The organism is Desulfitobacterium dehalogenans ATCC 51507, assembly GCF_000243155.2.
In the GTDB taxonomy this organism is placed as follows: Bacteria; Bacillota; Desulfitobacteriia; order Desulfitobacteriales; family Desulfitobacteriaceae; genus Desulfitobacterium; species Desulfitobacterium dehalogenans.
Genome location: NC_018017.1, coordinates 2,015,289 through 2,130,631, shown reverse-complemented (window position 1 = coordinate 2,130,631; position 115,343 = coordinate 2,015,289). Strand labels below are relative to the sequence as shown.

103 protein-coding genes, 33 tRNA genes, 3 rRNA genes and 3 riboswitches (2 of these 142 cut by a window edge) are annotated in these 115,343 nt (G+C 45.4%); of the genes, 11 read left to right on the top strand and 128 right to left on the bottom strand.

Features of this window, described 5'->3' with window-relative positions; genetic code table 11:
• On the top strand, nt 1-675 hold the 3' portion of the coding sequence (msrB, locus tag DESDE_RS10365) for a peptide-methionine (R)-S-oxide reductase MsrB (protein ID WP_014793960.1). Its footprint begins 291 nt before the window's first position; 675 of the gene's 966 nt are visible here — the last part of the coding sequence; the start codon falls outside the window, past its left edge; the stop codon is at nt 673-675.
• Here msrB and DESDE_RS10360 read toward each other — a convergent pair.
• The 12 genes from DESDE_RS10360 to DESDE_RS10305 form a co-directional block, all read right to left on the bottom strand.
• Nucleotides 672-1,079, bottom strand: a complete 408-nt coding sequence (locus DESDE_RS10360) for a DUF2695 domain-containing protein (protein WP_014793959.1) — start codon at nt 1,077-1,079, stop codon at nt 672-674. The genes msrB and DESDE_RS10360 overlap by 4 nt on opposite strands.
• 200 nt (nt 1,080-1,279) lie before the next feature.
• Complete coding sequence (locus DESDE_RS10355) at nt 1,280-3,130, bottom strand: aryl-sulfate sulfotransferase (RefSeq protein ID WP_050981867.1); 1,851 nt, start codon at nt 3,128-3,130, stop codon at nt 1,280-1,282.
• A gap of 293 nt (nt 3,131-3,423) precedes the next feature.
• Complete coding sequence (locus DESDE_RS10350) at nt 3,424-4,098, bottom strand: MgtC/SapB family protein (protein ID WP_172637607.1); 675 nt, start codon at nt 4,096-4,098, stop codon at nt 3,424-3,426.
• A 124-nt stretch (nt 4,099-4,222) separates the two neighbouring features.
• Nucleotides 4,223-5,599 (bottom strand): DUF6179 domain-containing protein, encoded by a 1,377-nt coding sequence (locus tag DESDE_RS10345; protein ID WP_148269915.1) that lies wholly within the window; start codon nt 5,597-5,599, stop codon nt 4,223-4,225.
• The gene (locus DESDE_RS10340) at nt 5,574-6,086 is read right to left on the bottom strand and encodes a DUF6323 family protein (protein ID WP_014793955.1); all 513 of its coding nucleotides are present in this window, start codon (nt 6,084-6,086) and stop codon (nt 5,574-5,576) included. Before DESDE_RS10340 ends, DESDE_RS10345 begins: the two co-directional genes overlap by 26 nt.
• A gap of 398 nt (nt 6,087-6,484) precedes the next feature.
• Nucleotides 6,485-6,982: a transposase gene (locus DESDE_RS10335; protein ID WP_019850436.1), complete on the bottom strand. Its 498-nt coding sequence runs from the start codon at nt 6,980-6,982 to the stop codon at nt 6,485-6,487.
• 45 nt (nt 6,983-7,027) lie between these two features.
• A 5S ribosomal RNA gene (gene rrf, locus DESDE_RS10330) occupies nt 7,028-7,144 on the bottom strand.
• 138 nt (nt 7,145-7,282) lie between these two features.
• Nucleotides 7,283-10,337 (bottom strand): 23S ribosomal RNA (locus DESDE_RS10325).
• A 113-nt stretch (nt 10,338-10,450) separates the two neighbouring features.
• Nucleotides 10,451-10,526 (bottom strand) — tRNA-Ala (locus tag DESDE_RS10320).
• A 17-nt stretch (nt 10,527-10,543) separates the two neighbouring features.
• Nucleotides 10,544-10,620, bottom strand: a tRNA-Ile gene (locus tag DESDE_RS10315).
• Between the two features lie 224 nt (nt 10,621-10,844).
• Nucleotides 10,845-12,526, bottom strand: a 16S ribosomal RNA gene (locus DESDE_RS10310).
• Together the 16S, 23S and 5S rRNA genes with 2 tRNA genes alongside form the textbook arrangement of a ribosomal RNA operon.
• Nucleotides 12,527-12,839: 313 nt before the next feature.
• Entirely contained in the window at nt 12,840-14,888 is a 2,049-nt protein-coding gene (locus tag DESDE_RS10305) for a TaqI-like C-terminal specificity domain-containing protein (protein WP_014793954.1), read from the bottom strand.
• Nucleotides 14,889-16,534: 1,646 nt separating this feature from the next.
• On the opposite strand from DESDE_RS10305, the gene DESDE_RS10295 reads away from it, so the two are divergent.
• Complete coding sequence (locus tag DESDE_RS10295) at nt 16,535-17,017, top strand: tyrosine-type recombinase/integrase (RefSeq protein WP_083838557.1); 483 nt, start codon at nt 16,535-16,537, stop codon at nt 17,015-17,017.
• A 123-nt stretch (nt 17,018-17,140) separates the two neighbouring features.
• On the opposite strand, the gene DESDE_RS10290 is transcribed toward DESDE_RS10295, so the two are convergent.
• The 5 genes from DESDE_RS10290 to DESDE_RS10270 all read right to left on the bottom strand — a co-directional run bounded on the left by DESDE_RS10290 (nt 17,141) and on the right by DESDE_RS10270 (nt 20,057).
• A tRNA-Gly gene (locus DESDE_RS10290) sits at nt 17,141-17,215 on the bottom strand.
• Nucleotides 17,216-17,253: 38 nt separating this feature from the next.
• On the bottom strand, nt 17,254-18,105 hold the full coding sequence (locus DESDE_RS10285) for an ATP-binding cassette domain-containing protein (RefSeq protein WP_174270166.1): 852 nt from the start codon (nt 18,103-18,105) through the stop codon (nt 17,254-17,256).
• 47 nt (nt 18,106-18,152) lie between these two features.
• Nucleotides 18,153-18,923, bottom strand: coding sequence for a cobalt ECF transporter T component CbiQ (gene cbiQ, locus DESDE_RS10280; RefSeq protein WP_014793951.1), 771 nt, complete (start codon nt 18,921-18,923; stop codon nt 18,153-18,155).
• 79 nt (nt 18,924-19,002) lie between these two features.
• Entirely contained in the window at nt 19,003-19,314 is a 312-nt protein-coding gene (locus DESDE_RS10275) for an energy-coupling factor ABC transporter substrate-binding protein (protein ID WP_014793950.1), read from the bottom strand.
• A gap of 2 nt (nt 19,315-19,316) precedes the next feature.
• Entirely contained in the window at nt 19,317-20,057 is a 741-nt protein-coding gene (locus DESDE_RS10270; RefSeq protein ID WP_014793949.1) for an energy-coupling factor ABC transporter permease, read from the bottom strand.
• 202 nt (nt 20,058-20,259) lie between these two features.
• Nucleotides 20,260-20,444, bottom strand: a riboswitch (cobalamin riboswitch).
• Nucleotides 20,445-20,646: 202 nt separating this feature from the next.
• Between DESDE_RS10270 and DESDE_RS10265 the strand changes: the two genes are divergently transcribed.
• Nucleotides 20,647-21,039: a CoA-binding protein gene (locus tag DESDE_RS10265; protein WP_014793948.1), complete on the top strand. Its 393-nt coding sequence runs from the start codon at nt 20,647-20,649 to the stop codon at nt 21,037-21,039.
• Nucleotides 21,040-21,119: 80 nt separating this feature from the next.
• On the opposite strand, the gene DESDE_RS10260 is transcribed toward DESDE_RS10265, so the two are convergent.
• From DESDE_RS10260 to DESDE_RS10100, 33 genes are all read right to left on the bottom strand, one after another.
• Nucleotides 21,120-21,193, bottom strand: a tRNA-Gly gene (locus DESDE_RS10260).
• A 5-nt stretch (nt 21,194-21,198) separates the two neighbouring features.
• Nucleotides 21,199-21,275, bottom strand: a tRNA-Ile gene (locus DESDE_RS10255).
• Nucleotide 21,276: 1 nt separating this feature from the next.
• A tRNA-Asn gene (locus tag DESDE_RS10250) sits at nt 21,277-21,351 on the bottom strand.
• Nucleotides 21,352-21,364: 13 nt separating this feature from the next.
• Nucleotides 21,365-21,455 (bottom strand) — tRNA-Ser (locus tag DESDE_RS10245).
• 14 nt (nt 21,456-21,469) lie between these two features.
• A tRNA-Leu gene (locus DESDE_RS10240) sits at nt 21,470-21,554 on the bottom strand.
• An 8-nt stretch (nt 21,555-21,562) separates the two neighbouring features.
• A tRNA-Thr gene (locus DESDE_RS10235) sits at nt 21,563-21,638 on the bottom strand.
• A 24-nt stretch (nt 21,639-21,662) separates the two neighbouring features.
• Nucleotides 21,663-21,739 (bottom strand) — tRNA-Arg (locus DESDE_RS10230).
• A 7-nt stretch (nt 21,740-21,746) separates the two neighbouring features.
• A tRNA-Gly gene (locus DESDE_RS10225) sits at nt 21,747-21,821 on the bottom strand.
• Between the two features lie 19 nt (nt 21,822-21,840).
• Nucleotides 21,841-21,916 (bottom strand) — tRNA-Lys (locus DESDE_RS10220).
• Between the two features lie 6 nt (nt 21,917-21,922).
• A tRNA-Gln gene (locus tag DESDE_RS10215) sits at nt 21,923-21,997 on the bottom strand.
• Nucleotides 21,998-22,039: 42 nt separating this feature from the next.
• Nucleotides 22,040-22,114 (bottom strand) — tRNA-Met (locus tag DESDE_RS10210).
• Between the two features lie 8 nt (nt 22,115-22,122).
• Nucleotides 22,123-22,206, bottom strand: a tRNA-Tyr gene (locus DESDE_RS10205).
• 30 nt (nt 22,207-22,236) lie between these two features.
• A tRNA-Asp gene (locus tag DESDE_RS10200) sits at nt 22,237-22,312 on the bottom strand.
• A 6-nt stretch (nt 22,313-22,318) separates the two neighbouring features.
• Nucleotides 22,319-22,394: transfer RNA gene (locus DESDE_RS10195), tRNA-Val, on the bottom strand.
• Between the two features lie 6 nt (nt 22,395-22,400).
• Nucleotides 22,401-22,476 (bottom strand) — tRNA-Glu (locus tag DESDE_RS10190).
• A gap of 305 nt (nt 22,477-22,781) precedes the next feature.
• A tRNA-Gly gene (locus DESDE_RS10185) sits at nt 22,782-22,855 on the bottom strand.
• A gap of 5 nt (nt 22,856-22,860) precedes the next feature.
• A tRNA-Ile gene (locus DESDE_RS10180) sits at nt 22,861-22,937 on the bottom strand.
• Between the two features lies 1 nt (nt 22,938).
• Nucleotides 22,939-23,013, bottom strand: a tRNA-Asn gene (locus DESDE_RS10175).
• A gap of 13 nt (nt 23,014-23,026) precedes the next feature.
• Nucleotides 23,027-23,117, bottom strand: a tRNA-Ser gene (locus DESDE_RS10170).
• Between the two features lie 14 nt (nt 23,118-23,131).
• Nucleotides 23,132-23,216 (bottom strand) — tRNA-Leu (locus DESDE_RS10165).
• 8 nt (nt 23,217-23,224) lie between these two features.
• Nucleotides 23,225-23,300: transfer RNA gene (locus DESDE_RS10160), tRNA-Thr, on the bottom strand.
• 24 nt (nt 23,301-23,324) lie between these two features.
• A tRNA-Arg gene (locus DESDE_RS10155) sits at nt 23,325-23,401 on the bottom strand.
• Between the two features lie 7 nt (nt 23,402-23,408).
• Nucleotides 23,409-23,483: transfer RNA gene (locus DESDE_RS10150), tRNA-Gly, on the bottom strand.
• A gap of 19 nt (nt 23,484-23,502) precedes the next feature.
• Nucleotides 23,503-23,578: transfer RNA gene (locus tag DESDE_RS10145), tRNA-Lys, on the bottom strand.
• Between the two features lie 6 nt (nt 23,579-23,584).
• A tRNA-Gln gene (locus DESDE_RS10140) sits at nt 23,585-23,659 on the bottom strand.
• Nucleotides 23,660-23,701: 42 nt separating this feature from the next.
• Nucleotides 23,702-23,776, bottom strand: a tRNA-Met gene (locus tag DESDE_RS10135).
• Nucleotides 23,777-23,784: 8 nt separating this feature from the next.
• Nucleotides 23,785-23,868: transfer RNA gene (locus tag DESDE_RS10130), tRNA-Tyr, on the bottom strand.
• Nucleotides 23,869-23,898: 30 nt separating this feature from the next.
• Nucleotides 23,899-23,974: transfer RNA gene (locus DESDE_RS10125), tRNA-Asp, on the bottom strand.
• A 6-nt stretch (nt 23,975-23,980) separates the two neighbouring features.
• A tRNA-Val gene (locus DESDE_RS10120) sits at nt 23,981-24,056 on the bottom strand.
• A gap of 6 nt (nt 24,057-24,062) precedes the next feature.
• Nucleotides 24,063-24,138 (bottom strand) — tRNA-Glu (locus tag DESDE_RS10115).
• 190 nt (nt 24,139-24,328) lie between these two features.
• The gene (locus DESDE_RS10110) at nt 24,329-25,264 is read right to left on the bottom strand and encodes a DMT family transporter (RefSeq protein WP_014793947.1); all 936 of its coding nucleotides are present in this window, start codon (nt 25,262-25,264) and stop codon (nt 24,329-24,331) included.
• 60 nt (nt 25,265-25,324) lie between these two features.
• Nucleotides 25,325-25,723 (bottom strand): secondary thiamine-phosphate synthase enzyme YjbQ, encoded by a 399-nt coding sequence (locus DESDE_RS10105; protein WP_014793946.1) that lies wholly within the window; start codon nt 25,721-25,723, stop codon nt 25,325-25,327.
• Nucleotides 25,674-26,630 carry a nuclease-related domain-containing protein gene (locus DESDE_RS10100; protein WP_014793945.1) on the bottom strand — a complete coding sequence of 319 codons (957 nt, stop codon included), beginning with the start codon at nt 26,628-26,630 and terminating at the stop codon, nt 25,674-25,676. The genes DESDE_RS10105 and DESDE_RS10100 overlap by 50 nt, the downstream gene beginning before the upstream one ends.
• Nucleotides 26,631-26,821: 191 nt before the next feature.
• Nucleotides 26,822-26,957: riboswitch (cyclic di-AMP (ydaO/yuaA leader) on the top strand.
• A gap of 2 nt (nt 26,958-26,959) precedes the next feature.
• Between DESDE_RS10100 and DESDE_RS10095 the strand changes: the two genes are divergently transcribed.
• Nucleotides 26,960-28,390 (top strand): C40 family peptidase, encoded by a 1,431-nt coding sequence (locus DESDE_RS10095; RefSeq protein ID WP_014793944.1) that lies wholly within the window; start codon nt 26,960-26,962, stop codon nt 28,388-28,390.
• Between the two features lie 242 nt (nt 28,391-28,632).
• On the opposite strand, the gene DESDE_RS10090 is transcribed toward DESDE_RS10095, so the two are convergent.
• From DESDE_RS10090 to DESDE_RS10065, 7 genes are all read right to left on the bottom strand, one after another.
• The gene (locus tag DESDE_RS10090; protein ID WP_014793942.1) at nt 28,633-29,991 is read right to left on the bottom strand and encodes an APC family permease; all 1,359 of its coding nucleotides are present in this window, start codon (nt 29,989-29,991) and stop codon (nt 28,633-28,635) included.
• A 79-nt stretch (nt 29,992-30,070) separates the two neighbouring features.
• Nucleotides 30,071-30,622 carry a helix-turn-helix domain-containing protein gene (locus tag DESDE_RS10085; protein ID WP_014793941.1) on the bottom strand — a complete coding sequence of 184 codons (552 nt, stop codon included), beginning with the start codon at nt 30,620-30,622 and terminating at the stop codon, nt 30,071-30,073.
• 171 nt (nt 30,623-30,793) lie between these two features.
• Entirely contained in the window at nt 30,794-31,657 is an 864-nt protein-coding gene (locus DESDE_RS10080; protein WP_014793940.1) for a nitroreductase family protein, read from the bottom strand.
• Between the two features lie 79 nt (nt 31,658-31,736).
• On the bottom strand, nt 31,737-32,465 hold the full coding sequence (locus DESDE_RS10075) for a DUF1287 domain-containing protein (protein WP_014793939.1): 729 nt from the start codon (nt 32,463-32,465) through the stop codon (nt 31,737-31,739).
• Nucleotides 32,466-32,584: 119 nt separating this feature from the next.
• Complete coding sequence (locus DESDE_RS10070) at nt 32,585-33,691, bottom strand: aldo/keto reductase (protein WP_014793938.1); 1,107 nt, start codon at nt 33,689-33,691, stop codon at nt 32,585-32,587.
• 36 nt (nt 33,692-33,727) lie between these two features.
• Nucleotides 33,728-33,916, bottom strand: coding sequence for a hypothetical protein (locus DESDE_RS22270; RefSeq protein WP_014793937.1), 189 nt, complete (start codon nt 33,914-33,916; stop codon nt 33,728-33,730).
• A gap of 69 nt (nt 33,917-33,985) precedes the next feature.
• Nucleotides 33,986-34,348, bottom strand: coding sequence for a YccF domain-containing protein (locus tag DESDE_RS10065; protein ID WP_014793936.1), 363 nt, complete (start codon nt 34,346-34,348; stop codon nt 33,986-33,988).
• A 216-nt stretch (nt 34,349-34,564) separates the two neighbouring features.
• On the opposite strand from DESDE_RS10065, the gene DESDE_RS10060 reads away from it, so the two are divergent.
• Entirely contained in the window at nt 34,565-35,638 is a 1,074-nt protein-coding gene (locus tag DESDE_RS10060; RefSeq protein WP_014793935.1) for a diguanylate cyclase, read from the top strand.
• 50 nt (nt 35,639-35,688) lie between these two features.
• Here DESDE_RS10060 and DESDE_RS10055 read toward each other — a convergent pair whose 3' ends face one another.
• The 16 genes from DESDE_RS10055 to DESDE_RS09980 all read right to left on the bottom strand — a co-directional run bounded on the left by DESDE_RS10055 (nt 35,689) and on the right by DESDE_RS09980 (nt 50,468).
• A complete protein-coding gene (locus tag DESDE_RS10055; protein ID WP_014793934.1) occupies nt 35,689-35,937 on the bottom strand; it encodes a hypothetical protein in 249 nt (82 codons plus the stop codon).
• Nucleotides 35,938-36,079: 142 nt separating this feature from the next.
• Nucleotides 36,080-37,129 (bottom strand): ABC transporter substrate-binding protein, encoded by a 1,050-nt coding sequence (locus DESDE_RS10050; RefSeq protein WP_014793933.1) that lies wholly within the window; start codon nt 37,127-37,129, stop codon nt 36,080-36,082.
• Nucleotides 37,126-37,917, bottom strand: coding sequence for an ABC transporter permease (locus DESDE_RS10045; protein ID WP_014793932.1), 792 nt, complete (start codon nt 37,915-37,917; stop codon nt 37,126-37,128). Before DESDE_RS10045 ends, DESDE_RS10050 begins: the two co-directional genes overlap by 4 nt.
• Nucleotides 37,914-38,738: an ABC transporter permease gene (locus DESDE_RS10040; protein WP_014793931.1), complete on the bottom strand. Its 825-nt coding sequence runs from the start codon at nt 38,736-38,738 to the stop codon at nt 37,914-37,916. Before DESDE_RS10040 ends, DESDE_RS10045 begins: the two co-directional genes overlap by 4 nt.
• Nucleotides 38,735-39,781 (bottom strand): spermidine/putrescine ABC transporter ATP-binding protein, encoded by a 1,047-nt coding sequence (gene potA, locus DESDE_RS10035; protein WP_014793930.1) that lies wholly within the window; start codon nt 39,779-39,781, stop codon nt 38,735-38,737. The genes DESDE_RS10040 and potA overlap by 4 nt, the downstream gene beginning before the upstream one ends.
• A 265-nt stretch (nt 39,782-40,046) precedes the next feature.
• Nucleotides 40,047-40,793, bottom strand: a complete 747-nt coding sequence (locus tag DESDE_RS10030; RefSeq protein ID WP_014793929.1) for a nitroreductase family protein — start codon at nt 40,791-40,793, stop codon at nt 40,047-40,049.
• Nucleotides 40,794-41,045: 252 nt separating this feature from the next.
• Nucleotides 41,046-41,915: an SDR family oxidoreductase gene (locus DESDE_RS10025; protein ID WP_014793928.1), complete on the bottom strand. Its 870-nt coding sequence runs from the start codon at nt 41,913-41,915 to the stop codon at nt 41,046-41,048.
• Nucleotides 41,916-42,054: 139 nt separating this feature from the next.
• Nucleotides 42,055-43,134, bottom strand: a complete 1,080-nt coding sequence (locus DESDE_RS22875) for a DUF2284 domain-containing protein (RefSeq protein WP_014793927.1) — start codon at nt 43,132-43,134, stop codon at nt 42,055-42,057.
• On the bottom strand, nt 43,127-43,753 hold the full coding sequence (locus DESDE_RS10015; RefSeq protein WP_014793926.1) for a CobW family GTP-binding protein: 627 nt from the start codon (nt 43,751-43,753) through the stop codon (nt 43,127-43,129). The genes DESDE_RS22875 and DESDE_RS10015 overlap by 8 nt, the downstream gene beginning before the upstream one ends.
• Nucleotides 43,750-45,597: an ASKHA domain-containing protein gene (locus DESDE_RS10010; RefSeq protein WP_014793925.1), complete on the bottom strand. Its 1,848-nt coding sequence runs from the start codon at nt 45,595-45,597 to the stop codon at nt 43,750-43,752. The genes DESDE_RS10015 and DESDE_RS10010 overlap by 4 nt, the downstream gene beginning before the upstream one ends.
• A 38-nt stretch (nt 45,598-45,635) precedes the next feature.
• Nucleotides 45,636-46,337, bottom strand: a complete 702-nt coding sequence (locus tag DESDE_RS10005) for a DUF1638 domain-containing protein (protein WP_014793924.1) — start codon at nt 46,335-46,337, stop codon at nt 45,636-45,638.
• 11 nt (nt 46,338-46,348) lie between these two features.
• Entirely contained in the window at nt 46,349-46,999 is a 651-nt protein-coding gene (locus DESDE_RS10000; protein ID WP_014793923.1) for a cobalamin B12-binding domain-containing protein, read from the bottom strand.
• 46 nt (nt 47,000-47,045) lie between these two features.
• Nucleotides 47,046-47,771, bottom strand: coding sequence for a GntR family transcriptional regulator (locus DESDE_RS09995; RefSeq protein ID WP_014793922.1), 726 nt, complete (start codon nt 47,769-47,771; stop codon nt 47,046-47,048).
• Between the two features lie 67 nt (nt 47,772-47,838).
• Nucleotides 47,839-48,957: a uroporphyrinogen decarboxylase family protein gene (locus tag DESDE_RS09990; protein ID WP_014793921.1), complete on the bottom strand. Its 1,119-nt coding sequence runs from the start codon at nt 48,955-48,957 to the stop codon at nt 47,839-47,841.
• Nucleotides 48,958-48,995: 38 nt separating this feature from the next.
• Nucleotides 48,996-49,799, bottom strand: a complete 804-nt coding sequence (locus DESDE_RS09985) for a methyltetrahydrofolate cobalamin methyltransferase (RefSeq protein WP_014793920.1) — start codon at nt 49,797-49,799, stop codon at nt 48,996-48,998.
• Between the two features lie 48 nt (nt 49,800-49,847).
• Complete coding sequence (locus tag DESDE_RS09980; protein ID WP_014793919.1) at nt 49,848-50,468, bottom strand: cobalamin B12-binding domain-containing protein; 621 nt, start codon at nt 50,466-50,468, stop codon at nt 49,848-49,850.
• Between the two features lie 192 nt (nt 50,469-50,660).
• Here DESDE_RS09980 and DESDE_RS09975 point away from each other — a divergent pair, with 192 nt between their 5' ends.
• A complete protein-coding gene (locus DESDE_RS09975) occupies nt 50,661-50,846 on the top strand; it encodes a ferredoxin (RefSeq protein ID WP_014793918.1) in 186 nt (61 codons plus the stop codon).
• A 145-nt stretch (nt 50,847-50,991) separates the two neighbouring features.
• Here DESDE_RS09975 and DESDE_RS09970 read toward each other — a convergent pair whose 3' ends face one another.
• From DESDE_RS09970 to DESDE_RS09930, 9 genes are all read right to left on the bottom strand, one after another.
• A complete protein-coding gene (locus tag DESDE_RS09970) occupies nt 50,992-51,819 on the bottom strand; it encodes a dimethyl sulfoxide reductase anchor subunit family protein (protein ID WP_014793917.1) in 828 nt (275 codons plus the stop codon).
• 14 nt (nt 51,820-51,833) lie between these two features.
• A complete protein-coding gene (locus tag DESDE_RS09965; protein WP_014793916.1) occupies nt 51,834-52,406 on the bottom strand; it encodes a DMSO/selenate family reductase complex B subunit in 573 nt (190 codons plus the stop codon).
• 12 nt (nt 52,407-52,418) lie between these two features.
• Nucleotides 52,419-54,803 carry a DMSO/selenate family reductase complex A subunit gene (locus DESDE_RS09960; RefSeq protein WP_014793915.1) on the bottom strand — a complete coding sequence of 795 codons (2,385 nt, stop codon included), beginning with the start codon at nt 54,801-54,803 and terminating at the stop codon, nt 52,419-52,421.
• Complete coding sequence (locus tag DESDE_RS09955) at nt 54,803-55,519, bottom strand: TorD/DmsD family molecular chaperone (RefSeq protein ID WP_014793914.1); 717 nt, start codon at nt 55,517-55,519, stop codon at nt 54,803-54,805. Before DESDE_RS09955 ends, DESDE_RS09960 begins: the two co-directional genes overlap by 1 nt.
• Before the next feature lie 251 nt (nt 55,520-55,770).
• Nucleotides 55,771-56,379, bottom strand: a complete 609-nt coding sequence (locus DESDE_RS09950) for a DUF3786 domain-containing protein (RefSeq protein ID WP_014793913.1) — start codon at nt 56,377-56,379, stop codon at nt 55,771-55,773.
• Nucleotides 56,380-56,559: 180 nt separating this feature from the next.
• A complete protein-coding gene (gene tatA, locus DESDE_RS09945; RefSeq protein ID WP_014793912.1) occupies nt 56,560-56,766 on the bottom strand; it encodes a twin-arginine translocase TatA/TatE family subunit in 207 nt (68 codons plus the stop codon).
• Between the two features lie 105 nt (nt 56,767-56,871).
• Nucleotides 56,872-57,243: a thioredoxin family protein gene (locus DESDE_RS09940; protein ID WP_041917251.1), complete on the bottom strand. Its 372-nt coding sequence runs from the start codon at nt 57,241-57,243 to the stop codon at nt 56,872-56,874.
• An 11-nt stretch (nt 57,244-57,254) separates the two neighbouring features.
• Entirely contained in the window at nt 57,255-59,165 is a 1,911-nt protein-coding gene (locus DESDE_RS09935) for a putative ABC transporter permease subunit (protein WP_014793910.1), read from the bottom strand.
• A 2-nt stretch (nt 59,166-59,167) separates the two neighbouring features.
• Entirely contained in the window at nt 59,168-59,941 is a 774-nt protein-coding gene (locus tag DESDE_RS09930) for an ABC transporter ATP-binding protein (protein WP_014793909.1), read from the bottom strand.
• Between the two features lie 239 nt (nt 59,942-60,180).
• On the opposite strand from DESDE_RS09930, the gene DESDE_RS09925 reads away from it, so the two are divergent.
• Nucleotides 60,181-60,810: a DUF2238 domain-containing protein gene (locus DESDE_RS09925; protein ID WP_014793908.1), complete on the top strand. Its 630-nt coding sequence runs from the start codon at nt 60,181-60,183 to the stop codon at nt 60,808-60,810.
• A 94-nt stretch (nt 60,811-60,904) separates the two neighbouring features.
• Here DESDE_RS09925 and DESDE_RS09920 read toward each other — a convergent pair whose 3' ends face one another.
• From DESDE_RS09920 to DESDE_RS09885, 8 genes are all read right to left on the bottom strand, one after another.
• Nucleotides 60,905-61,702: a hypothetical protein gene (locus tag DESDE_RS09920; protein WP_014793907.1), complete on the bottom strand. Its 798-nt coding sequence runs from the start codon at nt 61,700-61,702 to the stop codon at nt 60,905-60,907.
• The gene (locus DESDE_RS09915; protein ID WP_014793906.1) at nt 61,696-62,394 is read right to left on the bottom strand and encodes an ABC transporter ATP-binding protein; all 699 of its coding nucleotides are present in this window, start codon (nt 62,392-62,394) and stop codon (nt 61,696-61,698) included. The genes DESDE_RS09920 and DESDE_RS09915 overlap by 7 nt, the downstream gene beginning before the upstream one ends.
• On the bottom strand, nt 62,391-62,762 hold the full coding sequence (locus DESDE_RS09910) for a GntR family transcriptional regulator (RefSeq protein ID WP_014793905.1): 372 nt from the start codon (nt 62,760-62,762) through the stop codon (nt 62,391-62,393). Before DESDE_RS09910 ends, DESDE_RS09915 begins: the two co-directional genes overlap by 4 nt.
• A 149-nt stretch (nt 62,763-62,911) precedes the next feature.
• A complete protein-coding gene (locus DESDE_RS09905; RefSeq protein ID WP_014793904.1) occupies nt 62,912-64,114 on the bottom strand; it encodes an RtcB family protein in 1,203 nt (400 codons plus the stop codon).
• Between the two features lie 37 nt (nt 64,115-64,151).
• A complete protein-coding gene (locus tag DESDE_RS09900) occupies nt 64,152-64,583 on the bottom strand; it encodes a DUF3887 domain-containing protein (RefSeq protein ID WP_014793903.1) in 432 nt (143 codons plus the stop codon).
• A gap of 40 nt (nt 64,584-64,623) precedes the next feature.
• Nucleotides 64,624-65,136 carry a flavin reductase gene (locus DESDE_RS09895; RefSeq protein WP_014793902.1) on the bottom strand — a complete coding sequence of 171 codons (513 nt, stop codon included), beginning with the start codon at nt 65,134-65,136 and terminating at the stop codon, nt 64,624-64,626.
• A gap of 14 nt (nt 65,137-65,150) precedes the next feature.
• Entirely contained in the window at nt 65,151-65,777 is a 627-nt protein-coding gene (locus tag DESDE_RS09890; RefSeq protein WP_014793901.1) for an HD domain-containing protein, read from the bottom strand.
• Between the two features lie 142 nt (nt 65,778-65,919).
• Complete coding sequence (locus tag DESDE_RS09885; protein WP_014793900.1) at nt 65,920-66,897, bottom strand: CYTH domain-containing protein; 978 nt, start codon at nt 66,895-66,897, stop codon at nt 65,920-65,922.
• Between the two features lie 187 nt (nt 66,898-67,084).
• Between DESDE_RS09885 and DESDE_RS09880 the strand changes: the two genes are divergently transcribed.
• Nucleotides 67,085-67,459 carry a hypothetical protein gene (locus DESDE_RS09880; RefSeq protein WP_014793899.1) on the top strand — a complete coding sequence of 125 codons (375 nt, stop codon included), beginning with the start codon at nt 67,085-67,087 and terminating at the stop codon, nt 67,457-67,459.
• Between the two features lie 10 nt (nt 67,460-67,469).
• Here the strand turns inward: DESDE_RS09880 and DESDE_RS09875 are convergent, their stop codons facing one another.
• From DESDE_RS09875 to DESDE_RS09840, 8 genes are all read right to left on the bottom strand, one after another.
• Complete coding sequence (locus DESDE_RS09875) at nt 67,470-68,963, bottom strand: MDR family MFS transporter (RefSeq protein WP_014793898.1); 1,494 nt, start codon at nt 68,961-68,963, stop codon at nt 67,470-67,472.
• A 159-nt stretch (nt 68,964-69,122) separates the two neighbouring features.
• Nucleotides 69,123-71,096 (bottom strand): hypothetical protein, encoded by a 1,974-nt coding sequence (locus tag DESDE_RS09870; protein ID WP_014793897.1) that lies wholly within the window; start codon nt 71,094-71,096, stop codon nt 69,123-69,125.
• A 77-nt stretch (nt 71,097-71,173) separates the two neighbouring features.
• Nucleotides 71,174-71,533: a hypothetical protein gene (locus DESDE_RS09865; RefSeq protein ID WP_014793896.1), complete on the bottom strand. Its 360-nt coding sequence runs from the start codon at nt 71,531-71,533 to the stop codon at nt 71,174-71,176.
• Complete coding sequence (locus DESDE_RS09860) at nt 71,530-72,210, bottom strand: ATP-binding cassette domain-containing protein (protein WP_014793895.1); 681 nt, start codon at nt 72,208-72,210, stop codon at nt 71,530-71,532. Before DESDE_RS09860 ends, DESDE_RS09865 begins: the two co-directional genes overlap by 4 nt.
• Before the next feature lie 231 nt (nt 72,211-72,441).
• On the bottom strand, nt 72,442-73,530 hold the full coding sequence (locus DESDE_RS09855) for a sensor histidine kinase (RefSeq protein WP_014793894.1): 1,089 nt from the start codon (nt 73,528-73,530) through the stop codon (nt 72,442-72,444).
• Nucleotides 73,505-74,215, bottom strand: a complete 711-nt coding sequence (locus DESDE_RS09850) for a response regulator transcription factor (protein WP_014793893.1) — start codon at nt 74,213-74,215, stop codon at nt 73,505-73,507. Before DESDE_RS09850 ends, DESDE_RS09855 begins: the two co-directional genes overlap by 26 nt.
• A 256-nt stretch (nt 74,216-74,471) precedes the next feature.
• Nucleotides 74,472-74,810 (bottom strand): GtrA family protein, encoded by a 339-nt coding sequence (locus tag DESDE_RS09845; protein WP_083838556.1) that lies wholly within the window; start codon nt 74,808-74,810, stop codon nt 74,472-74,474.
• 43 nt (nt 74,811-74,853) lie between these two features.
• The gene (locus tag DESDE_RS09840; RefSeq protein WP_014793892.1) at nt 74,854-75,801 is read right to left on the bottom strand and encodes a glycosyltransferase family 2 protein; all 948 of its coding nucleotides are present in this window, start codon (nt 75,799-75,801) and stop codon (nt 74,854-74,856) included.
• 109 nt (nt 75,802-75,910) lie between these two features.
• On the opposite strand from DESDE_RS09840, the gene DESDE_RS09835 reads away from it, so the two are divergent.
• A complete protein-coding gene (locus tag DESDE_RS09835) occupies nt 75,911-77,746 on the top strand; it encodes a DUF6056 family protein (protein WP_014793891.1) in 1,836 nt (611 codons plus the stop codon).
• Between the two features lie 21 nt (nt 77,747-77,767).
• Here the strand turns inward: DESDE_RS09835 and DESDE_RS09830 are convergent, their stop codons facing one another.
• The 10 genes from DESDE_RS09830 to thiC all read right to left on the bottom strand — a co-directional run bounded on the left by DESDE_RS09830 (nt 77,768) and on the right by thiC (nt 87,594).
• Nucleotides 77,768-78,694: a DnaJ C-terminal domain-containing protein gene (locus tag DESDE_RS09830; protein ID WP_014793890.1), complete on the bottom strand. Its 927-nt coding sequence runs from the start codon at nt 78,692-78,694 to the stop codon at nt 77,768-77,770.
• Between the two features lie 112 nt (nt 78,695-78,806).
• Nucleotides 78,807-78,938, bottom strand: a complete 132-nt coding sequence (locus tag DESDE_RS21160) for an Hsp20 family protein (protein ID WP_158309867.1) — start codon at nt 78,936-78,938, stop codon at nt 78,807-78,809.
• 220 nt (nt 78,939-79,158) lie between these two features.
• A complete protein-coding gene (locus DESDE_RS09825) occupies nt 79,159-79,632 on the bottom strand; it encodes a DUF456 domain-containing protein (protein WP_014793889.1) in 474 nt (157 codons plus the stop codon).
• A gap of 59 nt (nt 79,633-79,691) precedes the next feature.
• Nucleotides 79,692-80,813, bottom strand: coding sequence for a 6-phosphofructokinase (locus tag DESDE_RS09820; protein WP_014793888.1), 1,122 nt, complete (start codon nt 80,811-80,813; stop codon nt 79,692-79,694).
• 311 nt (nt 80,814-81,124) lie between these two features.
• Nucleotides 81,125-82,867: an ABC transporter ATP-binding protein gene (locus DESDE_RS09815; protein ID WP_014793887.1), complete on the bottom strand. Its 1,743-nt coding sequence runs from the start codon at nt 82,865-82,867 to the stop codon at nt 81,125-81,127.
• A 197-nt stretch (nt 82,868-83,064) separates the two neighbouring features.
• A complete protein-coding gene (locus DESDE_RS09810; protein ID WP_014793886.1) occupies nt 83,065-83,859 on the bottom strand; it encodes an alpha/beta fold hydrolase in 795 nt (264 codons plus the stop codon).
• A 150-nt stretch (nt 83,860-84,009) separates the two neighbouring features.
• On the bottom strand, nt 84,010-84,798 hold the full coding sequence (thiD, locus tag DESDE_RS09805; RefSeq protein ID WP_014793885.1) for a bifunctional hydroxymethylpyrimidine kinase/phosphomethylpyrimidine kinase: 789 nt from the start codon (nt 84,796-84,798) through the stop codon (nt 84,010-84,012).
• Between the two features lie 17 nt (nt 84,799-84,815).
• Nucleotides 84,816-85,457, bottom strand: a complete 642-nt coding sequence (gene thiE / locus DESDE_RS09800; RefSeq protein WP_014793884.1) for a thiamine phosphate synthase — start codon at nt 85,455-85,457, stop codon at nt 84,816-84,818.
• Nucleotides 85,448-86,251: a hydroxyethylthiazole kinase gene (gene thiM / locus DESDE_RS09795; protein WP_014793883.1), complete on the bottom strand. Its 804-nt coding sequence runs from the start codon at nt 86,249-86,251 to the stop codon at nt 85,448-85,450. Before thiM ends, thiE begins: the two co-directional genes overlap by 10 nt.
• Nucleotides 86,252-86,295: 44 nt before the next feature.
• Nucleotides 86,296-87,594, bottom strand: coding sequence for a phosphomethylpyrimidine synthase ThiC (gene thiC / locus DESDE_RS09790; RefSeq protein ID WP_014793882.1), 1,299 nt, complete (start codon nt 87,592-87,594; stop codon nt 86,296-86,298).
• 68 nt (nt 87,595-87,662) lie between these two features.
• A riboswitch (TPP riboswitch) is annotated at nt 87,663-87,775 on the bottom strand.
• Between the two features lie 159 nt (nt 87,776-87,934).
• Here thiC and DESDE_RS09785 point away from each other — a divergent pair.
• On the top strand, nt 87,935-88,603 hold the full coding sequence (locus tag DESDE_RS09785; RefSeq protein WP_014793881.1) for a LysM peptidoglycan-binding domain-containing protein: 669 nt from the start codon (nt 87,935-87,937) through the stop codon (nt 88,601-88,603).
• On the opposite strand, the gene DESDE_RS09780 is transcribed toward DESDE_RS09785, so the two are convergent.
• The 20 genes from DESDE_RS09780 to proC all read right to left on the bottom strand — a co-directional run bounded on the left by DESDE_RS09780 (nt 88,600) and on the right by proC (nt 113,922).
• Nucleotides 88,600-89,628 carry a 3-deoxy-7-phosphoheptulonate synthase gene (locus DESDE_RS09780; protein ID WP_028305528.1) on the bottom strand — a complete coding sequence of 343 codons (1,029 nt, stop codon included), beginning with the start codon at nt 89,626-89,628 and terminating at the stop codon, nt 88,600-88,602. The genes DESDE_RS09785 and DESDE_RS09780 overlap by 4 nt on opposite strands.
• A 214-nt stretch (nt 89,629-89,842) precedes the next feature.
• Complete coding sequence (locus tag DESDE_RS09775; RefSeq protein ID WP_242831380.1) at nt 89,843-90,760, bottom strand: hypothetical protein; 918 nt, start codon at nt 90,758-90,760, stop codon at nt 89,843-89,845.
• Nucleotides 90,761-90,863: 103 nt separating this feature from the next.
• Nucleotides 90,864-92,564 (bottom strand): FAD-dependent oxidoreductase, encoded by a 1,701-nt coding sequence (locus DESDE_RS09770; RefSeq protein WP_242831379.1) that lies wholly within the window; start codon nt 92,562-92,564, stop codon nt 90,864-90,866.
• 374 nt (nt 92,565-92,938) lie between these two features.
• Nucleotides 92,939-93,937, bottom strand: coding sequence for a hypothetical protein (locus DESDE_RS09765; RefSeq protein ID WP_014793878.1), 999 nt, complete (start codon nt 93,935-93,937; stop codon nt 92,939-92,941).
• Between the two features lie 137 nt (nt 93,938-94,074).
• Entirely contained in the window at nt 94,075-95,241 is a 1,167-nt protein-coding gene (locus DESDE_RS09760; RefSeq protein ID WP_014793877.1) for a 4Fe-4S binding protein, read from the bottom strand.
• 35 nt (nt 95,242-95,276) lie between these two features.
• Entirely contained in the window at nt 95,277-95,969 is a 693-nt protein-coding gene (locus tag DESDE_RS09755) for a TorD/DmsD family molecular chaperone (protein WP_014793876.1), read from the bottom strand.
• Between the two features lie 128 nt (nt 95,970-96,097).
• Nucleotides 96,098-97,288: an NrfD/PsrC family molybdoenzyme membrane anchor subunit gene (nrfD, locus tag DESDE_RS09750; RefSeq protein WP_014793875.1), complete on the bottom strand. Its 1,191-nt coding sequence runs from the start codon at nt 97,286-97,288 to the stop codon at nt 96,098-96,100.
• A 17-nt stretch (nt 97,289-97,305) separates the two neighbouring features.
• Nucleotides 97,306-97,923 (bottom strand): 4Fe-4S dicluster domain-containing protein, encoded by a 618-nt coding sequence (locus tag DESDE_RS09745; RefSeq protein ID WP_014793874.1) that lies wholly within the window; start codon nt 97,921-97,923, stop codon nt 97,306-97,308.
• Between the two features lie 14 nt (nt 97,924-97,937).
• Nucleotides 97,938-100,694: a molybdopterin-containing oxidoreductase family protein gene (locus DESDE_RS09740; RefSeq protein ID WP_158309866.1), complete on the bottom strand. Its 2,757-nt coding sequence runs from the start codon at nt 100,692-100,694 to the stop codon at nt 97,938-97,940.
• A gap of 280 nt (nt 100,695-100,974) precedes the next feature.
• Nucleotides 100,975-101,643: a response regulator gene (locus tag DESDE_RS09735; protein ID WP_014793872.1), complete on the bottom strand. Its 669-nt coding sequence runs from the start codon at nt 101,641-101,643 to the stop codon at nt 100,975-100,977.
• The gene (locus DESDE_RS09730) at nt 101,640-102,338 is read right to left on the bottom strand and encodes a sensor histidine kinase (RefSeq protein WP_014793871.1); all 699 of its coding nucleotides are present in this window, start codon (nt 102,336-102,338) and stop codon (nt 101,640-101,642) included. The genes DESDE_RS09735 and DESDE_RS09730 overlap by 4 nt, the downstream gene beginning before the upstream one ends.
• 246 nt (nt 102,339-102,584) lie before the next feature.
• The gene (nrfD, locus tag DESDE_RS09725; RefSeq protein ID WP_014793870.1) at nt 102,585-103,781 is read right to left on the bottom strand and encodes an NrfD/PsrC family molybdoenzyme membrane anchor subunit; all 1,197 of its coding nucleotides are present in this window, start codon (nt 103,779-103,781) and stop codon (nt 102,585-102,587) included.
• A gap of 17 nt (nt 103,782-103,798) precedes the next feature.
• On the bottom strand, nt 103,799-104,416 hold the full coding sequence (locus tag DESDE_RS09720) for a 4Fe-4S dicluster domain-containing protein (protein ID WP_014793869.1): 618 nt from the start codon (nt 104,414-104,416) through the stop codon (nt 103,799-103,801).
• Nucleotides 104,416-107,442, bottom strand: a complete 3,027-nt coding sequence (locus tag DESDE_RS09715; protein ID WP_014793868.1) for a molybdopterin-dependent oxidoreductase — start codon at nt 107,440-107,442, stop codon at nt 104,416-104,418. The genes DESDE_RS09720 and DESDE_RS09715 overlap by 1 nt, the downstream gene beginning before the upstream one ends.
• Nucleotides 107,443-107,565: 123 nt before the next feature.
• Nucleotides 107,566-108,207, bottom strand: coding sequence for a response regulator (locus DESDE_RS09710; RefSeq protein WP_014793867.1), 642 nt, complete (start codon nt 108,205-108,207; stop codon nt 107,566-107,568).
• Nucleotides 108,207-109,358 (bottom strand): GAF domain-containing sensor histidine kinase, encoded by a 1,152-nt coding sequence (locus DESDE_RS09705; RefSeq protein ID WP_014793866.1) that lies wholly within the window; start codon nt 109,356-109,358, stop codon nt 108,207-108,209. The genes DESDE_RS09710 and DESDE_RS09705 overlap by 1 nt, the downstream gene beginning before the upstream one ends.
• Nucleotides 109,359-109,645: 287 nt before the next feature.
• Complete coding sequence (locus DESDE_RS22755; RefSeq protein WP_014793865.1) at nt 109,646-109,780, bottom strand: hypothetical protein; 135 nt, start codon at nt 109,778-109,780, stop codon at nt 109,646-109,648.
• 128 nt (nt 109,781-109,908) lie between these two features.
• The gene (locus DESDE_RS09700) at nt 109,909-111,162 is read right to left on the bottom strand and encodes a glutamate-5-semialdehyde dehydrogenase (protein WP_014793864.1); all 1,254 of its coding nucleotides are present in this window, start codon (nt 111,160-111,162) and stop codon (nt 109,909-109,911) included.
• An 850-nt stretch (nt 111,163-112,012) separates the two neighbouring features.
• On the bottom strand, nt 112,013-113,122 hold the full coding sequence (gene proB, locus DESDE_RS09695; protein ID WP_014793863.1) for a glutamate 5-kinase: 1,110 nt from the start codon (nt 113,120-113,122) through the stop codon (nt 112,013-112,015).
• Complete coding sequence (proC, locus tag DESDE_RS09690) at nt 113,119-113,922, bottom strand: pyrroline-5-carboxylate reductase (protein WP_041917249.1); 804 nt, start codon at nt 113,920-113,922, stop codon at nt 113,119-113,121. The genes proB and proC overlap by 4 nt, the downstream gene beginning before the upstream one ends.
• A gap of 414 nt (nt 113,923-114,336) precedes the next feature.
• Here proC and DESDE_RS09685 point away from each other — a divergent pair, with 414 nt between their 5' ends.
• On the top strand, nt 114,337-115,343 hold the 5' end (the start) of the coding sequence (locus tag DESDE_RS09685) for a DEAD/DEAH box helicase (protein WP_014793861.1). The gene runs 2,254 nt beyond the window's last position; the window shows 1,007 of its 3,261 coding nt (coding positions 1-1,007); the start codon lies at nt 114,337-114,339; its stop codon lies off the right edge, out of view.

Here is a 115,343-nt window from a genome sequence, read left to right as displayed (position 1 = left end):
GAATCCTACCGGACGGCAATTTTTTATCACAATGAAGAACAGCGTCATCTAGCCGAAGAATCCAAAAATGCCTTAACCCGAAGTTTACGTTTCAATAAGCCCATCGTTACCAAAATCCTTCCTGCTGCCCCCTTCTATCCAGCAGAAGATTACCACCAGGGCTATTATGAAAAAAATGCCTTCCGCTATGCTCTCTACCGCCAAGGCTCAGGTCGAGATGCATTCTTAAAAAAACACTGGTCGGAAGAAAAGGACTCATTAAGAAAACGTCTAACCCCTATGCAATTTCATGTAACTCAGGAAAAAGGAACAGAACCTCCCTTTCAAAATGAGTTTTGGGATAACGAGAAAGAGGGTATCTACGTTGATATAGTTTCCGGCGAACCTCTTTTCAGTTCCAAGGATAAATTCGACAGCGGTTGCGGCTGGCCCAGTTTTGCCCGGCCAATGCTAAAAAGCAATATCCTTGAAAAAATTGACCTAAGCCATAATATGACTCGTACTGAAGTAGTCAGCCGCAACTCCAGCTCCCATTTGGGTCATGTCTTTAATGACGGACCTGGGCCGGATGGGTCACGTTACTGCATCAACTCCGCTGCTCTGCGCTTTATTCCCAAGGAAGACCTGGAACGTGAGGGTTATGGGGATTTTCTCTATTTGTTTTCTGATTTCTAAGCATCTTTCCCGATCAAGAGACTTTCAACATTATAGAGAACTTCACAGTCGCACTCTCCACCATTCTTCTTGAAAATCTCAAGAATATCATTGATTTTGCCTCGGTTAAACTGCATCTGGGTTAATATTTGACGACTAAAACGATAGGTATGGTCACAGTGAAAAGCCGATAGTTTTTCATTTAGCCGATAAAAGAACATACGATGAAAAAGCTGGCTCAATAGCTCAGAGTCCTTATTTAGGCTGGATTTCTCATGACTATAGAGTGAATCGTATTCCAGATTAGCTTTCTTAATCCCATGAACTAACCGCCGGTTAATTTCTTCTTTAATCAATTTCTTATCCTTGAGAAGGGGGTGTTCCTGTTCCTCCTGTCCTTCTTCTCTAATGCTCTCCCATAGCATGTTATCATCTCCTTAGGTACCTTTTTAAGTCTTTGGACTTTGTCTCTGGCTACTATGCGTATTTGCTATAAGAACCGGGTTTTTATTGTTTTATATTTAACCTTAATGCTCTTATTATAAGCGTAGAAGAAGCTTTAATTCATATTTTTTTATACACATAAAGAAGGTGGAGTTCGGCTCCACCTTCATACTTTTATTCATTATGCAGTTATTGTCACACCTGTTTCAAAGACTTTATCCCGGGCAACTAATTTAACTTGGTATTTCCCTGATAATCCCGTTTTATTGATAAAGGTATCCACATTGCGCGGATCTTCTTTTTGAAAGGTTCCAACACACATAGCTTGGAATAATTGGGGTACGGTATTAATCGGATAGCGCAAGGTTTCGCCGGTTGCACCGACCAAAAGCAATTGTGCCATTTCACCGGTTTCAAAAATCCCATTGAAATTAAAACGGTCCTCTTCTTCAACGATGTTCCCATGATAATCTTCCGGAATAAGCTCCCCTGTTTCCGGTGCTTTGATTTTCATCTTTGTTTTTTCTGTATCGATGAGGCTGCCCAGAATTTCCCCTTCTCCTAATTCTGCTGTTTCATGTGCATAATAAAGGGGTAATTTTTCAGCCCGATAATAATTACCAACAATCTGCATCTCATAGACCAATTCGTCATCGATTAATTCACAGGTTATGGAATTAAATTCGAATTTCCTGTCTTTAAATTCTGGTTGAGTGGATTTGATTACGGCCATTCCTTCACAAGTCTCACCATTTTCATAACCGATACCTCCGGAATGGACCATGTAATGACCTTCATCGTAGTATTCCACATTGCAGATATAGGGAGAGAAGAATTCGGCCCCTCTCTCTTTTCCATACTGCCAAACTTGTTCAATGGTCATTTTTTCGGTATCGATCTTATAACGGACGCCCCGTGTATAGTTCTCCTTGTTGGGAAGGTAGCTTGCCTTGTTTTTTGAACGGAAATGACCGTTATCCAGAAGCATTACATCTCCGTCAGGAAGGATAATGCAGGCATGCTGCTCATACTGCCACTCAAAATCCCCCCCTACTGGAGTAAAGAAATATTTGTCCACCATGTCTTGCGGCCATCCTTCCGGGTCACCAATAATCCAGTTCAATTTTCCACTTTCGAAGTCGATGTTGATGACGGCATCCTGATGGCGACCGGATAAGGTAAGGCTGTTGGTTTTTTTATCATACCATACTGCATTATTGTGGAACCAATCGTGGGGATCTTGACTGCCTGAACCAGCCACATCCTGGGGTAAAACGGTTTTATAATCCCAGGTTTTAATAATATTTCCTGTCTTGGGATCCACAAGAGCACACATATCCTCTACTGTCTGGGAATGAGCGTCAAAGGTAAGCACCAAAATATTTCCATCTTCCATCATGAATTGATCGTGGTGATAACCACTGGGAATGCGGTACTCTTTAAAGATTTTACCGCTGAAAGCCATTTCATAAAGCCCTGAAGTGAAGTAAGGCATTTTTACCAAGCGTTCGGTACCGACCAGAATATGACCGTTAGGCATCCGCTTCATATCAAAAGACAAAGCAATTGTGGTATGCCAACGGACTTCGCCTGCATAATCGATACCCACTGCCATAGTACGGGAGGTCGCAGACGTCAAGAACATCAGGTTGTCCCTAAAATATTCCGGTTTGGTTTTGATCGAAGTAGCCGGTACAACTTCCGGATGGAGTGGTTCTGTTTTGATGGTAATGGCATTTCTCTTGCCATTTGCCAGGATGATTTCCACGGTATTGTCATAGCCGGCATATAAGCCATAAATCGGGAGAATGTGGGTTTTATTTGCCGGAAAGGTATGGCAGATATCTCCGGGATGGGCTTTACCCTTAACTACGATAGTAGCTTCGGTGGCTGAAGGAGTCTTAAATAAAACCATGGCCGTCAGTGGGCAAATTTCATAGGGGTTCAATTTGACCAAAGGGTTATTCAGCGTGTAATTCCCTGCCTCAAATTCAGATAAGAAGGCTTGCTCCAACTCCTTTTGCCGAGTCATAATATGAGGCACAAAAGTGTACTTGATTGAGTCTTCCACTATCTCACCACTCCTAACATAAAAACTTGAAAGTTAGCATTCTTGTTCACATGTCCTTAATCCCATGTTATCATGTCAATGGTTTTCATCATATCAACACTATGTAGTACACTCTACAATGAAGTGTTTTTTGACTTAATAATAGTTATTTGGTTAACGCTGATTATGATCTATTCCGTAAAAGAAAAATCAGGCCATGACGACCTGATTATTTCGTTACTTCATATTTGTAATTAATTCTATACTCCATTCCCTTACTGTCGGTGAAGGATCATGCTTTCTTTCATCGTTACCCCATCAATATTGACAATTTCCTCTAAGACTCTGATATAGTCAATATTTTTAGGAACTCTGATTCGAAATTCAACCGGAATATCATTAGAAATTTTAATCGGTAGAATGGAAACATGTTTCATAGCGATTCCATGTCTCTCGAAAATTTCACCAATTTCTCTTAGTTTAAACTCATGTGTAATAGATACTTTCAACAATTGCTGGTTGCGAAAAAGAAGCTTCTCAAAAAAACCGTCTAATGTCAAGAACACCAGGAATGTAGTTATTAATGCAGAATAATACATACCTGTCGCCACTGCCATGCCAATCGCGGCCACCACCCAAATACTGGCGGCAGTTGTTAACCCTTTTACTGAGGTACCCTCGCGCATAATGGTGCCTGCGCCCAAAAATCCGATACCTGTGACAATATTGGCCGCTATTCTTCCAGGATCTTTATTTGCGTAATTGAAGGAAGTAAAAGCATACATAGAAACAATGGTGACCAAAGCAGCCCCTAAAGCTACAAGTATATGTGTTCTTAATCCTGCAGGTTTGTGGATCTTCTCCCGTTCCCAACCGACAATCCCACCTAGGATACAGGCTAACAAAAGCCTTAAGGCCATTTCATAATCATTAATCAACAACCGAGCCACCTCCTGAATTGATACAATGGGTACAGGGCATTAAATATAATTTGCATAAGTATTAATCTATTTTAACTCTACGCAGCAAAAAAACAAAGAGACCATCGATAAGCGATGGTTCCCTGTACTATTTCTATCCATCAGCAAATTGATCCAGCATTTCTAAAACCCGTTTTTCCCTGTCATCGTCAAGCTGTTCCAGATAGGAGTTCAAATAATTCCGCAAGGTCTGTTCGGCTACCGGCAAATAAGCTGCTTGTTTCTCTTCTTCATAAGGATGCCTTTTGATCAGAGCCGCAATTTCCACATCACTCAGCAGATCCAGTACCCCAAAGACCTCCTCTTCCTTCAGCAGGGCATCGGTGAGCAAGTCTTCCAAATCGGCAAAGGATTTGACCTGTTCTTTGATAAGTTGGAGTTTATCTTCGAGATAACGACAAACAAGCAATTCGTCGATCAATTGGCGATAATCTTCGTCATTCATCTTCAGACCTTCTGAAAAGTAAATTTTGGGGACTGAATCCGGATCAAAGGGAGGAACGAAAGTTTTATCCAAAGTGTTCAGCTCCAGCCCTCGAGAGATATTGGCGAGAATACCAGGAAGGCTTTTCGTTACATATTCCCCCAGGGAAGTGCCGGTGATGTTCAACTCTTCCAGTACCAGTTCAGCGGCCTTGCCGATCTTCCAAGCCAAGGCCGAAGAATCATTCTGTACCAACTCATTATGCAAGCGTTTAATTTCTTCTCCGGAAATCTGCAAACTGAGAACGCAGCGCTTCGCTAAAGCACAAGCTAAGGCTGCAGTCAGGACCTGTTCAAAGATATTGATCAGCAAATCCTTATATCCTGGATCATAGCCGCAAAGGAGGTGGTGAACTGCCTTGGGGGAAAATCTCTTGCAGAATTCATTTTCCAGCCATAAGTTTTCCAGATAGCTGTACATAAACTCGACACCTGTCAGTTGGTTGACCGGGTTGCACAATTGATAATCAATGGATGCCGGAGTCTCATGAGCCTCATAATCCGGCTTGTAGGATATGAAGAAGAGTCCGGCTCCTTCTTCACTGAGGGTCTCATTATAGGTAAAGTTCAAAGTAGGCAGTTTATTGTTTTGGGTTTGCTCATAAATAGCCTGAACTGCCGCCAATTTAACAGTTATCAGTCCTCGGCCCTTTTGATAGATCTCTGAAATCTTTTTCGTTTTGAGTTCCTCGATAGCCCCGGAAGTATCCGCCAAAGATTTCAAATACAAGCCTATGGTATAGAGGTTGGACTTCATGATACTTTCGGCAGCTTCCACCCTTATGGAGCAGCTTTCCCCTCCATTATATTTTTTACATTTATAAGCTAAGAACTCAAGGCAATGAAGCTGAATGCTCTCCACTTCGGAGGCAGTGAAAAACCCCTGGGTATATCCCTCCTGAAGGAGGACTGTAAAATATACTTCACTGCTGAGATCAGGCGAAATAAAGATCCGCCCCTTCTCAATATCCGTTATCGTTTTGCTCATCTTCGTCATCTCCCTCATCCTCATCCTCAGCCGGGTATTCCCAATAATTCGGAGCATAGCCATACCGCAAATTGTTGGCCATATTATAAAGCTCCCGTCCTGCCAACAATTCCAAAGATCCCTGGCAGATCCCGTTAAAGCGGCTCCTCATAAATTGAATCAGTTCATCGTCGCTTAGCAAATCCAGGGTCTCATTCTTATAGTAATAAAACATTTCCACAAGCTCATGGAGGGTTTCCGCATAGTTATGGCTGGAGATATAAGGGGAATAGCAGAACCCACGAATTATCTTTTGAATGACCCCTCCCCCGAATTCAATTCGCCCGTTGCCTTGCAAGGCGAGGGTACGAGTTTCCACCAGCTCTACTGCCTGAAAATGAGACAGGGTCAGACCAAATTGTGCAGAAAAGTCATTGCATTTTTCAATTTCCATTACTGCTTGCCTTTGGATAAGAGCTGAGGATAGGTTCATGATTTCCAAAGCCACGCCGGTCACCTCCATATAATCATGAGTTTAATAAAAATCGCTTTTCATTTATCTCCTGCTTAAGAACCAAAATCCAGTACGGTAGCAATGGATAAATTTTTTTCTCCACACTATTGACATTCATTAACGAGTATGTTATGATTTAATAGGAATAATTTAATCATAATGCAATTATTAGGTGGCAACCTTGATCATACCATAGATTCAAGTCAATGACAATGGGTATTACTAAGCGATTTTTCGCTTTTTTTATTTTAGTGCATTCTTTAATCTCGAACAAGAAAAGACCATAGAGAGCGAACCGGATCGTTCTCTCCATGGTCTTTTTTATGTCCCAGGAATGTCAAATTGGTCACTGGGGGTCGACAAATAGGGTAAATCATAGCGATTAAGGACCATTAACAATAATTAACTGAGAGATTTCTCTGCAGACTTACTATCCTCAGCTTAATTTGCGGATAGGAGACAGCTGGCCTGAGCGGTGCTGTCCCATACTTCACCAATCTTTTCAGGTTCAGGGCCATTGCCGAAAAGAGGCATTGTTCCTGGACTTTCTCAATGCCTCGCTTGCGAGTGAACCTTAGATTGTGACATCGCTTTTGAAGAGCAAAATTCCCTTCACATATTACCTGCCGCTTGCGCATGACGTAGCGGTATAAGGCTGTTCCGACTAAGGCGTGATGGCGTTCCTGATCTTCTTGATAGAAATCCCGTCTGACTTCTTTGTAATTCGCCTTCCCGGCAATACATTGGCTTTTCAAAGGACAGTTTTTACAATCTTCTGATCGTGTAAATGATCTAATCTTAAACTTACTTGTCATATCTCGATGTTGGCTGACAAGCATCTGTGCTTTTGTCAACAGACCCGCGCTTGGAAATTTGGCCGAATTCCTCATCTATAAATCAAATGGACTACGCATCTCTGCATAGTCCATTCGCTTACCTGGCAACGACTTACTTTCCCAGGACCCTGCGGTCCAAGTATCATCAGCCCTGAAGGTCTTAACTTCCGTGTTCGGGATGGGAACGGGTGGTACCCCTCCGGTATAGTTACCAGATCTTTATGTGGCTATCTTTGAGTGAACTTCCTGTTCCCTCAAAACTACACAGAGTCTTCTTCACTGTAATTAAGCTTCCATCTTTCCTCACCTTAGTCTTGAGCCCCTCAGTGAGGTGACCTTTCCATGACCTTTCGTTAGGTCAAGCCCTCGACCGATTAGTACCCGTCCGCTCCATGCGTCGCCGCACTTCCACTCCGGGCCTATCTACCTGATCATCTTTCAGGGGTCTTACCAGCTTACGCTGTGGGAAATCTCATCTTGAGGCCGGCTTCGCGCTTAGATGCTTTCAGCGCTTATCCGATCCGGATATAGCTACCCAGCACTGCCTCTGGCGAGACAACTGGTACACCAGTGATCCGTCCAACCCGGTCCTCTCGTACTAGGGTCAGTTCCTCTCAAATTTCCTGCGCCTGCGACGGATAGGGACCGAACTGTCTCACGACGTTCTGAACCCAGCTCACGTACCGCTTTAATGGGCGAACAGCCCAACCCTTGGGACCTACTACAGCCCCAGGATGCGATGAGCCGACATCGAGGTGCCAAACCTCCCCGTCGATATGGACTCTTGGGGGAGATAAGCCTGTTATCCCCAGGGTAGCTTTTATCCGTTGAGCGATGGCCCTTCCACTCGGTACCACCGGATCACTAAGCCCGACTTTCGTCCCTGCTCGACTTGTTGGTCTCGCAGTCAAGCTCCCTTGTGCCTTTACACTCTTCGCGCGATTTCCATCCGCGCTGAGGGAACCTTTGGGCGCCTCCGTTACTCTTTAGGAGGCGACCGCCCCAGTCAAACTGCCCACCTGACACGGTCCCCAACCCCGATTCAGGGGCCTAGGTTAGAACTTCAGTACAAAAAGAGTGGTATCCCACCTGTGACTCCACCAAGGCTGGCGCCCTAGCTTCTTAGTCTCCCACCTATCCTGTACATTTCATACCAAAGTCCAATGTCAAGCTACAGTAAAGCTCCATGGGGTCTTTCTGTCCTGTCGCAGGTAACCCGCATCTTCACGGGTATTACAATTTCGCCGAGTCCCTCGTTGAGACAGTGTCCAGATCGTTACGCCTTTCGTGCGGGTCAGAACTTACCTGACAAGGAATTTCGCTACCTTAGGACCGTTATAGTTACGGCCGCCGTTTACTGGGGCTTCAATTCAAAGCTTCGCTCTTTCGGGCTAACCTCTCCTCTTAACCTTCCAGCACCGGGCAGGCGTCAGCTCCTATACTTCTCTTTTCAGATTGGCAGGAACCTGTGTTTTTGATAAACAGTCGCCTGGACCTCTTCTCTGCGGCTCTATCTCTAGAGCACCCCTTCTCCCGAAGTTACGGGGTCATTTTGCCGAGTTCCTTAACGAGGGTTTTCTCGCGCGCCTTAGGATTCTCTCCTTACCTACCTGTGTCGGTTTACGGTACGGGCACTAAGTAAGCTCGCTAGAGGCTTTTCTTGACAGCTTGGAGTCGGTTACTTCGCTACTTATTTCGCTCCCCATCACCTTTTAGGTTTATTCGCGAGACGGATTTGCCTATCTCACACCCTACGGGCTTGGGCGTGCTCAACCAACGGCACGCTTAACCTATCCTTCTGTGTCACCCCATCGCTCAAACGCTTCTCAGTGGTACTGGAATCTCAACCAGTTGTCCATCGCCTACGCTTTACGCCTCGGCTTAGGTCCCGACTTACCCTGGGCGGACGAGCCTTCCCCAGGAATCCTTAGGTTTTCGGCGGGTGAGATTCTCACTCACCTTTTCGCATACTCATACCGGCATTCTCACTTCTATTCACTCCACCAGACCTCACAGTCTGACTTCGCTGCGAATAGAACGCTCCCCTACCCCTGGAACGGAATTATTAAACCCTTAGCTTTTCTTGAGCCCCTGAGGACATTTGGAAATTTTGCTTTCATTCAAGCCTTTGTCTTCCTCATTGGAAGCAAAATTCCTCATGCAACTTCCCTTAGTGCTCCTTTTCTAAAGACTTAATAATTCCGTTCCAAGCCATAGCTTCGGTGATACGCTTGAGCCCCGTTACATTTTCGGCGCAGAACCACTCGACCAGTGAGCTATTACGCACTCTTTAAATGGTGGCTGCTTCTGAGCCAACATCCTGGTTGTCTATGCAATTCCACATCCTTTTCCACTTAGCGTATACTTGGGGACCTTAGCTGATGGTCTGGGCTGTTTCCCTTTTGACTATGAAGCTTATCCCCCACAGTCTGACTCCCAATCTAAATTCTTGGCATTCTGAGTTTGATAAGGTTCGGTAACCCGGTAAGGCCCCTAGCCTATTCAGTGCTTTACCGCCAAGAATCATTAATTGAGGCTAGCCCTAAAGCTATTTCGGGGAGAACCAGCTATCTCCGTGTTCGATTGGAATTTCTCCCCTACCCACAGCTCATCCCCTGTCTTTTCAACGACAGTGAGTTCGGGCCTCCAGTGGGTTTTACCCCACCTTCACCCTGTCCATGGGTAGATCACACGGTTTCGGGTCTACAGCATGTAACTCATCGCCCTCTTCAGACTCGCTTTCGCTTCGGCTCCGACTTCTCGTCTTAACCTCGCTACATACCGTAACTCGCCGGTTCATTCTACAAAAGGCACGCCATCACACCTTAATGGTGCTTTGACTGCTTGTAAGCGTACGGTTTCAGGTTCTCTTTCACTCCCCTCCCGGGGTGCTTTTCACCTTTCCCTCACGGTACTGGTTCGCTATCGGTCGCTAAGGAGTATTTAGCCTTGGGAGGTGGTCCTCCCAGCTTCCCACGGGGTTTCACGTGTCCCGCGGTACTCAGGATACCCTCACAGTCTTTCTCTCTTTCGCCTACAGGAGTGTTACCTTCTTTGCTCGGCCTTTCCAGACCTCTTCGACTAGAGATACAGACTTAATAGAGGGTCCTACAACCCCAACCCCCGAAGGGATTGGTTTGGGCTGTTCCCGTTTCGCTCGCCGCTACTCAGGGAATCGATTATTCTTTCTCTTCCTCCGGGTACTTAGATGTTTCAGTTCCCCGGGTTGTCTTCTGCAACCTATGGATTCAGTTACAGATATCCAGATATGACTCTGGATGGGTTGCCCCATTCGGATATCCACGGATCAAGGCATGCTTACTGCTCCCCGTGGCGTTTCGCCGCTCGCCGCGTCCTTCTTCGACTCTTAGCGCCTAGGCATCCACCGTACGCCCTTAGTAGCTTGACCAAACGTTTTTTGCCGCCACTTCTAGGTTTTAGATGTTATCCTAATTACAGTTTTTTTCTTCTCTGTGCAGTTTTCAAAGAACATAATAAACATTAGAGAAACCAGATATATTATGGTGGAGGTAAGCGGGATCGAACCGCTGACCCCCTGCTTGCAAGGCAGGTGCTCTCCCAGCTGAGCTATACCCCCACAATATTAATCTTTTATGGTGGGCCTAGGTGGACTCGAACCACCGACCTCACGCTTATCAGGCGTGCGCTCTAACCAGCTGAGCTATAAGCCCATAGAAGACTTTATGGTCCCTCAAAACTAAACAACAAGTTAGCTTTTAACTTCAACAGCTTCATTTCTCATACTTTACGGATTGCTCCGTTTTGCCTCTTCGGCTTTCAGAAGTCTCTTAAGACTTCTCCAACTTTGAATCGTTTCACTTCATTGCTTCCATGACGTCCTTCAAAGCATCGACCTTAGGATATGCTCACTACCAGAGTGAACATGTCTCCTTAGAAAGGAGGTGATCCAGCCGCACCTTCCGATACGGCTACCTTGTTACGACTTCACCCCAATCATCGGCCCCACCTTCGACGGCTAGCTCCCAAAAGGGTTACCTCACCGGCTTCGGGTGTTGCAGACTTTCGTGGTGTGACGGGCGGTGTGTACAAGGCCCGGGAACGTATTCACCGCAGTATGCTGACCTGCGATTACTAGCGATTCCGACTTCATGTTCTCGAGTTGCAGAGAACAATCCGAACTGAGACCAGCTTTCTCGGATTTGCTCCACCTCACGGCTTCGCTTCCGTCTGTACTGGCCATTGTAGCACGTGTGTAGCCCAAGACATAAGGGGCATGATGATTTGACGTCATCCCCACCTTCCTCCGGTTTGTCACCGGCAGTCTGTCTAGAGTGCCCAACCTTACTTGCTGGCAACTAAACATAGGGGTTGCGCTCGTTGCGGGACTTAACCCAACATCTCACGACACGAGCTGACGACAACCATGCACCACCTGTCTCATAGCTCCCCGAAGGGCACTCCCATGTTTCCACGGGATTCTATGGATGTCAAGCCTTGGTAAGGTTCTTCGCGTTGCGTCGAATTAAACCACATGCTCCACCGCTTGTGCGGGCCCCCGTCAATTCCTTTGAGTTTCAACCTTGCGGCCGTACTCCCCAGGCGGAGTGCTTAGTGTGTTAACTGCGGCACAGAGGGGGTCGATACCCTCTACACCTAGCACTCATCGTTTACGGCGTGGACTACCAGGGTATCTAATCCTGTTTGCTCCCCACGCTTTCGCGCCTCAGCGTCAGTTACAGTCCAGAAAGTCGCCTTCGCCACTGGTGTTCCTCCACATATCTACGCATTTCACCGCTACACGTGGAATTCCACTTTCCTCTCCTGTCCTCAAGATAACCAGTTTCCGATGCAGTCCCAGGGTTGAGCCCTAGGTTTTCACACCAGACTTAATCATCCGCCTACGCGCCCTTTACGCCCAATGATTCCGGACAACGCTTGCCCCCTACGTATTACCGCGGCTGCTGGCACGTAGTTAGCCGGGGCTTCCTCCTCAGGTACCGTCATGCAAGTACAATATTTTCATACCTGCCGTTCGTCCCTGAAGACAGTACTTTACAACCCGAAGGCCTTCGTCGTACACGCGGCGTTGCTCCGTCAGACTTTCGTCCATTGCGGAAGATTCCCCACTGCTGCCTCCCGTAGGAGTCTGGGCCGTGTCTCAGTCCCAGTGTGGCCGTTCACCCTCTCAGGCCGGCTACTGATCGTCGCCTTGGTAGGCCTTTACCCCACCAACTAGCTAATCAGACGCGGATCCATCCATTAACGATAGCATGTTCAGAGGCCATCTTTCCTTATCCCATGATGCCATGGGATAAGCTTATCCGGTATTAGCCCTCGTTTCCAAGGGTTGTCCCGGTCTATTGGGTAGGTTATCCACGCGTTACTCACCCGTCCGCCACTAACTAACGTCTAGCACTCAGTGTTCTTCATGTTCTTTCTAATAAACTGTGTTGGCACTTTATAATGCGTGGAGCTCTCTCTTCGTTCCACTACGTTCGAGCTCTCGCTTTAACCAACTTCACTGAACACTCAGTGCTAAACGTTAGTCCGTTCGACTTGCATGTGTTAGGCACGCCGCCAGCGTTCGTCCTGAGCCAGGATCAAACTCTCCATAAAATTTATGAAGAAAATTTGATTGCTCAAATTGTCTTTACTCATTTGACGAGTCATTGGCTGTTCCTTGTTGTTTAGTTTTCAAAGACCATTTTGTTTCGCCACTCTCGGTGACGGAATCTTAGTTTAGCAGATTGATTTTTAATTGTCAATCGCTTTTTTTACACTCAATTTTTCTTGGAAAATTCGGTTACACAACTGAGCGCTTGATTATATTATCATGCTAGAGCTCAAGTGTCAATCACAAATTATCATCAAATTTTTCCCTATTTCTCACCTTAAGATTACTCATCCCTACCAGGGATGTGCAAAGGATTTATTTCCATAGAAACAGCTTGGTATTCATTAATTCTTGCTTAATATACTCATACTCGGGATCAGTTAAACCAAAGATGTCTTTGACTTGCCTATCGATTGCATTATAAAGACTGTTAACTTCCCCAGGATCACAGCTCTTTAATAGAGATTCAACTTTGGTAACAATATGATATTGTTGTCTTTTGTTTATTAGTGGAATGGGAATACTTTCGATCTGGGAACGTAATACCTTCAATGATTTGAATTGGCGACTATAAAAATATTGGGCGATCCTAGAATTCAACACAGCTAAAATATACTTAATGCTGAGTCCTTCAATTTTGGGGATAAGGATATTCGCGCTGTTTAACGTCAAGGCCTGGGTATCATCATAGGCAAAAACCAAACACCCACCTATAAAGCGATAAATTAATTTTTCTTTTGCTCGATAAAGCTCGATAGGTGCAACTTGTTGGAATTTATGGGGATGAAACTTGATTTTATATTGAGCAGGAAGGCATTTATATTTAAACACATCACTTCCTCGATAGATAAACTCAAAAATATCGGATTCATCGTCTATCTCTTCATGCGTTATTTTATTAGAAAGAAACTTTCTATTATCCCCTGTTACAATTCCCAAAGCAAAGTCCGCATTATGCTTTAAGTAGGTTACGTCCACCGAAGACTTTAATCTTTCAATTAATCTCACTTCAGCATCGGTGAGATCAAAATTCCAAAGGTCAATATCCACTGTCCGTTCCTTAGCAATTGTAAACACTTTCTGACGAGAGACAATCTGAGCTCCCTTTACTGAAAACTCTTCTGCATTTTTTTGATAGGTTAAGGTCATTGCCGGGCATTGTACTCCGTCAAAAGCATCTTCCCAATAACGTATTCTTTTAATTTGGCATGCATTCATTAAATATTTTCGAATAGGGCGGTGAATCTTTACCTGCAAAAGTGATTGAGGCAAGATCAAGCTGACCACGCCTTTATTTACCACTGATCTTAGGCCAAACTCTGCAAAAACACAAAAGGATTCCACGGTCGTAGCCCGTGCCGAGGGATAAAGTTTCTTAAGCTCTTTTTGCTCCCCGGGGCTATATTTGAATCCCCAAGGTGGGTTACCTATTACAACATCAAATTTCCCTGCTAATTTACCCAGTAAAGGGTTAGCACATAAAAAATTCCTGTAGAGCAGCTCTACATCTGCAGTCTTTGTTAGAAGAGCCATGTTGATACGGGTCAGACTTACACTAAGAGGACTGATATCGTACCCATGCAGCCCTTCCAGATTTTTAATATATTTATAAGCATACATCAAAAAATTCCCTGTTCCACAGCAGGGATCAAGGATCTTAATATCCTTATGAAGCATCGGTTTGAGCCAATCCACGGTATCTTTGACCACAGTTAGGGGGGTATAATAAACCCCTTTGGATTTGCGTTCTTCCAAGTTCTGCAACGACATGGAGAGTAGACCCAAAAAATCCTGCTCGTTTATGTAGTCAATGTAAAAATTCAAGGCAGGAGATAGTTTAACCAACTGCAATTCAATATCCTTTATATCTCCTAAAAGGTCATCAATTAAAACGGAATAACGACCTGCGAATCTTGCGTCTTTCAGGTAATAACGCAGGAAGCAAGTGGAATCAGTCCTCTTAGGCTCAAAGGAAATCATTTTGCGGCTGGTCAGTAGTTTTAAGGCATACTCTGCCAGAATCACTCGCTCATAGCCTTCGGCTAAATCTATACTATCGAGGCACGATATAATTTTCCCAACAACCTCTATCCCCTCTTTACTCTGGATATAGGTCTTAGGGATATAAGTACCACTGATGTAGTTTTTATTGCGCCGACTTTTTAACTTAGAGTTATTACCACGCTTTATATCAAATAATAAGGCTTCTATGTCCTTTTTTAAAAAAAGATTCTTATTCCCTTTAATATCAATAGGTTTAAGGGTACTGTTTTTAATCCAATTTATGGCCGTAGCCTTGGATATAGATAAGAGATCGCACACCTCATTGAGTTCGAAGCAGTCTTCTCTAGTTAAAAAATCCATTCCTTACCCCCGTAAAAAAGAAACCCCAAAGAATTGTCTTGGCTTTCGTCGCTTCCCTGAAGCCTTGTTATCCCACATAGTAGAAAGGCGAAATCGCCGGTTCCTCTTATACTAGCGATATAAAAATTATACTTCCTGATATGTATGAAAAAACGCCGCAAACTTTGCGACGCCTATGATACCTTTGGAGCGGAAGACGGGATTCGAACCCGCGACCCTCGGCTTGGGAATTCGATTCTTCTGGTCCTACCTATTTCTATCCAATCGCAATTAAGCTTCTCTATTGAATTTATGAGGTGAAAGTTTAGTTTATATATACTGCCTATTATGAATCAAATGGTCTTCCTATCTGTATAGTATTTTGGAGTATATTTCGCATATTGTCAACAAGGGACTCTTCCTAGTTTATTTGAAGCCTCTATACTAGAACGTATAACGGTTATAATTCTTGACATCCACCAAGTTCAATAATTATTTAGGCGTGGGTCAACCATACTAAATTTTCGCCTCTGTCACATTTAAGGAATTTCAATTCATATGATGGCTGTGCCTCCATCCTCTGAGATTACCACGGATGCCCGTTTAGTTTACAATATTGGGCGTTATATAATTAAGAAAGAAACTTTGCCACCAGGGCCAGTTGGAACAGCTATACTAGGTACCGCCGGGTTTTCCTTTCATCTAATCCATTCAATCATTGATGTTAATCTTTTCGTGGTCTCTATTGCAGAATCATTAAAGCTTTTTCTTAGTTCTCATATGTCAGGTTAATTCTCTCTCTTTAAAATCATCCTTATTATTTGAACCAAAATAAACATTGGTAACAAGGGGCCAAAAACCAAAGACTTTTTTCCAACTTTTATAAAAAAAGGAGAAAATACTGCGGTAAAAAAGGTTCTGGAAAGTATATGATAAAGGATTCGAGTTAGTAGTATAATGCGTAAAAGTAGGAAAAGGCGCACTACCAAGGTAATACGCCTTTTAAATTTCTGCCACCTTCAATAATGGATGCTGTAATTATCCAACTAATAATAACATGTTTAAATCTAGAACCAACACAAATCCTAGCTTTACATTACTTTTAATTAGAAAAGGCGTCGATTAAATCGTCTCATCTCAAATCTTTCAAATGGATCGAATTCAAATCTCTCAAATGGATCCATTACCCCAAATCTCTCGAACCTTTCGAAAGGATCAAAGAAAAAGGGGAAAAAAGGAAATCTTCCAAATCCAAAACGTTGCATATCTTAATTGTCTCCTTTCGTTATAGAAGTGTGATTTTAAAAAACGTATTAAAAGATAACACCCAAAGCAATAAGAATTAAGATAACTATAGCGATTCCTTGATACTGATTCTTTCACGACGACCACAATCATCTAAATCAATATCACCCAATGCATCTGCATACCCTCCTTTATCTAAAGATAGTACATGATATGCACAAGCTGGGTGGCTTGGAACAATATGGAAATTGGTTTATTTTTCTGTAGAAATTCTATTTAACTTTTATTCGGGAAGAGTTTTGAAAGATTTGAAGTGGAGTAATGTATTTAAATTTGAAACCTTTATTGCACGACATTCTTATTATGCGAAGTAATTATCCAAAGGGAACTAGCCATACTGCTTTGATCCCAACAAAGGAACCATCCGAATCATCCAAGCCATCAAACGCAAAAAGCTAGATGGTGAAGAAAAATCCAGGCTTATTTTTTCTGAACCAAAATCAAAAAAAGGCAAACGAGAACTTCCATTGTTGCCTATAGTGGTTAAAGAGATAAAGCGTTTTCAGGTTATAAGGCGGCAAGAAAAGCTCATCCTGGGGCCTGAGTATAACGATAGCGGATTACTCTTCACAACGCCCCTAGGAACGCCTATAGAGCCACGTAACCTGAATAGGAAGCACAGCAGTATTATTAAGGCCGCAGGCATCAAATCAATCCGTATACACGATTTAAGACATACTGTAGCCACACTTCTACTGGATGACGGAGAAAATCCTGTTAACGTGAGCAGCCTACTAGGACATTCAAGAACAAGTACTACATTAGATATCTACGGTCATAGTTCACTGGAGGGAAAAATCAGAGCTGTATCCCGTTTAAGTAACAAAATTAAGGCTGTAAAATAAACCGGAATCAGTCCGGTTTTTCTTTTTTGGTCAAGATGTCGTCTGAATGCCGTCAAGTCAATTTAGGGCATAAGAAAACAAAAAGAAAAAACGTTGCAAACTCTTGCAACGCCTCACTTTCACTGGAGCGGAAGACGGGATTCGAACCCGCGATCCTCGGCTTGGGAAGCCAATGCTCTACCGCTGAGCCACTTCCGCATTGAACAGTATTAATTATAGCAAAAAATACTAATCCGTCAAGCTTTTTCATCTCGCCAATTCTTGAGCGCTTTCCGGGCCCCTGAGATGGTCATGGGAATTTCGTCTAGAGCAAAGCCATCTTTAAACTTTAAAATCTCCATAAGGTGGCCTATTCTCGGCAACCTAAGATTCACGTTCCGCAGCTTTTCTCTTTTGGCAAAGACCTCACCGCAGGTTCCTTCTAAGACCACTTCTCCCTCATCCATAACAAAAACCCTATCACAATAGAGGGGAACGATATCGATATCATGAGTGGCAATAAGAATCGTTAAATCCATTCCTTTTTGAGTTTCTAAGAGAAGTTGCATAATCTCCGAGATTCCTTTAGGATCCAGCCCTGCTGTGGGTTCATCCAGTACCAGGACCTGGGGTTCCATGGCTAAGACTCCGGCAATAGCGGCACGCTTTTTCTGTCCAAAGCTGAGGGCGTGAGTGGGCTTATTGCGAAGATGAGAAATACCCGTTCTTTCTAAAGCATGCTCTACCCTTCTCTGTGCTTCGTCCTTAGGCAATTGAAGATTAAGCACTCCATAGGAAACATCCTGATAGACACTTGCCGAAAAAAGCTGGTTGTCCGGATCTTGAAACACCATTCCAACAGCTTGCCTAAGGTTCAAGAGTCCCTTGCGCGAGTAATCAACGGGCTGTCCATCAAAAAACACTTCTCCAGAAGAGGGCTTCAAAATTCCGTTTAAATGTTGAAACAGCGTGGATTTACCTGCTCCATTTCCTCCTAATAGTGCAGTAACCTGACCCTTGGGAATCGTTATAGTGATACCCTTAAGAGCATGGGTCCCGTCAGGATAGTGGTAGTGCAAATCCTTAAGCTGTATTATGTTGTCCTGCATTATACTCTCATTCATATTCTTTCCTCAAGTCTTTAAGATGGTCTATTTCATTTCAAAAATAATGCCAAGAAAATCAATACTCCGTTAATCAGCGCGGCCAGAAACACTAACTTTTTATTATTCTCATAGGTTTCTTCCAGGACCTTGATCTCTCCATCATATCCCCGGGCTTCTAAAGAGGTATATAACTCATTAGAACGTTTATAAGCACGAATAAACAAGACAGACACCATACTCCCCATAGAGCGATACCCGGTTCTAAGATTGATATAGCCCAGCCGAGAATTTTGAGCAATCAGCATGGTCGCAGCAGTCTCTAAAAGCACGAAGATAAAACGATAAATAAGTCCCATCATCTCCACCATAAGCTTGGGCAGTCTGAGCCTCCTCAATACGGACAACAAATCCACCATGGGAGTGCTTAGAGATAAAAAATAGAGGCAGGATACGGAGCCGAGTACCCGGAAAAAAAGATTAATACCTTCACGTATCCCGCTTTCTGAAATTCCTACCCAATACCCTGCTATGGAATAAGCCCATAAAAAGCTATGAACATCACGAGAAATATTAATGGCGATCGTAATAATACCGATAACTAAAAATGACATAGGAACGATCATCAATTTGAGCCATACGGAGAAGGGGGCGCCTCCGAAAAAAATAGTAGCTCCACTCATAAGTACAATCACAGCTATGGAGACAACCATTTGATCGGCCCATAGACATACCCCCAGAGTTAAGAAGGCAAAAATGAACTTTTGCATAGGGTCAATCGCTTTAAGCCGAGAGGCATAAGCATAGGTATCCGTATTCAGCATATTATTTGAAGCCTCCTCCCACCCTTTCGGTGAGCACTAAGTAGTTTTCTGGATTCCCGCTCCATATGGCTCAAGTCGTTCACACAGTCTTATTCCGTCCTTTATAATAACCTAAGCCGAACCCGATGACCCCTGCTCCTAAGCCTGCTTGAAGGGCAAAGAGCAGACTCTCAATTTCCCCACTGGCAGGCTCAAAGAAGGGGGAAAACCAAGGCTCATAATCCTCCTGAATAGTCATGATTTCTTCCTCCGCCAAGCCATCTGCCCCGCCAAATTCAGCGTCCTTGATAAGAATTAACGGAGCCACAGTTATGGCAACCACGAGCAGTAATAACAACAGATTAATCTTTAAAGTCGATCGCTTTGTTTGTTCTACACCTGAATTCGCCATCTTTACGCCTCCTTTGTCAACAGCTTAAGATCTTGCAGCTCACTTTTTCCGTAGCTGGCCAGTGCATTGAAGATGATTACAGTCAGTATCCCTTCACTAATAGCCAGCGGGATTTGCGTTACAGCAAAGATGCTCATAAATTTAGTAAGAGAAGCAGCAATTCCTCCGACTTCTGAAGGGAAGGCCAGGGCCAGTTGAATCGATGTGGTTACATAGGTGGATAAATCACCTAAGGAAGCAGCCAGAAACACACCTAACCATTGGGGGCCTTTGAATTTTTGTACAAGTTTATAAACACCATAAGCGACAAAAGGACCGACCACTGCCATGGAAAAAGTATTGGCTCCTAAGGTAGTCAATCCACCATGGGCCAGGAGCAATGCCTGAAACAAAAGAACAATAACTCCAATAACCGCCATAGCCGTCGGTCCAAAAAGGATCGCACCAAAACCTACCCCTGTTGGGTGCGAGCAGCTCCCGGTAACCGAGGGCAATTTAAGAGCAGACAGAACAAAAACAAAAGCTCCTGCCATGGCTAAAAGAATTTTCAGCCGTGGATTAAGGGAGATCGTTTTCTTGATCGAAAAGATACCTAACACGACAAAGGGTATGGTTAAAGCTCCCCAGGAAATCGCCCAACCCGGCTGTAAAAAACCCTCCATAATATGCATAGCCGATGCTTTATAGGGAATTAAAAACATCATTAGGACTAAACCAACAAAGAGCTGTATTCGTTTGGACATACTCCCCACTCCTTCACTTTTGATAGGACAAATTCTTTGTGAAATAACCTCAATGCAGGTGCCATGTACACCTTAAGCCTATATACATCTGATACTTATCTGATATGCAAAAAACCCTTCTTTGCAGAAGGGTTTGCTATCCTGTATCAGATAAGAATATCTTGAACACTGATATCCACCTCCCCAACATCCCGTAGGTTCCTTGAATTTAGAGAGTAAGCAGGTTTCCTGGCTCAAGTTCATCATTAACCCACGTCTTCCCAGATAATAATCCAGTGACATCATTGTGAGTCAACTCCCTCTTACAGTGGCGGGCACCGCGTCAGCTTAACTGACTTCCCTTATGACTTTTCTTACGAAAAATCAACTCAACTCTCTATATTTAATTTCAAGAACATTATAGCAACTTTTCTAAGTAAATTGTATATTAATTATGGAGAAAACTAATATTAATTAGTTCATCTCTCTGATTTTTTCGATTTATCATCTAATGGAAGACCAGATTTCGCTGATCAAACGATTTAAAAAGAGCTAAATGGTGATATTAATTCTTATCGATAATATAAAAGAAAGTTAAGGAGAGAAAAAAATGCGAAAGTACATTGAAGAGTTCTTAGAACAGAAGACCTGGGCAGTTGTTGGAGTCTCTAAGGATCCGGCTAAATTTGGCACTAAAGTATACCATAGGCTCAAACAATCCGGTTATACAGTCTATCCTATTAATCCAAAACTCTCAGAGATAGACGGCGAACCTTGCTTCCCCTCATTAAATGCCTTACCCGTTCTTCCTGATGTGGTCAGCCTCATCGTTCCTCCCCATATATCGGAACAAATTGTCGACCAATGTGCCCAGTTAGGTATCAAAAGAATCTGGATGCAGCCTGGCGCCGAGAGTGATGAAGCTTTATCAAAGGGGCGCGAAAACCATATCAAGTTAATCACCCATGAATGCGTCCTGGTTGAAACACGCCCCGGAAGATAGGCCTACCGCTTTCGCTCAATAGGCTCAAGCCTATAACAACAAAAAACCGTACTGACATCAGTACGGTTAAATCTTGCCTATGGAGCGGGTGATGAGAATCGAACTCACGTAACTAGCTTGGAAGGCTAGCGCTCTACCATTGAGCTACACCCGCAGGTGTGGTAGCAGGGGAGAGATTTGAACTCTCGAATGAGCGGGTATGAACCACTTGCCTTAGACCACTTGGCTACCCTGCCATGGCTCCCCGAGCAGGACTCGAACCTGCAACCTACCGGTTAACAGCCGGTTGCTCCACCATTGAGCTATCGAGGAATAGTGTTATGACTGGCGGAGAAGGAGGGATTCGAACCCTCGCAGCAGTTACCCACTCTAACGGTTTAGCAAACCGTCCTCTTCAGCCACTTGAGTACTTCTCCGAAAGACTACTTTTTGGTGCGGAAGATGGGACTTGAACCCATACGGTGTTACCCACACGCCCCTCAAACGTGCGCGTCTGCCAGTTCCGCCACTCCCGCATTGTTTGTGGAGCCGTTAACCGGATTTGAACCGGTGACCTCATCCTTACCAAGGATGCGCTCTACCAACTGAGCTATAACGGCATTGAGGATTATCTAAAATTGAAATGGTGCGCTCGAAGGGATTCGAACCCCTGGCCTTCTGATTCGTAGTCAGACGCTCTATCCAGCTGAGCTACGAGCGCATGTCTTTGGAGCGGGTGACGAGATTCGAACTCGCGACTTTCACCTTGGCAAGGTGACACTCTACCACTGAGTTACACCCGCATGTCGTTGAATGATAAAATGGTGAGCCATCCGCGACTCGAACGCGGGACACCCTGATTAAAAGTCAGGTGCTCTACCGACTGAGCTAATGGCTCATAAAATGGCAGGGATGGCAGGATTCGAACCTACGAATGCCAGAGTCAAAGTCTGGTGCCTTACCGCTTGGCGACATCCCTATCCTATCTATTTTTAAATCAACTGCTGTTGACTTAAAACCTTGGTTGCGGAGGCCGGATTTGAACCGACGACCTTCGGGTTATGAGCCCGACGAGCTACCGCTGCTCCACTCCGCGATGTTTAGTGGTGGGTAGAGATGGATTCGAACCACCGTACCTTTCGGAACAGATTTACAGTCTGCCGCCTTTAACCACTCGGCCATCTACCCACATTGTGTTTCCCGCTTATAAAATTAAAATGGCGACCCCGATCGGACTTGAACCGACGATCTCCTGCGTGACAGGCAGGCATGTTAACCACTACACCACGGGGCCGGATTTTGGTGGGCGATGACAGGATCGAACTGCCGACATCCTGCTTGTAAGGCAGGCGCTCTCCCAGCTGAGCTAATCGCCCGAATTTTGGTGACCCATACGGGATTCGAACCCGTGTTACCGCCGTGAAAGGGCGGTGTCTTAGGCCGCTTGACCAATGGGCCGTTTTAGCGGAACATTTGTTAGTATATCCGAATCGAGCATAAATGTCAACACGTTTATTTAAAAAAGTAGTTTAATCTTATATCACCCATATATACTGCTTTTATACGCCATTCTATACACTCTTAACTGACTATTTTGGTCTGCTTATTATCTAAAATTCACCTACAATTATTTAATTTATTTTAACAGCACCTTAAGTTTTTAATTAAGTAGCATTTTCTACCGAGGAAATGCTTGCTTTTCAGCATGAAAGTCTGATCGTGAAAAAAACCGTACTGACATCAGTACGGTTAAATCTTGCCTATGGAGCGGGTGATGAGAATCGAACTCACGTAACTAGCTTGGAAGGCTAGCGCTCTACCATTGAGCTACACCCGCAGGTGTGGTAGCAGGGGAGAGATTTGAACTCTCGAATGAGCGGGTATGAACCACTTGCCTTAGACCACTTGGCTACCCTGCCATGGCTCCCCGAGCAGGACTCGAACCTGCAACCTACCGGTTAACAGCCGGTTGCTCCACCATTGAGCTATCGAGGAATAGTGTTATGACTGGCGGAGAAGGAGGGATTCGAACCCTCGCAGCAGTTACCCACTCTAACGGTTTAGCAAACCGTCCTCTTCAGCCACTTGAGTACTTCTCCGAAAGACTACTTTTTGGTGCGGAAGATGGGACTTGAACCCATACGGTGTTACCCACACGCCCCTCAAACGTGCGCGTCTGCCAGTTCCGCCACTCCCGCATTGTTTGTGGAGCCGTTAACCGGATTTGAACCGGTGACCTCATCCTTACCAAGGATGCGCTCTACCAACTGAGCTATAACGGCATTGAGGATTATCTAAAATTGAAATGGTGCGCTCGAAGGGATTCGAACCCCTGGCCTTCTGATTCGTAGTCAGACGCTCTATCCAGCTGAGCTACGAGCGCATGTCTTTGGAGCGGGTGACGAGATTCGAACTCGCGACTTTCACCTTGGCAAGGTGACACTCTACCACTGAGTTACACCCGCATGTCGTTGAATGATAAAATGGTGAGCCATCCGCGACTCGAACGCGGGACACCCTGATTAAAAGTCAGGTGCTCTACCGACTGAGCTAATGGCTCATAAAATGGCAGGGATGGCAGGATTCGAACCTACGAATGCCAGAGTCAAAGTCTGGTGCCTTACCGCTTGGCGACATCCCTATCCTATCTATTTTTAAATCAACTGCTGTTGACTTAAAACCTTGGTTGCGGAGGCCGGATTTGAACCGACGACCTTCGGGTTATGAGCCCGACGAGCTACCGCTGCTCCACTCCGCGATGTTTAGTGGTGGGTAGAGATGGATTCGAACCACCGTACCTTTCGGAACAGATTTACAGTCTGCCGCCTTTAACCACTCGGCCATCTACCCACATTGTGTTTCCCGCTTATAAAATTAAAATGGCGACCCCGATCGGACTTGAACCGACGATCTCCTGCGTGACAGGCAGGCATGTTAACCACTACACCACGGGGCCGGATTTTGGTGGGCGATGACAGGATCGAACTGCCGACATCCTGCTTGTAAGGCAGGCGCTCTCCCAGCTGAGCTAATCGCCCGAATTTTGGTGACCCATACGGGATTCGAACCCGTGTTACCGCCGTGAAAGGGCGGTGTCTTAGGCCGCTTGACCAATGGGCCGCTAGCGCAATAACTATAATACATGGACTAGCTTTACTTGTCAAATACTTTTTTCTATTAAGTAGAATTAACATATTTTAGGGAAAACATTCGGTTAATTCGAAACAATATCTGGCTATATATTCCTGTTTTTAGTTAATTGTACCGCTCTTTAACAGAAAAAATACAAGTCCATTAATCCAATCTATTCTCAGCTTCCCTTCCTTGTCAAAAGAATCACTGTGGTAATAATTAAGGCAAACCCTATAATATCGAGCCAGACAAAAGCCGTGTTCAACCAAAAAGCGGAGAACAAAGCAGCTGACACAGGTTCTACACTGGCGATCATACTAGCCTTTACAGGCCCAATATCACTGACCCCCTGTAAATACAAAGTAAAAGACACAACCGTCCCGATCACGATAATAGCCAACATCCCCCAGAACACCTGCCAATCCAGGGAAACGGGAATCTGCCAAGGTCGAATAAATATAAGCAGGATTGTCCCACCGATTAACATTCCACAGCCTGTAACGACGATGCTCCCCCATCTGCCAATAATCCTCCCCGGAATGATCGTATAAAGCATCAATCCTAAAGCGGACATCAGTCCCCAGAAAAGCCCTTGGGTAGATATGACAAGGTTGCTGAGATTCCCATGGGTAGCCAATAAAAAGGTACCGGTTACAGCTAAAACAATAGCAATGCCTTCTGTCTTCGTCGGTAAGCGCCTATCTATTCCGCAAACGAAAATCATAATTAATAACGGCCCTAAATACTGCAGCACAGTCGCTGTTCCCGCATTGGTATACGATATGGCCAATAAATAGGTGTATTGACAAGAGATAAGCCCAAATAAGCTAAAGGCGATAAGTGTCCAGCGATCCTTTGTATTGCTGAACAAACCTATCATTTGCTTTCTATGTTTAAATAAAACCAAAGAAAATAAAATCAGCCCCGCTATAAACATCCGTACCACTGTAACCCAATGAGGGTCGATCCCCTTCACGGAAAAAAGGTATTGTCCGCAGGCACCGGAAAATCCCCAACTGATCCCGCCAATAAGGGTAAATATCGTCCCTCTGACGGCTTTTGTCCTGATATTTTGAGTCTTTTCTTCGTGCTTTTCAACTATAAGTTCACTCATGTTTCCCTTTCAAGTACTTACTTCCAAAATGGGTACTTGCCTTTGCCCTACAATTATTTTTTAAGCCAATATCTTTACAAAACACTCTCTGGAGCGAGGTCCATCGAATTCACAAAAATAAACCCCTTGCCAACGGCCTAAAAGCAATCTTCCCTCTTTGATTATGACAGTCTGAGAGCTTCCCATCAGGCTGGCTTTCAAATGGGCTGCCGAATTCCCTTCCCCGTGCTTATCCTGGGCTATATCCCAAGGGCAGATCTCATCCAGGCGCCTCAGCATATCCCGGGAAACATCGGGATCCGCATTCTCATTAATCGTGATTCCCGCCGTAGTATGAGGACAATAGATAATCGCTGCGCCATCCTTAATCTGGGAGTTCTGCAAAAATCCTTCTATTAAAAAAGTAATATCAATCCATTGATTCCTTTTTTGGGTCTCCAGTCTTAACGTATGTATCATGTCTTTCTCTCCCCTTACCATTTCCGATCTCCTCATATTCTTCACGTTGAGTGTATTCCCGTCTTACTACCCTGGTCATTTCCCTTTGGTGTTTTTCGCAATAGATTTTCCAAGCAAATTTCTCAGGACGATTCAGACAATATCGGGCCATTCGTTCGTTTACAGCCTTTTGGCAAATACTGCAACGAATATCCCCATACTTCGGTCTATGCTGCATTCTTTCTCTACGCTGGCGTGCAGCATACTCATTGCGAATCCCCAGCTCCGTCACATTGATTTTTTCAATCCTCTCTATAATCTGCAGAATTTCCTCATCACAGAGTACGACAGGCTGATTCTGGGTCAGTTTAATGATTGAGGCCAGAAGATCAATATCATAAAAGACCACACTTGAAAAAACCTTCAGGTTACAACGCCGGTTAAAGGTCACATAAGAAAAGACCGGGATTGTTTCATCAAGCCCCGCCAACTCTTGCAGCACTTTAATTCGGACCTGATTCTCCAGAATAGGATTAGGGAAAGGTTTCACCCTCCAGGTAATCGACTGATACCACTTGGGGTCCTCTTCTTCCCCTACAATCAGCCCCGACAAATTATTGACCTCCAAGAGAAAGATTCCATAAGGAGATATCAGAAGGTGATCAATCTGCTGAAAGCCACCCTTTGTTTTTAACAGGAGATTGCTCAGACGACGAAAGCATCTTGGCAAATGAGTAAGCTCCACTTCAAGCTTGTATTCCCCGATCTCATGTTTACGTTGTTTCTTGCTCCGTAAGGAGTCTCTTCTCCTTACCGAGTTATAAGAGTAATAATTGGTCTTATACTTTTTCCCTTGCCAGGTCTCCCGAGCAGTTTTCAGTTCAGGAGTAATTTTTTTCACTTCTTTTTCCCGTTTCCAAAAGAACAAGGCTATCCCCCTAGTCATTAGTCCTCTGCTATCGGCTTAGAGCATGCCACTATTTTACCATATTCCAGAATGAATAACTAACAGCTAAACCCTTTCATCCAAGATTTGTCATGGAATTTCCACGTATTTCATAAAGTATTAATGAAGGAACTTTAGAACTTGATGTCGAATCAGAATAAAATATGTGCATTGTATAATTAAAGCCTAATCTAGGGTATCCTGGAACGGGGGACTACATTTCTGGGGTGAATCGCACAACCTGTGCGTAGGGCTTACACTTTCGCCCGAATCCGTCAACTAACCCCGTAGGCTAAGAAAGGTGTCTGAGCATGCATTTTAAGGAAAGCTTGTCTCAATTCAAGGCCTCTGCATCCGATCAAGTTCAAAGAATAGCAAAAAACGTTTCTTGGAAATCACCTCGTGTTCTTGGTTCTTTAACTGTAACCCTTGTCCTGACCGGTGGATTAGGATTCTATTTTCTAACCACGACCACCGCAGCTGCTGTGACGATCAACGGCCAGCAAGTGGGCTATGTGGCAGATTCCCATAGCGGACAAACCCTTGTGGATACATTCCTCCAGGAAAAAGGGGAACCCTATGGTGTCGTTGCCAAGACACGGGACCAGATCAACTATGAACATGTCAGAATCAAAAATACCGCCTATAAAGCCTCAGAGATCAAGGAAGAAAATTTAGCCAACTCTTTGAGCTATTATCTGGAAGGCTACAAAATTCATGTTAATGAAACACCCATAGCCTATTTACCCAGTAAAGAAGAAGCAGACACATTGCTTAAAGAATACGAAGAGTACTATTCCAAATCCAGCAATGAGAACCAAATTACTTCCGTCAGCTTTTTAGAAGAAGTAACTATTGAAAAAGTTTCTATCCAACCCGAGCAAATGGCTTCTCTTGAGTTAGCCTATGAAAAGCTCATCGAAGGTCAGGTCACCACAAAAGAGTATACTGTAGAGGAAAACGACTCCTGGTGGTTGATTGCCCGCAAAAACAATATGCTGACCGCCGAAGTTCTTGCCGGGAATCCCGGGGCAACTGAAGACACCATGATCAAGCCGGGAGAAGTGATTAAACTTGTTACTGTTGAACCTTATCTGACAGTCGTGAGCCAGGGTACATATTCCGGTCAGGAAATCATTCCCTATGATGTAGTCACCAAAACCGATTATAAACTCAATCCAGGCCAAACTAAAGTTATTACAAAAGGCAGCAACGGTTCAAAAATCGTAACCTATTCTTACGAGCAAAGAAATGGTGTAGAGGTAGCCAAAAAAGTTCTTGATGAGAAGATTGTTGAGAAACCCGTTGATGAAGTCGTCTCTAAAGGCCCTAACAAACAAACCGTCAATGTAGCCTATACCGCCTCGCGGGGTAGCGCCGATGGTTCTTCTATCGTCGATCGCGCTCTCGGTTTTCAAGGAACCAAGTATGTTTTCGGAGGCACTTCCACCAGTGGTTTTGACTGCTCCGGCTTTACCAAGTACATCTATTCAGGTTCGGGAATTTCCCTTCCGCGAACTTCCTACGATCAATTCAATTCAGGTTCAGCCGTGAGTAAGGATAATCTACAAGCGGGAGATTTAGTCTTCTTCAGCACCTATGCTGCCGGAGCATCTCATGTAGGCATCTACGTCGGTGACGGTAAGTTTGTTCATGCTTCCAATCCCGGCAGTGGGGTTAAGGTTTCAGGAGTAAGCGATAGCTTTTATGGCCCCCGCTATCTTGGGGCACGCCGATACTAAACTGTATAACAAAACCGTATATACATTAAATCTTTTAATCACCAGGGGCTGTCATGTAAGACAAGCCCCTGGCTTAATTAATCACACTTCCGGTTGCTCAGGCGGCACCGGCAAAGGATGAAAGGTGTAGCTTTACTTCGTGCCGGTCTTATTCCCAATCGCAATGTTTGCGATTTTGAGAGAAAAAAACACCTTCCTATTTTACATAGGGAAGGTGTTTTTTTCTCTATAAGAGAGCGGTTCTAATGAGCCTTTTTAGTAGAATAGAACAACCCACCTACTGCCATAATCACTGCAAAGAGGATCAGGTAGTACGCAACTGCCCAACCATGGGCATAAACAGCGGCAATCACCATAAAGATGCAGGCGCAGATCGCCAGGATGGGCATAACAAACCGTTTAAACCCGCCTAAGGTTTGTTCTTTTATCATTATCATTGCGAAGATGGGAATATACATAGCGTATAGTGTGACAATAGGGAGCTCCGAACTGTCAAAACTAAAAGGGCCAAACCAAGGTACAGGCACCAGATTGGCACCAAAGAAATACAGCAGCCACCCTCCGGAGAATAAAAGCCCTAAGATAGCGGAGTTGGTTGGCATATTGGTGTTGGCATCGATGTTCTTATAGACATCGGGGTGAGGGCCAAGATCTCTGGCTGCTAAGGAGTAGAACCCCCGGGTACATCCGAGCATTAATCCATTAAGAGTTCCCAAGCAGGAGATCACAACAAAAACAAAGAGTATGGACCCGCCGAGATTGGAAAAGACTGTGGAGAAAGCAATCTTAGCTCCGGTCTCTCCCCCTTGCATGATAACGCTGTTCTCCACGGCACCAGCTAGTCCGGTGTAATATAAAATATAGATGAGAGCGACAAACATGGTACCAAAGGTTAAGGCACGAGGAAGATTCTTTTTTGCATCTCTTAATTCAGCGTTAATGCTGGTGGCGATGATCCAACCTTCGTAGGCAAAAGCGGTGGCCACTACTGCGGTGAACATAGGATTGGCAGTAGATACATCTGCGATAACACCGCTTGTGAAGTTCTTAATCAAAACCCCATTACTTAAACCGGTAATAGTCCCTAAAATCGCCATTAAAATCAAGGGAATAAGCTTAATGACAGTGGTTGAAACCTGGAATTTTCCCGCCAATTTCGGGGATAAAGCATTGAGTGCATAGCTTCCCACCAAGTAAAAGCCTGAAATAGCCATCGCTTCCGCACCTACGATATCCCACCCAAGAAGAACGCAGGTATATCGGGCTGAGACCCAAGCTAATACGGAGGTAATTGCCGGATAATAGATAGTGGTCATAAACCAGCCCACACTATAGGCATATCCCCTGCCCATGGCGGCTTCCGCGTAGTCTACGACCCCATTGACCTTTTCATAACGTGTAGCCATAGTGGCAAACACATAGGCACACACAATCATGATAATTCCGCCGATAATCCAGGCTAAAATACCTAGCGGCAGATCCCCTCCCGTGGCTACTAAGATTTTCTCTGCTTTAAAAAATACGCCACTTCCAATGACAATTCCAATGACCATGGCAATTGCAGTGAATAAACCATACTTTTTCTGCAGCCCATAATCCATAAGCAGCACTCCCTCTCTCTAATTATGTCACATGCACAACTTTAGCAAAAATACCGCTATAATTCAATAACACCCAAGACTATTTTTTTACCTTTTTATTCTCATCCCCAGGCATCAACACAAAGGAGAACTTCCTTAATCTTCGCTCTCCTTCCTCTTTATTGCTTGCGACCTTATTCAGTGTTTCTTGGATAGTCTGGAATAATTCATCGCACTCCTGATCGGTGAGATAAAGAGGATAACTCTGAAAACTTACTCTATCTTGGCCGAGATCATAATCCTTACCACTTAAATAATTGTCGAAATCGCTTAACAGAGCCGTGGCAAAGGAGTAGAAATAACTAAAGACTTCTTCTTGACCAGCCTCCAATATCTGCTCATCGTTATAAAGGAGGGAATTGTTCTTCAGACGATACACCTTTTCTACTGTCCCACGGATTTTATATTCTGCACAGACTTCGATGATCTCACCCTCAACCAGCTTATTAACATGACGGTAAAGGCTGGCCGGAGGAATGCCGGGCAATTCCTCAGCGATCCGCTTCACTGTTTCTGTTTCATTCTGTAAAAACAGCTGCAGAATTTTCATTCTCACCGGATTTAATAAAGCACTTAAAACTTTACTGTCCATTAAACGCACCTCGATTCAGATTAATGTTATCAAGTTTAATAATTATCTCACTAATTATAATACTATCGATATCGATAATGATCAATAATACTATTTGCATAAAGCAAGGCACCTTATTGACATCTCCTTCAATAAGGTGCTCTCTGTTTACATTCAATGTCGGAAGATAGTCTATCCCCAGCTTACAATATACTTCGTATTCGGTGGAATAGTGATTTTCTCTGCCTCCGCACTTGGCTTAACGATCTGCCATTTACCTGACAATCCCAGTTCTTTGACCGCCAACTCAAAATGGCACATAGCAATACCCATATCTACTCGCTGAATATCAAATCCTAACCTTTTGCCATAATCTTTTGCATACTGAAGATAGAAATGAAACTTTCCATGATCCATAACAATTCGCCAGGGTTGTTTATTGGAAGCCGATGGGGCAATCCGAACCATCTCCAATGGTGTAGCATAGTTATCTGCCTCTAACTCTGTTAAGGGCTGTTCAAAATCCTGGTTAAAGAAGAGATCCTTCCAGGGTTTGCGATTCTTGGAACCGGCAGCTAACCTCATAGCAGACTCCAGCAAGCTACGCTTCTGACTTGGGTATCCAATAGGAGTTATGCACGGCATAATCTCCTGCCCTTTCAATCCAATGGCCTTACTAAATTCGCTTTTTGTATACGTCCCTCCCAGCCAACAAGTGCCAAGACCTAAGGAGGTAGCATAAAGGATGAATTTCTCGAGGACATACCCGAAATCCTCTAAGTCCCGTGATCCTTCTTGGATTACGGCCACAATAAACGAAGAAGCACCTTTAATTACTCCATAGGTCCCCAATTTTACATTAGCATCTTTTTGAGCGAGTTCTCTTTCAATGAGTTCGAACCTTACCGTTCCTCCAAAGGGGCCCAGATTATCCCTAAAAGCTAAATTAATCTTTTCTCTCAATTCAGGATCTAAAAGTTCTTCTTGATACGTTCTGACGGAGATCCGTCTCTTCATTTGTTGGATCATGGAGATATGAACTTCTTCTACTGACATATTAGGACCTCCATCACTATCTTTCTTACTATTATTTACAATTAAAGTGTAAACTCTTCCTTATATCTTCAAAAAAGTTTCATTCAAACTTAGGAAACCGATAGTGCCCTGTAATAGGGCTTTTCCAAGAAAGCAAGCGATCCTCTTCGGAAGCCACGGGGCCTCCATTATGAAGGATAAAGGGAACACCATCAGGTCGGCGGCGATCCGAGATAATGGCTATGTGTTCATGAGGCAGAGCGAAGGTGACAATATCTCCGGGCTGCCATTGGGATAAATTATCCACATCATTAGGGATGATCTCCGTAGTTAACTCCTGACCGTGCCGTTGGAAAAAAATTCTTAGGTTCTGTACTCGACGAAAATCTATATTGGGATCCCGTTCCCCATCAACCCGTGGATACAGGGAGATATTCTGACGGATATCTTCATCAACCATGGCTTTAAGATCGTATCCCGCATTGCGTAACGCTCTCCAGATGACATCCGTGCATACTCCCTCGTTCTCCGGGGGAAATCCTTCGGCATAATAGGCATCTCGATAACGAGGTCTTTTCCGCACCTCTTCTTTTCCTCCCGCCACGATATCCTTTAGATCATTGATCCCATCCCGGTCTTTGTCCAGAGGACAATCTATAGTGGGTACCTGTAAATAAAGCTTAGGCTCCAGGTCCTTTATCTCCGGGGAGAGTTTCTTGCTGCAGCCAGAGAAAAAGAGTAATAACGTACAGAGGCCAATTCCTATAATTAAGGTTCTCCGATAATTGAACTTTCTTGGGAATCTACACCCTCTTGAGGAATGATCCATATCTGCTCCCCCTATGGATAACAAAGCATGCATTTATTCATATTCGCCGGTCTCTAAAGCTATGATAATCCCTTTCTTCCCAAGTGCACTTATGGGTTCTCGTCATCGACAACAGCCTATTATACATCAAAGACCCTGGAGACTTCTTTCAATTCTTTTACAATCGCTATATGCTGTGGACAATGCCGCTCGCATTGCTTACAATCGATGCAATCCGAAGCTTTGCCCAAGTCCTTGGTTAAATTCCCATAATAAGTCCTCTGGGTAGACAAACCATGCTGCTTCTGGTTATTATACAAAGAAAAAAATTTCGGTATAGGTATTTTCTTTGGACAGCCTTCCACGCAGTACTCACATGCGGTACAGGGAATAGCTATGCCGCTGTTAATACTATCTATGGCCTTTTGGATAAGCTTCTGTTCTTCCGCATTTAAGGGAATGAAATTCTGCATATAGCCTGTATTATCCTTAAGCTGTTCAATGGTGCTCATACCGCTGAGTACCATGAAAACATTATCCAAAGAGGCCGCGAAGCGGACTGCCCAGGATGCAATGCTTTGATTAGGATGATAGCCCTTAAAGAGTTTCTCACCTTCTTCAGGTACAGTTGCCAACGCCCCTCCTTTTATAGGCTCCATCACGATGACAGGTTTATTATGCTTTTTAGCGACTTCATAGCACTTACGGGATTCGATCCCTTCGTCCTCCCAATCTATGTAGTTAATTTGAAGCTGCACATACTCCATCTCCTGATGCTCAGTTAATATCCGATCCAGCAGTTCCGCCTTGTCATGATAAGAGAATCCAATAGACTTCACCTTACCCTCTGCCTTTAATCTCTGCATAAATTCAAAACCGCCGTGTTCCACTGTTGCAGCATACCTGCCGGCGTCCAGGGCATGGAGCAAATAATAATCGAAATAACGAACTCCGCATCGAGCCAATTGCTCGTCAAATATCCTCTGATAATCTTCCTTCCCAACGACCAAAAAAACCGGCATTTTATCTGTGATGGTGAACGAATTCCTTGGATAGCGTTCCACAAGAGCTTTTCTTACTGCGATTTCACTTATTCCCTGATGGTAACGATAGGCAGTGTCAAAATAGGTAAACCCCCTTTCCAGAAAATAGTCCACCATGGCATTCACTTGTTCTTGATCGATACTCTGGGGATTCTCCTGAGCAGTTAGTGGTAGACGCATCATTCCAAATCCTAGCTTTTTCACTGTAGTTCCACCTTTGTTGATGTTTTTTAAAGGCACCTAATAATCATTCATAAGCATCCGATAGGTACAACGGGACTCACAGCGATCACTGCTGTGATTGCAATGAAAGTCCGCAATCTCCCCCGCTGTATTAGGATCGGATGGTGGGTATCGATATATTTTTAGTATAACGAGTTTGCTAGCCACACTGCATACTTCCTCACGTTCTTCAAGACTGTACTCCAAAGCCCCACCCTCTTTCTAACCCATGCTCATTCCACGGCATGAACACCTTATTTTGATTTTTGTGGCACCTTAACGAATCTTAGCCCCAAAGGGTATAAAGGCAAGCTGTGCAAATTTAAAATGCTGAATTCCAAACGGAATCCCTAGGATGGTGAGACAGAATACCAGACCGATCACCAAATGACTTACGGCCAATTCCCAGCCAAGAAAGAGTATCCAAAGAATATTCAGCAACAATCCGCCCACACCGAAATGTCCTAATTCTATGTCTTTGCCGAAAGGCAATAAGACAAACTGAGCTATCTTAAAGCATTGGAGACCAAATGGAATTCCGATGATCGTAATGCACAAAATTAAGCCCGCCAAAAACCATGCGATTGCCGCAAGTATCCCACCGAATACTAACCAAATAATATTACCCAATAAATTCATATTCTCTCCTCCACTCCCTCTGGAAATTCCTCCACTGCAATTATAATCACCGTCATGAAAAAAGTCACAGATATATTGTTGATGCTATTGATTCAATGTATAATAATTTGACGCAATTAATAATCAAATAACATTTACATAAAACCTAAAACTATTTATTGACTTTGCCTCACCGCCTTTACCATTATAACTCATTAGCAAGGGGTAGAAGATTCTTTGTTAAAAGATTTGTTTATCAATATGACCATCCTCATTACTTTTATCAGCTTAATCACTCAGTTACTTAAAAACTACAGTCTGGAAGAGAACAATTCCTTCTCGATTAAGATGTTTTTTGGTTTTTTGTCTGGAGCTCTTGGGATTATACTTATGCTGTTTACTATGCCTGTTGACGCAAACACCATCATCGATTTTCGCAATATCCCTATTATTATGTCTGCAGTTTTTGGTAGTGCCCTTACTGTATATATTACGGGGATTATGATTGCTTTGTTTCGCTTGATGTTCTTTGGGTTTAATACAGCAGCTCTTCTTGGCGTGGTAACTGCTCTCATTAATACCGTTGGGTGTTGGTTAATAACCCGGGCTGCCTTTAAGACTTGGCAAAAATGGGCCTATTCCACATTCTTTGTCTTATTCGCTTCATCCATTACCCTTACCTATCTGCTCAAAGATAAATCCGATTTTTTGAAAATCATGCTTATCTATTGGTGTTCTCATGCTCTTGTCTCCGCAATTACATACTGGTATCTGTATTACAGCAATACCGCTAATAAAATGTATCGGCGACTACAAAAGGAGTCCACCAAAGACTTTCTTACTGACCTTAATAATGTAAGGCAATTTGACCTTCTTCTCAATAATGCTATTAATAATGCCCTACAAAAAGAAGAACATCTCTCCCTCCTTATGCTGGACCTTGACTTCTTCAAAAAGGTCAATGATACTTACGGACACAAAGAGGGGGATTATGTTCTCAAAGAGTTAGGAAAAATCCTCAAGAATAGTTGTCGGGAATTTGATGAAATTTTTCGTAATGGGGGTGAGGAATTTTCTGTTCTGTTACTTGATTGCCCCAATGCCCAGGCTCAGCATATAGCTGAACACATTCGGCATAATGTAGAAATTCACCCTTTTCAATTATCCAATGGTAAAACAATCAATATTACGGTTTCAATCGGCCTAGCTACCTATCCTGATACCCTAAAGGATATCGGAAAAATCGTCGAAAAAGCGGATAATGCCTTGTACGCAGCTAAAAGAACAGGCCGCAATAAAGTTCACACCTAACAAAAAGGACACCTGGATAGGTGTCCTTTAAGATAGACCTTATATTCCGGCTAATCCTTAGATTCCCGATTTGTCTTTTTAGGCAAAAAGCGCTCATGCTCCGCCCTTGATCTCATCAGGATGGTCAGCCATTCTTCTTGAGTAAACATACGACCAAGCTGTGAAATTTTTTCTTTTAAGGTGTCATACTTTTCCGGGTACTCTTCTTCAATGATATCCATCATGAGTTTGGGTTGTTCAACCTCAGGTTGAGCATTTTTCTTTTTACGGAATTTTTTTACCCTTAAATATCTAACCATAAAAACCTCAAGCTTTTCGCTTTATTTCCCGATGACTAACCGCCACTAATTCTCTCACTTCAGTGGGAGATAAGTGGCGCTAAGTCCCTGGATAAGTCAACTAAACTTCAGAGAAGTAAAGCTCCTCTGAAGCAAGTTTCCTTTATTGTGATTTTACCTCTGTCCATATTCTATCATAAATTGGTAAAACATCGGAGAGATCTTCAAAAACTTCCGAACCTTTTAATGCACCCTCAGCCGGATAATAGGCTGGATCAGAGGTCAGATCCTCGGGAAGCATTCCCCTAACTTCTTTTTGAGGTGTGGAATAACCGATATAATCAGCGTTTTTATAGGCTACATCCGTACTGCACATAAAATCGATGAACTTCTCAGCCATTTCCTTGTTCTGACTGGTTTTGGGAATAACCATAGAATCGTACCAAATATTGCTACCTTCTTTGGGAATGACATATTCCAGATTAGGATTTTCACCTTTCATAAAGACCGCATCCCCTGACCATACCACAGCCATGGCGGCTTCATTGCCGATCATCTTATCCTTCACTTCGTCCCCTACATAGGCCATCAGCAAAGGCTTCTGCTGAATCAGCAATTTTTTGGCTTCATCCAGTTCTTTCTCTTCTCTGCTGTTCAGAGAGTAGCCCAGTTTTTTCAAGGCCACCGCAATGGAATCCCGTTGGCTGTCCAGCATCAGAATCTGCTTGGCGTATTTTTTATCCCATAAAATATCCCAGCTGTCCACCACACCGTCTACCATGGTCTTGTTGTAAATAATCCCGACAGTGCCCCACATATAAGGAACCGAGTATTCATTCTTGGTGTCAAAGGCCAGATTCTTAAAGCGATCATCAATTTTAGCGTAATTAGGAATAGTGTTCATATCAATGGTATGGAGCAAACCTTCATGGATCATTTTGGTAATCATATAATCCGAAGGGATGGCCACATCATACTTGGCTGTTCCTGCTTTAATCTTAACATACATTTCTTCATTAGTGGCGAACTGTTCGTAGATGACATCCACATTATTGGCTTTCTCAAACTCAGCCAGGACCGATTCATCAATGTAGTCTCCCCAGTTGTAGACATAAAGCTTAGCCTGATCCGACCCGCCGCAACCGGCAAGTCCTAAGAGCATAGCGACCAGGAGCACGACCACCCCTGCTTTTTTTAGTACCGATTTTTTCAATACATATCCCTCTTTTCATTTCCTTTATCCTTGGCCATCCGATAGTTCACAAAGACCAAGGTTACCATAATAAAAATAAACATCAACGTAAGCAAAGCATTAATCTTGGGATTAATTCCCCGACGAGCCATAGAATAAATGGTAATGGCCAGATTGGATACCCCGGACCCCGTAGTGAAAAAGCTCACCACGAAATCATCGATGGACATGGTAAAGGCCAGCAGAAAGCCTGTGACGATACCCGGCGAGATCTGAGGCAGGATGACCTTTTTATAGGCTTCCAAAGGAGTGGCCCCCAAATCCAAGGCCGCATCGTAAGTATCATCATTTAACTGTCGCAGTTTCGGCAGCACCGAAAAAATAACAAAAGGCAAATTAAAGGTGATATGGGCAAAGAGCATGGTCATAAAGCCCAATTTAAATTTAATAAAAATGAAGAGCAGCATCAAGGATATTCCCATAACAATATCCGGGCTGAGCATAGGCAGATAGGTTACATTCAAAGTCATGACTTTGGGAAGTCCATGCATATTATTAATGCCAATGGCTGCTAAAGTGCCGATGATCGTAGCGATCAAGGAGGCAAGAATAGCTATCACTAAGGTGTAATACAGAGCGGAAGCTATCTGGCTGTCCCGAAAAAGCTCTATATACCACTTTAAAGTAAATCCATCCCAGTTCCCCCGGGACTTAGAATCGTTAAAGGAAAAAATCATCAGGATCAGTATAGGGGCATAAAGAAAGAAGAAAATCAGAAAGGTATAGCTTTTCATCAAGAAAGACTTCACCAGAACCTACCCCCTTCCTGATCTTTGTCCGTCTTGGACATGATACCCATGGTCAGGAGCAGGAAGATCATGAGAATCAGGGATAACGATGAGCCGAAGCCCCAGTCACCGGTAGTCAGGAATTGCTGTTCGATCAGATTGCCAATCAACATATACTGACCTCCGCCTAACAGCCTGGATATGACAAAGGTAGTCACGGCAGGCATAAAGACCATAATAATACCGGAAGCCACACCTGATAAGCTTAACGGAAAAGTCACTTTAAAGAAAGTTTTATAAGGGGTAGCCCCTAAATCCTCTGCTGCCTCGATCAGAGAGCGGTCAATTTTTTGCAAAACAGAATAGATAGGCAACACCATAAAGGGAAGAAAATTATAGACCATGCCCAAGATCACAGCTTTATCTGTATAGAGAATATTTAAAGCCGGCAAACTCAAAGCCGCCAGAATCTGATTGATGATACCGTTATTTTCTAAAAGAGTCATCCAGGCGTAGGTTCGGGCCAGAAAGTTCATCCACATGGGCAAAACAAAAAGAACAATTAAAAAGTCCCTCTTCTTTAGCACTTTGGATGCCAGAATCATGGCCATAGGATAACCCAGCAGTAAACAAAAAAGAGTACTGATTACAGCAAGCCAAATCGAACGCAAAATGACTTTGAGATAGATGGGTTCAAAGACCCTTTCTATATGTTCAGTAGTAAACTGAATCCCATCCGGACCGGTTTTAAACATACTGAAATAAACCACCAAAATCAGAGGAACAATGGTGAAGATCAGCATCCACAACAGATAGGGAGCGGTCAATAATTTTTTTTTCAATCCCCTCTCACCTTCTTCATAATGTGAATATCATTGGGAAGGATCTTGAGCCCGACCCCATTTCCCACTTCTTCCATTTGAGTGCTGTGTACCATCCAGCTATACTCGTTGCTCTGAATCATCATTTCGTAATGAACACCCTTAAAGACCACGGACTGGACCTCACCTATGATCATACCTTCCTCCACCGGTACCAGCTTCAGGTCTTCAGGACGAATCACTACATCCACCGCTTCGTTAGGTCCAAAGCCCTTATCCAGACATTCAAACTGACGACCGTGGAAATGAACCAGGTAGTCCTGAAGCATGACCCCACCCAGAATATTGCTTTCTCCGATAAAATCAGCCACAAAAACATTCTTGGGTTCATTATAGATATCGATGGGAGTGCCAATTTGCTGAATTCTCCCCTCATTCATCACTACGATGGTATCGGACATGGTTAAGGCCTCTTCCTGATCATGAGTGACAAAGATAAAGGTAATTCCCAAACGCTGCTGGATTCGCTTCAGCTCCATCTGCATTTCTTTCCTTAATTTTAAATCCAGAGCAGCCAAGGGCTCATCTAATAAGAGAACCTCAGGTTCATTGACGATAGCTCTGGCAATAGCCACCCTCTGACGTTGTCCCCCGCTTAGGGAATCGATATTCCTTTTTTCAAAGCCCTTAAGGTTCATCAGTTCCATAACCTGAAGCACCTTCGTGTAAATAGCCTTATTGTCTATTTTCTTTATCCGTAGACCAAAGGCAATATTCTCAAAAACATTCATATGCGGAAACAAAGCATATTGTTGAAAAACCGTATTGACTTTTCTCTTATAAGGAGGAAAATCATTGATCTTCTTACCTTCAAAGAGGATGTCCCCACCGGTAACATTTTCAAACCCTCCAATGATTCGGAGGGTCGTTGTTTTTCCGCAACCGCTCGGTCCAAGAAGGGTTATAAATTCATTACGCAATATATAGAGATTTATATTATCCAGGACTTGTACACCGTCATACTCTTTTGTCACGTTGACAAGCCTGATGATTTCTTCGCTCATCCCTGACCTCCTTAAACCAAAGCCAGTTGTCGAAAACCGGCAGTAATTAAAAACATAACAATGTCTATTTTACATTTTAACAGAATAACGTCAATAATTCTTTAAGAAAAAATAAAAATATATCTACAAATTTCATTCTCACAGAGAAGAACCGTCTACAGTCCTGGAACTTGTAAACGGTTCTTATATCCTCTTCTCTATTCTACCTTATGGTTGAATCAAGCCTATACCAGGGATCTTAATCCCTTTCGACACTATTTCAACATTATTCCGGTCTGAAATTCTTCAGATACTCTGCCGCCGAGCGATTCATCTCCAGTGCGAACTCCGACATGTATTTGCGGTTGCAATTGGCCTTAATGCTTTCATAGATATTCTCCTTGCTCAGCCCGGACTTTTCATTGCGTGTGCGGTGCATTTCTTCGTGTTCTTCCAGGCTGAGCCTACGGTATTTATTTTCAAAAACTAAAAATTGCTCATCAAAGCGGGCCGGCTTTTTCCTATTCTTCTGAGATTCTGTAGGATAACCATAGACCAGCATAGCCGCAGGCAGTACATAATCCGGAAGTTCCAATAATTCGCGAACGATCTCATAGTTTTCAATAATATCACCAATATAACAAGACCCCACCCCCAGGGACTCGGCGGCCACCGCAGTATTTTGGGCAGCAATAAGGGCATCGGCACAGGCCAGGAGAATATCTCCCTCCCCAGGTTGTCGCGGGTTACACTCCGCATAACAATAGGCATCATACCATCTCTGATAATCGGCAAGGAAGACGAGCACCAAAGGAGCCTTGGCAATAAAGGGCTGGTTATCACAGGTTAAGGCCAATTTTTCCTTGAGAGTTTGGTCCGTGATATCCAGGATGGAATAGAGCATCATTCCTCCCGCCGTGGGGGCTTCGAAGGCGGCATGAAGGATCTTCTCCTTTATCTCGCAATCGATGGCTCTGTCTTCGAAAATTCTTACTGATTTTCTGTTTTTGAGTTGGGTGAGGATTTCGTTCATGTGTATCTCTCCTATCAATCCTTACACTTCTCCACTATTGTATCAGATTTTCATATTCCTTTTAACTTAAGATTTTTTTCCAAATGAAAAAGCCATTGTTCCCAGTTCCATAGTACTCACGGCATGTTGAGTGTCTTTCTGATTAAATATTTTAGAACCGTATATTCCGTTCGGCATGCTTTAACAAGTCCTCTTTAACCGGGGGGAGGAAATAGTAATGGCATCTGCTCTCATCCCGCAGATGCCATTAGTTTAGCCATTAACTATCGTTCCCCCATTAACATGCAGTATTTGCCCCGACATGTAGGCAGAATCTTCGCAAGCAAGGAACAAATAGGCCGGAGCTACTTCTACCGGCTGCCCGGCTCGTTGCATGGGAGTGGTGCTGCCAAAGGTGGCGACCTCGTTGGCAGCGAAAGAAGCAGGAATCAGGGGGGTCCAGATGGGTCCAGGTGCTACTCCATTGACGCGGATTCCCTGTTTGATCAGTGATTCTGAAAGAGAACGTGTGAAAGCCACTACCGCTCCTTTGGATGCGGAATAATCGATAAGTTTGGCATCACCTTTATAAGCTGTAATCGAAGCAGTATTGATAATCACGGAACCTTGCTTTAGATGGGGAAGTGCCGCCTTGGTCAGATACAGCATAGCTAAAATATTGGTGCGGAAGGTCTGCTCAATTTGTTGAGCAGTGATATCCAGAAGTGAATTCTGTGGATGCTGTTCCGCTGCATTATTCACAAGTATATCCAGGCTCCCAAAGGTATCCAGGGTCTTTTGCACCGCTTGGTTACTAAAATTCTCATCTCCGATATTCCCAGCTATCAACAAACAGCGTCTTCCTAGCTGCTCAATCCTCTCTTTGGTCGTTTGCGCATCACCGTGTTCATCAAGATAGACGATGGCAATATCGGCACCTTCTTTGGCATAGAGAATGGATACCCCTCTCCCGATTCCGCTGTCTCCACCGCTAATCAATGCGACTTTTCCCTGTAGCTTGCCACTGGGGCGATAGTTGGGGTTTTCAAAGATCGGACTGGGATTCATTAAGGTTTCAAGACCAGGTTGCTTATTTTGGTGCTGGGCAGGAAAAGCGGGTTGAGGAATTTTTGTTTCACTCATGGTTATCACTCCTTCGATTTTTCAGGATCAACAAAAGCTATCTATAATGTTGCCCTGTAAGGGTGATATCAATTCTCCAAGAACATTAAAGTTCAATTCCTAAGCAGAATTACAGAAGGAGCATACAACTCCCACTGCGCTAGAACCTAAATAAAATAAGACTTACGCAGGAGACCGTATCTTTTCCATTATAATAGGGCATACCACAGCTTTTCTCCAAAGCCATCACATCAATCCCATAAGCCTCGACTGAAGGAATTGCTTCTTCGGGGAATCGGCACTCTTCACCGTCAAGAAAAGAACACCGGCCACAGTAAGTACATGGTCCTACATTTAAAGGGAGGAGATTCAGGAAATTTTTCATGCTTCTCAGTTCAGCTAAGACCTTCCTAAAAACTTGGGTATGTTCGACAACCGCTTGCTGCACCCCTCTCCAGTCAAAGGAGTTTTTAAGCTGATACACGGTTTGGAACAATAACCCTCGATCATATGGCAATACTTTGTCCCTGAGTTCGTCGATAGAAGGCATATTGGGTGGACACATCCAGTTTTTGTCGTAACTGCCGCAGGTATTTTGCTCACATTGCTTTCTGAAATCATGATTAAACTTAATACTATCCACGGCTATAAGAGCTGCATGAGCTGCACCGAGAGATTTGGCCAGGGAGCACAATAGATCTATTTGAACCAGTGTTGAATCAGGACATTGCTCCGCGATGCAAGTTTCTAAACACTGCTCGGCGTATTCATCAAGCTCTTCCTTACGGATACCAAAGATTATGGCGGTTGCGTTGATGGTGAAGGTTTGGTCCAGCCCCTCATTCCAACCGGAAGAGGATTTTGCCGTAACGGCTTTTCCCGTAGAAGAAAACCAAAAATGCTCCTTCCCTTCGATGAACCCTTTGATATGCCCTACAAAGCCCTGCTTATTCTTCACCCATTGGAGTATTTCACCGACCCAGCGGAGAAGGGCCTCTTGGACGGGGAGGAGACTGCTTTCCTGACTCAGGACTAATTCATATTTTTCCGAGAAAATTCCGGGCTCCTGATCAGGAGCGCAGACTTTTTTTGAAGCATTTTCCTGTGAAGTGTTTTCGTTCCGGTGTTCAGGTCTATGACAGTTTTCGCATTTACATTCATGACCGTGCTGGAGATTATGGCTTTCCCCATCCTCCCATTTATGACTATGTTGGTGATGCTCGTGCTTTGACTCACTCATTTCCCAATACCGCCTCACTCCAGATTTCCGAATTAATTCCTCTAAAGGCCGACACACAATAAATTTGCGCTGAAGGATTAAGGTGATGCAGGTTTTTCTCTATTTCAGACAAGGTCTCGGGTTGCATACAGTCGATCTTATTGAGAAAAATCAGATCCGCTTTAGCGATCTGGCCTTCAACCAAGCCGGGGACGATCTCCGTCAGTTCTTCCCAACGTTCGGCATCGGCGACGATGATGTTCTTCAGGCTTTCAACCCCCTTTCCGTAGGTGTGGATTGTTTCAGCGATTCGATGGGGATAAGCCATTCCCGTGGCTTCCACGATCACCCACTGGGGATCATAAGCTTCATAAAGTTCATTTAAAGTCACGGTCAGTTCCGAGGTCAATGTACAACAAATACAGCCGGAGAAAAGCTCCCGAACCATCAGCCCTTCTGCTTTGAGGATTTTATCATCAATTCCTGTCTCGCCCACTTCATTCTCGATAATAACCAGCGAAGGGGTTTCCGGGTTGCTTGCCTGGGCAGTTGGGTTATTCTCCACCAGGAACTTGGCCGCAGAGAGAATCGAGGAAGTCTTACCCGCACCCAAAAAGCCGCCAAAGAGTAGAACTTTCATGTTATACCCTCCTCTGGAAATGCCAGATTTTTAATAAAGCTCTTTTGAAACTGAGGATGATTCGCTAATTCGATGAACTCTGCTTTCTCGGCAATGGCTTGGCAGCGTTGGATGTGGTTGTTTGACAGCAAAGCCTTGGCAGCCCCTTCTCCGGCAGCGTTGCCAACGGAGCGAACTCTTTTTCGTTCATGTACAGGAATCAAGCCAATGGCTAAGGCGCTGTCCAAATCTACAAAACTGCCAAAAGCACCGGCGATAAAAACTTGCTCAATCTCCTCCGGATTGACTCCAAATGATTGCATTAAGATTTGAGACCCCGTGCAAATCGAGGATTTAACCAACTGAAGTTCCCGGACATCCCCTTGGGTAATGACAATATCTGAACCGTTTGCGCTTTCCTCTGCAAAAGCCAGTACAAATTCTCTTTGCCCATCCCTCTCTCTTATTCTGGACCGGAGCTTAGGAGGGAGTTGCGACATTTGACTGCTCTCCGCAAATCGACCTGAGAAGGTGATGATCCTCCTGCGAACCATTTCCGCGAGAGCTTTAATGATTCCCGAACCACATATTCCTGCGGGCTTCTGATCGTTAATCGTTCGGATATGGACATCCTCTAGTATGACGATATCATCAATGGCCCCATCCGTTGCCCTCATGCCGCAGGATAGCTGTGCACCTTCAAAAGCGGGGCCGGCAGCTGTAGAGGTAACAATCATGCGCTCACGATTGCCGAGAACAATCTCTCCGTTCGTCCCTAAATCTATCAATAAGGTGAGCTTAGGTGTCAGATCCTGATCCACGGCCATGACAGCTGCGGTGGTATCGGCACCCACAAAACTAGTAATATTGGGTATAAGAACCACCCGTCCCCCCGAATGAATATCCAGGGAAAGTTCCTGTGGTGGTAAGGGAGGTATGGATTTAAAGACTTGCACATAGGGCGGTATGGTTAAGCTGATCGGTGAGATACCCATCAAAAGATGTTCCATGGTTGAATTTCCCACGATGGTCATCAGATAAATATCCTGCGTTCTTATCCCTATGGCGGAACAAAGCTTGCAGATAAGGTTATTTAGACAATGACGAATTAAGTCAGAAAGCTGCTTTAATCCTTCTGACTTCTCTGCTGCTTTGATGCGAGAAATGACATCTGCACCATAGGCTGTTTGAGGGTTGGTCTCGGCTGCTGAAGCGACCACTTCTCCTCTATTCATATCCATAAGCATTCCAGCCACTGTGGTACTTCCTATATCAAAAGCTACTCCATAAAAAACCGAGGAAGTATCCCCTGCTTCCACAGCGGTCACATTATTGTCCAAATGAATTAAGGTATATATCTCTGTCTTGGTCCGTGCCAGTAAAGGGATATCCTGTAATGCTGTGCTGTGTAAATTGAACATCTCTTTATATTTCACATCATTAACCTTATTAACCATTTCCTGTAGCGAGTAGTTTTGAGTTAAAGTCGGATAGGTCGGTCGCACCGCCGACTTTCTGAGCACTGAAACCCTATCTTTGGAGGAAATATGGATTCTCCCTATTTCTCCTTTCGCCGTCACTCCTCTTTTTGTGATTTTATCCAATACGACTTGACCTAATGGATAAATCCGACAAGCTAAGTATGAACCATCTTTTTCGGGTTCAGCAAAGCTTCCGTTACAACCCATAACCTCCCCGCTCAAAACCCGAACCTTGCATTTGCCACAGGTTCCTTTTCCGCCGCAAACAGACTCCATAGGTACACCTGCATCCGTTAAGGTATCCATAAGGGTCCATGCACTGTTTTTAGCTATGATGAGATTTTGACCATCAATTATGATCTGATTTTTCATTTCTTCACTCATTTAATAAACCTCGCTCAACCGCCCTGGTTGTCTATCGACTACTGGGATATACCGGTAATTTGTAAAAGCGGTTCGGTAGTGTCGTGGCATAAATGGGTTAAGGTAACGATTTCCCCAGGAGGAATAATCACAAACTCATCATCCCAAGGACCCGTGAGCAATTTCTTCAGATAGTTTGTAGAGCCGGGTATAACCTGATGAGCTAATTTTAAGGTGTCAGCTATCTTTTTCGTAAGTTCGAGAAAGTCGGATACCGCGTAGGCCCCTGTATCAATAACAGCCAACCGGTGATAATGATTAAGAATTTGTCTGAACAGGCGCTCCGCCTTTTCCTTGCCATAGCGCTTCACCGCATACTGATACTCCTGCCATATGTTGCTTTCGAATTCCAGCCAACCTTTGGTGAGATAATAGGTCCCTATTTCTTCCGATATCTTCTTCCTTGCGTGCTGAGAGCCTAAGAGAAGGCTGATACAATCATCGACACAGGGAAAGACCAATTGAGCACCAGAGGATGTCAGCCCCAGTAAAGAGTTGCCACAATACCCGAATGCCAGGAGGATACGCTCTACATTGGTGATTCTATCCAATTCCTGTTGGAGGCGCTTATTTAGGGTATCTGTGTAAAGATGCAACCCTGATTCTATCCATAAAACAGGGAATTGGCATTCCGCCTCTTGGATTGCTCTGTTAAGTTCATCCTTAAGGGTATGGCAAGCTATGATTACAGTCTTCTTCATATAATTCACCTTCAGGATATTTCTTGATGTGTTTTGAGATTGAAGAGAGAGGAACAGAGCTTTACTCCTTCTGAGCAATCTTTAACCCAATAATCTGCTTTGGTATATTGTCTAACCTGTTCATTAACTAAGCCGCCAATAACCACCTTTACCCCTGGCCTTAGTCCCATTTTCTCAAGAGCTTGGACGGTCAGACGCATAGAATCATAGGATTGGGTAATCAGCCCCGATAAGCAGACGATGGAGATCTTATGCTTAATGCACCCTTCGGCAAATCTCTCCGGCGCCACATCCACACCTAAATCAATGACATTGTACCCATTAAAGCGAAGTAAATTAATCATTAAATTCTTACCAATATCATGGATATCTTTTTTTACGGTTCCGAACAAAATCGTCGCAGATGGTTCGATTGCTGCTAGGGAATTAGCCTGGTTTGACACAAGACTGATTACATCTTTAAATATCTCTGCAGACATCATAAGATCAGCCAGGAAGTATTTTCCTTGGTCGTATAAATGACCAACTTGTGTCATTCCTTGGCGAGTTTCTTCAATGATTTCTATGGAGCCTTTGCCAATTGCTATTTCCGACTCCACCAAGGATAACACCTTATCCACATCAAGGCGGGTCACTGCGGCGACAAGCATACTTTCAACCATATGCGTTCCTTCCCCTCTAGCGTGAAGCACTAAAGCAAAGCACTTCTTAGCTAAAAAAACTCCGTGTTGAAGCGATGAGATGATATTTTTCACCATGGCATATCATAATGGATAATCCTAAGGGGGTATTTTTTCTTCCATAAACCAGTTGTTCAATTTTTAGAGCAGGAATTCCTGAAGATGTTTCCAATAATTCGGAATCTGCCTGGTTTAAAGAGACGGCGGAAATGGTGACTTGATTACCTTCGGTAATGATTCCTGTATGCTTGGCTACAGCCTCGGGAAAATCCGCATACTTAATTTCCTGCTCCACGAGGGGCTGACCCCGTTGATAGGTTAGATAGCGGTTCTCTACCGCCACCGGTTCCTTATCCATAAGAAGCAACCGTCGGAACCGAATGAGTTTACTTCCAGGTTTAATCTGAAGGCGTAGAGCAACACCATCCTCTGCGGATATAACATTAATGGCGAGCAATTTAGCATCGTAGCTTCTCGAACTCTCTAATCCAGGATCGGAAAGTTTAAGTATAAGCTCACTGAGATTCGGGTGAGCAACAAAGTTCCCCTTGCCACGGAAGGATTTAATCAGCCCTTCCTGAGCTAAGAGCCTTAGTCCATTGCGCACTGTCATTTTACTAATTCTGTATTGCTCGCCCAGCTGGGTCTCTGAAGGTAAAGCATCACCTGGCTTAAGTTCGCCGGCCAGGATTTTTTCTTTTAGATCTTCAGCAAGTTGAAAATAAACCGGTACAAAGGATTCTCGAGTCTTCATAACAGCCTTCTCCCTTTAGTAATGATAGACAAAGGCAGCAGCCTGCCTTTGTCTATTGTATCATCAATTATTTAGAGGTTACAGAAGCAACCATAGCTTGAACATTCTCTAATTTTGCATCAATGGGAATATCACAGCCAGAGTGAAGAACGAAGCCCGTAGGACCAAGCTCTTCAATTAACTTCCGACAATAGTTATGAACATCATCCGGTGTTCCCAGGGAAAGAAGGGATGCCGGCACATCACCCATAATACACATGGTATCCCCTAAAATTTCTTTGGCTTTAAAGATATCCGTCATGCCATCAAGCTCTAGGATGATCTTTCCTTTCGGAAAGTCTTTGAAACGTGCTAAATCACGTGTCCAGTTGGAATCAAAATGGAGAATCGGAGTAATTCCAGCGTCAAGTACTTGGTAAATGAGTTTTTCATAATATGGAAAAACAAATCGATCCCACTGTTTTTGTGAAAGCATGTCACTTGCAGCCCGCCAGCCACCTAACCATATATATTCAGAACCCAGACTTTTACAATTAGTTATACTTTGAGGTGCCATGTAAGGTAAGGCCGCATCCATAGCTGCTTGAACTTTATCAGGTATTTTAAACAGATCCCGTACAAACTTAGTGAAGGAACGCCCACCACAAAACATCTCGAAAGGAATTGTCGTTATGGTAGCGGCACCGCCCGTCAATTGAGGTACACCAGCTTCTTTCCACATTTCCATTACTTTGGGGGCGTTTTGCGCATCGGCCATAATCTGTGGGAGCATGTCGGAGCTAATGCGTTCCTGAATATAGGACAAATGCCAATTAGGCCATCCCTCAACAACAATCCTGTCATAGTCATCCTGCTTCATTAGTTCCATCTCTTCAACTTGCCATAATTCGTTCTCGGCAAGGTCTTCACCAGGTACCTTCAACCTGCTTAGCCATATAAGACCTAGTCCTTGTTTAAACCAGCTTCCATAGTCAATACCATCTGCTCCACCGACTTTTTCTACCGTCTTGATCATTGCTTCAGCTGAAATTAAACTGTTGCTGGAATAATTAGCTACCGTCATGTTTTGTACCCTGGCTGCAAACGCTGCAAATTCCAGCACCACAGGAGTCCGATCCGTTTTCTCAAGAGCTACAGCTTTTGCTAGCCTTTCTCTCCGCTCATTATATAACTGACTATTTGACATTAGTTTCACTCCTAACTTTTACTTCTTGGTCGAGTAACCTAGGCGTGATCGTATAACCCATCTCGATAGGCATTATTATAGGCCCGACAATGCCTATCGAGTCCAAGCAATGCCATTGAACCTTTCAGAGACCCCAACATTCCTTTGTCCGTAGGATTAAGGATATAACTATCCATACCCGCACTCATGGTTTGGACCATAAAGAGACGATTTAAGACTTTGCGGGCAGGTAATCCATAAGAAATATTACTTAAGCCGCAGATCGTATGAATACCCGGATAGTTCTCCATAATAGTGCGAATAACATTTAAAAGTATTTTGCCGTTTTTTTGATCCGTGCTTATGGGAGTCACCAAGGGGTCTATATAAATATCTTCCAGCGGCACTCCAGCCTGAACAAGCTTATTAATAATACTATCAGCAATTCTTAACCGATCTTCCAGCCCTTTCGGCATTCCTGAATCTTCAATACATAGAGCAATGATTTTGGTCTTGTATTCCAAAACCAGGGGTACTACAGCTCGCCAGCGGGCAGATTCATTGGAAATTGAATTGATCATGGGTTGTCCATGCCGGGCTCTTTGCAGACCTTCTGTTAAAGCAGTGGGATTAGGGCTATCGATACTCAGGGGTAAAGTCGATACCTCTTGGAGAGTATCCACAAGCCATCTCATGGTTGCAATTTCCTGTTCCACTAAATTACCGCAATTCACATCAAGGTAGCTTGCCCCTGCTTCCTCTTGGGCCTTAGCCACCTGTTGAATGGTTTTGGCATCCCTGTTTAAGGCAGCAGTCCTAATTTCTGTACGACTGGTATTGATCAATTCTCCGACAATGAGCATCCGAGCGCCTCCTATTCTGATCACTATGCTCTATAGACTGGCTGGTTTCTAAACTGAAAATTCTTGAGCGACTTCCACAGCTTCCTGAGCACTCCTGCAGACCGCATCCGCTTTTACATAATCACATACTGATTGGTCAACAGGACCGCCTCCAATGAGAATTCTCAGATCGTTCCTAAGGCCGGCGTTTTCAATCTCTTCGATGGCAGCCTTTATATTATCAAAAGCAGTTGTAAGTAAACAGGAGAACCCTATGACCTTTGGCTTATATTCTTTGATCCCTTCGATAAATTTTTCAGTAGGTACATCAACGCCAAGATCAATCACATTAAAACCATTGCATTTTAAAACCGTGCTGACAATGTTTTTCCCAATGTCGTGGATATCGCCATAGATTGTGCCCAATACAAAGTTTCCTAAATGAGATTGCTCTGTTCCGGATAAATCGCCCAGTGCACTAATAGCTTCATTGAAAATTTCAGCTGACATAATCAATTCAGAGAGAAAATACTCTTTAGCTTCATACTTTTGACCAACCGCCTGCATTCCTTCCTGCAGCTCCTGAATGATATCCAGCCCAGGAACACCTTGTTCCTTTAAAGCTTGTACTCCCGCTAAGACTGCGTCCTCATCCAGTGCTCCCAGTTTTTTCGCTAATTCACCGCTCAAAACAAAGACCTCCTTTTAGTATAGTTGTATATACTAGTATACTTCTATTCCAAAGGTAAACCAAATCTTCACAATTGTAAAGACAATTAATGCCCCTAAAAACGACAAAATTCTTCATGAAAAAAATACTGCCAAATTTTACACAATTCTGTTACAATATAGGCAAGAACATAAAAAGGGAGGGGAATTATCATGTATGCAACTGTAGAATCTGACTGCATTGGTTGCGGCTCCTGTGAAGCGGTGTGCCCAGAAATTTTTAGGATGAATGATGACGGACTGGCTGAAGCTTATGTTAATCCTGTTCCATCGGAACTGGAAGAGAAGGCCAAGGAAGCTGCCGATATGTGCCCTGTAGATGTAATCATTTTGGAGTAAAAACAAGCTTTTAATGATTGCTTAACTGCCAAATCATCCTGAAGAAGGATACTACATGACAAAGGCTTAGAAATGATCAACCATTTCTAAGCCTTTGTATTTTAATTCACTCTATAATTTTGTTTGTCGATTATGATCCGGATGTTTAAAGTATTCCTAATCCAATGGGAATACCGGAGGTATAGAAAAGATACCTCCCCATGACTTCTCCGATGATCAAGACCCCCACCGCTGTATATAAGAAGCTCTTTTGGTTAACAAATTTCCCTGTGCGTGAAATTAGGAAAAGAAAAATTCCGCCTAACATAAGCAGCCAACGCAAGAAAACAACAGCGCTATAACCACCGGCAAGCAATGCAGCACTTTCTTGGCCGGCACCTGCTGTTGCTCCTAAGCCGGCAACATAATTGGGAAGAAAAACGATTTGCACTAAAACGATTCCAAGAACGAAGAACTCAAGTCTGGGCAGTTTCCCTCTTTCTTTTTGTCCTGCGGATACATAGAATACTATCGCACCTAGAACTAGAGTGGTGGCATAGAAATCAACCAATGTGTTCACACTTTGCCATGCCGGAATGATCGTCTCCATATAAAGTTTGGCCATGGCCAATACTGCGGCTAAACCTGATAAGCAGGCTAAATAGCCAGCTATTTGTTTAAGGGAATTGGCTTTGTTTGTCCGTTCCAGCCACCAAAAGACAGCTATTAGAACAAAGAAGCCGCCGCTAAAGAATATCTCTCTACTCAACCAGGAGGCCATGAAGTTGGACATGGTGGTAAGTGCTAAGAAAGGTTTCCCTAAATGAAGCAGCGAAGCGATGATGCCCACTGCACTCAGGATTAATGCACATAAGGTATTGGTTTTGAAGGCGGAGACTTCTTTGTCCTTGATGCGTAGGATAGTTGCCCAAAGGATTGCACCGATAGCCGCCTGCATAGTTAAAGTAAAAATTATCAATGGCATTTCTTTCATGATAAAGCTCCCTTCTACTTTATTGCGGCCTTATGCGGTGTAATAACCAACGAAGGTTCGGTGATATCGGCGCTGGGGAGTCCCTTAACCTCGGCAACTTTTCCGTATTCAGCGCGAAGCTCATCGATAGGACCGAATTTCAATACCCGCATAATGCAAGCATCAACACAGGCGGGATTTTTCCCTTCCTGCTGCAGATCGATGCAGAAATTGCATTTACTGGCCGTTTTACCGGAGACTTTCGGAACTTCATAAGGACAAGACCATGTACAGTAACCACAGCCGACACACCGATCCTGGTCCACTAATACGATGCCATCTTCCTTCCGTTTGTACATTGCGCCGGTTGGACAATTCTCCACACATTTAGGATTTTGGCAATGATTACAGCCCAGAGAAAGCCAGTAAGCAAAGACATTGCTTTTGAATACACCGTTTTCCTCGATGCAGGATCCTCCAGTGAATTCATGGACCTTTCTCCAGCGCAATCCATCTGCCAAATCATTTTTATCCTTGCAGGCAATCTGGCAGGTAAAACAGCCAATGCAGTTCTGTTGATCCACATAAAAACCGTATTGATTTGCCATTCAAATCACCTCCTACGCTTTCTCTACTTGAACTAGATTCGTATGCTGAGGATTACCCCAGGCTAGGGCGGTGGGGTCCCAAGTGGTTAAGGTGTTGATACATCCCCTGATGTCCACTCCCTTATCATCTGGGGTATACCAAGCTCCTTGGGGAAGAGAACATACTCCTGGGATGAGGCGGGGAGTGACCTTCACTTTTACTTTTACCGTCCCGCGATCGTTAAAGATCCTTACCGTATCGTCATCTTCAATCTCTCTCTCAGCCGCGTCTTGGGGGTTGAGCCATAATTTCTGAGGCTCTGCTTCCTCCATCCAGGGCAGATTATCAAAGGTGGAATGAACACGGCGTTTACTATGATGGCCGATGCATTGAAGGGGATATTTATCTTTCAGAGCACCTTTTGGTCCCTCTGCAACAGCTACATATTTAGGAACAGCCGGTATCCTTTCCGGATTATTCATATCGTAGAGGGCTTTAGAGAAAATCTCTACCTTTCCTGAAGGAGTTTGCAGAGGGTTGTTTTCCGGATCTTCCACGAAAGCTTGATAAGCAATAACTGTCTTAGGTTTTGTCTTATAAATGCCCTTTTTCCTGAATTCTTCGAAAGATGGGAAGTCGGGATGAGCCTCCTGGGCCACAGCTACACATTCACGCAAATATTGCTCCTGACTCTTGCCTTCATCAAACTTATCAAGAACGCCAAGGCGTTTTGCCAGCTCTGTACAAATTTCGTAAACACCCTTGCACTCATACAAGGGATCCACCAATTTTTGCCCATACAGAGCAAGCCCTTGTCCCAAAGCGCGTGTAACAATATCCTCCTGCTCAAATTGAGTGATATCAGGGAGAATAATATCTGCATACTCCATACTTGGCGTCATAAAATTCTCAATACCCAAGATAAATTCGCACTTCGTGGTGTCTTTCAGTAACTCCGCAGTCCGCCCGGTATCGGAATGCTGATTGATCAAGGCATTGCCGCCATAATTCCAAATAAACTTGATGCCATGCTGCAGCCGGTCCGCACCTTGCAATCCACCATTTTCTTTGGTATGGTTGCCCCCTTTTTCAATGGCATCGGTAAACATGAAGAACGACACTTTAGCTTGTATTGGATTGCTGCCCGCAGGGTATGCACCCATTTTTACTGAAGTAAATCCTTCATGCATACCGGGATTGGCACCGAGTTTCCCCATGTTTCCTGTCATCAGGGCTAAAAGGGGTATGGAAAGGGCCTGGAATTCTCCGTTAGCATGACGCTGTACTCCCCGTCCCTGAAGGACAAAGCAGGGCTTTGCTCCGGCAATTTCCCTGGCCAATTGTTTAATGGTTTCCACAGGAACCCCCGTGATCTCTGATGCCCATTCCGGGGTTTTCGGCTGCCCATCGCTTACTCCCATCAAGTAGCTCTTGTAGGAATTTCCTGCCGGAACTCCCTCAGGCATGTGCTCTTCATCAAAGCCTATGCAGTACTTGTCCAGGAAAGCTTGATCGTGAAGCCCTTCTGTCAGTATGACATAAGCAAGGCCTGCCACAAGTGCAGCATCAGTGGTCGGACGAATAGGAATCCACTGGTCGGCAAAGGTACCTACTGTATCACTGTGACGAGGATCAATTACAATAATTTTGGTTCCATTCTGTTTCGCTAACTTGAGATAATAGGTTGAATTGAGACCTCCGACCCGCGTACAGGCAGGATTATCGCCAAACATCACGATAAGCTTGGCATCCGGAAAACTGGTCGGAGAGCTTCCCCCATAACCGGCCCCAAACATATAAGGAATAGCATACATATAATTTGCCTGGCTGTAGTTGCCATAAAAGCTGAGATATCCACCCAATGCATTAAGGAGTCTCCCTGATGCTCCCCCCATATAGCTTTGGTTAAATGCTCCTCCGACCCCCGAAGCATAAATGAAATATACGGATTCATTGCCGTATTGGTTGATGATACGTTTTAACTCAGAGGCTGTGGTATCCAGAGCCTCTTCCCAGGAAATCTTCTCCCATTGTCCGGCTCCCCGTTCCCCCACTCTTTTCATGGGATATTTCAGCCGGTCGGGATGATACAGGCGTTGACGCTGGGATCTCCCCTTCAAACAAGCTCTCGCTTGAAGATTGTCTGGGGTATCGGGCCCTTCATTATCCGTAACAAAACTCAGTACAACGCCGTCTTTCACCTGGGCTTTAATCTGACACCGACCGCCGCAATTATGCCAACATATCGAAGGTTTTGTTTCTGCATTGAGATGACGATTCCCAGCTTGAGCAACAGCAGGTTCAGCTCCTACTCCCGAAGTTATGGGCATGCATCCCACCAGTGTCGTTGATCCCGCTACAGCTGCGCTCCATTTTAAAAAGGAGCGACGACTGATTTTAAAGTCTTTATTTACCATTATCCTACCTCCCATTCGTCCTTAGATTTTCTTAGTTCTTGAGTATCCTCCCTGCTCAGGTATTCGTAATCCCAGATAATAAAATCTCGAGCTAAACGGGCTAGTCCTTGGTAGTAATCCGTATGCGCTCCTTCGAGGACACTATGGGTAAAATGGGGAGTCCATTTTGACAAATGTAATCCAAGGAATGCCTGTTGTTCTTTTTCTATATAGGAAGCTTCTTCAATTTGACCTTTCCTTAAGTGTTGGATCTGACGGTGAATCAACTCTGCCATAAATTCAAGTTCAACGCCAAAATGATCATCCGGCTCTTTATTCATCAAGATAAACTCCAGACCATGTCGACCATAAAACTCCCTCACGTCAAGAGTTATACGGTCAAAGGTCAATCTTTCTTCCGTGAGATAAACCGATTCCCAAGGTGGTGCCAGGAGATGATTAGGTCCCACAAATAATCGATTATAGTCAGCATTTAGTTGGACAACGATATTATCCAGGCTGGTTTCGTTTATCTGACTACTCCACAACTTTAACTGAAGTAAACCTTGCTGAAACTCCTCCGTATTCAGCTCTAAGGGAAAGAAATCAAAAAGCTTATCTTTGATAGTGAGCTTGATTAGATTTGTGCTGGGTAGCTTGATAAATCCTGCACTAATAATTTTGTACGTTAGCGCCCGTGCTTCCAGAAGTCCCATTCCCGAATTGGAAGGTTCCATCCCGTATCCTCCACTCTTATTTATCTTTTGTGAATTTCTTTACTTTCACCTCCCCAGTAATGCTTGAATTTTACCTCCCTTCACAGTTTGATTATCAGTATATTTATTACTACTTTGTGTATACTATCACATATATATTAATAGTTTATTGTTAAATATTAATAAATTATTATTTTTTTCTAAATCTTTTGAGAATAAAGGGTGCCGCAGATGCTAAGAAGCAGCTCTGCGGCACCCTTTATGCATTTTAACTATAGTATTGAAGTCTTAGCTACCATCTTCTCTACTAAATTGATGGCCATGACTTCCAATCCTTCCGTATTCAGATGCATGCTGGCCGTGGCGTCATAAAGTATATTAGCCTTTGCCGGCCATTCATCATCGGCCAACCATAGGATCAGGGCCAGTTCAAGTTTGGGAAGAACCTCTATGGTATAGGCTATGTCTCCCATAGCCAATTTTTTGCCCTTAAGTTTCTGGCATATGGTCTCAAATTTCTCCGGCGAATTTCCAAAGTGCTTGGCCAAAGGATCCATGGCTTCCAGTTTAAATGCCCCGTAATGGTTGTTTCCTCCCGGCAGCTCTCTGAAGGATATCCACCGTCCGGTGGGCTGAACTCCGCATACTTCCGTCAGGTACTGGAGAATGAGAATATGATCGGTGATGTCCTCACAAGGAGTTATCTCTCCTTCGGGGTACCAAACTCGGTAAAGCTCACCCCCATAGCCAAGGACCAGGCTGGATTCGTCATATGAGGCAGCTCCGGAAAGCTCCAGAATCTTGGAAAAACTGCGCTTGGCAAATTCACTCTTGGCATGCTCCAAGGCATCCCGATATTTCTTCTGACTTTCTGTCGTCATTACAAACCCACCTTTACACCTATTCACCCAAATAAACTGATTTGCCTAAATATTCTATTCTAAAGGTGTATTTCCTGCTTACTGCATAGTCCCTGAAGGATTTATTATACCTTAGACCATAAAAAAACAGGGGTGTTATGGCTCTCCACATATATGTGAAGCCAAAACGCCCCTTTGATTTTACTCTTCTTTCTTTTCCTTTTCGTCTGTGTTCTTTTCCTCACTGACGATTTCCGCATCGACGGTGTTCATTTCACGCTTAAAGTTCTTAACTCCCTTACTCATCGCCTTTCCTACTTCAGGAAGTTTTCCGGGGCCAAAAATAAGAAGGGCAATAATCAATACAATAACAGCTACCATTGGTGTTATCATTCCAAAAGTAATCATCGTTTCACCTCAATTTTTAATTATCTGAGCCTCTATACTATTCTTTCTGATATGCTGTTTTCTTAAGATGCTCGGAATATTCGAGATTTATTATATTCCACCTAATTATATATTAGATAAGCTTATATTGCCAGAAGGTAAAAGCGGTTCAAGATATTCACTGAGGGATTCCAAGGTCCGGGCTACGTTTAGAAGGTCTATGAACCGACTCTCTCTGAGAATCTCTTTTCCCTCCAACATAATCAGGAGTGTCGGCACAGTAAAGACCAGAAATTGCCCTGCCTCTTCCCTCAATTCCTGGATGTTGATCTCCCCCACCACAATCTCGTAATTCTGTGCCAGCTTCAACACTTTTGGCAAAAGGGCATGGCAGACATTACAATTTGAGCTGCTGAAATAGAGGATTGAAATCTTTTGTTCTCGAAGCAGGTGATCCAGGCTTTCCCTGCTCTGAATGAGCATTGGTTTCTCCGTCAATGCTTTCTCCCCTACCTTTTCCTTGTCTTTTTGCTTTTCTTCTTCGTCGTAACAATCTCCACCCGGAATCCCTTGCGGCTTTCCCTTACGGTGGCGGCCATAAAACCGAAAAACATCACTGCCCAGATAGCCGCTGTAACGGGTATACCTATGATTAAGCGCGCCCAGGTTGGCCAGAGCAGAGGGCGGGTTAAGAGATAGAGGGCATAGAGAACGCCTGACCAAAAGCCACCTTCATAGGTTACAGGAGGAAGCCCTTCAAGAACAGCTACTAATTCCACCGGACGGAACACATAGAGGATGCCTAAGGCCAGCAAGAGTACAAAGACCATATTCACCAGATACATGAACATAGATGCTCCCGGCGAAATTCGCTGTTGAGGATTTTCCGGGTTAAATCGGGAATAGTTAATGGAATAAAAGAGACCAATGGCACTGGAACCCATCGATAGAAAGATAGCGCCGAAGGCTAAAGCCAGAATCATCGTGGTGCTTAAGCCAATGGCTAGGGCAGTTCCCACCAGGAGAGCTTCCATAAGGACCAAGGTGGGTAAGACCGCCGCCAGCAGTTTTCCTAATACAACCGGCCAGCCTCCCAGAGGAACGCTGTTCAAAAGCCAATCGGATTCACCTTCCCGGCCAAAGGAAAGCAGGGCCATGTTGCCGCTGAACATGATCGTGTACATGATAAAGACTGTTACCAGGGAGGATTCGGAGCCTGGTGTGCGGACAAAGAGGTATTGGGCGATAAAAAAAGCCATGATGATCAAAGGAGTCAGGTAACCAAACCACTCCCGGGTATCTCTCTTCAGGTAAAGCAAATCCTTTTGGGCAACAGCCCACATTCCCCGCAAGGGAGAAGTTTTGCCTATGGGTTCTTCATTGAGTATAGAAAATACCCGCTTTAGATTGGTATCCGCTCTTCCTTGAAGAGCCGCCCGGGAAGTTCTTTCTGGTGTAATTTGGTCGGGCAATGCTCTTTTCCGGCTTTTGGTGCGTCGGCGGCCCCCTTCACCCTGACTCAGGGAGATAAAGCCCCGGCGAAACCCCTGTTCCAAGAGATTAAACGCCAGGAGAAAGAGTCCGATCCCTACGGCGAGAAGGAGCAGGCTCCAGCCCAGCCCCACTAAGAATTTTCCCGACATACCGGCTACTAAGGCTTGGGATCCCCATCCCCAGGGAAAGAGATGCATAAGGTTGAGGATCTGTTCATTGCCTGTAAGCCAGGAGGTCATGTCAAATTGCTCTCCCCTGCCCAGAATCAGATTGGGAATCTGGAAAAACAAGGCGATCATAATTCCCGCCAATGCTCCGATGAAGCCTACGGCTTCTTTGCTGCGATGGGGGGGAACGATGCGCATAACGATTAAATTCAGCAGCTCGGCAATAGCTGTGCCGATGATCATGAGACCCAACCCCACAAGCAGGACGAGGATGTAAAAGGCGGGACCGGCCTGAAAGAATAATCCATAAAAAATCCCCGGCAGAAACACAAAAAGGAGTGCTGTTAAAAAGTTGCTGGCGATGACGCTGAGGGATTTGACCGCAAAGACGGCTTTCAAGGATACCGGAGCTATGAAGAGAAGCTCCAGATCCTCCGACATATAAAGGGCGGCAAAGGCGGCGGTGATACCGAAAAATATCTGACCGACCAATCCGCCTAAAAAGAGCAAGGAAAGAAATCCCTCCACCACTTCATGGGAAATAGAGCCCATAGCTCCATAAGCCAGGAAACCCATGGAAGAAATGAAAGCCGCTATGAAAAAGATCAGCAGGGCATAAAGCAGAATAGCACTTTTCGGCCGATGGCGAAATTTGTTCCAAGACACCCGGAATTGATTTTTGAGGAGGAGGATGAAGTCCTGAAAGAAAGATTGAGGCGGCGGCGGTGTTTCTATAGGAGGCGGTAAAAGGATTCTCACGCTCATCCCTCCTCCAGGCTTTTGATCAATTCCTCATTTTCATGACCCCCGGTCAACTCCAGGAAGATATCTTCTAAGCTTTCTCCCCCATGCCCTACTTTTTGACGCAATTCCTCCGGGCTGCCTTGAGCGATGAGTTTTCCTTTTTGAAGAATGCCCACCCTGTGGCACATTCTTTCGGCAATCTCTAAGATATGCGTGGAGACAAAAACAGCCGCTCCCTGGTGTGCCAACTCCTGCAAAACGTCCTTGAGGAGACGGGCGCTGGCCGGATCCAGCCCTACGGTGGGTTCATCCAGGAGAATGACTTTGGGTTGGTGGATCAGGGCGGAGGCTAACACCACCTTCTGGCGCATCCCGTGGGAATATCCTTCCAAAAGTTCATCGGCTCTGTCCAGAAGTCCAAACATCTCCAAAAGCATCTCTGCCCTTTTTATGGTCACATCTTTGGGTATCTGATAAAGATCCCCTATGAGCTTTAGGAATTCCCAAGCCGAGAGTTTACCATAGAGTTTGGGTTGATCCGGGACATAAGCCATAAGGGCTTTGGCTTGGGTGGGCTGCTTGCGAATATCATAACCGCAAATTAAAGCTTCTCCCTCACTTGGCTCCATAAGTCCGGTCAGGAGCTTGATCGTGGTGGTTTTTCCTGCTCCATTGGGGCCAAGAAAGCCAAAAATCTCTCCTGCCCTTACTTCAAGATTTAAATGATTCACTACAGCTACATCCCCGTAGCGTTTGGTTAGTTGATTGGTTTTTATCAAAACTTGATTCATAATCTACTCCCTTCTCAGGAACTTTTTAGATTGCTTTTATGTCTTTTTCAGCTCTTTCTAATACTTAGTCTAAACTAGATTTTCTATGATCATACACCCTTCACATGAGGCCCTCCTCAAAAATGAAAAGCAGGAATAGGGCTTCCTGCTTCAATTATAGAATTAAATTCTTGTTCTAAGGAAATTATAAGTCATTATAAGCCGAATTAGCAAGAACTTACCTTCTTAAGGAGTAAACTATGAAAAGAAAAAAACCTTTTGTCTTTTGGCTTTATATTTTGCTATGCATAACGATTGTCCCTATGACCTTCTTCCACCTTGCCCGCTTGAATTGGTTATCCACGGGGATGTGCCTGCTGACCCTGTTCTTTATGACCCTTCCCTTTAGTTTGGAGACCAGATACAAGCTGACTATCCCCCGAGGGTTTCTTACCGTCCTGATTCTATTCTTATACGCCTCCATTTTTTTAGGAACAGCCAATCGCTTCTATTCTGTGTTTTGGTGGTGGGATAAAATGCTCCACGGTGCATCAGGCTTCATCTTTGCCCATATGGGTTTCTTACTTCTGATGTTCCTTGATCCTCGCCAAAAGCAGGACTCCATAATGAGTAGAATCCTGGCCGCCCTTTTTTCCTTTTCCTTCTCTTTGGCTGCCGGTGGGGTCTGGGAAATCTACGAGTATACTATGGACTGTACCTTTGGCACTCTCTATCAAGGGATTGGCATTCATGACACCATGGGAGATATTATCCTGGATGCCCTGGGGGCTTTGCTATTTGCCCTGCTCCTCTACTTCCAGGGAAATCGAAGGTTCCAGTCCATTCATAGGCAGTCCAGCCGCCATCAGCCACAATCACCGCCCCATTGATGAAGCTGGAATACCGCAAAATCCATGCAAAAGACTTAAGGTCTTCATAGGAGCACCTTAAGTCTTTTGATAGAATCGTGGCGCCGGCCACTCATTACTCAAGATTCAAACGCTTCTTCAAAATATGGTTGGTAATGGCAAAGTAGGCTGCAGTGATCAATGCCGATTCAATCAGTAAATAAACAATGAACAGGTGCAGTTCGCTTTGCATTGTGAGAAAATTCTCTGAGGTTACCTGCAGATTATGAAAATTATATCCTACCACATAAGTGATCCCCATGCTGATAATTTGTGTTATGGTATTGAGCCCGATAAAGGCGGCAAAGGAAGCCAGAATGCGGTGCTGGGTAAATAGATGACCAACGGCAATCGAGGCGTAGAGAATCAAAACGGCCGAAGTTAAGACGATGATGATTCCGAGAATACCCTCCAAGGAGTACAAATAGACGGATGAGCCAAAATAATCCAATACTTTGCCAAGGTTCATTATTTCCCTCATGATGTGCTCCCAGTCACCTGGCTTAAAGGCAATGAGTACGATAGAGAGAATGGCCACGAAAAAACTGAGCACTAGCCAAAACAAAGAGATCGTCATCTTGCAGACAATATGCTGCCAGGGTTTCACAGGGAGGGTAAACATCAGGTAGCCTTCTTCGGAGAGAAGATTCTTATAGAAGCGCTGGAGAGTCATAATCAAGGTCATAACAAACATACCAACCATAATAAAGATATAAACAGCCATACTAATGATCGCTGGAGTCTGCCATTGATGACTGGCGCTCACTCCCAGCATGAAACGGTTAATAAGACCAAAGACCAATAAGGCCAGAAATAAGGGCAAGAATACTCTTCCTGTGGCTTTTAACTCATATTTCATCAGCTTACTTAACATTTAAACACCTCCCGGAATAAGGCATCGACGGATTTACCCTTTTCACTGCGGATTTCATCCACTGTGGAGGTCAATGCGACTTGACCTTGATTGATAAAGACAACATAGTCGAGGATATTTTCAATTTCGGATATAAGGTGGGTGGAAATGAGAACGGTTCCCTTTTCATTGTAGTTGCTGAGGATGGTTTTCAGGATATAATCCCGAGCAGCCGGGTCCACACCCCCGATGGGTTCATCTAAAAGGTAAAGATCTGCTTCCCTGCTCATGACCAGGATGAGCTGAACTTTTTCCTTGGTACCCTTGGACATGGTCTTAAGTCTGTCATGGGGATTAATATTGAGGCTTTTCAGCATATCGAAAGCCTTCTCAGTCTTGAAATCCTCGTAGAAGTCCTTGAAAAACTCGATGATCTCGTGGACTTTCATCCAGTCATTAAGGTAAGTTTTTTCGGGGAGGTAGGAGATTATTTTCTTGGTCTCGATACCCGGCTTTTTACCATCGATGAGAATTTCGCCCCCGGTTGGAGTTAAAAGCTCATTGGCCAGTTTGATAAGGGTGCTTTTTCCACTGCCGTTCGGTCCTAAAAGACCTACGATCTGCCCCCGTTCCAAAGTTAAGTTGATATTGTTCAGGGCGACCTTGGTGCCGTACTTCTTGGTCAGCCCCTTACATTCCAGGATTGGCTTCATTTTTTCATCTCCTCTGCCATAGTGTTGATGATGGTTAGGATCTCTTTTTGTTCAAATCCCATCATTTTCATTTTTTCCAGAAACTCAGTGATTTGTTCTTTGGCTACTTTGGTTTTTGCCATCTCTACCATGTGCGCATCCTCCGTTACCGACCGACCGCTGGTGCGGTGGGTTATAATCAATCCGTCCTCTTCCATTTTTGCTAAGGCTCTTTGCATGGTGTTGGGGTTAACAGCCGCCTCTTGAGCCATATCCCGGACCGAAGGGAGTTTGGACCCTAAGGGGTACACTCCTGAAAAAATCTTAAGCTGAATCTGCTCAATTAACTGGGTGTAAATAGGTCTGTCCGTCTTCAGATCCCATAACATGTTCTCACCTCTTGTATCAATGTATTATTGTATTAAGTGCTTAATACAATAATACATCATTCTTAAAAGATGTCAAGAGGAGTTAAAAATATTTTTCCGCCAAAAAAAGCCATGATTCGGAGCAATATATCTCCAAATCATGACTTTTTTTATTCCGCAGCTTTATAATTATAGACCGGCTTAATCTGATCTACTATCTCCACCGTATCGTGGATGCTCCTGATGATATCCTCCATTGGCTTATAAGCTAAAGGGCATTCATCCAAGGTTTCTTTGTTGACCGATGTGGAGAATACTCCTTGCATTATGTCCTTATATTGGGTCAAGGTCAAGGAATTACGGGCTTGGGAGCGGCTCATGAGGCGGCCCGCTCCGTGTGGAGCGGAATAGTTCCAGTCAGGGTTGCCTTTGCCGATACAGAGCAGGCTGCCGTCCCGCATATTGATAGGAATCAGGAGTCGTTCATCTTTTTGGGCTGAGACTGCGCCTTTGCGCAGAATCATGTTCTCTGTATCGATGTAATTATGAATGGTCGTGAACTGATCCACGGCCTTGAGCTTCATCCCTTTAAGTATTTCATCCGCCATGGCTTTCCGGTTTAAGGCCGCAAAATGCTGCACAATCTTCATATCGTGGATATAGTCTTGAAAAAGGGCTCCGGAAGCATAGGCTAAAGCCTTGGGGATATCCGTTAGGACCTCTGCCTTTTTCCGTTTGACCTCTTTGAGGATCTCTTTATCCCGCCCTGCGGCTTTCAACCCGGCGATCAATTCTTCGATATCGGCCTTTGTGGACTTATTTAAAGTCCGATAAGCCTCCTCTTGATACAGCTTAGCTACTTCATTGCCTAAATGGCGGCTGCCTGAGTGAATCACTAAATAATAAATTCCCAGGCTGTCTTGATTGACCTCGATAAAATGATTGCCCCCACCCAGGGTACCGATGCTTCTACGGGCACGAGTTAAATTGACTTCCTTTTTGCATTTGAGATCATCTAAATCAATACTCTCATGAAAACGGTGCTCTTTATTGCGGATATTAAAGCCGCTGGGAATGTTCGCATAGATCAGCTTATCCAGCTTTTGCAGCTCAAAGTGTGAGCCTTCAAGCTGGGTTACTTCCATGCCGCACCCTATATCCACACCGACCAAATTAGGCACCACTTTATCATTAATGGTCATGGTTGTGCCAATCGTACATCCCACACCGCTGTGGACATCAGGCATGATTCGAATCTTGCTGCCCTTGACAAATTCTTGATCGCATAAGACTTCGATTTGTTGGCTGGCTCCTGCCTCCATCGTCTCGGTAAAGACAAAAGCGTGATTGTATTGACCCGTGATCTTGATCATGGTTTATCCTTTCGTTTTTTATTATTAGCTACATATCTTATTTAAAAAATAGTCCGGACAGCTTCATATCCGGTGTAAAGGTGATAGTAACAATAAAACTTTTCTTCTCGTAAACAGCTTTAGCTATAAAGACCGCATACTCCTGCCCGGAAGAATCCGTATTGCCGGCCAATTGGATATCTTTAATTTCCTTGAAGGCACCCGCTTTTTGCAGGGCATCATAAACAGGCTTCATAGCCTCGTCAGTTAAACTCTGTTTAATTTCTTCAGTACCCATCTCCCGCATAGTCTGGCCGTCCCTGTCATTCACCAAGGCGATGACGTTTTTAGCCTTTTCCTCAACCTTGACCGGATCAAACTTGCTGGACAGAGCCGGCAATTCCTTATTACAAGCCGTTAATAAAAACAGACACAAAATTGAAGCAAGAATCACTAAACCTCTTCTCTGCCTCTCTCTTTGCATATTCATGATGTGAGCTCCTCCCCGGTGATCCTGTTTTTCAAAACAGTTATGCTTCTACAAGAATTCTTTCGATCTCTACTACATACATGGTGTGATAATCCTTCAGAGGATAATTCTTCTCATCCAGACCATCCACAATAAAGCACTCAGGCTTTAGTTCCTGGGCATAGAGCTTTTTGCAAAAGAGTGTCATTTTTGCTTCTTCAAAGTAGGGGGTCCCATCATCAGTTTTGATCACAGTTAAGCTGGATTCTTTAATCTTATCCACATCTCTTCCGGATACGCGCCCTAAGTAGCTCAGTTGTTTTTTGTAGGAGGGATCAAAGAAGGATAGTGACAGGGAATCGGAATGATCTACAAATTCCTTGGTGTAGCGTGTAGGGCGAATAAAAATATAAGCTACATTCTTATTCCACAATACCCCAAAACCGCCCCAGGAAGCTGTCATAGTGTTGGTTTTTTCATCTTTGCCGGCGGTAATGAGCATCCACTCTTTGTCCAGGATCTGAAAAGGACTATGTACAAATTGTTCCGGAGTAATTTCTTTGAATTCGCGCATTTTACAAATCTCCTTTAAAATTGAAGTATTTCCATACACCGTACTAAGAATTTCTCTATGGTCTGCTCTTCTTCCTGCTTTTTTTCTTCAGTCATTTCACCCCTTCCTAAACGGTCACAAAAACCAAGAAGGGCAATTTCTTCCACAGAGACTTCCGAGGCCATTTTTTTGACATTGGCAAAGGGCAATCCTTTAACGACAAAGAGAATCTGCATATGCCAGCGGACCATTTTGGCTACCTGGCGGATGAACATTTCATCCTGGGTTAACTCCCGGAGGAATTGGCTGGCCAGCTTCTCCCCTTCTGAATCATGGTCATAAGAAGTGATACGCCCTTTACGTATGCGGGTGGTGGGGGCTTTGCCCAAGTCGTGGAGCAAGGCCGCCCACATGAACACCTGAGGATTTTTGCTGATGTGTTTTCTCTCGGCCGCGTTATCAAGAACCATAAGAGTATGGTTCCAAACACTACCCTCGGGATGGTACTTTGGAGACTGGGGGGTATTTTTCAGTGCTCCTAATAGGGTAAAAGGATATGACCTCTCAAATATTCCCCTCTTGCTTAATTCTATTATGAAGTTTGAAGGTTTATTATCATTCAGAAGATGATTGTCGATTTCTTGAAAAGTTGTGCTTGGCATAGTCATTTCTCCCCAAAATACTTTAATCTTGTTGGATACCTGTCTTATAGTTTACCCAAAGCAGGCAGGTTATGTTATAAGCAAAACCTGGCCAATTAGCCAGGTCTGTATAATCTTTCTGTGTATCTATATTTCAAAGTATTCATCTGCAAGAAATCATAATTCCGGCAAGGATCATTCCCCGTTGGTATTTACTCTGTTCTTCAGGCTTTAAGCGGTAGACCTCAGAAAGAACTTCTCCTAATTTTAGCACATTCTCTATTTGACCGCTTTTGAGTTCGAGCTCGAGTTCACAGATGGGTTCTCTTTTACTCTCTGCTTCGATCTCCCCCACATCCAGGGCTAACTCAATGTGGCTGCCGTCTTGGCAAGTCAGGTCAAGAGCGGTTCGTTTAAACCGAGTGACAAAAATAGGGAGGAGTTCTTCATCTCTAACAAAGTTCCCTAATTCTTGGCCTATGGCCAGATCCTTAAAAGGTTCTAAGGTAGGGATATTCTCCGATAATTTTCGATTCCATTCCCTTCTTATGGATAGTCCACTCTGAGATGAACCCAATCCTTTGATGGTGGCAGTATATTCCCCTGCTGAACTCCGTATTCTGTAGCATACCTGGTGATTAATGAGCTGATGGCCCCAAGTGTCATAATAGGTTGTCTCATATTCCTTGACTTGGGGCCGGGTATTTCGACTTAATTCCCTGATCAAAGGATCTTCCAGTATCCTCTCCCCAAGCTGCGGATTGTGTATCTTAAGTTTTAGTTCAATTTCCTGAAATTCCTGCTCCTTGGCCGTGTTCTCGCTGCACTCCTTTGTTTTATCAGCAGTACAGCACCCTTGTGCAGTATCCTTGTCCTTCCTACTGTCAATCTCTTGAAGAATATAGGTTATGGCCTCCTCAAGAGCACGCTGATATTGAAGGGGCAAGATCTGTACCCTTTCTTGTATCAGTCTAAAAGCCTCGAGGTGAGCCTTTAGAGCATATTCATCATTGGTATAGCAGGAATCCACTAATTGGCTGAGATCATTAGCTTCTTTAGTTTGACCCTTTTGGATAAGGTAGTCATAGAGAGCAAGCGCGAATTTAAAGACATCGGATTTATTTGAAATATTAATACTCATTGGAATTCTCCCCTTTTATTTTGGTATAACACCTTTTTACTATCAAAAGCATAGGTTATTTACCATCCCGGCACAGAAAAACTCTATTTAAGGAATTATCTGAATTGTTTTGAAGGAGTTCTCTTGGAGATGCTTAATTATTAATGGTAGGTTACCATTTTATTCTTAATTTAAGGAGGAATGCTCTATGAACTGCGAACGGTGCCTGGATCCGATCACTGATGGTGAAAGCTACAGCCATCGAGGCAAAATCCTTTGTGAAGATTGCTATATAGGTGCTCTGCAACCTCCTAAGTCCTGTGATGTAACTGCAGTTCATTCTGCCAAAACTCACCGTCAGCTTTCCGGGGAGAGCGGAACAGATGGACTTACCGAACTCCAGTGTAATATCTATGACCGAATCAAGGAAATCGGAAAACTAACCCGCCCCGAACTGATGGCTTCCTTTAACTTAAAGGAATGGGAGCTGGATAAGGAGATAGCCATATTAAGGCATTGCGAGCTGATTAAGGCCCGTAAAATGGGAGAACAAATCTACATCGTACCTTATGAACTGGAATAGGCCGGTTTCTTTATTCAGCTTCTCCCCTGCGCTCTGCAGGCAGAAAAATTAAAAGTACAGTGCTTATTATTGCCATAAGAAGAATACACCCAAAAACATAATGAAGAGAAGAGGCCAGACCTTCTTTGACAATCGCCGTGATATGAGTTGGAATCGTTGCCATCCTTTGGGGATCCAGAATCGTGTTGACAAGGTCGATACTCACGGGAATATTAATATCCGCTGCTCTTAGATTCAAATAATTTAACAGACGGCCATTAAGTATTCCCGCCAGGAGCCCTGCTCCCAAGGTATTTCCTAAGATGCTCATAAACATATTCGTGGCTGTGGCCACACCCCGCATCTCCCAGTGGACACTGTTCTGGATTGCTACGATAAATACGGTCCGGGTAAGCCCCATTCCGATCCCTACTGTAAAGGAGCCTGCTGCAACCCATAACCATCCCATCTGAGGCTGTATGATAAGGTAGAGAATGGAACCCGCTAATAAAAACACTCCGCCACTGATTGCTGTTGGTCTAAAACCAACCTTTACCATAATTAAGCCTACTAAGGCGGCAGCTACTGTCCAGCCAATGGACATGGCTGTTAAAGCAAAACCGGCAATTATAGGGGGTTGTCCCATCACCCCCTGTACAAAGGTGGGAACAAAGGTCGACACACCAATCATCAACATCCCCGTTGTCAGGGTGGCAAGATTGGAGAGTGTAATCAGACGATCCTTCCATAGACCAAGAGGCATAACAGGCTCTTTTGCTCTTTCTTCCTGACGGATGAAAAGGATCAGTACCACCAGTATAAAGGCAAGGAGTCCTCCCACCTGCCAAGATACCCACGGCCAAACGACTCCGCCTTGAATCAGGATGAACATTAACGCACTGACTGCCAGAAATATCAATCCAGAACCGGCATAATCAATGTCGTGACTTTGCTTTTTCACAGATTCATGAAAAAAGAAATAAATGCCTGCCATGGATATTATCCCAATAGGGATATTCACCCAAAAGACCCAGGCCCAATGAATGTACTGAACAAAAACCGCTCCCAGGGCAGGGCCTATAACTGAAGCGACGCCCCAGACACCGGATATGTATCCCTGAACTTTTGCTCGCTCATGTGCGGCAAAGATATCCCCTACGATGGTGGCCGAAATGGGTTGTACCGCACCCGCACCCACTCCCTGAATCAGGCGAAAGAGGATGAGTGAATTCATGGTGGTGGCAAAGCCGCAAAGAACAGAACCTATCAGGAAGATAATGACCCCAATAAAAAAAATCGGTTTCCTCCCATAAAGATCGGCTAATTTCCCATAAATGGGTATAGTAATAGCCTGTGACAATAAGAAAGCGGAAAAAACCCAACTAAAAGAGGAGAAACCGCCAAGATCCGCCACAATACTGGGCATTGCAGTAGCGACAATGGTCCCTTCAATGGCAGACATAAAGGTGGCTAACATGATGCAAGTTAAAACAAGACTCCGATTGGATTTTTGAGCGGTATCCATGAACATCACCTGCTTATAAGACTTATCGAAACTTTACGATACCCCTATGCCGGAGAATTGTCAAGAATACAGTTCCTTTTAAAAGAAGAACAGAGTGTGGGATTCTCATGCTGAGATCCCTCACTCTGTTCTATGTTTAACTTTTATACCAATATTCAATCAAATCCTACGTTTACTGACTCCATTGAAACACCAATGTACAGCAAACAGATGGGACAGCGGAACAATAAGCAATCCATATGCCGCAGTCACAAGTACAATTCCTATCGCGTCAGGTCTTTGTAGTAGGACGACGATAATCACGAGTATTATCCCCACAAGCAGTTCCTTGGTCACGCGGCTCTGAAGGATTAGCATCCAAGACCGCCCTGCCAACCGCAATGGGAAGTCACGCTTCGCCTGTAATGTTGCGGTGATCAATGTACTGATTGCAGTAGCAACACTGAAAGCAACCGCCAGTGCAATCAGCGAAAGATTCTGCATCCATACAAGGTATGCTGCAAACTGGGCTTGGAGTATGCCCTCTTCGGCAATGTAAACAACTTTCAGTTCACCTTTGATGCCAAGATCGCGTAGCGCCTGTACATCAAGGCTGTGTCGTTCTAATAATTGTTGCGTAGCAGATACACCAGTGAACACTATGTTGTTACACGAGATCATGGATGTCAAGGCAGAATCATTAAAGGTGTCGTACAGCGAGGGAACGACAGCGAGCAGGATATCATCTCCAAAGTGGAGACTTTCGCCCCCTCCCCCTTGAGCCACTGGAAGTCGAGACCCCTCAACTGGTTGGAGGAATTGTAATTGTTCGAATAGATTCTCGGAATGCTCTTCTCTCGACAAAATATCTATCACCTCTTGAATTTCATGAACAAGATCTTCTGACATGTTGTGGTGCGAAATAGGCATTACAACCGGCTGCTTCGCACCCATAGTGACTAAGTCAAGCCAACGCTGATTTACGAAAGAGATGGCGGAGTACTCGTCGAAATTAACCGATGGCCACATTTCCTTGGTGTAAGTATAGGAAAGTGCTGCTACCTCAATCGATTCCGCATCCTTTACCATCTCGCCAATCATTGGCTCCATGCGATCCATTTCGTCAATGTCTGTTGCGAACACAATTGATACTTGGTCTGCAAGTCTCTCCCATTGCGCCATTTCAGCTGCCTTAGCAGACGAGTGTTTATATGCAGACCAAGCAGGGGTAGCAAAAGCCACCACTAAAACGAACGTTAGCACCTGGATCACAATCGCCACCGAACGCAGGCTTTTTACAGCCGGTTGTCTAGTGGCAAGCATGACAGCACTCGGCCACACAGAGGCTGACATAATAAGTGCAGCAAGTATGGATATGGCAATAACAACGACTTGAAGACTAATCAGTACTTTGAGGAAGGTACTGACGTACATCCAGCCATGAAAAACACCCACATAGATTGCTGCAACCATAGCCACTGTCCCCGCTGAAACAAAGAGCGCCCCACCAAACTCTGTGAGGTCCTGCATCTGAATCCGCATAGTCGGAGACCCGCCCAGAACCTGAAGTGCACGTCCCCGCGCCCTCACTGACAACCAGAACAGTGCAAGCGATGAAATCAGCGCAAGCGATGCAAGAATTGCGGTAGTAAATCCTCTTTCCTGCACCACGAATACAAGACTATCCAAGATTGAGGCATCCCTGCGGCTAACCTTTACCCCCGCATCATTCAGGGTGTCCGCAAACTCATTCAAACGAGCAGTATTGCCAGTCACAAGATATAACCCATCGGGATAGGAATTGGCAAGCCGATCTTTGCCAACAATTTTGCCTGTATCGTCGCCACTAAACCAAGTAAATTTATCGGGCAGCCCATCATCGTTAAGCGTTGCAAAAATCTGGCCATCTCCTTCGCTGGCCAGATCTGGGGCGATCTTGACCAGTCCAAGCTTTAGGCGTGTATCAAGTTCTTCTAACTTCGAAAACGCTTCAGTGATAGAGTACCCCGATTCGTTGAAGCTAATATTAAGCCTACTTTCGCTCCCAATAGCCTGTGGGAAGTCTCGATCATTTAGGTCGGTAATGATTGCGGCCAACAGTGCAAGTAAAGTAAACAACGCTACCGAAACAGCCACTATGATACGTTTATACATATTCATCTCTCTTTTTCACCCCTCTTTCTTTTTAAATGCGGGAGACAATTTTGGGGCTAACCAGTTGAAAGCTTGCGTTAGCGCTTCTCCAAATGAACTGGAACCCCAAATCCTTCACTGCGGGAAAGCAGTTTGTTTATGGCATCACGCTCGGATTTCGAATCATATCTCACCAAGACGAGCCCACGTTCCTGATGATCCGGACACGGCTTGCCCACTTCCACTTTAATCCCATCTCCCAGCTTTTCTATTTCCTTGGCGAGATTTTCGTGATTGTCCAAAGCAGCAGTGACCTCCGTAACAGTCGGTAGCTGGTCGCATGGCGGGTGGGTGTCTTTTGGTGATGCCGTTATCCAACCATTTATAAACGCAAATGCTACAACTAACAAGAGTAAGCCAACAATGACACTGATAATAATCTTAGACGTTGATTTCATAAGTATCCTCCTTGTGTTCTATAGTTAATGTGACGAGCTTCGGAACCAACCTGATGAATGGCGCTGCACGCATCGATCATCTCGGAATCATGTGTTGACACAATGACCGTCCGGCCACGCACAGCGAAGTCCTCAAGCAGTTCGATGACCATACGCCGGTTAGTTGCATCCAGTGAAGCAGTTGGCTCATCAACAAACAGGATGTCGGCATCCTTGTAAATGGCACGAGATAAAGCAAGACGCTGTTTCTCGCCTCCACTCAGGTGCCCGGCCAATTCATTTTCCCTACCTTTAAGACCTGTCTGTTCGAGTGATTGTATCAACTGTTCTTTGTTTCCCGAGACACGTCTTCCAATGACGCTTGCCTGCATAGTGATATTGAAGGCAACCGACTCCTCATCCATAATTCCATAATCCTGAAGTACGAATGCCGCGTGATCGCGCCAGAACCGACGTCGTGCTGCGGTACCGTACCTTGTGACATCTTTCCCGTCAATCAGGATGCTTCCTTTATCCACCGGGAGCAACAATCCGAGGCAATGTAGGAGTGTGGTCTTTCCAGATCCACTCGCGCCAACGAGAGCTGTCATAATACCGGGCTTGCAACGAAGGGACTCACCGTCAAGCACAAGCCGCCCGCCAATTGCTACTGAAATGTCTTGAGCTTCAATTAACATCTGCACCACCCACCTAATTCAACATCTGTTGAGAACATTTCCAGCATAGTGAACATCCCTTTGATAATTTGATTCAGGTCTTTCCTTTTTTGCTTATATAAAGGTTTTTCCATTTGTTTCATTCCTTCCCATTTAGTAATGAATGGCCCACCGCGAACAATTAGTTTCTAAACCTAGTATAGGGCAAAAAAATAAACACCATTGAAATGGTGTCTTAACGGAACCTTAATTTTATAAAGGGAATAAAATTTTTATCTTCGTTCCTCTATTCGGCTCACTTTCGACTTTAATCTGCCCCCCTTGTTTTTCAATAAACTGTTTAGCAATGGACATTCCCAACCCTGACCCGAGATGGGACTTGTCCGTCGTCGTCCCTCGGTAATATCGATTAAATAATTGTTGAATTGTTTTATCATCCATTCCGATGCCATCGTCTTTAATTTCTATTAAGGTTGAACCTTCTCTTGTTTCTATGGAGACAGTAATCGTTGTTTCATGGGGGTTATGATAAATAGCATTCATAATGAAATTTTCTAATGATCTCTTTAATAATGTCTGATCAAAAGATAATAAAATATCACCTTCATCCTTGACGTTTAAATGAATAGGATAGTCATTAGCCATCGGATACTGACGGAGATCTTCCAAAACATTTTTTACAAACGTGACCAGATTTATAGTGCGTAAATCCAAAGGGATTTGCATTTTATCAAACTCATAAACAACACTTAAATCATCAATTAACTGCTCCATATACAATGATTTTTCTTCAATAATTTTAGCAAATTCCTTAATCTCTTCTTCATTCCATTTATGTTCGGAGCGAAGCATGGCTGCGTAACCCTTAATGTATGATAACGGCGTTTTTAAGTCATGTGTCACTCCAGAGGTCCAGTTCCTCCTAGTTTTTTCAAGTTCTTTTCGTTCTTTCTCTGTTGCGTTGAGTTGATATGTTAAACCATCAAGCTTTGATTTAAGTTCCAAAAACAGGCTAAACCTCATCTTATTTAAGGGAAAATTCTTTATTGTATTAGGCATTTTAAAAACCCCAAGTGATAATTGATCAATCCAGCGTATAAAAAAGAAAAGAGGCTTCCTGATTTGGCGGTCAATAACAAGTCCAATCAGAATAAGCATTCCAATGAATAGTAGTGGGAATAAAACATATGTCACCAACCCATTAATTCCCAAAGAGATGTTCAATAAGTTAAGGGCTGAAAATCCCGTAATAAAAAAATAGCGCCTATGATTAAAAAGATAATTATTAATATCAATGAAATTTTGGTTTCTAATTTCATTGGGGACTCCTTTGGTTTTCATTACTTAGCATGTAACCCAATCCCCTCACATTTTTTAAATACTCCGGATGTTTAGGATCTTTTTCGATTTTTTGACGTAGGCGACTTATATGGACCATAATCGTATTTTCTTTTCCCACAATACTGTAATCTTCCCAAACCTTTTCATATAGTTGATCAACGCTAAAAACCTGATTGGGATGCTGGCACATGAATTTAAGTAATTGAAACTCCTTAGCCGGGCAATTTACTTCTTTTCCTTCCACAATTAACTTAGCTTGGTCATAATGCAAAACGAAACGCTCTGTTCGAAACAGCTGTACCATCTCTGGCATTGTTTTTCTTTGACGATGTAGAATGGCCTTGATTCGGGCAGCGACTTCAAGGGGATTAAAAGGTTTCGTTATGTAATCATCCCCACCCATAGAAAAGCCGATTAATTTATCAATATCGGTGGTACGTGCAGTCAAAAAGATAATGGGAACATCCGATATTTCTCTAATTTGCTGACACAAATCAAAACCGTTTGTATCAGGTAGCATGACATCAAGCAATATCAGATCAATCCTATGTTCTCTAACCTTTTTCAATGCTTCAGCACCCGACTCGGCCTGGCATATTTTTTGAAATCCTTCCTTATCTAACAATCGTTTTAGCATTTTAATTATTCCCACTTCATCTTCTATAATGAGTATACTTTCGTTCACATTTTCCCTCCTCGTCAGTAGATATCTTATAACAAACATATAACAACCAGAAAACACGGCATTAAAACCCAGTTCTTTATCTATCTTCACTAAGCGATTTTCATTTATCTTATGGTACAATGAAAAAAGAGGAAAAACAAGAAATGAGTGATTTTTGTGCTAATTGGATATGCACGTGTGTCAACAGGACATTGAGTGCCACCGACAAAAACTTAAAGCACCGGCAAATTGTATTGACTCGCCGGTGCTTTGCTGTTCAAGCAAAAACAACTTTCCTATAGAGGATAAAATTCCAAGCCGCAGCTGCACCCATCACAAAAAATTTTGCCCAAAAATCAACCACGCCCCAACTCATTAGAAGGGTAATCATCCAGGTGGTAACGATCATATTGAATCCGATCAGCGAAACATACAAGATAAAACTGCGCCCAAGCTTTGCACTGCTGCGAAAGGACCAATTCCTGTTCATCAGAAAATTGACTCCCGTGGCAACTCCCATCGCTATAATATTGGCTGAAATCACATCCACCCCGATTCCCCTTCGCAACCCGAGAAAGAGCAATAGCTCCAGGAGCGCTGTAGAGCCACCGACAATAATGTACTTGATAAATATGGTCTTCCCCTCCCAGGCCTCTCTATTATTGAATTCTCCTGCGAATCGTTTTGATTACACTTTTTCTCTGTTCGGAGATAATATAGCGGGGTCTTCCTTTGACTTCGTCATAAATTTTTGAGATATAGATCCCAATAATGCCGAGACTGATCATGATCGAACTGCCGATACCCAGAATTAAAATAATCACGGTCGTAAATCCGGTAAAGGCTTGACCGCTAAACTTCATATAGAGAGTCTGACCAACTAAGACCACATCAAAAAGCAAAAGCCCTAACCCAAGTCCGGTGATGATTTGTAAAGGCATGGAGCTAAAGGAGGTTATGGAATCAATAGCAAGTTTAAATAAATTTGGCAAGGACCACTTGGATTGACCTTCCCTTCGCTCTTGAACTTGGAAGGGAATCTGGATTCGTTTGTACCCTAACCAAGCCGACATGCCCCGGAAAAAGGTGTCCGTCTCCTTAAGCATTTTCCAAGCTTCCACTACTTTGCGGTCTAAGAGTTTAAAATCCGAAGCATTGGTTAGATTAATTCCAGTAGCTGTATTAAACAATCTGTAATAGGTCAAGGCGGTTATTTTTCCCCAAACCGTTTCTCTGCCACGTGTGGCTTTGATTCCCTCTACCACTTCATACCCTTCCTCCCGCCAGAGACGGACCATTTCCGGAATGTACTCGGGAGGGTGCTGAAGATCCGCATCGAGGGTGACACAAGCATCCCCTGCCGCGGCCTCCAATCCTGCACATAAAGCTGCCTCTTTACCGAAATTCCTGCTGAATTTGAGAAGGAGTACATTATCGAAGTCCTCGGCTAATCGCTGCAGCTCTGACCACGAACCATCCGTAGACCCGTCGTCAACCAAAACGAACTGATGCTTTATCTTTTCACTTAATAAAATAGAGCGGATCCTTTGGACATTGACATATATTTGTTTTTCTTCGTTGTATACGGGTAGGATTATGGAAATCAATGAACTGCCCCCAAAAAACAATCATATAAAACAGGTTGAAAATTATTCTAATTAAATTATTGACGTATTACCTGCTTTTTTAAACAACAGCCTTCATTGGAGTGATATCTTGTTTAAGAATCTATATGCTTATCTAAAATCCAGTTCCAGATGTTCAAAGAGAGACTGGCTGATTCTCCTGGTCTTTCTTTTCGCCATGCTCTGGATTCATCGTTACATTTTCCTTTATGCCGATGATTTATACTACAGCCGGGATGCTCAATACGGGCTGAATTACCTTCCAGAAGCTCTGCTTGATGAATTGAATTCCAATGGACGGGTCTGGATCGGCGGAGCAATGGTCTTGGCTCTTAAACCGCAAATCGAGTTTTTCCGTATCCTCAATCCCCTTATACTCATGTCGGTAGTCTATATCCTGGCCAAAATGGCCACCTTCTCCGAATCCTCTCTCCATAAGAAAAAGGACAATCCTTCCCTCTGGATTGCCCTGCTCTGCGCTGTCTTATTCTTTCTCTTTTTGCCCCTAAAAATTGCCCATATAACAATTTATTATGCTGCCTGTGCTTTTAATTATCTCTATCCCATGGCCCTTGTTCTATTATATGCTTATCTGCTCTACACCCGGATAGGTTCCAGAAGCCTAAGTAAAAAGTTATTGCTTATTGCTCTGGCCTTCTTTGTCGGCTCCTCCACTCAGCAGGTAGGAATGATCGGAATCGGCTTTACTGTCATGATCTCTGTTTATCTTTCCTTTATCCGCAGAAAGCTGCCCTTTAGAACGTTTCTTCCCCTCTATGGAGTCATGTTCTTAGGGTATATACTGGTCAGCTACGGTTCTTTAAAGCGTTTAGTCTGGGAAAGGACTGCCGGTAATGAGGTAGTTCTTACAGATGTCATAACCGAACTAATCAAGACGAATATTTTCTCTTTACCTGCGGCTCCCTTTGTAATGCTCATCAGCCTTAGCTGTATCTTTTGGCTTTTTGCCTTTTCCCGTCCCGGCTCCCCAGCCGGTGACCCCCCATCCGTAGCTGCGACTCTCTCCTCTTCAGAATGGTCAAGAACCGCCGGATCTGAATTCCGGTCTGAAACTTCTTCTGCTCAAGAAAAACACTTTTCAGCGGAGACATGGTATTGCGAACCCATGTGTCGAAAACAACGCATCTTCAATCGCTCCATTGCCATTCTTTTATGCGCGGCCCTGACCGGATATATCTACCTTCTTTTGTACAAGAAGATTCCTTTTGATCTTACTCATGAAAATCTTCATTCTTTTTACGGGTTAAGTATTATTGCCTTTGTTTTTCTCTATTTCTCTGCCTTAGTCTATATCTCGGTTATCATGCTGATAAAAAAGGATTACCCTTTTCTGCTCTTCAACACCATCAATGCCCTAGGGGCTCAAATCATGCTGATCGTTGTGGATGCCCGATTTGCAGCAACCTATAAGGTCATGTTTCCTTCACTGCTCTTATTCAGTGTCTTTATCTTCTATTCAGTCCTGGCTTTCCGTCGGAATACCCTTTACTTATCTCTGGCTTTCTTTTTCTTGACCTTAAGCCTTCAGGAGAAACTCCCCGCCCTTGCCGGAGGTGTGATCTTTGGCCTTGCACTTATTCATTATCTCTACTCAATGTTTAGAGAAGAAGGTTCCGGGAGCGGGATAAAGCTTATTCAAGTCGGTTTGGGTGTGTTTTTCTGCCTTATTTCTGTTATGGTTTTCGGCACTACTCTTCACGGCTACTATCAAGCTTCCATTCCGCAGAACTATAATCTGGAGGCCATAAAACAATATCATGAGGGAGAAAAAAAAGGAGAGCTCCTCCTGAAAAAGGTGCCTCCAAGTTATTATGGTTATAATCTAGGGAATTGGAATGATATGCCCTACTTTATGAAACAGTGCTACGGAATTAAAGAGGATACGCCTATTAATTATATCCAGTAAGAACATCACCGATTATTGCTCCTAGGATAGATCCTTTAACTTTTCAAACAGGCTCTTCATTTCGGGACTAATGGAGCTTGGGTTAATTATTCGCACTTTAATATAGAGGTCCCCCCGCGTCTCGTTCCGATCGATATACCCTTTTCCGGCGACACGAATCTTATTATCCGTTTGTATCCCGGAAGGTATTCTGACTTTGATTGTAGAGTCCAGGGTTTTCACCGTAACTTCGGACCCTAAGGCTGCATCCCAAGGGAGAATATCAACGGTTGTGGTGAGATTAATCCCTTCCAGAGAATAATGACTATGAGGATGAAAACGAAGGGTTAGATATAAATCTCCATTCTCTCCCCCATTAACCCCTTGTTCACCTTGTCCTTTGAGCCGAATCTTTTCTCCTTCTTTGATCCCCTTGGGAATTTTCACTGAGAGACTTTTCTGCTCGGTCCTGCCTCTCAGGGATATCTGTTTTTCGGCGCCTTGAAAGCCTTCTTCCAGGGTAATGCGCAATTCCGACTCAACATCCTCTCCTGGATAAACAAACTGGGAACGTGTTCCCCGGAATCGGGGATCTTTTTGACCAAAGAGGTTACCTAAATCCAAGCCCCCTTCTCCAAAGAAGAGGTTGAAGAAATCGCTGTAATTGCCTCCTCCAGTGGTCTTGAATTCAAACTGACCATTCCCGAATCCAAATTGGGAGGGGTCAAAATTATAGCCGTTCTGGTAGTTGAATTCATTGCCAAAGCTATCATATTTCTTTCGTTTTTCAGGATCTCCGAGGACTTCGTAGGCTTCATTGATCTCTTTATACTTTTCTTCAGCTTCCTTATTGCCCGGATTAATATCCGGGTGATACTTTTTGGTGAGCTTTCGATAAGCCTTTTTGACTTCCTCGAGAGTTGCCTTTTTCTCCACACCAAGAATTTGATAATAATCCTTATATTGCAAAGGACATCCCCTCCCTTCATTCCCTAGTTTAATAGTTTCTTTCCTTGGGTATTCATCAGCGGGTGTTCACTCCATAATATGGTGAAAAGGGGAACTGTGCGTCCTCCCTTAGTCAATGTCGATTTTGATGTTTCTTCGGTGCAGATGTTTCCATTTTGGGCAGGGTTACCTGGAGTACCCCATCTTCATATTTGGCTTTAATCTCTTCTTCTTTAACTCTGGTAAAGGAAATGACTCGTGGCACGGAAATTAAATTTTACATAGAAGACACCTCTGCATATACGTTTCTGACCTTCTCTGATATTAGTGTAAACTTTTTACCCAAAAACTTCAATATTGATTTCTGACCATATTTGACCTTTATCTTTGACAATTATTAACTTTTACCTTCCAGGTCATTAAAGCTACCGTTTTTGAGCCTTTGGACCATTAAAAATCCGGCCTCAGCTGGCCGGACTTTACCCTTAAATTTTAATAAAGAAGTAAATGATCATGAGGATTTCCACACCAAGCTTGATGATTGTTCCTCCCAGGAGTCCTACTAAGGTACCAAAGCCTACGCGGATTGCCTGGTTAAACTCTGTTTTACGCAGCAATTCCGCCCCCACAGCACCCAAAAAAGGTCCGACAAGGATTCCCAGGGGACCAAAAAAGAGCCCGACAATCATCCCCGCGGCTGCTCCCCAGCCTGCTTGCTTGCTTCCGCCAAAGCGGCGTGTTCCTGCGGCAGTAGCCAGATAATCCACCAGAAATATAAAAGCAAAGACGAGACCCTGGATAAAGTAGAAGCTAAAATCCAGGGTTGCAAATCCTGTCATCAGCCCATAAATCAACATGCCGCCGTAAATGAGAATAGCCCCCGGCAAAATGGGCAGAACAGTGCCTAATAAACCTAGGATAAACAGCAGAATGGCAATGATCAATGCCACTGTGGTCAAGCCAATCCCTCCATTAAATACCTGCAATAGATCTCTCTAACCTAAATTCCCGACTAGCTTTAATCGCCAAATTCGATACCCATGCTTCGTGCAGCTTTTAAGACAGGGTCGTCAATCTCCACCTTCTTGAGCTTATGAACGGCTTCTGCCATAGGCACTCTAACGATATCTTGTCCCTGCAATGCCACCATCATGCCAAAATCACCATCCAAAGCGGCTTCGACGGCAGCCACCCCATAGCGTGTGGACAGAACCCGATCCACAGCGATGGGAGAACCTCCCCGCTGCAAATGCCCCAGCACAGTTACCCGGGTCTCCATATCGGTGATCTTCTCTAAATCCGCTGCCAGCTTTGCCCCGATTCCACCCAATTTAATAGGATCCGTTCTCCCTGGCATAGTGCGTTCCACAACCATTTCTCCCCCGTGAGGTTTCGCACCTTCAGCCACTACAATGATGCTGAAGTGTTTCCCCAGACGGGCTCGTCCCTGGACAGCTTTGGCGATACTCTCAAGCTGATAAGGAATTTCCGGAATTAAGATGACATCCGCTCCCCCTGCCACCCCGGCATAGAGAGCGATCCAACCGGCATATCGTCCCATGACCTCTAAAATCATGATGCGATGGTGAGATTCGGCTGTCGTATGGAGCCGGTCCAAAGCATCCTGTGCAGTGGCCACAGCGGTCTGAAAGCCGAAGGTCAAATCCGTGCACATCAGATCATTGTCGATGGTTTTGGGAACACCTACCACATTAAGCCCTTTTTTGGCAAACTCCAAAGCGATACTTAAGCTTCCGTCTCCTCCGATAGCGATGAGGGCATCAATTCCTTCCGCTTTAAACCTCTCCATCACTTCATCGGAACGATCCTGGGTCTGCCGCTCTTCTCCGACCCGTGTGGGATAGGCAAAAGGATTATCCCGGTTGGTGGTTCCCAAAATAGTTCCTCCCCGGGGTAAAATACCGGAGACGTCCTTAGGTCCTAAGGGGCGGAAATCCCCTTCCACAGCCCCCCGAAAACCATCCTGAATCCCCACAACCTCTATGCCACGATGGCAAGCTGTTTTTACAGCGGCACGAATCACCGCATTCAACCCAGGGCAGTCTCCGCCCCCTGTTAAAATGGCAAGCTTCTTGACTGGAGATTGGTCATACCGCTGCTCTCCTCCGATATCTTCCATCTTATATTCCCCGCTCTCTTATTTTTTTAGTTTAAACTTTGCTTCAGCTGCAATAACTAATTTCCACTCTGAAAAAAAGAAGTGCTAAAAAGACCTCCAAGCGTAGCTTTACGCACAAGAGCGAACGAATTTAGCGGAGGGGCGGTCTAGGTCAGCGAGGCTTTCTTAACTTAGACGAGCCACCGGTTCACATCAGGTACTACCCAGGGGTTTGGCTCGACTGTTAAGAAAGCGAGTTGACTAGCCCTGGAGCTATGGAGTGAGCGTTGTGCGTAAAGCTACACGACCCGAGCAAACATCGTGCAGAGGAATCATTCTTCCAATCCCTCAAATTGCATTCTGTAGTAATGGCTATATATTCCATCTATTTCTAGGAGTTCCTGGTGATTTCCTCTTTCTTTAATTCCCTCATCTGTGATTACGATAATTTCATCGGCATTGCGAATCGTGCTTAAACGGTGAGCAATAACAATCGTGGTCCGGTTCTGAGCCAGCTCCTCCAGAGATTTTTGAATATAGCGTTCACTCTCATTATCCAAGGCTGAGGTGGCTTCATCCAGTATCAAGACGGGAGGATTCTTTAAGAAAACCCGGGCAATGGACAGTCGCTGTTTTTGACCGCCGGAAAGTCTTACTCCCCGCTCACCGACATAGGTGTCATAACCCTCTTCAAGAGATGTAATAAACTCATGGATATTGGCCTTTTTCGCTGCCTCAATGATTTCTTCATCGGTGGCTCCCGCTTTACCATAGGCGATATTTTGCTTAATGCTTCCATCAAACAGGTAAACATCCTGTTGGACTACCCCGATGGCATTGCGCAGGGAGGCCAGATTCACCTTACGAATATCCTGACCATCGATGGTTATGGTTCCGGAAGTCACTTCGTAAAATCTCGGCAATAAGGAACACAGAGTGGTTTTCCCACCGCCGGAAGGACCTACCAAGGCAATGGTTTCACCTGCTTTGATCTTCAGACTGACCTGATTGAGAACATGGGATTCCTCCTCATCATAGCGGAAGGAGACATTCTGATACTCAATATCCCCTTTGACCTGGGTTAAAGGTCTTGCCCCAGGTTCATCTTTAATATCCGGGTGGGTCTCCAGAACCTCTACAAAGCGCTTAAAGCCCGCGTAACCCTTCTGGAATTGCTCCGTAAAGTTGATCAAAACATCAATCGGATTAATAAAGATATTGATGTAAAGAATATACACCGCCAGATCAGAAGCCCTTAAGGTCCCGTTGGCAATATGAATGCCCCCTGTGACGACCACCACGATGTAGAGCAGCCCTTCAAAGAAGGAGTTCCAGGCGTGGAACCCGCCCATGACCTTATAGGCTCCTGTTTTCGATTCGAGGAAAGCTTCATTGCTTCGGGCAAATTTCTTCTTCTCGATCCCCTCATTGGCAAAGGATTGGACCACCCGAATTCCCGCCAGACTATCTTGAACACTGGAATTCACCTTGGCGATTTTGACACGGTTATCACTGAAGATGGGCTGCATTACTTTATTTTTATAGAGGCTGAAAACAATAATAATAAGGGTTACAATCGAGAGTGCAAGAGTCATTTGGACATTAAGGGTCATTAAGATAACAAAGGAACCGACAATTTTTAAAATCGATATAAAGAGATTCTCGGGTCCGTGGTGAGCTAACTCCGAGATATCGAATAAATCCGCAACCAGCCGGGACATAAGCTCTCCCGTATTGCGTTTGTCATAATAGGAGAAGGATAATTTCTGCAGATGGGTGAACAGATCCCGCCGCATATCCGTTTCCATTTTTGCACCCATGATATGTCCGTAGGAAACGATAAAAAACTGACAAAAATATTTGATGATGTACATAGCCAATAGGGCTATACCCACCGCAAGGATTGTGTCCAGAATAACTTCCCGCCCCTGAGTAAATACCCTGTTGATCAAATAGCTTAGAATCATGGGAAAGGACAAATCAATGGCGGATACGATGATTGCACACAGCATATCCGTGTAAAAAAGCACTCGGTAGGGCTTGTAGTAGCTGATAAAACGCTTAAAAATAGTCACTTCGAAACTCCACTCTTTCTGCTAATCGTTGTCGTATCTAGAAAAGAATCCTGGTACAGCTCCCCTGGTCTGGCAATAAACCTCCAAAACCGCTGACATAATTATCCTAGCACAAAAATCTCCGCTAGCCAAATGATAAATGTTATCATTCTATAATTTTATTACGACATAGGAAGATGGATAGCTTTCCCTCTCATTTATATATAGTTCAGTCTTTCCAGAAATTCTTTCACTAAATAGTTGTATCGTTCGGGCTGACACAGATTCGTAGGATCCAAGGAATGAGGAACGATTTCCAGGGAAGAGTGAGGAATTTCCTTCATAGCACTTTTCATCCAGCCCACCCCCACTTTATTTTGCTCTCCTACAATTCCCAAGGCAGGGCAACTTACTTGCTTAAGATAAGGAGAAAAATCAATTCGATTCATTGCCAAAAGCTGAAGCAGAAATTCTGTCCGTCGCATACCTCTGACAAAGTTCACCACATGGTCCCGTGCATAAGGCCATTGTTTGTATTGATGCTTCACCATAGAAATCAGCAAGGGCTTGGGGAGGTAAAGCCCCCATAGCCCTATGTATTGCACGAACATAAGAAGAGCTTCCCTGAAGCTGCTTATTTGAGTGTCTCCCAGAGCATCCCCAATGATCAACCCGGAAACCTTCTCAGGATAACGAAGAACAAAGTTAAAACATAAGACACCGCCGTAAGACGTGCCCGCCAAAACGCTTCGCTCAATACCCAAATGCTCCATTAAGGCTGCCACATCCTGACACTGGATGTCCAGGATCTTGTGGATAGGGCCGGTGAGTTTGCTGGACCGGGCATTGCCCCGTAACTCAGGGCAAATGACCCGGTGAGTCCGACTGAAAAACTCAATTTGCGGGTCATGGAAGCTCAGGTTCGCTCCAAGTCCATGAATAAAGACAAGGGGCTTACCTGTTCCACGATCCAAGTAATGGAGCTTTCCATCGGAGAGAGTTACTATAGGCATTGGCTTACCTCATCTACCGGAAATATAAAATCAAGGATTCACTCCTATTCTATCCGCAAACAAAGCGGATAACACCAAGTCAATAAAAAACAGACCTCGGTCCAAAATCGGACTTTGGTCTGTAGGCTTTATGGTGATGATCCTTCCAGTCTACCGATAAGCTATTCGATAAAAATGGTGCACCGGCCCAACACCATGCCCCAAGGGAAGGGCGTGCTCGATGGCTCCAAAAAGATAATCTTTTGATTTTTGTACAGTTGTTTTTAGATCATAGCCCAAGGCTAAATGAGCCGCAAGGGCTGATGAAAGGGTACATCCGGTGCCATGGGTATGCTTTTGGTTTAAATGGGGTGCCTTAAACCAGGAAAAATCCTCTCCGTCAAAAAGAAGGTCGTTGGCAGCTCCTTTTAAATGTCCTCCTTTAATAAGAACACTATCTGGCCCTAATTGATGGAGCTCCCGAGCAGCAAGCTCCATACCCTCCTCAGCTAGGGCTTCAATATCCAGCAGGCAGCAGGCTTCAGGCAGGTTAGGCGTAATGACCCGGGCCATGGGGATCAATTCCTGCTTCAGAGTTGCCACAGCCTCCGGTTTTAGAAGAGAGTAACCGCTTTTAGAGATCATTACCGGATCGACGACAATATTGGAGGCCTTCCATTCTTTCAATGATAGGGCGATTTGTTCGATGATCTCCGGATTGGACACCATTCCTATTTTTACGGCATGCACCGGGATATCCCTGAAAACTGCGTCGATTTGAGCTTTAACCATATCCCGTCCTATCTCGGCGACCTCATCCACCCCCAGAGTATTTTGAGCGGTCACCGCGGTTATGACGCTCATCCCATAAACCCCTAAGGCAGAAAAAGTCTTCAAATCCGCTTGGATACCCGCTCCGCCGCTAGAGTCCGAGCCGGCAATGGTTAAAAGATTTTTCAACCCGATCCCTCCTCTTTTCAATATTCATTGATCTCCCTGCTCTTCCATAAATCCCCCAAACCCTTTGCGGCAGCATAAGGATCCTCCTGACTTAGAATTGCTGAAATTATGGAGATGCCGTCAATCCCTGTCTCTTTCACTTCCTTGAGGTTTGCCGGTCCGATGCCGCCGATGCCGACAACCGGAAGATTGACACTGTCTTTGATTTTTTTAAGGGTTGCTAAACCGATTGCCTCTGAAGCATCCTTTTTACTCCCTGTCGGAAAGACCGGGCCGGCCCCCAGATAATCCGCTCCCAGCCTCTCCCCCCAGAGTGCTTCTTCCAGGCTGGAAACAGAATAGCCGAGGATTTTGTCGGAGCCGATCATGTTTCGGACCACTTCGATAGGGAGATCCTTTTGACCTATATGCACCCCATCGGCATCCAGGGCCAGGGCCAGATCCACCCGATCATTGATGATCAGAGGTACCCGGAACTCAGCTGCCATCTCTTTTACTTTTAACCCAATTTCATAAAAATCCCGAGAATTCGCCTCCTTTTCCCGCAGTTGGAGCAAGGTCACTCCACCCTCCAAAGCTTTTCTAAGGGACAGTAAAAAATCTTTCGACCCTACTAAAATTCGGTCCGTGACCAAATAAAGGCTATAATCTACAGCCATTGCGCCCGCCCTCTTTTCTCCATCAGTTCCCCATCCACCAGGCTGATTTGATCAATCAAGTGAGCCCGGAAAGTTCCCGGCAGTACCCCACCGGATGTTTCCTGGGCCAATTCTCCCGCCAGAGACATGGTCATCAAGGCCGCTGCCGTTGCCCAGAAAGCATCTTTATAAGCCCCGCAGAAACCAGCCACCAACGCCCCCGCCATACAGCCTGCCCCAGTAATCCGGGTCAGCATCTCGGTTCCATTTTTAATAAAACAGGAATTTTTTCCGTCAGTAATGATATCCACCTTGCCCGTAGCGGCTACTACGCACCCGTACGCTCTGGCCAGACTTTGACAAGCTTCCAGACCATCCTTTCCTTCATCAAGAGAATCCACCCCTCTGACCCTGGCTTCCAGCCCGGCCAAAGCCTTTATCTCGCCCAAATTTCCTTTAATAACCGTAAACCGGCCAAAATGGCGCAATCTTTCAATCGTCACTTTTTTACGGGGAATGGCGCCGCAGGCTACGGGATCAAGGATCACCGGAATCCCTTTTAAATCCGCTCCCCGGGTAGCCAGATAGACTGCCATTTCCTGTTCCTGGGTAAACGTTCCGAAATTCAGATACAGGGAACTGGCAATCTGACTGAATTCAAACACCTCATCCACTGCTTCGCACATGGCAGGGGATGCTCCAATGGCCAGCAAACTATTGGCACAGTCATTGACTGTAACAACATTGGTAATAGCATGGACCAAGGGAGTTTTTTGTTTGACGGCTTGAAGAGCTTCTATCAACTTTTCTTTCATAACTCTCTCCTTCTTTCATTAAGATTGATTTTCAAAAGATCGTTTTAACATCCTTTAAAAGGGGTTCCCATATAGTCGCTGATTAATTGATAGGCGCAGAACTTGCCGCACATAGTGCAGCGTTCCTGGTTGTCTTCATTTTTTTCCTTTCGCATTCGCCCCGCTTTTTCCGGATCGATGGAAAGCTCGATTTGTTTTGTCCAATCCAGAGCCTTGCGGGCTTTAGCCATTTCCAGATCCCATTCCCAAGCCCCTTTAACCCCCTTAACCAGGTCTGCTGCATGAGCCGCGATACGGGCGGCAATGACCCCTTCCTTAACATCCTCTTCCGTGGGCAAGCCAAGATGCTCAGCAGGGGTTACATAACAGAGGAAGTCCGCACCGCTGGAAGCCGCGATGGCTCCCCCAATGGCAGATGTAATATGGTCATATCCTGGAGCAACATCGGTAACCAAAGGGCCTAAGACATAGAAAGGGGCATTATGGCAGAGGGTTTTTTCCAACTGCATATTTGCTTTAATTTGATCTAAGGGAACATGTCCGGGGCCTTCCACCATAACCTGTACTCCTGCTTCCTGGGCCCGTTTGACCAAGCCCCCCAAAGTGATCAGCTCTTTGATTTGGGGACCGTCTGTGGCGTCGGCTAAACAACCTGGCCGCAGGCCATCTCCCAAACTCAAAGTAACGTCATACTTTAATGCAATCTTTAACAGGCGATCGTACTGCTCAAAAAGAGGGTTTTGTTTCTTATGATGCAGCATCCAGGCGGTGATAAAGGAACCTCCCCGGGAAACAATATCCATCACCCGTCCCTGCTCCTTGAGCTCCTGAATGACCTCTAAGGTTACCCCACAGTGAACCGTAATAAAATCCGCTCCATCCTGGCAATGTTTTTCTATCCCGGCGAATATTTCCTCATCCGTCATTTCCACTAAGCCCCGGCCGGTCTGATGCGTATCCACCATGACCTGGTATAAAGGAACCGTTCCAACCATGACCGGACAGTGCCGGATAATGGTTCTTCTGACTTCATCGATATCTCCGCCTGTACTTAAATCCATGATGGAATGTGCACCAGCCGCCAGAGCAACATCCAGTTTTCTCATTTCATTGGCTAACTCCGGATAGGTGTCGGAAGTTCCGATGTTGGCATTTACTTTCGTAGATAAGCCCTTACCGACAGCGATGGGCTGAAGACCCTTGTGGTTGATGTTGCAGGGTAAAACCGCTTCACCTATGGCGATTTTTTGCCTCAGTTCCTCCCCCGTAATTCCCTCCAATTCAGCCGCCTTGGCCATTTCCGTAGTAACATTTCCTTTTCTTGCTTCTTCCAATTGTGTCAATTAAACCACACCTTTCTTATGTAAAATAAAAAAAATACAGACCCAGGTAGGTCTGTATTCTAATAAACGCATGTTATTGTCCACCTTCCCTACGCTGGCATTACCCAGATCAGGTTAAGGGTCAAAGGATTCTTCGGTCCTTTATCTCAGCCGACCTTATTCGGCCCCCCTAGTGATTATGCAGTTGTAATTCTAGTTAAAGTATAGCACAAGTCATAAGACATTAAAAGAGCACCTTCTATGACCAACAGTTATAATGCTTAAATTCCTGACATAGGCATTAATAATTAGGATCAAACTCGGATGTGTTACCTACGGAATACTAATGGAGGGAATGCGAATGGACTATACCGTTCAACCCGGGGACACTTTCTACCTCATAGCGCAAAAACATGGTCTATCTTTAGAAGAGCTGCAACAAGCTAATCCCCAGATACAAAACCCTACTCTCATTTTTCCAGGTCAAGTCATCAAACTTCCTGACAAGTCCCGCCCCCAGTCCTATGAGAAATACCGTGTGGATGAACCTTATCCTGAAATTAAAGTGTTAGGCGAAAACCCATACTATGCCCAGCTCCTGTATGACGATTATGCCGGCCAAGTCAGCGAGCTTACCGCCATAATGCAGTATGTCCATCATCATATGCAGATGGATACTCACCCCGCTTGGAGCGAGGTTGCTGCTCTGCAAGAAGGGATAAGCATCATTGAGATGAAGCATCTGGAGATGTTAGGAGAAACGATTCTGCTCTTAGGAGGAAATGCCCGCTATTGGGATGGCTGCCAGCAGCCTTGGACCCCTCTCTATGTGAGTTATCACGATTTTGATTTTTGTGCCCAGCTGCGCGCCGATATCCAGGCCGAGGAAGCAGCCATCCACAATTACCGGAACCATATTCAGCAGATTCAGGATCCCTACATCCAAGCGCTCTTAGCACGTATTATCAAGGATGAAGAACATCATCTCCGCCTGTTCCGGGATAGTCTGGCTAAACATTGCGGTGGTTAAACATTCTCAGCTATAAAATAAATTAATTTCTCCGTACTTTCCCAACCTAAGCAAGCATCTGTAATGGATTTCCCATAGATATTTTCCCCGATGCCCTGCCGGCCTTCCTCCAGATAGCTCTCGATCATCAAGCCTTTGATCATTTTCTTCAGCAAGGAATCGTACTTGCGACTGAGCAGTACCTCCCGGGAAATACGCGGCTGTTCGTAATAGCGCTTCATGGAGTTGGCATGATTCACATCCACGATAATGGCTGGATTGGCTAATTCGAGTCGCTCATACTCCTGGGCAGTCTGAATGAGATTTTCAAAATGGTAATTGGGGATATTTTCCCCGTTAGCATTTACTGCTCCCCTTAAAATGGCATGAGCATATGGATTCCCCGTGGTTTCAACTTCCCACCCATTATAGATGAAGGAATGGTCGCTTTGGGCAGCAATTAATGAATTAAACATGACGGTAATATCGCCGCTGGTGGGGTTTTTCATCCCCACCGGAAGTTCAACGCCACTGACCGTGAGGCGATGCTGTTGGTTTTCGACGGAACGGGCTCCGATGGCAACATACCCTAAGACATCTGCGAGATAACTATAGTTCTCCGGATAGAGCATCTCATCAGCAGCCGGCATCCCAAATTCCGATACGGCGCGAATATGCAAGCGGCGAATGGCTTTAATACCTTCACACATATCCGGTGCTTTTTCCGGATCCGGCTGATGAACCATTCCTTTATAGCCTTCTCCTGTGGTGCGTGGCTTATTGGTATAGATCCTGGGCACGATCAGGATGGCATCTTTGACCTTTTCCTGCACTTTGGCTAATCGTTCAATATACTCACAAACGGGATCCTCATGATCTGCGGAGCAAGGACCAATAATCAACATGAATCGTTGATCTTCATTGGTCAGGATCTTTCTCATCTCTTCCACTCGTTTATCCCGGAGTTCAGTAACCTCCTTGCTCAAAGGCAAGTGGGCAATAATTTCTTCCGCCGGCGGTAATTTTTTGATAAAATTCATACTCATAGTTCTCCACCCCTATTATCCTCTATATAGAAAACTGATATAATTACAAGTATAGATTTATTCTATAAGAATCGCAAGAAAAAACACCTTGTATATAACAATTCTTTTAAATTTATTTTTTCTATAATAGCTGGTATGATTCCTAAAACAAAGCAGGCCTTAAACTATTTTTCAAAGGCCTGCTTTGTTATGTAACTTTCTTTCCTCTATCTTCCTAATCTCCCATAAAGTTTGAACTCTCCAGCTCTACTTCCATATATGTGCTTTGCTGGACAATTATTTTGCTTTGCCGGCTTTCATAGGAATTTAGCCCGCCTACATAAAGCTGATATTCCCCTTTTGTTATCTCAAAGCAGGCTTTTCCTTGTTCATCCGTCTCCCCCTTGTAAGGGTGAAGTATTACGGCAGCTCCTTGAATAGGGGTCCTATCCTTCCCGTCCATTACTTTTACATTTACGGTACATTCAGGCGGGTTCGCCACTCTGAAACTAAAGGAGGACTCTGTCTCCAGGTGTGGGGTCTCCCTATCCTGCTCAGGAAATTTTACCTGCCAATTGTAGCTGCCTGCTTGATCAGGGGCCAGTAATTTCACCTCTGTCCAATAGAGTGCTTGAGTTTCCGCCCAAGGTTTATCGCCAAGTTTTGCTGTAGCCACTTCCCTGTTTTTGTGATTATAGACTTTGATCACTTGACCGGTGAGCCGGCAATCCGCAGAGCATTTCACCCCAACCTTGAATTTCATAGTTTCCTTGGCCACTACGGGTGAGGGCACATCCCAGATGGCTATGCCGGTCATGTGAAGGGGCTTTACTGTAAAGGAAACAGGAACCGAAGTCTCCAGGTGGGTGATTCCTTCTTTCTCTTGCTCGTAATAACAAGCCTTCCAGGTAAAGCTTCCTGCCAAGATCGGCGCTTTAAGGACTATCGGATCCGTTTCAAAGGCCGTGCCCATAGGGATAACCAGTGGAGCTTCTTTAATCACCTTTCCATCATGGTTAATGATTCGGACTTTATCGGCCTTAAAATTGCATCGCATAGGACAAGTCACTCTGGCTTTTATAATAATAAAAGCTCCTGGATTTATTGCCGTAAAGGGAGCCTCAACAATCTCAAGAATTACTTGATGTGCCATTACCCCCATGACGTCTCCTTGGCCGCATTCTCCCCAGCAATGCGGGCGACGGTGGCATAGTTCCCCAAGGAACCGTGTGGACGTCTCCAGCCCATGGCATTCCCTAACTCACCTGCGGCATAGAGATGAGGAATGACTTTTTCCTGGTCAATGGAAATGCTTCCATCAATTGCTTTGCCTTTGTATCCAGCAGTTGGTCGGCCTGTTCAATGACTTGGGATTTGGTATTAACACGGATACCATTGCGTTGGGTATGACGGATCAAGGAGGCTTTCAGCCCGTAGAAAGGCGGTTTGGCAATCTTGAATAGAGTGGTTTTGCCAAAATCCTCATCCTTGCCTGCATCGACGAAACCATTGTAACGGTTGATGGTTTTCTCCAATTCCGCAACTGGAATACCCATTTTTTCCGCCAATTCGGGAATACTGTCGGCGATAGCGATGCAGGCCGGATCAAACATAAGCCCCTTCTTGGGGTTCGGATTCTTCAAGTCCTCAATTGGCCATTTCAAGGCTGCAGCACTGTCAGAGTCGGCTATCGCCCAAACATTTCGAGGCTGGGGCAGGCTAAGGTATTTGGCTGTGTAGGGCCATTCAGGGTTTTCGTTCAGACCGCCGGCTTCACCTTTGGCCGGGTCAGCTTTCTTCGCTCCCTCTATTTCATTAATATAACGGGAACCATCGTTTTTTACCAAAATAACCCGCTCAAAGAAGGCGGCAGGACGCGAAATTCCCTTTCCATCGGCGTAATAAGCTGCTGTTTTGAAATCGGGCGGTTCCCAACCCCAGTATGAACGAGAACCATAGAAGAGATAGATGTATGAAGTAAAGGACATATCGCTGAAGCCGGCCCCAATCTCAGCAGCTGCGAAATGACCGTCACCGGCACTGTCGACAAACAGTGTTCCGTCGGCCGGGGTACCTCCGTCCCCAAAACAATCCGGTCCCACGACCCGTGGGTCCCAAGCCTGAGCCATGCGGTAGTTATCCGTCCAGGTTCCTGTACAAAGTATGACGCCTTTACGGGCTTTAATAGCAATCATGCCTTCCGGAGTTTCTACGGATATCCCCAGAACCGGACCACCGGGTTCCCGGTAAACCTTCCTCATCCGGTGTTTGAAAAGGATAGGAACACCCATTTCCTGAAGCTTTTTTTCCCAGACTGTGGTCCAGGCCAAGCCAAAACTCATGGGATTGTTGGCTTTAGCATCGTATACTCCCGGATTGGCTGCCGGATAGTGGGAACGATTGGCACGATGAACTTCCGGACTAGAATTCCCCACAGTGGCGTACCATTTAAAGCCCATGGATTCCATCCATTCGATAAGTTCCGGTCCTCTTTCTACATAAGTACGAATCAGCTCAGGTACCCCACGGTATCCGCTGGCTTTCATTTCATCTTCAAACCAATCTTCCAGGCTATCCTGTATTCCTCCTTCCTTCTGAATCCGTGTCCCACCAAGGATGGCGTGACCCCCTGCCGTTTTATACAGTCCGCCGGCCCAATCATTTTTTTCAAGGACGATAACATCTGATCCGGCATTTTTTGCTTCAATAGCAGCAGCTAGACCGCAGCCAGTACCTACAACGACGACATCCGTTTCCTTATCCCATTTTTCCGGTAGCCAGGGCTTTGCTTCAGCAGCTTGAGGTTTTGCAGTTTCCCCTTGTGTTCCCTGGCTGCAGCCCGAGAGCAGGAAGCCGGCACCTACGGCCGTACCCGCAGTCATAATACCCGCGTTCTTTAAGAAATCTCTACGCGAAAGTTTTTCCCTTTTCAGTTCTTCTTTCTTTTCCTTAGACATTCTTAAGCCTCCCTTATATTTTTTAGGTACCCGCTGTTACGTCCTTTACCTCCAGCACCACCTTCCTTTAGATAAAGTTTAATAGAATAAGCCTTAGCTTATCTCCGACGGGAACTAGTGATTGATCTTATTTTCACATACGATGCTGAGGATTGTCGTCGCGTTTTAATATTTGAGTTTAAAAATAATTGATCTTGAGGTGCTTAGGGGAGATTTTTACTATCTGGAAATTTTTATTAACACGAAGATTTACATTAATGACCATACACCAGGAGCTATAGAAAAGTCAACCCTGATTAGTTAAAAGTTTCACACAATATATATGGGATTAGTTATAATAATTTTCTTTTCTACATTGTTTGATAGCAAATCCATTAATTCAAGCAAGAGTTCACTTCTTCTTTCACTTCTGTACTACTCTTTATTTGATTAATGCTAAAGGGATCTAAGGTGCTTACCCGATTAATAAAGCGCTCTTCAAAAGAATAGGGGTAAATATTTAAGCTGGTATTCTTTTGGCCAGAGAACTCTTCGATATAGAATTCAACGGTCACCAAGCCCTGCAGGCTTAGAACCTCCAGAGTAATCAAACTATCTTTGTGTCCGTTTTTATGATGATCAAGAATCTTGATCAGATACCAGCAGTAGTCATCTTCCAAGATTTCAAACTTCTCCGGGTCGAGGGGTGTGTAGCTTTCCATGCACTCTTTAAAGGTCAGACGGGAACCAATGTCGGGAAGGCCCCCCTCTTTGGAATCGAAAAAGGAAAGATTGATGCGTAGGTTTTTAAAAGGTAGCGGAAAACCTAAATAGACCCTTGAATCCACCATGCGAATACAGGAAGAGATGGCGGCTAATGTCACCACGCTTATCCCTGAGTTGACACGATCGGCATCCACGATTTCTTCTACAGCAGGCAGGCGTCCTACCTTACTGGTACTTTTAAGTTCCTCAAAGATTTTCAGGATAAAGTAAAGGGTAAAGGAAACTGTCAAAAGCCAGCCACTGAAGATGAATATCTTTTCAAAAAGAGGGCGCTCCGAGAACATCAGACTAAAGCCCATAGTGGTCCAGATAAGGATGCAAAACCCCAGGGCATATTGTGCAAATTGGATGATAATCTTGGAAAAACCATGCTTTTGATTGATAATTTGTTCATAGATAATGAAGTGGCGAAAGACTTCCTTGCCAATCGAGCCTTTCTCATGAAATAAATTCCTCTCATAGGGCAGGGCAGCCAAGGTCCAGAGGATCTCCCGGCTGCGCTGCACATTGTGTTGACTGTTCATGGAGATAAAGATGGACATAAGCCCTACCAGGGACAAAATCCCTGTCCCAAAGCTAAGCAGAATGGTGAGTGTTGAACCTGTCATGGCTGCAGTACTCCTCAAAAACGGCATAGTTTTAACAACTTTCCTAGTTTCTCCGAAGGAGAGCCATATCATCCATTTAGTTTGACTATACTGCACTATTTCTGAAACAACCAAACACAGAGGACGGGTTGGTTCATTTAATTGTTCGTTATTGAGAACATTTTTCGGAAAGAACTCTTTAGCTCCTGATCGCTGGCAGCCTCCTGCTCGCACCAATAACATAAATTTTTGCCGCGATGAGCGGTTGCAGACCCGCAAATCTGGCAAGTCGTGTTTGAATTATTGGCGATGGACAACACTTCAAAAGGCCTTTTGACTTTTTCCCGGTCCCTGCTTATAGCCCCCCGGGGACAGAACAATTGACAGATCCGGCAGTCCAGGCAGAAGCCGCTGGTAAACAGGTGATTGCACTCACCTTCTTTAACTGTGATCTGCAAGGTTCCGGAAGGGCAAAAACGGCTGCACATCCCGCAGTTCACACATTGCTCATTGATTTTGATGGTGGGCCAGTAGGCCGGATGGGCGCTGTCTTTATTGCTGCTGTTTTGCTGCAGCACTTCGCCAAGACGCCGCTGCCAACCCGGCAGACAGCTGTTGCGCATGTTCTTATCGTGTTCCTCCGGGAAGGTGTTTGTTCCGCCGGTCCCTTTCCCCGCCAACCGCTGTCCTTTATTGATTAAGGATACGAATAAATCACGCCGGGAGGTAACCTTTAAACCGGTTTCAATGGCCAACAAGCTCTTTTTGGTTTTACCCTGACCGCTTAAGCGGATATAGCTGAAAGCTGGGGATTCTCCTGAGGCCTCCAGCCATTCCGCGGTTATACCGGCATTGTACTCCAAACGCGGAATGGTTTTGGCCAGAGGACAGTCTTTGCATTGGTCCAGGTGGATTTCTATTTCCGTTTTCAGGCCCGCTTCATACCAGGCCCCTTTGGAAACAGCACTGAGGCAAGCCGGCAGTTGGACGGCTCCCCGGTCCTTCGCCTTATCCATTTTGTACGGTGCGGTATGCCTGCCGCAGAAAAACTCGGTAACTTTCCATCCTTCGTCTTCAATATCTCGGATGATCGTGCTTTCATCCCATTGTTTGGAGCGGAAGACCTCGGTGGGGCAATCGCTGAAGCATAACCCGCAGCCGCTGCATCGATCTTTGTCCAAATAAATATGACCCTCGCTGTAAACAATAGCCTCCGCCGGGCAATGCCCCAGGCAATGGCTGCACTCAACCTCCTGGTGCCTCAGATTCAAACATCGCTTCTCTTCAATGTCTATATAAGCGCCCTTGCTAAATATCATACTCATATTCTGCCTCCTCTGCAGTCCGTACGCAAACCGCTTTAATGAGCCGGCAACATTTCTTTCATAAAAATACTTCCGATTTCGCCCACCGTCTTAAAAAAGGGATGCTCACTCAAGGTGCTACAGCGGGCAAAAAATTCTTTCGCCCATTTCTGCAAATGGATCTCGTAAAACTCCTGTATTTCTTTCCCTCTCCGCTCAACTTCAGTCCGGTCGCCTTCCTGCAAGGCTTTAGCTTTCTGCAGATAAAGAAACATCATGAATTCCATCTCTGTTGCCATATGATCGCCGGGTTCGTTGACTTCCTTGGCACGGGCCACGCCTGCTTTTTTATAACAGCGTTCCGCATCCAAAGCCGCCGGGCTGATGAATAGGGATGGCCTTGCCTCGTCTCCTTCCGGATTAAAGAGAAAGAGGGATTCATAAATATGGATCTGGGGCTGCTTCGGGTGGGTGAACAAGCGGGTATACTCTTTCCGCAAATCAGAAAAGAGCTCTTCCTGACTTTTGCTCTCCTCCTGAATTTGTGAAAATACCGACTTCAAACCTTTCTGCAGGTGAGCAGGAAATCCCAGTTCATCAAAAATAGCCAGGACATCCTCGGCTAGACTTCCATTCAACAAACCTGCCGCAATTTCCCTGGTTGGCAGCTGCAGCCACATCGCCAGCAGTTGATAGAGATCCGAGGCTGCGATCGCCGTTTGCATTTCCTGTTGGGTTGTTTTTTGCATAATTTCCTCCTAACGCTGTTCACCTTTTATTCTTAACATAATTATACTCCCAATTCTGGAAAGGTTCTGTAGTGAAAAATCACGACAAAGAGGAACGCTGAAAATTGCGTTCCTCAAACAGAAAAAGTTTAGGCCTGTTTGGACTTAATTCCGCGCTCTAAGCCGGACATGTTCAGACCGGATTTTATCCCCAGGCTGAGTTTATCCAACCCAATCATCACCAGCAGTCCCCCCAGGGAGATAATGCCCACAGCCACGCCAATCTCAATGAAAGAGGGCAGATAGACCCCTTCTCCGCCGCCGTATCCGGGGGGCCCCGCATAAGTGATCAGCGGATTCAAAAGCTGGGCCTGAAGGAGATTGTACTTGATCATAAAGACAGCCAAGATCGCTGCTGCTGAACCTAAGATTAAGGCTCCTGACTTCCTGCTTAACAGAAGCACCAGTCCGGCGAGGATCGCTATCAGCTCTATCCAGAAAAACGGCGCCCCTTCTCCGGTTACCAGCCAATGGATGATCTCCGCTTCTTCCCCTGTTCCGGCATACAAGCCGATGGCGGTTTCCCCGAGGACAACAAATAGCTCAAAGAACAGGAATACCGCGGCCAGTTTACCGAGCTTGTTAAGCTTTTCCAAGCTTATGTCGATATAGCCGCTTTTATTCAGTATGGCAAAGATGATGAGTAAGAGGGCTAAGGCGACAACCAAAGCAGCGGCTAAGAACGACACCGGCTCCGCCGGGTTGTTCCACAACGGTCTCGCTACCTGCAGGGCAAAGACAAAGGAGGTCACCATGACGGAGAGCCCGGCAATAAAGGATACGATGGAAATCGCTTTCAGAGATTTTTCTTCTTTCTGTCCCGCGTGTACCGCCATGAGCTGGCGGGTATAGAAAATACCAAGGATCACATAGATGCCCAGGATCACGGTGTCCCAGAACATGGGGGAAGCGATATTGGCGCTAGTGATGATATGCCAGGCCCGCTCCGGGTTGCCGATGTCCACGATGATAAAGAGCCCTGCGGCTACCACGCTGCCGATGGCTCCCACAAAAGCGGCGATCCGGGTATAGGGCTTGTATTCCGCCATGGCCGGAAAAAGATAGGCCGAGGAAGCGATGATCAGCGAGCCGGCCGCGATGCCGGTGAAGATCATGAAGCCGATGATGTAGAGGCCCCAGGTGTTGTAGTTGTTCAGATGAGTAAGCTGCAGCCCTTTGGTCAGCTGCAGGAACCAGCAGACGAGGCCCACTATGGTGAGCAGGGCGAAGATGATAAACAGGGGTTGGGTAAAGATCTTCTTTTGTACTTTTTCACTCATGTCATTTCGCCCCTTTCCTACGTTAAATAGAAGGTAGAGGGTTTGGTACCCTTTTCTTCGAGCAGTTTAACATAACTGCGGCCTCTGATGGCGCGGCTCACTTCGCTGTTCGGATCGTCCAGATCACCCCAGTAACGGGCCCTTCCCGGACAAAGCTCCATGCAGGCAGGAACTTCGTCCTGGGCAATCCGGTTGGCACAGAAGGTACATTTTTCTACCACATTGTACTGATGAACAGGCGCGTCGCTGTCGCCGGCGGCAAAGTCCACATAATACTCCGGTTTGCTCCAGTTGAAGCTTCTGGCGTTGTAGGGGCAAGCCACCATACACATGCGGCAGCCGATGCATTTGTCATAATCCTGGATAACAATGCCGTCCTCTTCCCGTTTGTAAGTGGCGCCGACCGGACAGGCTTTGGTGCAGGGCGGATTATCACAATGCTGACAGTTTACCGGCAGAAACTGTATCTTATTATTAGGATAGGTTCCCATTGCTGTATCCATCGCTTCGCCGCCCACTGTCAAAACCCGGTTCCACCAAATTTTATTGGGCAGATTATTCGCTTGCTTGCACGCTACCGAGCAAGCGTGACAGCCAATGCAGCGCTCCAAATCAATAGCCATTCCATAACGCATGTATCAGCCCTCCTTTATACTTTTTCCATTTCGCATAAGGTATCAAAATAATTATTATTCAGCCTATAATCGTCAACCAAATTTCCCACCAGGTCGGAGTAATGCCCTTCTTTAAATTGATCCGCTTGCCATCCTTTAGGTACTACAAGCATTCCTGGCCGAACGCCGCTGCTGAAAACAACTTTTAAAACCACGTATCCCCGGTCATTGTATACTTTGGCATAATCTCCGTCCGCTATGCCCCGTTGTCGGGCGTCCTGCGGATTTACTTTAACTATTGGTTCAGGATATAATTCCAGCAACCATGGGTTATGTCCAAACATGGTATGGGTTTTTAATTTATTGCGCTCGGAGGTATACACCAAAGGATATTTTTCAGCCAATGGCTTTCTGGTAAAACTTCCAACCGTTTCAGGCCATGCTTCGCGTGGCGGTTCAAAATAAGGCAGGCGTTCTTCATCGGGATTAATCTTTTGATTTACAGGATCATAAAGATAATCCGGCTGCGGATTTTCAAAATAAAATTGAACGCGACCGGTTGCAGTCTTGAAAACACCGTCTTCTCCATAGAGATACGTTTTACCGGGAGGGAGAGCCCCTCTTACCACTTTTTCGCTTTTCAGCTTGTCGTAAGAAATACCGAATGCCTCCGGTCCGGGACCTTCGCAAGCCATTCTGAGCATTTCACTGTCGGTGTAGGAGCAATGTTCTCCATACCCCATCGCCTCCGCCAACATCCGGATCATCTCCCAATCGGACTTACATTCAAAAGGCGGCTCCACCGCTTTTTCCTGGAACGCCGTCCAGGTTGTCTGACCGCTGCTATGAATATCTTCCACCTCAAACCAGTGAGCAGCCGGCAGCACAATATCCGCATAACGAGCCGTATCCGTCAGTCTCCAGTCGGACGCGACAATGAGCTCCAGCTTTTCATATGCTTGCAAAAGTTCCTGACGCCCGGCGAAATTGCCCAATGGATTCGTATTGACATGATAGATACTTCTGAGCTCCAAAGGCTTGCCCCCATATTGCTTATTTTCCACAATATAGGGAATTTTAACCTGAGGTAATGTAGGGCCGATTGGCGATCCGGGCGCAGTCGAAATAGCTCCGGCATTGATGTTGAAGCCCAGGTTGAAAGGCCAGCCGGTGCTCGCACCCGGTTTGCCGATATTACCCGTGATCATGCCCAAGGCAAATATTGCTACATAAGCATGATTGCCATTCACATAATGGTCCGGCCCAAACCCTGTAAAAATAGTGCTTGGTGTTTCGGTGGCGTAAATACGGGTAATTTCATGAAGCTGATCTACCGGAATATCGCATAATTCCGCCGTACGCTCAGGGGTCCACTCTGCCACCCTGTTGACAAGAAGGTCAAAAGCTGTTGTCACTTTGATACCGTTGACCGTATAGCTGCCTTTGATGACAGGATCTGGAATTCTACCGGGAACACCGATGTTCCCATCTTTATCCCGGACGACAATAGCATCCTGTTCTCCTTCCGGCAATGGCCACAGGTCACTAAACCTTAAATAAGTACCGTCGCTTTCTTTTACCAGAAAAGGTCCAACTGAAGACTTTTTGATAAATGTGTCATCAGTCCAGCCGTTTTTTATAATGATATTCATCATCGCCATAGCCAAGGCAGCATCAGTCCCCGGACGGATTGGCACGTGAATATCGGAACGGATCGCCAAGGTTGTGCTGACAGGATCAATACAGATGAGCTTAGTGCCATTTTCCTGTGCTTCCTTTACAAAATGCCAATTCTGAGGTTGCGATTCAGTAATATTGGCGCCAAAAAATATAATTGTTTTAGCATTTATCAGGTCGGCCATTTCATTCCCGTTATAATTAGGGCCAATGCCCAAACACTGACCAATCGTAACTATATGATTGCTGTCATAATTACAATAAAAACAGGTGGCCTCCATCAAATTGCGCAACCTGTGAAAACCGTTATTGGTCAATACGCCGTTGCTGCCAGTGCCGTGGGAAAATCCTATACTATTATTTCCTAATTCCGTCCGGATTTTTTTCCATGTGTCCGTTATCGTTTTAATGGCTTCTTCCCAGGTAATCTGCTCCCATTGCCCGGCTCCACGTTCCCCCACCCTTTTCAGCGGATGTTTCAGCCGGTCGGGACTATACATCATTTGAGTATGAGTCAATCCCCTGGCGCAGACCCGGTTGTAGCGTTTGTCCGGAACCTCGGCCATTTGTGTTTTTACTACCTTGCCATTGCGGACCGTAATTTTCAGACGGCAGCCGCCAAAACAGTTAGCCCTGCAAGCACCATAAAAAATTTGCTCCTGTTTTACGCTCGCGGTCCCGTCCCCAGCGGCCAGCGCCTTGGTTGCCATCTTCCCCGGACTGGCGACCGTCACACCGGTAACTGCCGCAGCAGCAGCGGATCCTTTAAGAAATGCTCTCCTGTTAAACTGACGTTCAAATAACTTTAGATCCTCTTTCACGTTTTGAATTCCCTCCTTCGCTTGCTCTACACAATCATTGGAGGCAAAAACCGAAGTATTCTTACGGGCGCTATGCCATACTGCTGCAGCCAGTAATTCGTCAGCCCGCTCAATGGCCAAGGCGGCATCAGCACCACCTGAGAGCATATGCTGCCGATAGGCCCTTGAACTGTCGGCCAAGAGGGCAACAACGGCGATGCCAGGACTTCTCTGCCGCAGCTCGGCAAAGAAGGCGGCATAATCCACACCATAATCCGTGGCGTCGACAATGATGACCTGTGTGGTATCATTCACCTTTTCCAAAACCTCCTGCCGTGAATAGAAAGAGAGCACGGACAGGTTTTCGGCCTGAAGGAGCCTCCGTAAATACTTGCCGCGTTCCGTATTTTTTTCCAGCAGGAAGCAGATGTATTTGCCGGATTTCTTCCTTATGTTGTTATGGATACTCTCTTGTGACAGCATTTCGAACACTTCTTTCTTGCCAAGGTCATTATATAGAAAAGAAGGAAGCTATAAATCCAGGAAAACACGTCTCTTTTACAGCTGTTTTTTTCCGGTATGCGTGTACGGGTTTTTACGGAATTTCACGATCGGGACGGTTCGGAAAAATCTGGTGCTCAATGGCGTATTCCACCAGTTCAAAACGGTTATTGATTTGCAGTTTATTCATGATGCGCATCCGGTAGGTCTCGATGGTGCGCACCGAAAGATAGAGAAGCTCGGCGATTTCCTTGTAGGTATAACCCCGCGCCAGATATCCCAGCACCTCCCGCTCGCGTTTAGAAAGCTGGACTGCGGAAGAAGCGGATTGCTGTTGTTTGAGGTTTTTGTGGCTCTGGGCCAGAAGTTGGACTCCAGGGGGCCGGAGGAACATCTCCCCGGCGAGTACCCGCTCGATGGCATTGAGCAAATCAGCGTCCGCCGCCGATTTATGGACATAACCATGTCCGCCGGCTTCGAGAAAAGGCAGAAGGTAATCCTTCTCATCGTGCATGGTCAGCGCCAGAATACGCAAATCGGGCAAAAGTCCGATGAGCTCAGCCGTTACCTCTACTCCATTCATATCGGGTAAGGTGATATCCAAAAGCAGCAGATCAGGCTTTAATTGACTGACTGCGGCAATGGTATCCGCCCCGGTTGCCGCCTCCCCACAGATGACATACCCGTACTTCTCCAGAAGCAAGCACAGGGAGTGGCGCAGGATGTTATGATCATCGCTTAAAAACAAGCTGGCTTTCGTCATTGAGCGTCTCCTTTCTCTGACAGCGGAAGCTCAACAATCAGCTGAGTTCCCTGGCCGATTCCACTTAGGATACGCAGGCTGCCGCCCAAAAGCATGGCCCGTTCCCGCATCCCGCTCAGGCCAAGCCCATTCCGTTTATTATCTGTATTCATACCACAGCCGTCGTCGCGGATCGAGAGGATCAGCTTACCGTTATAGGCATTTAAATGAATCACCACATTGTTGGCCTTGGCATGGCGAAGGATATTGGTTAACCCCTCCTGGACGATCCGGTATGCCGCCAATTCGATCCGTTCGCTGATCACCAGTCTTTCCCGGGGCAGGCGGCAGGCAATGTCGATGTCGGCGTGCTCCATCAAGCCTTCGGCATACCACTCGATAGCCGCAACCAGACCGAGATTCTCCAGGACAACAGGCCGCAGGTTTTGCGCGAGACGGCGTACATTCCCCAACATATCGGTAACGGTCGTACGCAAAAAATTCAGCCCATCCGCCGCTTCCGCCGACATTTCTTCCATTTGCAGGGCTTTGATTTGCAGCAATAAGGAAGTAAGGGATTGCCCGACCTCATCATGGAGTTCCCGGGAAATCCGGCGATATTCAGCTTCCCGCGCGCTCTCCAATAAAGTCAGGGCGTTTTTCAGCGCGGCGATCTGTTCCTCTTGGGCAGGGATGCGTCCATTTGATTCCGCCATACGTACCTCTTATGTTCTAAGAATTGCTTTATCAATTCTAGCATATTGCTTTATCTCAATAAAAGCGTGTCCTCCGTACAAGGTTGTCCGTAAATTTACGTACATATGAATCGGTCCCAAATTCGTACGCGCTTACGAATTTGGGACCGATTCATATACCAAAAGGCAATTACAGACGACTTACTTGAAATCGCCTGCAATTGCCTCGATATGATAAAAACTTGCTTTATTCAGAATGAAAACATTCTAGGCTTGCCCGGCTTTGCCCGAGAAGCTATCCGCAGCCCTGCCGGCTCCCTTGCCGGATCTCAACCCCAAATTCAGCTTATCCAGCCCAATTATCACTAGCAGGGCGCCCAGGGAAATAATGCCCACGGCTACGCCGAGTTCGACCAGAGATGGCAAATAGACCCCTTCTCCGCCGCCGTATCCGGGGGGTCCCGCATAAGTGATCAACGGATTCAAAAGCTGCGCCTGCAAGAGGTTGTATTTGATCATGAAGATGGCAAAGATTGAGACTGCCGATCCTGCGGCCAGCACACCCGGCTTTTTGCTGAGCAACAGTACCAGCCCGGCCACAATGGCGATCAGCTCTACCCAAAAGAAGGGTGCGCCCTCTCCCTTTACCAGCCAGTGAATGATCTCCGCTTCTTCCCCGCTGCCGACATACAGCCCAATAGCTGCTTCCCCGAGGACGATGAAGAGTTCGAAGAAAAGAAAGACGGCTGCCAGTTTGCCAAGCTTACTGAGCTTCTCCTGACTTATGTCGATGTAGCCGCTTTTATTCAGGACGGTAAAGATAATGATTAGGAGTGCCAGCGCAGCGACCAGGGCCGCTGCCAGAAAGGATACCGGCTCCGCCGGGTTGTTCCACAAAGGTCTCGCTACCTGCAGGGCAAAAACAAAAGAGGTGACCATGACGAAGAGCCCGGCGATAAAGGATACGACCGCGATCCCTTTTAATGATTTTTCTTCTTTCCGTCCCGCGTGTACCGCCATAAGCTGACGGGTAAAGAAAATACCAAGGATCACATAGGTACCCAGGATCACGGTATCCCAGAACATGGGGGAAGCAATATTGGCGCTGGTGATGATATGCCAGGCCCGTTCCGGGTTGCCGATGTCCACGATGATAAAGAGCCCGGCGGCTACCACGCTGCCGATCGCTCCCACAAAAGCGGCGATCCGGGTATAGGGCTTGTATTCCGCCATGGCCGGAAAAAGATAGGCTGAGGAAGCGAAGATCAAGGAGCCGGCTGCGATGCCGGTAAAGATCATGAAGCCGATAATATAAAGGCCCCAGGTGTTGTAGTTGTTCAGATGGGTAAGCTGCAGCCCTTTGGTCAGCTGCAGGAACCAGCAGACGAGGCCCACTATGGTGAGCAGGGCGAAGATGATAAACAGGGGTTGGGTAAAGATCTTGCGTTGCTCTTTTGCACTCATGTAGTTTCGCCCCTTTCCTAGGTTAAATAGAAGGTGGAGGGTTTGGTACCCTTTTCTTCGAGCAATTTGACGTAGCTGCGGCCTTGGATGGCCTTGCTTACTTCGCTGTTCGGATCATCGAGATCTCCCCAGTAGCGGGCGCGGCCCGGACAATACACCATACAGGCGGGTTTTTCTCCTTTGGCAATCCGGTGCACACAGAAGGTGCATTTTTCCACCACATTGTATTGATGGGCCGGGGCGTCAATATCTCCCACGGCGTGGTCCACATAATACTCCGGTTTGCTCCAGTTAAAGCTGCGGGCATTATAAGGGCAAGCCACCATGCACATCCGGCAACCGATGCATTTGTCATAATCCTGGATGACAATGCCGTCTTCTTTTCTTTTATACGTAGCACCTACCGGGCAGGCCTTGGTGCAGGGCGGGTTTTCACAATGCTGGCAGTTTACCGTTAAATACTGCATTTTTACATTGGGATAAGAGCCTTCCGCCGTATCGATACTTTCCCCGCCCATGGTCAGCACCCGGTTCCACCAAATATGGTTCGGCAAATTATTGGCCTGCTTGCAAGCTACGGAGCAGGTGTGACAGCCGATACAGCGCTTTAAATCAATGGCCATTCCATAACGCATCAGTGCTTCCCTCCTTTGTACAATTCCACTTCGACAAGCACATCAAAATAGGGGGAATTCGCGCAAAAACCATGGGCCTTGCTAAGGGTCAAATTCTGATAGTGCCCTTCAATGAATTGATCTCTTTGCCAGCCTTTATACATGAGGAGCGTCCCAGGCCGGATGCCGTCATTTAAAATGGCTTTTACTACTACATATCCCCGGTCATTATAAAGCTTGACAAGATCACCCTCCTGGAGACCCCGCGCTCTTGCATCCAAGGGATTCAGCTGAACACTGGGTTCTTTCTCGGAGTGTTTGGTAATCAGTTCATTCAGCCAGGGAACGCCCAATCCCCACTGGGTATGCGTCCGAAAACGGCTGTGGCCCTGAATCAAAGAAAGGGGGTATTTTTCCTTAAGGGGATTATCTGCAAATACTTCTGTAGCCGGTTCCCAATAGGGAAGGCGTTCTTTCACCAAATCCACTTCCTGCCCATAAAAACCGCCGATGGGATAGGGACGTTCCAGATAGAATTGCGCGCGGCCATGGGCCGTGGGAAAGACACCGTTTTCACCATGAATATAATTGTCCCCAGGTAAAACCCGCAGGGCCTTCTCCTTCATTAAATTGTCCCAAGTGACATTCTCAGGAACACCTAGAGCCCTCATGGATTGGGGAGCGCCAAACACGAATTCTTTTACAAATTCATCTCCGGTCTTATTAAAATATTTTTCATATCCCATACCGCGTCCCAGGAGAGCAATGATATCCCAATCGGTTTTACTCTCATACAGGGGTTCGATGGCCTTCTCAGACAGCAGCATATAGGGATGTTGGGTAACCGTCGTGAGAATGTCGGACATCTCGAACCAATGGCAAACCGGAAGCACGATATCTGCGTACATGGCGGTATCCGACATGGTCATGTCGGCGACCACAACCAGCTCCAACTGTTCAAAGGCTTCAAGCCAGGCGTTGCGATCCGGCCAATTACCGATCATGTTACCGCAGCTGACGTAGAGGCTTTTCACATCCACGGGGATATCTCCATATTTTTTGTTTTTTATGGTATCCGGTCCAACAATACTATTGATTACCGGAGATTTGGTGGCGATTCCATCAGGGGCTGCGGCTCCATAGTTAAGAAACAGGGCCGCATTGCCAGGATTCCCGGCAAAGGCGCCTTTTTTGCCGGCATTGCCGGTAAGGATGGCCAGAGTGGTGATGGCAAAAACCGCCTGATGGCCATTGGTATAATGGTCGGGGCCATAGCCGTTATAAATAATCGAAGGCCCTTGGGTTGCATAAATCCGGGTAATTTCCCGAATCATAGCTTCATCGACACCGCAAGCCTTCACGGCGTCAGCCAGTGTGTAGGCTGCAATGGCTTTTTTAAGCTTGGCGTAGGCTGTCTCAACCTTAACGGCTATCTTAACGCCGTCTTTCAACAGTTCGATATGATCGGCACCCTCCACCACAGGATCGGAAATACTCTGAGGCGAGGCAAAATTCCCGTCGGCGTCACGAACCAGGATGGTATCTTCTTCTCCCTCCTGCAAAGGACGGAAATGGGATGTACGTAAAAATAAACCATCCAAATCCTTATCTTCCGACTCGATCACCCAAAAGGGTCCGACACTGGATTTCTTCACAAAATCCCAATCCACCCAATCCTCTTCGATGACCAAATTGATCATCGCCATGGCCAGGATACCGTCCGTTGCCGGGTTGACGGGCACAAAATGTTTCGCTTTTGATGCGGTAATCGTATAGTTCGGATCAATGACGATCATCGTCGCCCCATTATCGATGGCTTCAGCAAAAAAGTGCCAGCTCTGGATCTGAGCTTCCGCCGGGTTAGACCCCCAGACGATAATACTCCGGGCATTTTTAATATCTTTGGTTTCATTGCCGCAATTGAAAGGGCCTAAACCAAATACAGTAAAGGCTGTATAAGCATAGGCCGCGTCTACATTGTGCGCAAATGAAGAAGCGTTCATTAAGTTCATCAGAGGCTGGTAGCTGTACCATGAGTTGATGCCAAAGCAACCGGACAAACTGGCAAAGGAAACCGCACTGTCCCCGTATTGGCTGCGAATGGCTTTCCATTTGGTACAGATTTCATTAATAGCTTCATCCCATGATATTTCTTCCCACTGACCTTCACCCCGTTTGCCTGCGCGCCTCATTGGCTTTTTCAAACGATCCGGATCATAAACCCGTTGGACATGAGTCAGCCCTTTTAAACAAGCACGGCTGTACTCGGGGTCAGGAAATTCTCTCATTTCTGTTTTCACTAATTTTCCGTTGCGGACGGTGGCATTCAAATGGCAGCCGGAAAAACAATTACTGCGGCAGCTTACTGCGTAAACCTTTTCTTCCGGATTTTCACTGGCTTGGGCCGTGACAGGGCTTAACATATTGGTCAGCCCTCCCGGCACGGATGTGGTAACGCCAACCACTGCCGCGGCCGCGGCCGTACCTTTTAAGAAACTTCTTCTGCCAAACTTACTTCCCAATAGGCCTCCATCATCTTTTTCTTCCAGCTCTTTCTTTTCGATCAATTTGGCTACCTCCTCTTCTTGCATGGCTTCACACTTCTTTACAGCATTCAGCAATCGGGAGGAGAGTTTTGTAATACGGGACCCTGACAGTGCGCTATATAAGGCTGACAGCAATTCAGTATCCGCATTCTCTTTAATCACAATCCCATTGGCTCCGGCCTTGGCTACATTGCTTGCGTGGTAAGCCGTATGTTCGGATAACAGGGCAATGATCAAAAGCCCCGGGTGCTTTTGCCTCATCATCTCGAACAAATGCCGGTACTGGCTCTGATAAGCCATGACATCCACCATCACGATATCCACAGTTTCATCCACGCCCTTCAGCAGTTCCTCCGGCTCTGCTATAACAGATACGGCAATCCCCGCATCCTGCAGCAAGCGCATAAAAGCTTCCTGCAGCCAGGGATGGGACACAACCAAAGTGATATGGGAAGACTCTGCAGTTTCTTCCAGTTGCGGCGGCAGCTGTTTTGTAGCCAATGGGTTCTCCTCCTTTTGCCTGCACCCTGATTGTACGGGAAGGCATGTGAAATGTCTGTCAAGAAAAGGTAAGATCATAATAACCAAAAATCCGCGATATCCTGTGGAGATTTCCTCTACACATTAATCCAGGCGGTGCCTGGCCACATATTCCACCCACTGGGAACGGCTTTCCAAATTCAGCTTATTGGCGATGCGGTTGCGGTAAGTATCAATGGTGCTGGGAGATAAGAACAGTTTTTTGGCGATCTCCGCACTGGTGCAGCCGGCCGCTACCAGCACCAGCACCTGGCGCTCCCGCATGGAAAGCACTTCCGGGTCCACATCCCCTTCCCGGGGGCGGACGTACTGGCGGTTGGCCAGCACCTGCACTCCGGTTGGCCCGAGATAAATTTCTCCGGCTATGACCCGTTCAATAGCCTGCAGCAGTTCCAGATCGGCTGTGGATTTATGCAGGTAGCCGTTGCCGCCTGCCGCTAAAAACTGCAGCAGGTATTCTTCCTCCACATGCATGGTCAGGGCAATGATCTTAATTCCTTCATATTGACAGCGAATTTGCCGGGTGGCTTCCAGTCCATCCATATCCGGCAGTGTGATATCCATCAGAATAATATCCGGCTGGAGCTGCCCGGCCAGCACAACGGCTTCTTCGCCGCTGCCGGCCTCACCCACCACCGTAAGGTGCTCTTCACCTTGCAAAAGGGCAGATAAGGCCCGGCGCAGCAGAGTATGATCATCAACCAGCAAAAGACGGATCTTTTCCATTACACCTTCATTCCTCCCGGGTTCTTCATGGGAACAGCCACTGTCACCGTGGTTCCTTTGCCAATCTTGCTGTCCAGCAGGAAGGTTCCGTTCTGTTCCTTAATTCGTTCTTTCATGCCCATCAGTCCTAATCCCAAGGTATTGCTGCCCTCCAGATCAAAGCCGATGCCATCGTCATCTACCTGCAGAGTCAAAAGGTCCTCTGCCTGCTGCAGACAAATGTTCACCTTGGTTGCTTGGGCATGGCGGGATATATTGGTCAGAATCTCCAGCAGCACACGGTAGAGCAATAATTCCTGCTCTTCAGTAAGCTGCTCTAATTTAGGGGGATGATGAAAGGCGATCTCCACTTGATTGTCGGCCCGGAACTGATCCAACTGCCAATTAATCGCCGGCAGCAAACCCAGATTGTCTAAAGCCGAAGGCCGGAGGTTCATGGCAATCCGCTGCACGTCAGCCAGGGTCTCCCGCACCATAAAGAGCAAATCCTTCACATCGTCATGGATGATTTCCACATCGTTCTGGCCCTGGATCATTTTCAGCCGCAAAACGATGGTTGTCAGATCCTGCCCCACCTCGTCATGCAATTCCCGGGAGATTCGCTTTGCTTCTTCTTCTTTGGCTTTCAGCAGGGCCCGGCACATGGTTTGCAGTTCATCTTCCCGGATCTGCATCCCGCCAATCAAATGCGCGTTGAATAAACCGATGCCCAGCAGGTTTCCGATGGTATAGAGCAAATCGTCATCATCGCGTTTAAACCGGTGGCTTTCCTTCCAGGCCAGGAGCATAAAGCCGGTAACCTTATCCTGTTTCCAAATCGGAGCAAAGGCAAGGGTCGCATACCCCATGGCCATTATTTCCTGTTGACACCCTTGATCCGTGCACACCGTATCGTCCGTATAGATAGTGACCTGATTCAGGTTACTGATATACCTTCGAAGGTTTTCACTTAATCTCACCTCAGTGATTTCCTGGGGATAACAAGCTAAGGGGAGAAGTTGGTCATTGCTGTTAAACAGATAAATATAACCCTGATCGGCTGCAAAAAAAGCGATAATTTCCTGAAGGACATCCATAAAGACGTCCGCTCCGGCCTGGCTGACCACCTTATTGGTTAAAGCACGCCAAAAATCCAACTTAGATATAAACAAATGGGTGCCCCCCCTATTATAAACTTGGTTCCATTATACCCTTTAGGCCAAAAATTTCTGTAGTGAAAAACATGACACTTTTATTCTGCGCAGCTTTAAAAAATGCATGACCGACAGAGCGGGGTCAAGCAATCTGCCGGTCATGCAAAAGAGATGTTTGGGGAAGAATATTTAGTTTATAATGCGCTAAAAACGCTTGAAATCTCTCGATTCCAAGCGTTTTTCTGACTGAGTTTTCACACGCCCCTTTTAGAGCTAGAAGACAAAACTTAAGACAAGTCTTAAACTTAGAAATTAAAATGATTCTTGTACTCTTGCTCATCGGGTGAATATTCCATGTACGGAATTATATCCGGGAAGAATTCTTGCCCTTTAACATTTTTGTAGAACTCTTTAACGCTTTCCAGGATTCTCTTATCCATTTCAATTCCTCCTTAATCAATAGACAAGACACCCATACGAAACTCTAAAACTAGTATGGATGAGTCTATGTTTTATTATTTAGGGAATTGAACCCATGGTAAGAGTCTCCATGGCAATTAATGTTGATTTAAGTTACAATCTGATCTTCACCATAAATCATATATTTCATGGTGGTTAATGCTTGCAGCCCCATGGGTCCCCGGGCATGAAGCTTCTGGGTGCTGATACCGATCTCTGCTCCAAAGCCGAAGCGTCCGCCGTCGGTGAAGCGAGTGGAGGCATTGACATAAACAGCTGCAGCATCCACCTCATGCAGGAAGCGCTGTGCCGTAGTGTAATTCTCAGTGATTATGGTTTCTGAATGCCTGGTCCCATAGTGATAAATATGGTCCATCGCTTCATCCACATCTTTGACCACTTTGGCACTGATGATGAGATCCAGATACTCTGTTCCCCAATCCTCTTCCGTGGCTTTAGCGGCGTAAGGGAGAATGGCACAGGTCTTTTCACAGCCCCTTATTTCCACCCCATAATCTTGGAATTTCTCCCCCAGCAGAGGCAGAAATTCTAAAGCTACCGCTTCATCCACCAGCACGGTCTCCAAGGCGTTGCATACCCCGGGTTTTTGGGTTTTGGCATTGAAGACAATGCTGACCCCTTTAGCTAGATCGGCTTCCCGGTCTACAAAAGCATGACATACTCCGGTACCGGTCTCAATGACGGGGACTGTGGATTCTTTAACCACGGTCTGAATGAGTCCTGCACCTCCCCGCGGTATGATGACATCCACATACCCGTTCATTTTCATGAGCTGCTGAACCCATTGCCGATCCGTATTCTCCAGAAGTTGAATGCAGGCCGCCGGCATACCCTGGCTTTCCGCGGCTGCAGAGATCACCCTGCTTAAAACCTTATTGCTCTCAATGGCTTCGGAGCCTCCCCGGAGAATGACCGCATTGCCGGACTTCAGGCAGAGAGCCGCCGCATCTACCGTTACATTGGGACGGGCTTCATAGATCATCGCCACCACACCTAAGGGAACACGGGTACGCTGAATGCGCAAACCGTTGGGACGGGTCCAAAACTCCCCTTCCCCTACCGGGTCCCCTAAATTGACCACTTCTTTAAGGGAATCACTCATTTGGCGAATCCCTTCAGAGGTCAAAGCCAAACGATTAACTAAGGATTTTTTGGTTCCCTTTTGAATGGCCCCCTCCACATCCTTTTGATTGGCTTCTAAAATCTCTTGTTCATGGCTCAGCAAGGCCTCCGCCATAGCCAGAAGAGCCTTATTCTTGGCGGCGGTGCCGGTATAAGCCAGCTTACGAGCGGCATCCTTAGCTCTTTGACCGATTGTCAGCAGTTCCGGTGCAAAATCCATTCTAATCGTCTCCTTTCAATCTGAATTTAACTATTTCGTCGATAGGTTGCTTCCCAAGCTTTGTCACCCTGAAAAAGACTCACAAGCTAAATCTCCAGGATTTTGCTTTCGGCGTTCACTCCATAAGCTGCGCGGAGCAATCTAATCGCTCAAGACTTCCGCTGCGTCGGGTGCACCTGCGCCGCTAAGTAGTCTCTGTGGCATTGGCGGCTTGGGCGAAACCCTCGTCCGGGTTTCGTGCCCAAATCGCTCCTGCTCAATGGGCGGTTGGAAACGTCCTGTTTCCAACCCGACTCCGCTGCAGTCTTTTCGCGAAGATTGCTTGCCTGCTCGCTTAAATCCGTTCTCTGCCTGAAATCAAAATCCTTGGGCTGCTTTTCTGGCTTGAGCGATGCGTTGTAGAATAAGCTGCCTGACCCAGGTCGTTTTTCATTCATTTTCCGTCGGCCGGCGCCGCTTACGGCATTGTCGGCTACTCCGAAGAAAATCCCAGAAGAACACGAAAGAGAGCTTGGAAGAGACCCATCAGCGTAGCTTTACGCACAAAAGAGAACGATTTAGTGGAGGGGCGGTCGGGTTAACGAAGCTTTCTTAACGAAGCGGAGCCGCCGGTTCACATCAGGTACTACCCTGAGGTTTGGCGTAGCTGTTAAGAAAGCGAGTTGACCAGCCCCGGAGCTATTGAGTACGTGAGCTCCGATGAAGAAAGCCTCCGGTGGAGGGTTTCAGGAGCTCACGCCCGAAGGTTCGTTGTGCGTCAAGCTACCTGACCCGACCCAGGCAAGCCTCTTTATTCCCCCGCCACTACTACGGCAGCCACATCCAGCAAAAGATAAAGCGCCCTCCCCCCCTACTCGACCATCAAAGTCATATTGTCGCGATGAACGACCTCTTCACCCTCTAAATTGGGGACGATGGCCAGCATCTCTTCCGAGTGTTTGCCGCGCACTTCCTCTAACTCTTCACTGCTCAGCTCCACTAAGCCGCGGGCTACCTCTATCCCATCCGGATTGTTGATGCGTACCAGTTCTTTGCGTTCCCAGATCCCGTCGATGCCGGTAATTCCTGAGGCCAATAAGCTTTTTCCTTTGAGCAAAGCCTTTACAGCCCCTTCATCAATAAAAATGCTTCCCTCGGACAATCCTCCATAGGCAATCCAGCGTTTCTTTCCCATAATCCGATGGGCAGCAGGGATAAAATAGGTACCCAAGGGCCGTTCTCCCTGAATCAGCTTGGTGATGTCCTTCATGCGCTTGGAGTGAAGAAGGAACATTCCCATACCAAAACGGGTGGCGATTTCCGCCGCTTTTAGTTTGGTCACCATACCTCCTGTACCCATGGAGCTGCCCGCTCCTCCAGCGATAGCCATCACTTGAGTCAGATCCGCTACTTCCCGGATGAGGGCCGCACTGGGATCCAGTTTCGGATTAGCAGAATAGAGTCCATCCACATCCGTAAGAATCACCAGCAAATCCCCGTGAACCAAACCTGCCACCAGTGCAGAAAGGCGATCATTATCTCCGAAACAAAGCTCTTCTACCGCCACGGTATCATTCTCATTGATAATCGGAATTACCTGATAACGCAGTAATTGCTCTAAAGTGTTTTGAGCATTGCGATAACGGGAGGCCTCCGCCAAATCAATACGGGAGAGCAATACCTGGGCGCATACCAGGCCCCGTTCCTCTAGAGCAAGGGCATATTTCTCAATCAAAACTCCCTGACCTACGGCTGCAACTGCCTGCTTACCTGCCACATCCTTAGGTCTTGCTTTTAAGCCCAACTTTCCAACCCCGGCAGCCACTGCTCCTGAGCTGACCAGGACACATTCTACGCCAAGCTTGCGGATCTCAGCAATCACCCCGGCTATTCTATGGATAGCTTGATCATCAAGACCGCCTTCAGGATGATTTAAACTACTGCTCCCTACCTTTATGACGATTCTACGCAGGTCATTCACCCTAAATACTCCCTTTCCATTTCTTCCGCACGATTTTTGCAGGCTTTAGCTGCTCTTGCCACAAGATCTTCCAAGCCCTTTTCCCAGAAAACATTCAAGGCTTCTTGGGTGGTTCCTTTGGGTGAGGTTACTGCCACCCGCAGTTCACCAGGTGATTTTCCACTATTGGCCAGCATCTTAGCCGCCCCCATCAAGGTCTCTTTGGCTAAGTTCTCAGCCTCCTCTTTGCTAAAGCCCATATCAACCCCCGCTTTCACTAGAGCCTCCGTAAAGAGATAGAAATAGGCCGGCCCGCTTCCGCTCATGGCGATAAGCGAATTCATCTGTTCCTCGGGTATCCAGATAACCTTCCCAACCGCCCCAAAGATATCTTCCACATCCCTTTGATTTTCCTCATTGACCCTTTGCCCTTTTACCAAGCCGGTCATGGAGTGCATAACTGCGCTTGAAGTATTGGGCATAGCACGAACCATCGGACTGAGAGGCAAATGCTTTGCCAATAATTCTAAGGGAATTCCTGCCGCCACACTGATAAAAAGCTGGTTTGACCTCATATGCTTATTGACTTGGGCTAAAACCTCCACCACATCCTTAGGTTTCACTGCCAAAAGGATGATCTCGGAATCCCTGACCGCCTCTGGAAAAGAAACCGGAATGACCCCATAGTCTTCTTTCATCTGCTCCAGTTTAGCCTGGTTGGAGCGATTGGTCACGCGAATCTCATATTTTCCTGTAGTGTTCAGCCCCTTAATGATGGCTTCAGCCATGTTTCCTGCCCCGATAAACCCGATCCTTTTCATTGACATCGTCCCCTCTTTTGAGCACCCTGCGGCGCGAATGTTAGATATGAAAAAAAGGCCCTTTCATCCTTTTTCCAAGGACGAAAGAAGCCTTCCGCGGTACCACCTTTATTGCTGTACGCCACTTAAACCCGATAACGGCGGGAACCGTTTGATTCATCATCAAAGCCTCACGATTGGGTTCGGTCTCCTCATTTCAGGAAGTTGCACCACCCTTCCCTCTCTTGTCAAATGAGCAGCCTACTGGATCGTTCCTCGGCAGTATATACTTAGATTAGATATATTGTAGCATAACACCTTGCCATAATACTAGAGCCATTATCACAATGTTTAATCTCTATTTAATTTGACTGCCCTAAGAGTGCTGGAGTATGCTATTCCTATAGTTCTTAAATACTTGGGGGAATCCGCAAAATGTCTTTTACCGGTATTACTGAACAGGAGATTCGCACTTTGGCTTCCAGTAAAAAGGCCTATGAGCTGGGAGTAGCCTATGCCCTTAACGGCAGGGTCAGCCAATTATCTTACGATGGGGAAAAGAACATGATTTCTGCAGTCGTCATTGGCACTTGGCTTTATGATGTAGAGATCATCATGAGGAAAAACGGCTCAGTTTATTCCTGTAATTGTACTTGTCCGGCCTTTGAAGAATACCCTGGAGCCTGTAAGCATGTGATAGCTGCTCTGAAGGCCGTGCAAAGAAAGTTGGCCGGTCCTCTGCCAAGAACTGCTGTAGTCAAAGAATCTGTCTCTGAATTCATGGCCTTATTTACGAAATCCGAACCCAAAGCGGTTCGCGAAAATTTAAGTCTTGAACTTGAACTTCAAATAGAAATCCATCGTCAGATCCATGCCCAATTGCAAATCAAGGTCGGACTTGCACGCCTTTATGTGGTAAAAAACTTAGAAGAGTTCTTATCCGCAGTCCAAGGTGGCCGCTTACTAAAATTCGGCAAACAATTCACCTACGACCCCTTTGTTCAAACTTTTAGTGCAGAGGATCAACTTGTTATCGACATGCTGCAGGAAATGTTAAGGCAATATGAAGCCTTCAATGAACAGAGGAGTTTTTATTATGCATCCCCCTTCAGTCAGAAACCTTTCATTTTAAGTCAATACTACTTAGGGAAATTATTCGACGCCTTAGGTGATAAAGAATTCTCCTTAGCCCACACTTCTTCAAAAGCCGGTTCAAAAGCAGGAGCCGCCGGCCTCCCCCGCTCGATCAGGGTGATACGCCAGGATATCCCCTTGGATTTTGCCGTTGAGTCCAAAGAGCAGGACCTGACCCTAGCTCTGAAAAACCAGCTTCCCTTGCAGCTTACAGCTGATGGACGCTATTATCTTTACGATCAGAACATCTACCAGGTCTCACCCGAGCAGCAATCCTTCCTGCCCAACCTCCTTAAAACCTTGTCAGG

Bases quoted from the DNA above. Each gene is read 5' to 3' on its own strand.
- DESDE_RS10360 (WP_014793959.1), bottom strand. From the start codon at position 1,079: ATGCTATGGGAGAGCATTAGAGAAGAAGGACAGGAGGAACAGGAACAC.
- DESDE_RS10355 (WP_050981867.1), bottom strand. From the start codon at position 3,130: ATGACTCGGCAAAAGGAGTTGGAGCAAGCCTTCTTATCTGAATTTGAG.
- DESDE_RS10345 (WP_148269915.1), bottom strand. From the start codon at position 5,599: ATGAGCAAAACGATAACGGATATTGAGAAGGGGCGGATCTTTATTTCG.
- DESDE_RS10335 (WP_019850436.1), bottom strand. From the start codon at position 6,982: ATGAGGAATTCGGCCAAATTTCCAAGCGCGGGTCTGTTGACAAAAGCA.
- DESDE_RS10305 (WP_014793954.1), bottom strand. From the start codon at position 14,888: ATGGATTTTTTAACTAGAGAAGACTGCTTCGAACTCAATGAGGTGTGC.
- DESDE_RS10285 (WP_174270166.1), bottom strand. From the start codon at position 18,105: ATGCAGGACAACATAATACAGCTTAAGGATTTGCACTACCACTATCCT.
- cbiQ (WP_014793951.1), bottom strand. From the start codon at position 18,923: ATGCTGAATACGGATACCTATGCTTATGCCTCTCGGCTTAAAGCGATT.
- DESDE_RS10275 (WP_014793950.1), bottom strand. From the start codon at position 19,314: ATGGCGAATTCAGGTGTAGAACAAACAAAGCGATCGACTTTAAAGATT.
- DESDE_RS10270 (WP_014793949.1), bottom strand. From the start codon at position 20,057: ATGTCCAAACGAATACAGCTCTTTGTTGGTTTAGTCCTAATGATGTTT.
- DESDE_RS10265 (WP_014793948.1), top strand. From the start codon at position 20,647: ATGCGAAAGTACATTGAAGAGTTCTTAGAACAGAAGACCTGGGCAGTT.
- DESDE_RS10110 (WP_014793947.1), bottom strand. From the start codon at position 25,264: ATGAGTGAACTTATAGTTGAAAAGCACGAAGAAAAGACTCAAAATATC.
- DESDE_RS10105 (WP_014793946.1), bottom strand. From the start codon at position 25,723: ATGATACATACGTTAAGACTGGAGACCCAAAAAAGGAATCAATGGATT.
- DESDE_RS10095 (WP_014793944.1), top strand. From the start codon at position 26,960: ATGCATTTTAAGGAAAGCTTGTCTCAATTCAAGGCCTCTGCATCCGAT.
- DESDE_RS10090 (WP_014793942.1), bottom strand. From the start codon at position 29,991: ATGGATTATGGGCTGCAGAAAAAGTATGGTTTATTCACTGCAATTGCC.
- DESDE_RS10085 (WP_014793941.1), bottom strand. From the start codon at position 30,622: ATGGACAGTAAAGTTTTAAGTGCTTTATTAAATCCGGTGAGAATGAAA.
- DESDE_RS10080 (WP_014793940.1), bottom strand. From the start codon at position 31,657: ATGTCAGTAGAAGAAGTTCATATCTCCATGATCCAACAAATGAAGAGA.
- DESDE_RS10075 (WP_014793939.1), bottom strand. From the start codon at position 32,465: ATGGATCATTCCTCAAGAGGGTGTAGATTCCCAAGAAAGTTCAATTAT.
- DESDE_RS10065 (WP_014793936.1), bottom strand. From the start codon at position 34,348: ATGAATTTATTGGGTAATATTATTTGGTTAGTATTCGGTGGGATACTT.
- DESDE_RS10055 (WP_014793934.1), bottom strand. From the start codon at position 35,937: ATGGTTAGATATTTAAGGGTAAAAAAATTCCGTAAAAAGAAAAATGCT.
- potA (WP_014793930.1), bottom strand. From the start codon at position 39,781: ATGAGCGAAGAAATCATCAGGCTTGTCAACGTGACAAAAGAGTATGAC.
- DESDE_RS10030 (WP_014793929.1), bottom strand. From the start codon at position 40,793: ATGAACGAAATCCTCACCCAACTCAAAAACAGAAAATCAGTAAGAATT.
- DESDE_RS10025 (WP_014793928.1), bottom strand. From the start codon at position 41,915: ATGAGTGAAACAAAAATTCCTCAACCCGCTTTTCCTGCCCAGCACCAA.
- DESDE_RS22875 (WP_014793927.1), bottom strand. From the start codon at position 43,134: ATGAGTGAGTCAAAGCACGAGCATCACCAACATAGTCATAAATGGGAG.
- DESDE_RS10015 (WP_014793926.1), bottom strand. From the start codon at position 43,753: ATGAAAGTTCTACTCTTTGGCGGCTTTTTGGGTGCGGGTAAGACTTCC.
- DESDE_RS10010 (WP_014793925.1), bottom strand. From the start codon at position 45,597: ATGAGTGAAGAAATGAAAAATCAGATCATAATTGATGGTCAAAATCTC.
- DESDE_RS10005 (WP_014793924.1), bottom strand. From the start codon at position 46,337: ATGAAGAAGACTGTAATCATAGCTTGCCATACCCTTAAGGATGAACTT.
- DESDE_RS10000 (WP_014793923.1), bottom strand. From the start codon at position 46,999: ATGGTTGAAAGTATGCTTGTCGCCGCAGTGACCCGCCTTGATGTGGAT.
- DESDE_RS09995 (WP_014793922.1), bottom strand. From the start codon at position 47,771: ATGAAGACTCGAGAATCCTTTGTACCGGTTTATTTTCAACTTGCTGAA.
- DESDE_RS09990 (WP_014793921.1), bottom strand. From the start codon at position 48,957: ATGTCAAATAGTCAGTTATATAATGAGCGGAGAGAAAGGCTAGCAAAA.
- DESDE_RS09985 (WP_014793920.1), bottom strand. From the start codon at position 49,799: ATGCTCATTGTCGGAGAATTGATCAATACCAGTCGTACAGAAATTAGG.
- DESDE_RS09975 (WP_014793918.1), top strand. From the start codon at position 50,661: ATGTATGCAACTGTAGAATCTGACTGCATTGGTTGCGGCTCCTGTGAA.
- DESDE_RS09970 (WP_014793917.1), bottom strand. From the start codon at position 51,819: ATGAAAGAAATGCCATTGATAATTTTTACTTTAACTATGCAGGCGGCT.
- DESDE_RS09965 (WP_014793916.1), bottom strand. From the start codon at position 52,406: ATGGCAAATCAATACGGTTTTTATGTGGATCAACAGAACTGCATTGGC.
- DESDE_RS09960 (WP_014793915.1), bottom strand. From the start codon at position 54,803: ATGGTAAATAAAGACTTTAAAATCAGTCGTCGCTCCTTTTTAAAATGG.
- DESDE_RS09955 (WP_014793914.1), bottom strand. From the start codon at position 55,519: ATGGAACCTTCCAATTCGGGAATGGGACTTCTGGAAGCACGGGCGCTA.
- DESDE_RS09950 (WP_014793913.1), bottom strand. From the start codon at position 56,379: ATGACGACAGAAAGTCAGAAGAAATATCGGGATGCCTTGGAGCATGCC.
- tatA (WP_014793912.1), bottom strand. From the start codon at position 56,766: ATGATTACTTTTGGAATGATAACACCAATGGTAGCTGTTATTGTATTG.
- DESDE_RS09930 (WP_014793909.1), bottom strand. From the start codon at position 59,941: ATGAATCAAGTTTTGATAAAAACCAATCAACTAACCAAACGCTACGGG.
- DESDE_RS09925 (WP_014793908.1), top strand. From the start codon at position 60,181: ATGAAAAGAAAAAAACCTTTTGTCTTTTGGCTTTATATTTTGCTATGC.
- DESDE_RS09920 (WP_014793907.1), bottom strand. From the start codon at position 61,702: ATGTTAAGTAAGCTGATGAAATATGAGTTAAAAGCCACAGGAAGAGTA.
- DESDE_RS09915 (WP_014793906.1), bottom strand. From the start codon at position 62,394: ATGAAGCCAATCCTGGAATGTAAGGGGCTGACCAAGAAGTACGGCACC.
- DESDE_RS09910 (WP_014793905.1), bottom strand. From the start codon at position 62,762: ATGTTATGGGATCTGAAGACGGACAGACCTATTTACACCCAGTTAATT.
- DESDE_RS09905 (WP_014793904.1), bottom strand. From the start codon at position 64,114: ATGATCAAGATCACGGGTCAATACAATCACGCTTTTGTCTTTACCGAG.
- DESDE_RS09900 (WP_014793903.1), bottom strand. From the start codon at position 64,583: ATGAATATGCAAAGAGAGAGGCAGAGAAGAGGTTTAGTGATTCTTGCT.
- DESDE_RS09895 (WP_014793902.1), bottom strand. From the start codon at position 65,136: ATGCGCGAATTCAAAGAAATTACTCCGGAACAATTTGTACATAGTCCT.
- DESDE_RS09890 (WP_014793901.1), bottom strand. From the start codon at position 65,777: ATGCCAAGCACAACTTTTCAAGAAATCGACAATCATCTTCTGAATGAT.
- DESDE_RS09885 (WP_014793900.1), bottom strand. From the start codon at position 66,897: ATGAGTATTAATATTTCAAATAAATCCGATGTCTTTAAATTCGCGCTT.
- DESDE_RS09880 (WP_014793899.1), top strand. From the start codon at position 67,085: ATGAACTGCGAACGGTGCCTGGATCCGATCACTGATGGTGAAAGCTAC.
- DESDE_RS09875 (WP_014793898.1), bottom strand. From the start codon at position 68,963: ATGGATACCGCTCAAAAATCCAATCGGAGTCTTGTTTTAACTTGCATC.
- DESDE_RS09870 (WP_014793897.1), bottom strand. From the start codon at position 71,096: ATGTATAAACGTATCATAGTGGCTGTTTCGGTAGCGTTGTTTACTTTA.
- DESDE_RS09865 (WP_014793896.1), bottom strand. From the start codon at position 71,533: ATGAAATCAACGTCTAAGATTATTATCAGTGTCATTGTTGGCTTACTC.
- DESDE_RS09860 (WP_014793895.1), bottom strand. From the start codon at position 72,210: ATGTTAATTGAAGCTCAAGACATTTCAGTAGCAATTGGCGGGCGGCTT.
- DESDE_RS09855 (WP_014793894.1), bottom strand. From the start codon at position 73,530: ATGAAAACCAAAGGAGTCCCCAATGAAATTAGAAACCAAAATTTCATT.
- DESDE_RS09820 (WP_014793888.1), bottom strand. From the start codon at position 80,813: ATGGAAGATATCGGAGGAGAGCAGCGGTATGACCAATCTCCAGTCAAG.
- DESDE_RS09810 (WP_014793886.1), bottom strand. From the start codon at position 83,859: ATGCCTATAGTAACTCTCTCCGATGGAAAGCTCCATTACTTGGATCGT.
- thiE (WP_014793884.1), bottom strand. From the start codon at position 85,457: ATGGCTGTAGATTATAGCCTTTATTTGGTCACGGACCGAATTTTAGTA.
- thiM (WP_014793883.1), bottom strand. From the start codon at position 86,251: ATGAAAGAAAAGTTGATAGAAGCTCTTCAAGCCGTCAAACAAAAAACT.
- DESDE_RS09785 (WP_014793881.1), top strand. From the start codon at position 87,935: ATGGACTATACCGTTCAACCCGGGGACACTTTCTACCTCATAGCGCAA.
- DESDE_RS09780 (WP_028305528.1), bottom strand. From the start codon at position 89,628: ATGAGTATGAATTTTATCAAAAAATTACCGCCGGCGGAAGAAATTATT.
- DESDE_RS09775 (WP_242831380.1), bottom strand. From the start codon at position 90,760: ATGGCACATCAAGTAATTCTTGAGATTGTTGAGGCTCCCTTTACGGCA.
- DESDE_RS09770 (WP_242831379.1), bottom strand. From the start codon at position 92,564: ATGTCTAAGGAAAAGAAAGAAGAACTGAAAAGGGAAAAACTTTCGCGT.
- DESDE_RS09765 (WP_014793878.1), bottom strand. From the start codon at position 93,937: ATGACAGGTTCAACACTCACCATTCTGCTTAGCTTTGGGACAGGGATT.
- DESDE_RS09760 (WP_014793877.1), bottom strand. From the start codon at position 95,241: ATGAGTATGATATTTAGCAAGGGCGCTTATATAGACATTGAAGAGAAG.
- DESDE_RS09755 (WP_014793876.1), bottom strand. From the start codon at position 95,969: ATGCAAAAAACAACCCAACAGGAAATGCAAACGGCGATCGCAGCCTCG.
- nrfD (WP_014793875.1), bottom strand. From the start codon at position 97,288: ATGAGTGAAAAAGTACAAAAGAAGATCTTTACCCAACCCCTGTTTATC.
- DESDE_RS09745 (WP_014793874.1), bottom strand. From the start codon at position 97,923: ATGCGTTATGGAATGGCTATTGATTTGGAGCGCTGCATTGGCTGTCAC.
- DESDE_RS09735 (WP_014793872.1), bottom strand. From the start codon at position 101,643: ATGACGAAAGCCAGCTTGTTTTTAAGCGATGATCATAACATCCTGCGC.
- DESDE_RS09730 (WP_014793871.1), bottom strand. From the start codon at position 102,338: ATGGCGGAATCAAATGGACGCATCCCTGCCCAAGAGGAACAGATCGCC.
- nrfD (WP_014793870.1), bottom strand. From the start codon at position 103,781: ATGAGTGCAAAAGAGCAACGCAAGATCTTTACCCAACCCCTGTTTATC.
- DESDE_RS09720 (WP_014793869.1), bottom strand. From the start codon at position 104,416: ATGCGTTATGGAATGGCCATTGATTTAAAGCGCTGTATCGGCTGTCAC.
- DESDE_RS09710 (WP_014793867.1), bottom strand. From the start codon at position 108,207: ATGGAAAAGATCCGTCTTTTGCTGGTTGATGATCATACTCTGCTGCGC.
- DESDE_RS22755 (WP_014793865.1), bottom strand. From the start codon at position 109,780: ATGGATAAGAGAATCCTGGAAAGCGTTAAAGAGTTCTACAAAAATGTT.
- DESDE_RS09700 (WP_014793864.1), bottom strand. From the start codon at position 111,162: ATGGATTTTGCACCGGAACTGCTGACAATCGGTCAAAGAGCTAAGGAT.
- proC (WP_041917249.1), bottom strand. From the start codon at position 113,922: ATGAAAAGGATCGGGTTTATCGGGGCAGGAAACATGGCTGAAGCCATC.